Below are 115,343 nucleotides of genomic sequence, written 5' to 3'. Positions count from 1 at the left end.
GCGCTCGATCTGCTATACGAACTGCATGAACTGGCCGCCGCGCCGGATGCGGATCATTGACGCACGGAGCCACCGGCCGCGCCCGCGCGAATCCCGCGCGGCGCTGAGTCTCGTCCTCTCGCTCATGGGCGGCCTCGTAGCGCCGGCCGCGCTGCGCGCACTTTTGGTGCTCTGCGCGCCGTTCGCGTTCGCCGCGCCCGCGCATGCCGAAGCGCCACGCTATTCGTTCGCGGTCATCGCGGGCACGATGCAAAGCGCGGCCGACGAAGCGCCCACGCAACGCCTGATCGATGCAATCGGTCGCGAGCGCGACGTGTCGTTCATCGTCTACGACGGCAATCTGAAGGGCGCGAAGGAAGCCTGTCGCGATGCGTTGTATGAGCGTCGCCACGCGCTGCTCGAAACGTCACGGCCCGCCCTCTTCTTCATTCCGGGTCAACATGACTGGGCCGACTGCGGGTCCGCCGAAGCCGGCGGCTTCGATCCGGTGGAACGGCTCGACCAGTTGCGTCAAACGCTCTTCTCCGACGCCACCTCGATGGGCCAGAATCCGATTGCGCTGACGCGCGAAAGTGAAGTGTCACGCTTTCGTCCGTATCGCGAGAACGTGCGCTGGCAAGTGGGCGGTACGGTGTTCGTCGGCCTGAATGTGCCGAGTCCAAACAATCATTATCTGACCGCGGGCGGGCGCAACGGCGAATTCGAAGATCGCGTGATCGCCAATGCGTTCTGGCTCGAGCACGCCGGGGAATTCGCAAAGCGCCGCGACGCACGCGCGATCGTCGTGTTCATCCAAGGCGACCCGGACCCTGAACGTTATGAACGGCCCGATCGTTTCGCGTGGCTGCGTTTTACGCGCAACGTGCGCCGCGACGGTTTTCTGGAATTCAAACGCAGCCTCGTCAAACTCGCACAGATTTTCCGCGGACCAGTGCTCGTGATTCATTGCGACGACGAGCGCGCGGGCGCCGGCTTCGTGATCGATCAGCCGCTACGCAACGACAAGGGGATGCTGGTGACGAACCTCACGCGTGTGGCGCTCGCGCCGCATGATCGTCAAAACCAGTGGATTCAGATTGAAGCGGATCTCGGCAGGAAACCGCCGTTCCGCGTGAGCGTTCGCGACGTGCCGAGGCAAATGCCGATGCCCGCTGCGCAGCCGGTCATGCCGCGCGACGAGCCGGCGGCCTCGATGCCGGCTGTGCCCGCGCTCGGTCCAGCCTCGGAATTGCCGCCGCTCTTTCAGACGCCGGGGCAGCCTCAACCGGACCCGCAGTCACGCATGCCGGACAACGAGGGAATCGGCGAATACGGGCCTGCCATGTCGGCACCGCCCGCCTCCGCCGTCTTGCCGCACGCGCCGGGCGCCGCCTCTTCGGGCATGCCCGGCATGCCGGCGAGTTCAGTGCAGCGTGGGCCCTGACTTGCCTTCGTCGGCTTCGTCGTCGTCTTCATCGAGGACTTCGAGGCCGTCGGCGCCATGCGCATGCTCGTGCTGGATTTCGTCTTCGGTAGCCGGACGCACGTCCTTCACCGTGAGTGCGAAACGCAGCGCCATGCCCGCGAGCGGATGATTGCCATCGAGCACGACCTTGTCTTCCGCGACGTCGGTCACGACATAGACCAGCGAATCGAGATCCTCGTCGCCCTCTTCCGGCGTGCCCTCGAATTGCATGCCGACTTCGAGCGGTTCCGGGAAGCGATTGCGCGGCTCGATCTTCACGAGATCCGGATCGTACTCACCGAATGCATCTTGCGGCTCGAGCTGGATCTGGGTCTCGAAGCCGGCCTCGTGGCCGTCGAGCTCTTCCTCGATCTTGGGGAACGTGCCATCATAGCCGCCGTGCAGATAGACCATCGGCTCGTCGCTTTCTTCGATCAGGTTGCCCTGCGCATCCGACAGCTTGTAAGCGACCGACACGACGGTGTTCTTTGCGATTTTCATTCGACTCTCCAGAATACAACTCACATTATACGATGCCCAAGCGGCCCACTGACCACCCTGCCGAAGCTGCTGCGGCACGCAATTCGTCATCGACTTCAAAGCCCGCGCTTCCTGTTCTTCCACCCTCGCCCGACACGCCCACGCCGCTACTCGGCAACCTGACTCCGTCGCAATTCATGCGCCGGTACTGGCAAAAAAAGCCTTTCCTGATCCGCCAGGCGATTCCGAACGTCGAGGCGCCGCTCTCGCGCGAGGAGTTTTTCGAACTGGCGGATCGCGACGAAGCCGAAGCGCGGCTAATCACCCACTTTCGCAACAAATGGCAGTTGGAACACGGACCGTTCGCGGCCGACGAACTGCCGTCGGTGAAGCAGCGTGCATGGACGCTCCTCGTGCAAGGCGTCAATCTTTACGACGACCGCGCACGCGCGTTGCTTGATCGCTTTCGCTTCGTGCCGGACGCGCGTCTCGACGACCTGATGATTTCGTACGCGACCGACGGCGGCGGCGTGGGCCCGCACTTCGATTCCTACGATGTGTTTCTTTTGCAAGTAAAAGGCAAGCGTCGCTGGCGTATTGGAGCGCAGAAAGATCTGACACTGCAGCCCGGTTTGCCCTTGAAGGTTTTACAGAACTTCCAACCGGAAGAGGAGTGGCTGCTCGAGCCAGGCGACATGTTGTATTTGCCGCCGCACATCGCTCATGACGGCGTTGCCGAAGGCGAATGCATGACGTGTTCGATCGGTTTTCGCGCACCTTCGGCGAGCGAGTTGACCGCGCAGTTCCTCTATCATCTCGCCGAGCGCGGCGAATCAACGGGCTACGCGGGAGCGCTATATCGCGATCCGGGCCAGCCCGCTGTCGACCGTCCCGCGGCGTTGCCCCAAGCGCTGATCGAAAGGGTTGGCGCGATCCTTGCGCGCATCAAATGGAATGAGCAGGACATCGCGTCGTTCCTGGGTACATATCTCAGTGAACCGAAGCCGAGTGTGGTCTTTGATCCCCCACAAAGACCGCTCAATGAAGCACGTTTCGTCGCTCAGGCATCGAAGTTAGGTGTCAGGCTGGACCGCAAGACTAATTTGTTGTACAACCGCCGTTTTTTCTTCGTAAATGGAGAGGAAACGGCATTCGATGGCGCAAAAAAATGGCTGTTTGACCTCGCTGACCACCGGTGTCTGAGTGCGAAACGCTTTGTAACACTCTCGCACGATTCGTCGGTGACAGCACTGCTACACGAGTGGTATTGTGCGGGCTGGATACAAGTGGGCGAGTTTGCGTAACTCCGCCGGCCTGCTATACCGTACAGTAGAAATTTTGTATGAGAAAGACAACGTATTGACCCCGGATTTATGGATTGTCAGTACGAAAGTGCATATAATTTCCGCCCAAGCCGTAGGGAAGATTCCAGCTCGTGAAAAGAGCGTCTCCACCAGCGGCCCAGGTCGGTGTTGGAGCACATTACCGGTATTATTTTGCGCTGTTGCTTACCTTTAACCATAAAAGGACGTGATCATGAAGAAATCCCTCCTCGTAGCATCCCTGTTGGCAGCCGTGGCACTGGCTGCATGCAACAAGAGCAACGACCAAGCCGCTGCCCCGGCTAGCGACGCAGCTGCTGCTTCGGCACCGGCTGCTGCTGCTTCGGACGCCGCTACTGCTGCTTCGGGTGCGGCTGCTGCTGCGAGCGATGCTGCTGCTTCGGCTACGACCGCTGCTTCGGATGCAGGCGCTGCTGCTTCGGCTGCTGCTCCGGCTTCGGGCGCAAGCCAGTAAGCTGTCGCGTAGGGTTCGCCTCTGGGCGAAAGCCGCATCGGGAGATCGTCGCGATTTCCCGGGCGGTAAAGCAAAACGCCACGGATTCACATCCGTGGCGTTTTGTCATTTGAGCGCTGTTTTTTACAGCGGTATTCGCTCAATGCCGAAAGGCTTATCGATCGCGCGCCGCGTTATCTTCATTCTCTTCGAAAAACTCGCGCACCACTTCGATCTCCCGCGTGCGTTTGAATGGCGGCAAGCTCTGCCATATGCGGCGCCCATACGGTTTGTCGACGAGGCGCGTGTCGCAGATCATCAGCACGCCGCGATCGGTCTCAGCGCGAATCAGACGGCCCGCGCCCTGCTTTAGCGTGATCACGGCCTGCGGCAGTTGATGGACGGCGAATGGGCTCAAGCCCTTCTTGGTGAGCGCATCGAGACGCGCGGACAAAACGGGATCGTCAGGCGGCGCGAACGGGAGTTTGTCGATCACCACCAGCGATAGCGCATCGCCTCGCACGTCCACGCCTTCCCAGAAACTTTGGCTGCCCACCAGAATCGCATTGCCGTATGCCCGGAAGCGATCGAGCAACTCGGTGCGGCTCGCGTCGCCCTGCACGAGAAGCGGGTTGTTCCAGCCGCGCGCTTCAATCGTGTCGCGCAACTTCGCCGAGATGCGGTCCACCGCGCGCAGCGTCGTGCATAGCACGAATACGCCGCCGCCCGATGCTTCGATCGCGGGCAACGCGGCGTCGAACACGGCGTCGGTGAACATCGGCGACGACGGCTGCGGCATATTGCGCGGCACATACAGGAGCCCTTGCGCCGGGTAATCGAAGGGACTGGGCAATGTCATCGAACGTTTCGCGTTCAGGCCCATCTGCGCAGCGTAGTGGGTGAAGTCGCCGCGCACCGACAACGTGGCCGATGTAAAGATCCACGCGCGCGGCACGCCGGCGCGCTGCTTCGCAAAAATCGGCGCGACGGACAGCGGTGTTTCATGCAACTGCACGGTATGAGCGAAGACTTCGATCCAGCGCACCTTTTCATTCGGGTCGGCGCGCCCGGTCTTGCCGTCCTCAGACGCGACGTCGGCGGCTTCGCGCTCGCTCGCGGTGGGCGGCGTGGTCCAGCCCGCGAGCACGCCTTGCAACTCGCGCGCCCGGCGCAAGCACGCGCCGATCGATTCAGCTCGCTCGGCCTGATTCGCCAACGCGGACGTCAAGGCGCCGAGTTCGGTGTCCAGCGTTTCGAGTGCGGGGAATAGCGGGTGATCGTCGGGCAACTGGCCGATCGACAAACGCACCGAGTCTTCCTTGAAGGCGAGCCGCACATCACGCGCGGCGCGCTCGAGCGTCGAGCCGAGCTTGACCCAGTCGACCGCTTCGCGCGCGTGGCCGAGGCCCTCGGCCACCGAATCGCGGGCGAGTTCGAGGAACTGCGCGGTGGAAAGCGTCTCGCCGAAAAACAGCGTGGCGGTTTCCGGCAATTGATGCGCTTCGTCGAAGATGACGGTGTTGGCCGTGGGCAGCAATTCAGCCATGCCGGTATCGCGCAACATGATGTCGGCGAAAAACAGATGGTGATTGACCACCACGATATCGGCCTGCTGCGCCTCGCGGCGCGCCTGCATCACAAAGCAATCCTTGTAGTGCGGGCACTCCTGGCCGAGACAGTTTTCGCGCGTGGAGGTGACCATCGACCACACCGCTGCCGTTTCGGGCACGCTCGCGAGTTCCGCCTTGTCGCCGGTGCGCGTGATCTTGGCGAAGCGCACGATGTCCTGCAAATACGAGGTCTCCTGGCGCGACGGCAAACGGCCGTTATCCGCGGTGCGCTGGAGATAGTAATGGCACAGGTAGTTCGCGCGCCCCTTGAGCATCGCCACCGACACCGGCACAGCGAGCGCGTCGCGCACCGTCGGAATGTCACGCTGGAAGAGCTGATCCTGCAAGTGCTTGGTGCCCGTGGAGACGATCACCTTGCCGCCCCACAGCATGGCCGGCACCAGATACGCATAGGTCTTGCCGGTGCCTGTGCCCGCCTCGACGATCAGCGTATTTTCGCTGCCGTCGAGTGCGTTCGATTCATCGCTTGCAGCGACCTCGGCCGCCGCATCGCCGGCTTGGGACTGCAGACGCCGCGCCGGACGCTTTTGCGCGTCGAACATCGCGGGCTCCGGCATTGCACGGCCCGAGGCTTCCATCGCGGCGGCGACGGCGCGCGACATTTCGATCTGCGAGGCACGCGAGCGATAGCCGTCGATCTGACGCGCCAGCAAGCCGTTCTCGGCGAAGATCTCGTCCAGTTCGGCGACGCGGCGCGGATTCAATGCGGCGCTCAATGCAGACGCGGCAGGACGCGCCGACGGCATGCCGACTTGCGGCGTGCCGCCGCCGGACGGATCGTCGTTCGTCGCACGGGATGAAGTTTCAAGCGGTGAATTCAAGGCAAGCGCTTCCTGCAAAGTCCGGCTCGCGCGGCGCGCGCCCGGCGCCTGCCAGGCCGCGAACTCAGGCGCGTGCGTCCGGTTCGAGCTGCAATTGCAGCAAGATGATGGTGTCCTTGACCTTAAGTTTGCGCTTTTTCAGGCGCTGCAACTCGAAGTCGTCGATGCCGGGCTCATCCGACATTCGGTCGATCAAACGATCGAGCCCACTGTGCTCCGATTCCAGTTGCAGAATGCGGTCGCGAAGTGTGTTCGCGTCGATGACGTGATGTTGATCGCGCATGCTCGCCTCCTCTCGTCTGCGGCGCGGACCGCGTGTGCGGCCCGATGCCTGAGGTTGCTGTCCGGCTTAAAACGCGTTACGACGGCTGCGGCCCCGCTACTACCTTGCGCGAGCCCACTACAGCACGTCTACTGCTGCTGTTGCTGCTGCTTTTTTTGCTGCTCGAGTTCCTGCTGCTGTTTCAACTGTTCCTGACGCTTCTGCTCGGCTTTCTCGGCAGCCTGCTTCTGGCGTGCCTCGACGTCGGCCTTGTGCTGGACGGCATCGGCCTGCTTCTTCTCGAAGCTCTGCTGCTTCTGAGTGCGCTCCTGAGCCTTTTGCGCGCCCTGCTGACGCGCCTGCTCGAGTTTGCGCTGGAAGTCGCTCTGCTTCTGGTCGTAAGCCTTCTGATTAGCTGTGGCTTGCGACGGGCTGATGCCGCGCCGCGCCTGCTCCAGTGCATGCTGACGCTGCTTCTCCTGATACGCCTGCTCGTTGGCGCTGCGCTGCGGCGCCTCGGCGTTGCGCTGCGCCTGGTTGAGCTCGTGCTGACGCTGCTTCTCTTCATACGCCTGCGCGTTGCGCGCGTCTTGCGCCGCGCGCTCGGGCGCGCTTGCTTCGTCCTGAGCGCGCTTGAGCGCTACCCGTTCGTCGCGCTCGCGGGCGCGCAACGCGCGTTGTTCGCCGTCGAGCGCGAGTTGCTCCTTGCGAATGTCGGCCTGCACGGTGCGCATGCTGTCGCGCGCCTTGTTCAGGCAGCGGTTGACGAAGAACTTGCTGTAGCAGTTGTGTTCGGCGACGGCATAGCGGTAGTTGTTTTCCTCGGAGCGCTGATCGAGGACCCGCTGCCGCGAGTCGAATGCGCTGTGCAGCGATGCGGTGTCGGATGCCGCATCCGCGCCGACGGCGCTCGGGCCGCCTGTCGCGCCGGCTGCCTGCACGCCTGACGCGGTGGCGGCCGCTGCGGGACCGCTCGCCGCCAGCGTCGCGCTGCTGCCCAGCGGCGCTGCGGATTGCGCCGCAGCGGGCGCGGACATGGCGAGCATTGCCGCCATGACGCACGATGCGCACGACCCGGAAAACACTCCATTGGAAACGAGCCCGAATCTGGACGCGGACCGCGACGCCGACCTCGGCGCGCTAAGCGGCGAGCCTGTCAAAAGTCGCGCCATGAGCGGCTGCAAATGCGGCAACAGGAACGTCAACGGTTGTGACAAGCGAGAGACCAAGCAGGAGCCCAGGCGGTTGAATGACAAGGAGGTCGGCAACGTCGTAGAAGGTCAGCGGAACATGCCCGAAATTCTATCACCCCGCGGTTGAGCCCTCCGGCATTTATGGCAAAATGCCCCGCTCTAGCAACCAGGCCGCGGCGCGCAGCCCGACGCGCCCTCCACGCGCCCCGCCTCTGCAATCAGCGCGCGGCCTTAGACTGAGTCCGCAGGAACATCAAGACCTTATGACGGAAACCGTAGCACTCAAGATCGTACAGCGCATCGCCGCCGAACTGTCCGTCCAGCCGCGCCAGGTCGCGGCCGCGGTGCAACTTCTCGACGAAGGAGCGACTGTTCCGTTCATCGCCCGCTACCGTAAGGAAGTGACCGACAATCTCGACGACACGCAGTTGCGCAATCTCGAGGAACGCCTGCTGTATCTGCGCGAACTGGAAGACCGGCGCGCCGCGATCATCGCCAGCATCGACGAACAGGGCAAGCTCACCGACGAGCTGCGCAGCGCGATCGAAGGCGCGGACAGCAAGCAGGTGCTGGAAGACCTGTACCTCCCCTACAAGCCGAAGCGTCGCACGCGCGCGCAGATCGCGCGCGAAGCCGGCCTCCAGCCGCTCGCCGACGCGTTGCTCGCCAATTCCCTGCTCGACCCTCAAACCGAAGCGGCCGCCTACGTGGACGCCGAGAAAGGCGTCGCCGACGTCAAGGCCGCGCTCGACGGCGCGCGCGACATCCTCTCGGAACAGTTCGGCGAGACCGCGGACCTGCTCGGCAAGCTGCGCGACTACCTGTTCAACCAGGGCGTGGTGTCGTCGAAAGTGGTCGAGGGCAAGGAGAACGCGGAAGAAGAGAAATTCCGCGATTACTACGATTACGCCGAGACCATCAAGACCGTGCCGTCGCATCGCGCGCTGGCGCTGTTCCGCGGCCGCAACGCGGGCGTGCTGATGGTCAAGCTGGGCCTCGGCGAGGAATTGGACGCGCAGGTGCCGCATCCGGGCGAGGCGCTGATCGCGCGCCACTTCGGCATCGCCAATCAGAACCGTCCGGCCGACAAGTGGCTCTCCGACGTGTGCCGCTGGTGCTGGCGCGTCAAGGTGCAGCCGCACCTCGAGAACGAACTGCTGACCAATCTGCGCGATGAAGCCGAGCACGAGGCGATTCGCGTGTTCGCGCGCAATCTGAAGGATTTGCTGCTGGCCGCGCCCGCTGGACCCAAGGCCGTGATCGGTCTCGATCCTGGCCTGCGTACCGGCGTGAAGGTGGCGGTGGTCGACCGCACCGGCAAGGTGCTCGCCACCGACACGATCTACCCGCACGAGCCGCGCCGCGATTGGGACGGCTCGATCGCGAAACTCGCGCGCATCTGCGCGCAGACGCAGGCCGAGTTGATCAGCATCGGCAACGGCACGGCATCGCGTGAAACGGACAAGCTCGCGAGCGAACTGATCGCGCGTCATCCGGAGTTCAAGTTGCAGAAGATCGTCGTGTCCGAAGCCGGCGCATCGGTGTACTCGGCCTCCGAACTGGCGGCGAAGGAATTCCCCGACATGGACGTGTCGCTGCGCGGCGCGGTGTCGATTGCACGCCGTCTGCAGGATCCGCTCGCGGAACTGGTCAAGATCGAGCCGAAGGCGATCGGCGTCGGCCAGTATCAACACGACGTGAACCAGCGCGAACTGGCCCGCTCGCTCGACGCGGTGGTCGAGGATTGCGTGAACGCGGTCGGCGTGGATGCGAACACCGCCTCCGTCGCCCTGCTTGCCCGCGTGTCGGGTTTGAATGCGACGCTGGCTCGCAATATCGTCGACTATCGCGACGCGAACGGTCCGTTTCCGTCGCGCGAACATCTGCGTAAGGTGCCGCGTTTGGGCGACAAGACCTTCGAGCAAGCGGCAGGCTTCCTGCGCATCAACAACGGCGAAAATCCGCTCGATCGCTCGTCGGTGCACCCGGAAGCGTATCCGGTCGTCGAACGCATGCTCGCGAAAATCAACAAGCACGTTGGTGAAGTGCTGGGCAATCGCGAAGCGCTGCGCGGCCTGTCGCCGAGCGAATTCGTCGACGACCGCTTCGGGTTGCCGACCGTGCGCGACATTCTGCTCGAACTCGAAAAGCCGGGCCGCGACCCGCGTCCCGAGTTCAAGACCGCGACGTTCCGCGAAGGCGTCGAGAAGGTCAGCGATCTGACGCCGGGCATGGTGCTCGAAGGCGTCGTGACGAACGTGGCGGCCTTCGGCGCGTTCGTCGACGTGGGCGTGCATCAGGACGGTCTCGTGCACGTATCGGCCATGTCGACCAAGTTCATCAAGGACCCGCATGAAGTCGTCAAGGCCGGGCAGATCGTCAAGGTGAAGGTGCTCGAGGTGGACGTGAAGCGCCAGCGGATTGCACTCACCATGCGTCTCGCCGACGAGTTCGGCGCAGCCGCGGCGCCGCGCGGCGGTAGCGGTGCCCAGCAGGACCGCGGCGGCCCTGGCCGATCGGGTGGCGGCGGGCGCGGCGCGCAACAGCCGCGCTCGCGCGAGCCGGAAACGGGCGGCGCAATGGCCGCGGCTTTCGCCAAGCTCAAGCAGAAGTAAGTTCGCGCGTTCGGTGCGTGATTCGCTCATGCGCTGAATGCGTTCACGCGCTGAGCGTCATGCGTTGAGCGTTGGCGCGACAAGGCGATGAGCCGCGCCACGAACCCGACCCTCCAACAAAAAGCCCACGCAAATGCGTGGGCTTTTTGTTGCGCGCGCCTTCGGCATAAAGGCGCTCAACATTCAGCGGCAGCGCCGCCGTCAGATCTCGATCTTCGTCCCCAACTCCACCACCCGATTGGCCGGAATACTGAAGAAGTCGGTCGGCTTCGCGGCGTTCTGATGCATCCATGCGAACACCCGTTCGCGCCATACCGACATGCCCGGCAATTGCGTCGGCACCACGGTTTCGCGCGCGAGGAAGAACGACGTGTCCATCATCTCGAAGGTCATGTCGTGCGTGCGACCCACCTCGAGCAGCACGGCCTTCACATCCGGCGTTTCATTGAAGCCGTACGCGGCCTTCACGAGATACAGACCGCCGTCGATGTCCTTGACGGTCACGCGCTCGGCGTCGTTCACGTACGGAATGTCGCGCGTGACGAACGTGAGGAAGATGGTGCGTTCGTGCAGCACCTTGTTGTGCTTCAGGTTGTGCAGCAAGCTCACGGGCACGAGCGTATCGCTGCCGGTCAGATAGATTGCCGTGCCCGAAACGCGGTGCGGCGGGTGCGCGAGCAGACCTTGCAGGAACGGCATGAGAGGAATGCCGTCGGCGGCCGTGCGTTCCTTGACGATCATCCTGCCCTTGAACCAGGTCATCAGCAGGAAGAACAGCAACGCGCCGATACCGAGCGGCAGCCAGCCGCCCTCCTCGACCTTCAGCAGATTGGCGCCGAAAAAGCCTAGATCGATCACCATGAACACGCCGATGATCAACGCCACGAGGAACTTGTTCCAGTTCCACACGTTCACCATCACGACGCACGCGAGGATGGTCGTGATCACCATTGTCGCCGTCACCGCAATACCGTATGCGGCGGCAAGATTATCCGAACTCTTGAACGCAATCACGATGCACAAGATGATGAACAGCAGCATCCAGTTCACCACCGGCACGTAGATCTGACCGATCGCCAGTTCCGACGTGTGCAGGATCTTCATCCGCGGCACGTAGCCAAGCTGGATCGCCTGGCTCGTCAACGAATACGCGCCGGAAATCACCGCTTGCGACGCGATCACGGTCGCCACCGTGGACAGCACGACGAGCGGCAGCACGCCCCAATCCGGTGCGAGCAAAAAGAATGGGTTTTCGATGGCCTTGGGGTCATGCATCAGCAACGCACCCTGACCGAAATAGTTGAGCACCAGCGACGGCATCACGAGCGCATACCAGGCCATGCGGATCGGCTTCGCGCCGAAATGGCCCATGTCGGCGTACAGCGCCTCCGCGCCGGTCAGCACCAGCACGACCGAGCCGAGCACGACATAAGCCTGCAACACGTGCGTGGCCATGAACGTGTACGCATAGTACGGGTTCAGTGCGCGAATCACGTTCGGAGACTGCGTGATGTGCCAGATACCGAGCACCGCGAGCACCGCGAACCATACCAGCATGATCGGGCCGAACAGCCGCCCGACCATCGCCGTGCCGTGCCGCTGGATCCAGAACAGCAGCACGAGGATCACGATGGTGAGCGGCACCACCAGATGCGACAGATTAGGCGCGGCGATTTCGAGGCCCTCCACCGCCGATATCACCGAAATCGCCGGCGTGATCACCGCGTCGCCGTAGAACATGCAGGCGCCGAAGATGCCGAGCATCATCAGCAAGCCGGCCATTTTCGATTTATCTTCGAGCGAGCGTAGCGCCAGTGCCATCAGGGCGAGCACGCCGCCTTCGCCGTTGTTGTCGGCACGCATCACGAACCACACGTACTTCACGCCGACGACGATCACGATCGCCCAGAACATCAGCGATATCACGCCGAGGATCGATTGCTCGGTGAGAGGAATACCGTGTGACGGGCTGAACGCCTCTTTCAGCGCATACAGCGGGCTCGTGCCGATGTCGCCGAACACCACTCCGATCGCTGCAATCGCGAGCGAAGGCAGAGGCTGTTTGTGCACGTGATTGGTATCTGTCATAAACGTGTGGAAATCCGTTCCCTGAGCGGAAAAAACGAGCGCTATTCTAAACTGCTCGCCCGATGCCGCCCGGCTTGTTGTGGATACACCACGTGGATGGTCCGCGCAGTGTAGCACTGCGATATGGGTGCGTCTGCCGCCCGAGGCGTATGGTCCGCAGTGTGTGGCATTGTGCCGTTGGCGAGGCGCCACGCGGTGATATGCGCACGGCACGCACAAAAAAACGGAGCCCAATCGGACTCCGTTTTCTGGGTGCGACCCGACAGGTACGACGCCGAAGTGCGCATCACGCCTCCGGCGACTCCTGTGCTTGCGCCGTGCCGCGCTTGATCCACGCGCCGAGGTTGTGCGGACGAACCGTGTCCCACTCCTCGAACGGTTGATGAATCCACGGATTGGTGGGCAGATACTGCACGTGATAGTCGGGCTTTACTTTCGAGCAGCCCTTGTACCAGAGCACCGCCGAGCGCACCGAGGTGATAGCCGGGTAACGTTCCTTCAGATGCTGCTGCACGCGCGCCAGCGTCACGCCCGAGTCCACGAGGTCGTCGACCAGCAGCACGTTGCCGTGCAACTCGCCGCGCGTCATCGTGATGTATTGCGCGATGTCGAGTTCGCCCTGCTCCGTGCCGGCCGCTTCGCGGTACGAGCTGGTGGCGAGAATCGCGAGCGGCAGATCGTAGATGCGCGAGAGCTGATCGCCGACACGCAAACCGCCGCGCGCGAGGCACAGGATCTTGTCGAACTTCCAGCCCGACTCGTGCACGGCGAGCGCCAGCAGTTCGATCAGCCGGTGATACTCGTCCCAGCCGACCCACAGGTTCTTGTCGTCGTTGCGCGGATCTTTCATCGCAATCATGGGTACACCCTGCACCATGGCTTAAGCCTTGAACGGATGACGCAACAGAATGGTCTCGTCGCGATCCGGGCCGGTCGACACCATGTCGATCGGAATGCCTGCGACTTCCTGCACGCGCGAGAGGTACGCACGCGCATTGGCGGGCAGCTTGTCCCACTCCTTGATGCCGACCGTGCTTTCCTTCCAGCCCGCGAAGGTTTCGTATATCGGCTCACAGCGCGCGACTTCGGATGCGCCACGCGGCAGCAGATCGACGTGCTTGCCGTCGACCGTGTAGCCGACGCACAGCTTCACTTCGTCGACGCCGTCGAGCACGTCGAGCTTGGTCATGCACAGGCCCGACACGCCGTTGATCTGGATCGAGCGGCGCAGCGCGGCGACGTCGAGCCAGCCGGTGCGGCGCGGACGGCCGGTGACCGAACCGAATTCCTTGCCGACGGTGGCGAGTTCGAGGCCGATCGCTTCCTGACGGGCGGCGTTGTCCGCGTCGTACAGCTCGCTCGGGAACGGGCCCGAACCGACGCGCGTGCAATATGCCTTGGTGATGCCGAGAATGTAGTTGAGCTTTTGCGGACCCACGCCCGCGCCTGCGGTGGCTGCACCCGCCACGCAGTTGCTCGATGTGACGAACGGATAGGTGCCGTGGTCGATGTCGAGCAGCGTGCCTTGCGCGCCTTCGAACAGCAGGTTGTTGCCGGCCGCGTTTTCGTCGTATAGACGGCGCGACACGTCGGTGACCATCGGCTTCAGACGGTCGGCATAACCCAGCATCGTATCGAGCGTTTGCTGGAAGTCGACAGCGGCGACGCCCAGGTATTGCGTGAGTACGAAATTATGGTAGTCGAGGTTTTCACGCAGACGTTCGGCGAAAGCTTCCGGCTCGAACAGGTCCTGCACGCGTAAGCCGCGGCGCGCCACCTTGTCTTCGTAAGCCGGGCCGATGCCGCGGCCGGTGGTGCCGATCTTGCTCGCGCCACGGCGCGCTTCGCGGCCCTGGTCGATGGCAATGTGGTACGGCAGAATCAGGGTGGCGGCTTCGGAAATGAACAGGCGCTTCTGAACGTCGACGCCGGCGGCTTCGAGTTCGCCGATTTCCTTGAACAACGCTTCCGGCGACAACACGACGCCATTGCCGATGTAACACGCGACGCCGGGATGCATGATGCCCGACGGAATCAGACGCAAGATGGTTTTCTTGCCGCCGATGATGAGCGTGTGGCCGGCATTGTGACCGCCCTGGAAGCGAACGACGCCTTGAGCGTGGTCCGTCAGCCAGTCGACGATCTTGCCCTTGCCTTCATCACCCCACTGGGTCCCCACGACGACGACGTTGCGCCCGGGGTTCACATTCACTGCGCTGGCAGACATGTTGTTTCGTAAGCTGGTTAAAAACGTATTCTACCTATCTTCGCGGAACCTTCCGAATTTTTCCGTTTCCGCTCAACGGTATGCACGTCATGGGTGAGTGTGCCGAAGGTAACGCGGCCCCAGGCCGCGCCGGGTCCGGTGAAGCTACGGACGCCTTCGGAAATGCGATGAAGATACCCTTTGGACATTTCGACCTGAACGCTTACGCGCGCGGCTCGACGACCCATGCGCCGTTGCGCTCGACCAGCACGCGGTCGAACGCGAATTCGTCCAGATCGTGCTCGTGGCCGGGCAGCGCCTGAATCACCACTTCGCCGGCATCGCGCAGCGCGGCGACACTCACTCGCAATGCGTCGTCGTGCTGCCACGGCGCGAGAATCGCGCTGCTACGGGCTTCGACCGGCGAGATGCGCGCGACTTCGCGCAGGTCGAGCGAAAAGCCGGTTGCCGCGCGCGCGCGGCCGTAGGCCAGGCCTACGTGGTCGTAACGGCCGCCGCGCGCCACCGCGTTCGGCACGCCGTCGACATACGCCGAGAACATCACGCCGCTGTGGTACGCGTAGCCGCGCAGATCGGCCAGGTCGATCATCACTTCAGCGCCCGTCACCTGGCTTGCGAGGAACGCGAGGTCGTCGAGCGCGCGAGCGATGGCCGGCGCGTTCGGCAAACGGGCACGAGCCTCTTCGAGCACCGAGGCGTCGCCGTACAGCGTGGGCAACGCGCGCAATGCGTCGCGTGTGACCGGCGTGAGACCGGCGGTCAATTCGACCAGACGCGGCACGTCCTTGCCTGCCAAGGCGTCGTAGAGCGACTGGCCCAGTTCGGCCGCGGCGGGTTCGGCGTCGATCAGCGCAGCGAGTACGCCGGCGTGGCACAGGTCGAGCCGAACTTTCGCGAGGCCGGCGAGCCGCAGCGCGTCGAGCATCAGCTGCTGGATTTCCAGGTCCGCCTCGAGACCGGCATGACCGTAGATTTCAGCGCCGATCTGGATCTGCTCACGCGTGGCGTGCAAGCCGCGCGGACGCGTATGCGCCACATTGCCCGCGTAACACAGACGCGTCACGCCCTGACGGTTCAGCAAGTGCGCATCGATACGCGCGACCTGCGGCGTGATGTCGGCCCGCAGGCCGAGGGTGCGCCCGGAGAGCTGATCGACGAGCTTGAAGGTGCGCAGATCCAGATCGTGGCCGCCGCCGGTGAGCAGCGACTCGATGTACTCGAGCAACGGCGGCATGACCATCTCGTAGCCGTACGAGCGGAAACGGTCCAGCAAATGGCGCCGCAACTCTTCGATCTTGCGGGCTTCCGACGGCAGCACGTCGGCGATATTCTCGGGAAGTAACCAAATCGACATCGATGCAGTCCTACGACGTTGAACACGGCGGATGGGTGCGCCGGTAAGTGAGTATGAATGGCGGACGGCGGCTCGATTCTGGCGGTTATCGAGGACGTCGGAGAACCCCGGAAGAGACCCACGGGGACCAGCATCACCCTCTCCGGCCAACACGCGTCGATTGCGACTGGCGCCGCGCCGCGCCGTCAGCGCCGCGTGCCTCAGGTCACGATGAACAGCAGAATCAGCCCGAGCACCATCACGATCAGTCCGCCGACGCGGATCTGATGCGGCGGCCGTTCCGCTATTTTACGGAACGTGTCACGCCAGGCGCTCGGAAAAACGAACGGAAACATTCCCTCGATAATCAGCATCAATGCGATCGCGAGCAGTAACGAGCCGGCTATATCCATGCGAATGAAAAGGCCGCGATGCGGATGCCGCGGCGTTCCGGTTATCAGGGTTTGCGCGCAGCCGCGGAAGTGTCCGGGGCCGCGGCGCCGGTCGGGCCACGCATGAAGCGGAAGAACTCGCTGCTCGGGTCGACCACGATCACGTCGCCTGGCTTGAAGGTGTTCCGGTATGCCTGCATGCTTTGATAGAACTGGTAGAACTGCGGGTCGCTGCCGTACGCGGCGGCGGCGATTTCAGCCGCCTTCGCATCACCCTCGCCCTTGATCGTCTGCGCCTGACGGTAGCCGTCCGCAAGAATCGCCTGCTGCTTGACGATTGCATCGGCCTTGATCTGGCCGGCCTCGGCGGCGCCCTTCGTGCGTTCGTCAGCGGCAAGCTCCTGGCGCGCGGCGATCATCCGCTTGTAGACCGCGTCGGCCATCGACGCCGGGAAATCGACGCGCGTCAGTTGCACGTCGATCACCGAGACGCCGAGCGATGCCGCGGCCTTTTCCATCGCGCCGCGTGCTTCGTCGGCAACGGCCCGCTGTTTGGCCAGCGCCTCGGCGAGGGTGTATTTGGCGAAGGCATCGCCGAGCGCGCTGCGCGACACCAGCGCGAGCCGGTCCGGCAAGCTCTGCACGTCGCCCTTCGTTTCGGCGATCAGCTTCAGCGGATCGGTCACGCGGTATTTGACGACCGGATTGGCCAGCAGATCGGTTTTGTCCGACGTGACGAAGCGGTCTTCGTCCGGCGCATCGAGCGACTGGACGCGGTTATCGACCAGCGTGAGCGTTTGCAGCGGCGGCGGCAGTTTGACGTGCAGCCCCGGTCCGAGCAACGTGGGCGCGCTGTCGCCACGCGACGACAACACCGCCATATGCCGCTGATCGACAACGAACACCATCGACGAAGCGGCGAGCAGCACGATCACGACCGCAACCACGAGCGCAATAATCTTGTTCATGTGGTGCGCTCCTTATTGAACGTCGTCTTCGCGCGTACGGCTGCGGAAGGAGTCGCGTGAACGCAATGGATCGCTGCCGGCCCCGGCCTGGCTCGCCGGCGTCGCAACCGCGGCGGGCGCGGAAGCGGCGGTGGATGGTGCGGCGGCACTACCCGGCGCTGGCGGCGTGGCGGTGGCGCCCGATGCGGCTGCGGCGTCGGCAACGCGCTGACGGGTCTGCTCGACCAGCTTGTCGAGCGGCAGATACAACACGTTGTTGCCGCTCTTGCTGTCCACAAATACCTTGGTCGTATTCGAATAGATTTGCTGCATGGTTTCCAGGTACATGCGCTCGCGAATCACCGCGGGCGCTTTCGAGTACTGCGCGTAGACCTGCTTGAAGCGCTCGGCGTCGCCCTGGGCCTGGGCCACTGTCTTGTCGCTATACGCTTTCGCTTCGTCGATCTGGCGGGCCACGTCCGCCTGCGCGCGCGGCAGGAGATCCGCGGCATAAGCCTCTGCTTCGCGCTTCGCACGCTCGTTTTCCTGGCGGACTTTGGCGGCGTCGTCGAAAGCCGCCTGCACCTGATCCGGCGCCTGCACGCCCTGGATCGTCACACCGGTGACGGCGAGGCCGGACTGGTATTCATCCAGGGATCGCTGGATCGCGGCCACCAGTTGCTGGCGGATCGCTTCGCGATCCTGATAGAGAATATCGTTGGTGCTTCGCGATCCGACAATGCCGCGCACCGCCGCCTGCGCGGCCTGCATCACGCTCTGGTCCGGATCGGCGCTGCGAAACAGATAGTCGGTTGGCTTCTTCACCTGATACTGGACGGCGAAGCGCACGTCCACGATGTCCGCGTCATGCGTGAGCATGGACGCATCCTTCACGTTCGCGAGACGCACGACGTTGTTGCGGCCCACTTCCACCTGGCGGATCTGGCCGATATTGACGAGATCATGCGCCTCGAACGGATACGGCAGACGCCAATGCACGCCCTGGCCCGCGGTATAGCGATATTTGCCGAACTGCATCACGACGGCGGCCTGGCCGTCCTGCACGACGAATACGCCGCTGCCCAGATAGATCGCAATCAGCACGCCGATCACGATACCGACGCCGATGCGCGCGCCACGTCCGTTGTCGGAACGGCCACCGCCCGCACCGCCGCCCTTGCGGCCGAACATGCGGCTCAAACGGCGGTTGAAATCGCGCCACATCTCGTCGAGATCGGGCGGGCCTTCACCGTCCTTGCCATTCTGCGGACGCCTGGGTTCATTGGGCCGTTGGCGCTCGCCATTGCCGTTACCGTCGCCCCGGCCCCAGCGCGGATCGTTCAGTGAAAGCATGGCGCGCATGCGCAGCCAGATACTCCGCTCGTTGTAATCGTTCACCTGTGTTCGTTCACCAGAGTAGACAGCGGGTCAATGCAATTGGAACGGGTCAGTGCCCGAGTTCTGGGACCTTGCGGTCGTCGCGCGGTGCTGCCGACCGGTCTTCTTCCGACAGATCGACCTGGGCGTCGGGAAGATCTGGAAGAGGTTCGGCAGTAGCGATTTCGGCGATGGCTGCGCGCAATGTATCCAGACCTTGCCCCGTGCGCGCGCTCAAAAAGACGCGCGAAATATTACCATACTCGTCGCGCTCGACCGCCTCGCCACGGGCCGCCAACTCCGGCACCGAGTCGATCTTGTTGAACACCAGCACTTGCCGGATGGTGTCCGCACCGATTGCGTGCAATACCTCGTTCACCTGGTCGATCTGGTCGAGGCGCACCGCGCTCGATGCGTCGACCACGTGCAGCAGCAAGTCGGCGTGAATGGTTTCCTCGAGCGTGGCGCGGAACGCGGCCACCAGTTGGTGAGGCAATTCGCGGATGAAGCCGACCGTATCGGACACCACCACCTGTCCCGCTTCATCGCCGAGATAGACACGCCGCGACGTGGTATCCAGCGTGGCGAACAGTTGGTCGGCGGCATACGCCTGGGCTTTGGTCAGCGCATTGAACAGCGTGGATTTGCCCGCGTTCGTGTAGCCGACCAGCGAGACCGACATGGTCTGGTTGCGCGAGCGCTGGCGGCGCTGCGTGCCGTGCTGACGGCGCAATTTTTCGAGCCGCGTCTTGAGCGCCTTGATGCGCTCGCCGATCAAGCGGCGATCGGTTTCGAGCTGCGTCTCGCCGGGGCCGCGCAAACCGATACCGCCTTTCTGACGTTCGAGGTGAGTCCACGCGCGGATCAGCCGAGTCGACAGGTACTGCAGTTGCGCGAGTTCCACCTGCAACTTGCCTTCGTGGCTGCGCGCGCGTTGCGCGAAAATGTCGAGGATGAGACTCGTGCGATCGACCACGCGCCGGTTAAGCGCCTGCTCCAGATTGCGCTGCTGCGCAGGTGCCAGAGCGTGATTGAAAATGACGAGTTCGATGTCGTTCGCCTCACACGCGAGACGCAGTTCCTCGGCCTTGCCGCTGCCGACGAACATCTTGGCGTCGGGACTGGCCCGGCGCCCGGTGAGGGTGACTAGGGGATTCGCGCCCGCGCTTTGCGCGAGCAGGCTGAGTTCTTCGAGACTGGCTTCGAAATCGATCTTACCGAAGTCGATGCCGACAAGCGCTGCATTGATCAAATTGGAGGGTATCAAAATGAGGCGGCCGGGAGTAATCGCCAACGGGCGACGCTACGCCGGCCGCGACGGGGGTTAGGACTGTTCGGAATCCGGGTGGAAGTTCACCGGACGGGCAGGCACGACAGTAGAAATTGCGTGCTTGTAGACCATCTGGGTGACCGTATTCCTGAGCAACACGACGTACTGGTCGAACGATTCGATGTTCCCTTGAAGCTTGATGCCGTTGACCAAGTAGATCGACACCGGCACATGCTCTTTACGCAGTGCGTTCAAAAACGGGTCTTGTAACAATTGCCCTTTGTTGCTCATAGCAAACTCCGTGTTTTTTTGCAGGTTGACTGAATTGACGACGAAGGAAAAAGAGATCCGCCGTCAACCGCTACACTATAGCCGATTTTCGTTTTTGCGCGAGGGACCTGGCCATGCGGCCAAAGCCAGCATGCACGCGGGTTTCAGCCTTTGTCCGCGTAAGGGTTCGTCGATGATCTGAACTCTATTCGCAATGGAGTCCCAGTCAGCTTGAAAGTTTCGCGGAAGCGATTTTCGAGGTAGCGTTTGTACGTGTCGGTGATCGCATCGAGTGCATTGCCATGAATCACGATGATCGGCGGATTCTGTCCGCCCTGGTGCGCATAACGTAATTTCGGACGCACCGGACCGCGTCGGCGCGGCTGCTGGAATTCGACCGCGTCGATCAGCGCGCGTGTGAGCTTCGGCGTCGGCAGCTTGGCCATCGCAGCGGCGTAGGCGTCGTCGACCGAACGCATCAGCGGGCCGATTCCGGTTTTCTCCGCGGCGGAAATGAAATGGAACTTGGCGAAGTCGAGAAATTTTAGTTTGCGCTCGAGGTCCGCCTTGGTGCGGTCGCGCACATGCGGATCGAGACCGTCCCACTTGTTCACGCCCACCACCAGCGCGCGGCCCTGCTCCACCACGAAGCCGGCGATGTGCGCGTCCTGCTCCGAGATATCCTGGCGAGCGTCGAGCAACAGGATCACGACGTTGGCGTCCGAGATCGACTGCAGCGTTTTCACCACCGAAAATTTCTCGATCGCTTCGAACACCTTGCCGCGGCGGCGCAAACCGGCCGTGTCGATCAGCGTGTACGGCTTGCCCTGCCGTTCGAAATCAACGTAGATCGAATCGCGCGTGGTGCCCGGCATGTCGAACGCGATCACGCGTTCCTCGCCAACCAGCGCGTTGATCAAGGTCGACTTGCCGACGTTCGGCCGGCCGACGATTGCGATCTTCACGCCGCGCGCCGCCTTCTCTTCGTCGCCCTCTTCCGGCTGGCCGGCGTACGCGACGCCGAGCGCCTCGTTGATCATTTCCGTCACGCCGTCGCCGTGCGCGGCGGAAATCGCGCGCGGGTCGCCGAGACCGAGTTCGTAGAAGTCGGCGGCGACGGCGCTGTACTTCATCCCCTCCGCCTTGTTGACGACGAGGAAAATCGGCCGGCCGGTCTTACGCAGATAGTCGGCGATCGATTTGTCTTGCGGCGCGAGACCGTTGCGGCCGTCGACGATGAACACCACGACGTCCGATTCCTCGACCGCCTGACGCGTTTGACGCGCCATCTCGTGCAGGATGCCGTCTTTCGCGACCGGCTCGAAGCCGCCGGTATCGACGACCAGATACGGCCGATCGCCGGCGCGCCCTTCGCCGTAATGGCGATCGCGAGTGAGACCGGGCAGGTCGGCAACCAGTGCATCGCGCGTGCGCGTGAGACGGTTGAACAGCGTGGATTTCCCCACATTGGGGCGCCCAACCAGGGCAATAACGGGTTTCATCAGATGTTGTTCACGGTGAAACGCGGGATCGAAATCGACCGCCCGCGTAGCGACGCCATGCGGCCGCTACACGGCAGCGTTTGACGAAAATTATCACGAATTCGACCAGCTCCGGCTGCGCTCTCAATATGCGCACCCGGGTGGACGGGGGTTTGGCTGTATGGGCAGCGCCAATCAGGCCGCCAGGTTCAGTCTTTCCTGCTCGGCGGCTCGCATGTCGGTTCGAATACGATTCTCTACCGATTGACGAAGATCGCGCCGAAGGTGGCGCCGCAAGCAGCCACCGATGGCCAGTAGGCCGTTCTCATCCGACTTGCCGGACCAGCCAGTCCGGCGGAATATTTTTTACTGACTCCGCTACACACTAAAAACGCGTGCGGCCGGCAAAGCCGGCCCGCACGCTTGACGCCGAAACCTGTGCGATCAGCGCGGACGGTAGCCGTACAGATCGCCGTCGTGCGTCTGCACCACCAGCGTTTCGCCGGCCAGTACCGGCGCGGCGGTAATTCGACTGCCGTCGGTCTTCGCACGCGCCACGAGTGTGCCGTCGTCGCGCGACAGGAAGTGCACGTAGCCCTGGTAGTCGCCCATCACCGCCGCATGGCCCAATAGGAAAGGCACGCCAAGGTCGCGGTTTTTCAGCTTGTCGTTCTTCCACAGCGGGTTGCCACTGTTGACGTCGAACGCCGACACCACCGACCAGTCGTCAGGCGCGACCACGGCGCGGTCATCCTGCGCCAGGCCGCTCGTGCTCGAGAACGCCTTTTCCCACACCGCGCGGCCCGAGTTCGCGTCGAAGCAGCCGATCTGGCCTTGAAAAGTCACCGCGCAAGTTTGCGAACCGACCAGCGTGGGCGGACCGGTCACGTCATTGATACGCTCGACCTCCGTCACACCCTTCGGATACGACACCGGCGTCTGCCAGTAATTGTCGCCCGACTGCAGGTTGATCGCGGCGAAAGCGCCGCCGGGGAAACCGGCCAGCACGGCTGCGTCGCCCGCGAAGGTCATGCCCGACGACACGCGCAGATTGAGCGGCACCGCGCGGTTGCGGTAATTCCACTTCTGTTCGCCGGTTTGCGCGTTGAACGCGACGATCTGCCCGTCGACCGTGCGCACGACGACGAGCCCATTGCCGACGAGCGGCGGCGAGATGATTTCGCCCGGCGCCTTCGCGGTCCACAATTGCTTGCCGTCCGCGCCGAGCACGTAGACATCGCCCTTGAGTCCGCCCACCGCGGTGAGCGTGCCGTCGCTGCCCACACCCGCCGAGAGATCGTCGCGCAGCTTGACGCGCCAGATGTCCTTACCGGTTTGCGCGTCGATCTTCGCCACGGAGCCGTTGGCGCCCGCCGCGTACACCGCACCGCCCACCGCGACCGGCGAGAACAGGTAACGGCCCGCCTTGCCGACGCTCGTCTTCCAGACTTGCTGCACGTCGAGCACGGGTTTGAACTCGGTGAGCGGCGTCGGCTCGCGGCGCTCGTCTTTCGTGGATGAGCAAGCCGCCATGACGAGAACGGTCATCGCACAGACAACGGGCACAGCGTAACGTTTCAGCAGATTCATCGGTGGACGAAGCATTCAGGAGATTAATTAAAGGAGACCGGTTGGTCGTTGCATGCGGCGCGCTGCACGCGGCGTTCAGCCGCCCAGCGCGTCCAGCTTGAACTGAATCAACTGACGTGCCGAGCTATCGGTTTTCGACAACGAGTCGAGCGCGAGCTTGTAGGCGGCACGCGCATCGTCGCGCTTGCCTTGCGCCGCGAGCAGGTCACCGCGGCCGTTCGCCACGATGCCCTTGAAGGCGTCGGACTGCGGTTCGGCGAGCAACGCGAGACCCTGGTCGTAAGCCTTCTCGTCGAGCAGGAGCGAAGCGAGACGCAGCTTGGCGATCTGCTTGAACTCCTCGTCCTTCGCATGATCGACTACCCATTGCAGTTGCGCTTTCGCAGCCGCCTGGTCGCCCGCTGCGTACAGCGCCTTGGCGGCGCCCAGCGCGGTCATCTGCGCATACGCGGTGCGGCTGAACTTGTCTTCCATGTCGGCGGCGACGCGCGTGATCTTCGCCTTGTCGCCCGACGCCACGGCTTGCTGCACCTGGTCATACAGCACCGCTGCTTCCGCCGCCTGGCGCCGCTGCCAGAAATTCCAGCCGTTCCAGCCGGCTGCGGCAACCAGCGCCACCAGCACGATCCAGGTGGTTGCATTGCCCCACTGCGCCCACCATGCTTTCAGACCTTCAATCGATTCTTGTTCGTCGTGGTAACTCATCGCCCGGCGATTTCCTCTTTCTTGAAACGTGTGCGTGTCGAGCCAGGGCCCAACGACATCGCGATCAGTCGTCGCCGTCTTCGGCGGTTGCAACCATCGCATTGATTAGAAATTCGGTCAAGTCTTCGGCCGGCACGTTATGTTGCTCGTTTTTACCGCCGCTAGCATTGGTATCGCGCAGCGGTTTCACGCCGACCGTGCCGTTGGCGATCTCGTCTTCGCCGAGCACTACAGCGAAGGCCGCGCCGCTCGCGTCGGCACGCTTCATCTGCGATTTGAAGCTGGCCGTTTGACCGTCGGCGCTGCAATGCAGGATCACGTCGAGACCCGTATCGCGCAGACGCTCGGCGATGATGAAGGCCTGCTCGCGTGCCGCGTCGCCCTGATGGACCACGTACACGTCGCAACCTTCGTCTTCCGGCACGAGGTCTTCTTCCTTCAGCAATTCGAGAATGCGCTCGATACCCATCGCCCAGCCGCACGCGGCCGTCGCCTTGCCGCCGAGCTGTTCGATCAGCGGATCATAACGGCCGCCCGCCGCCACGGTGCCTTGTGCGCCGAGTTTGTCGGTGACCCATTCGAACACGGTCAGATTGTAATAATCGAGACCGCGCACGAGACGCGGATTGATCGTGAACGGAATGTTGTTCGCCTTCAGAATGCGCTGCAGACCTTCGAAGTGCGCGCGCGATTCCTCGCCGAGAAAATCGATCAGCTTCGGCGCGTTCCGAGCGACTTCCTGCAGGGCCGGATTCTTCGTGTCCAGCACGCGCAGCGGGTTCGTATAGAGACGGCGCTTCGCGTCTTCGTCCAGCACGTTCATGTGCTTTTCGAGGTACGCGATCAATTCAACGCGATGTGCGGCGCGTTCTTCGGCGAGACCCAGCGAATTGATTTCGAGCTTGATGCCCATCAGGCCGAGGTCGTCCCACAGGCGTTGGCACATCATGATGATTTCGGCGTCGGCGTCCGGACCGGCAAAGCCCAAGGCTTCCACGCCTACCTGGTGGAACTGGCGATAGCGGCCGCGCTGCGGACGCTCGTGACGGAACATCGGGCCGATGTACCACAGACGCTTCGGCCCGTCGTACAGCATGTTGTGTTCGATCGCCGCGCGTACGACCGCCGCGGTGTTCTCCGGGCGCATTGTCAGATTTTCGCCGTTCAATGCGTCGGTAAAGCTGTACATCTCTTTTTCGACGATGTCGGTCACTTCACCGATACCGCGCTTGAACAACTGCGTATGCTCGATGATCGGGGTACGGATATTCTGATATCCGTACGAACGCAGCAACGATTTGACGGTCGTTTCGAAAAATTCCCACAGCCCGGCTTCCTGCGGAAGGATGTCGTTCATACCCTTCACGCCCGACAGCTTGTCGAGCTTTTTCTTCTGTTCAGTCATCTGTATTCGTTCGACGATGTTTAATTGAGTGCTTCGGCGCGACCTGCTTCGACACGACCGTAGCGGCGCTCGACGTAGTCACTCACGATTTGCTGGAATTCTTGCGCGATGTTCTCGCCGCGCAGCGTCTTGACCTTCTCGCCGTCGATGAACACCGGCGCGGCCGGATTTTCGCCCGACCCCGGCAAACTGATGCCGATGTTCGCCTGCTTCGATTCGCCCGGTCCGTTGACGATGCAGCCCATCACCGCGACGTGCATCTTTTCGACGCCAGGATATTGGTCGCGCCACACCGGCATCTGCGTGCGCAGATACGTCTGGATTTGCGACGCCAATTCCTGGAACAGCGTGCTCGTGGTCCGGCCGCAACCGGGGCACGCGATCACCATCGGCGTGAACGAACGCAGTCCCATTGTCTGCAAAATTTCCTGGCCGACGATCACTTCGCCCGTGCGCGACGCGCCCGGTTCAGGCGTCAGCGAAATGCGGATCGTGTCGCCGATGCCTTGCTGCAGCAACACGGACAACGCCGCCGTCGACGCCACGATGCCTTTCGAACCCATGCCCGCTTCGGTCAGGCCGAGATGCAGTGCGAATTCGCAACGGCGCGCGAGTTCGCGGTACACGGCGATCAGATCCTGCACGCCGCTGACCTTGCACGACAGAATGATCTTGTTGCGCGCGAGACCGAGTTCGACCGCGCGCTCGGCGGAACCGATCGCCGACTGGATCAGCGCTTCGTACATCACGCTCTGCGCTTCCCACGGCGTGGAGCGCGCGGCGTTTTCGTCCATCATCTTCGCGAGCAGGTCCTGATCGAGACTGCCCCAGTTGACGCCGATACGCACCGGCTTGTCGTACTTCACCGCCGCTTCGATCATCTGCGCGAACTGCGTATCGCGTTTCGCGCCGTGACCGACGTTGCCCGGATTGATACGGTATTTCGACAGCGACTCCGCGCACGCCGGGTAATCGCGCAGCAGCAAATGACCGTTGTAGTGAAAATCGCCGACGAGCGGCACGGACACGCCCATGCGGTCGAGCTGGTCGCGCACGGCCGGCACGGCCGCGGCTGCTTCCGGCGTGTTCACGGTGATGCGCACCAGTTCGGAACCGGCTTGCGCCAGCTCCTTGATCTGGATCGCGGTGCCGATAGCGTCAGCGGTGTCCGTATTGGTCATCGACTGGATACGCACCGGCGCATCGCCGCCGATCGTGACGAGTTGGCCGCCCCAACGGACGTCCACCGCGTGCGACTTGCGCCGCGCCGCCTGGCCGCCGAACACCGGCTCGTTCGAAACTATCTTGCTACTGGATTGGGATTGAGCTTCGGATTGCATCGAAAGACCCATTTACGCCGCATGCGCCACGCAAAAGACGTCGCGCCTGAATTGAAAAAGCGCCGCAGGCCTGTTGGCCGCGGCGTATACCGTATCTGTCAAGGCAGCGCGAAACGCGCCACATTTCCCTTGGCCGCCGCGTACTTCGACGGATCGACCGGCTGACCGTCGAGTGTCAACGACTCAAGACCCGCCTTGTTGCCGACCGTGACCTTGAAAGGGGGCACGCCCGTCACTTCCTTCCTGTCGCCCGCACGCACGATGCCAGAGAATACTTCCTTGCCATCCTGGCCGCGCACGCTGAACCAACTGTCTTGCGTCACGCGCAGCGCGACTAGCGCAGCGCCCGCAGGCACCGCCGCTGCCATCGACGCGCTCGCGACGGCCGCGGCCGGTGCGCTTGCGCTCGGCGCAACCGCCGCTTGAGCCTGCGAAGCCACCTTTGGCGGCGCCGCTGTTGCCGTAACGGGCGGCACGGAAGACGCCGTCGTGCCGGTTGTCAGCGGCGCGGGCATCGGCGTGGCCGACGCAGCGCTCTCCGCCGCGACCTGCGTTTGCGGCGCGACTGCAGGCTCTTCCGCCGTTGCCTCCGAACCCGCCGGCTGGCCTTGCGCCACCGCGCCCGATGCACCGGTCACGCCACCGGCGGCGCCGTTCGCGCTGGCCTTCAAGCGCGCGAGCCACGCCGACGAATCGCCCCCATTGGTATGCCACATGGCGAGCGCAATTACCGCGACGACCACCGCCGCCACACCCCACAGCCACGAGCGGCTCTTTTGCCCGCCACCGCCGAGCGATAACGACACCCGGCCGCGCGGCAAATCCTTGCCAGACGACGCCGGCATCGACAGATCCGGCGCAGGCACGCCTTTCTCGCGGCGCAAAACCTGCGTAAACGGCGTGGGATCGGCACCGAGCATCTTCGCGTAGCTGCGCACCACGCCAAGCGCGAAGGTCGTATCCGGCAGATGGCTGATATCACCCGATTCGAGCGCGCGCAGTTTGGCAGCGGACACTTTCAGACGCGCCGATACATCTTCGATCGTCCAGCCTTTCGATTCGCGCAACTGGGTCAAGCGCGCGCCCACCGCCGCCAACGAATCCAGGCCCGGTTGCACCGCAGGCTGTGCCACCGTCCGAGCGACCGGCGCCGGATGGGCTTCGTTCATGTCTGTGTCGTGCGGCTGCGGGTGCTGCGGCTCACTCATCCCAAATCCTTTAGCGTCGATTCTTTTTCACTTGTGCGCCCGGACGGGCTAAAGCCTCTCGCCCGAATCGCAGACCGTTTATAACAAAATGTGCGGCCCCATGTGCCGCTTCCGATCGCTTCTGCAAACTTTCTTTTCAACCGTGACTGACGATCAGGACTTTCGCGCACTCGTGGAACTTTCCACTGAGCGCCGGCGCCCTGCCCGCCGACACGATTACACGGCGCGAACCTCGATGACCTTTGCCGCCTTCCCGGTGCGCTCAGCAAGACGCGTGCGATCTTTCACCGCACCGGCCAACTGACCGCAGGCAGCGTCGATATCATCGCCGCGTGTCTTACGCACCGTGGTGACGACGCCCGCGTCCATCAACACTTGTGCAAACCGCTTGATCTGTTCCGGCTTCGAGCGGATGAGGCCCGACTCCGGGAACGGATTGAACGGAATCAGGTTGAATTTGCACGGCACGTCGCGCGTCACGGCCAGCAGTTCGCGTGCTTGCGCCTCGCTGTCGTTCACGCCGTCGAGCATGCAATATTCAAACGTAATGAAATCGCGCGGCGCGACTTTCAGATAGCGCTGGCAAGCCGCCATCAGTTCGCGCAGCGGATACTTCTTGTTGAGCGGCACCAGCATGTCGCGCAGCGGATCGCTAGGCGCATGCAGCGAGACCGCGAGCGCGACCGGCAGATCGGCGCCGAGACGGTCCATCATCGGCACCACGCCCGAGGTCGACAACGTGACGCGCCGACGCGACAGGCCGTATGCGTTGTCGTCGAGCATCAGGCGCATGGCGGGCACCACCGCGTCGTAATTGAGCAACGGCTCGCCCATGCCCATCATCACGACGTTCGTGACGACGCGCTCGCCCTTGCCGTCGCCGCCCGTGGCCCGGCCGCCTGCCGTGCCGCGCGACGCGCGCAGCGCAAATTCAGCCATGCGCAACTGGCCGATGATTTCGCCGGTGGTGAGATTGCGGGAGAACCCCTGTTTGCCGGTCGAACAGAAACGGCAATTGACCGCGCACCCCGCTTGCGACGACACGCACAGCGTACCGCGCGTTTCCTCGGGGATGAAAACGGTTTCGACCGCATTGCTGTTGCCGACGTCGATCAGCCACTTGCGTGTGCCGTCGGTCGAAATGTGGTCGCTGACGATGCCCGGCATCGAGATCGTGGCGCGCCCCTTGAGCTTTTCGCGCAAGGACTTCGCCAGATCGGTCATGCCGTCGAAATCGGCAGCGTTGTATTGGTGAATCCAGCGCTGCAATTGCTTGGCGCGAAACGGCTTCTCGCCCAGACTGTCGCAATAGGCGACAAGCCCTTGGGCGTCTAGGTCGAGAAGGTTGACGGTGGGACTGCTCGTCATGTCGAATCCTGCCATTTCAGTGCGAGACTGCGTTCATGCAACAAGCTGCATGAACGCAATGCCGTTCGCGCCCATTCCTGCTGCTTTTACCTTACTACTTTGCCAGGCGATTCGTGCGATTAATCCAAACCGGCTGCACGGATCGCACGGCGCAAATCTGCATCAACGCGAATAGACGTTCACTTGCGGGAAGAAGAATGCGATCTCGACCGCAGCCGTTTCAGCGGCGTCCGAACCGTGCACCGCGTTAGCGTCGATGCTGTCGGCGAAGTCAGCACGGATCGTGCCCTTTTCCGCCTTCTTCGGGTCGGTCGCGCCCATCAGATCACGATGCTTCAGGACGGCGTTTTCGCCTTCCAACACTTGCACGACCACCGGACCCGAGATCATGAACTCGACCAGATCCTTGAAGAACGGGCGTGCGGCGTGCACAGCGTAGAACTTCTCCGCGTCGGCGCGCGACAGGTGGACCATGCGCGAAGCCACGATCTTCAGGCCTGCGTTTTCGAAACGGCTGTAGATCTGGCCGATCACGTTCTTGGCCACTGCGTCCGGCTTGATAATCGACAAAGTGCGTTCGATCGCCATAAAAACTCCAAAAAATTAAGAGGTTACAGATTCAAATGAATCCGCTATTGTAGCATGTTCCCATGTATGATTGCGATTGAACCCTTACAGCATTGAAAGGCTTCAAGCAGGAGTTCCGGAATGCTGATAGCGTAGGCCTTGTTGGAGATTTCGAGGCCATTGAAACTCCTCGCCACCGCGCCAATCTTAGGAATGAACACCGCGCGACCGGCGGCAAAATCCGGCAGGCGCTGCACGATTTCGGTACACCCGCTGTACAACCACTACGCAACACGCTTCTGACGTAAGGAGAGACCATGAACGAACATCCGTATAGCTTTGGCCGCACTGGCGCGGTCAGCACAGTCGAAACGCGTAACCGCGTGCTACGGAACACCTACTGGCTGCTGGCGCTGTCCATGATTCCGACAGTGCTGGGCGCGTGGGTTGGCCTCGCTACCGGTTTCTCGCTGTTCGCCGCCACCAGCCCCGCCATGAGCATGCTGGCGTTCTTCGCGATCGCCTTCGGCTTCATGTTCGCCATCGAGAAGACCAAAGACAGCGCTGTCGGCGTCTTTGTGCTGCTCGGCTTCACGTTCTTCATGGGCCTGATGCTGTCGCGCATCCTCGGCTTCGTGCTCGGTTTCTCGAATGGGCCGTCGCTGATCATGCTCGCCTTTGGTGGCACTGGTGTGATCTTTGCCTCGATGGCAACGATCGCCACGGTCAGCAAGCGCGACTTCTCGGGTCTCGGCAAGTGGCTCTTCATGGGCGTGATCGTGCTGCTGCTCGCTTCGGTCGCGAACGTGTTCCTGCATCTGCCGGCCTTGATGCTGACGGTTTCGGTCATGGCCATCGTGATCTTCTCGGCCTACATGCTGTTCGACGTGCAGCGCGTCGTGAACGGTGGTGAAACGAACTACATCACCGCTGCGCTCGCGATCTACCTGGATCTTTACAACGTGTTCGTCAACCTGCTGGCGCTGCTTGGTATTTTCGGCGGCAACCGCAACTAAAGATGATTCGAGGCGCGGCGCCCAAAACGCCCGCCTTGGAAAAAAGCCCATAACGAGCGATCGTTATGGGCTTTTTCAATGCAGCGTCCGCACGCGGCTCAGATGCGCGTCACAAACTCAGCCACGCAAAGCCTTCGTCCTGCGAAGCCACCACCACTTCGGCGGGCTCCGAGCCCAGCACACCCGCCATCGCGGCTTGTGCCAGTTCCGGCAAGTTGTTTTGCTGGCTCAGATGCGCGGCTACCAGGTGACGCAAGCGCGACCGGTCGAGCGACGCCAGAATCTCCGCCGCCGCGTCGTTGTTCAAATGCCCGTGATTGCCGCCGATGCGCGCCTTCAGCGATTGCGGATAGCGGCTGCCCGCCAGCATTCGCAGATCGTGATTACACTCGAGCACTAGCGCGTCGCAGCCGCTCAGCACCGAACTGATATGCGGCGTCGAAGTGCCGACATCGGTCAGCACGCCGAGCCGGCTGGCGCCGTTCGAGAACACATACTGCAGCGGCTCCCGGGCGTCGTGCGGAACGGTGTAAGGGAGGATCCCGAGGTCGCCGATTGCCACCGCCTCGTCGCCCCACAGCACCTGCAGGTCGACATCGGCTTCGTCCGCGCCCACTGCGCGGGCGGTGCCCCAGCTCATGTACAGCGGAATCGACCACTTGCGCGCCAGTGTCAGCGCGCTGCCGATGTGGTCGCTGTGTTCGTGCGTGATGAGAATGGCGTCGAGGGCCTCAGCGCTCGCGCCGAGCCGCGCCAAACGCCGCTCGACTTCCTTGGCCGAGAAGCCGCAGTCGAGCAACACGCGCGTGGTTGTGGCGCCGCTGCGCGCTTCGACCAGCAACGCATTCCCTTCACTGCCGCTGCCAAGACTCGCGAACCTCACGGCCCGCTTAATTCAGTTGCGCGTGCAGCAGCGTCACGATGCGTTGCGCGTCGGACGAGTTGTCCACTTGTCCGTTCGCGTCCAGCACCGCGACCTGCGTCACGCTGTCGCCCTTGGAGCGCACATTGACGAGGAATTCCTGACCCGGCTTCTTCGACGAACTGCCGCTGTAGAACAGCTTGCCGAACAGCCCCTCCTTCTTCAGTTCCTGCATCGAATCCGCGTAACGCACGTAGTAGATCCCCTTTGCGCGGTCGCGGTTGTCGACGGTGAAGTTGGTGCGGTCGAGCGCAAGGCCCACACGCAGCCATGCACGGTCGAACGATTCCTGCAGATCGAGCGTCGACGCGCCCGCGGTCTTGTCGATTTTGGCCGGCGCGGTAGCCGGACGCGCATCGGTCAGCAGTTGCTTCGATTGCGCTTCGGTCAGGCCGAATTTCTGCATCAGCTTGGTGAGGAACAGCGCCTCCAGCGCGGGATCGCGCGGACGCTCTTCCCAGCGAGACGACGTCTTGTCCTGGCCCGTCAGCATTTCTTCCATCGCGCTATGCGTGATCGAGATGTCCGTGGTGTCGGACGCACCGCGCGACACGAGCGTGCGGAAGCTGTCGCGGGTGCCCGACGAATACGCGAAGTCGATGACCTTGCCCACCGTGCGGCGGAACCAGTCGTCCGGAATATTGGCGCGATTTTCAGCCCAGTCGGTCACCAGGATGCCGGTGGCCGGCGCGTCGGTTTTCAGCGCGAAGCCGTTTTCCTGCCAGAACTCCTGCAACTGCGACCACAGTTGTTCCGGCGAGCGGCCGTCGACCACCAGCCAGCGGCGGTCGCCGTCGCGCTCGATGTGCATGCCGAACGGGTCTTGCGCGGTGGGTTGCCCTTCGGTGGCGTTGCCCGCCGCGGTGATCGCGCGTTTCGTGGCACCGCCCAGTGCCAGATTGGCGGGCGGCGCGACATAGCGCTGATCGGTCGGCGTGGTGGTGAGGTCGCCCGGAACGGCGAGCGGCGGCGCGCTGCCCGCGCCCTTGTAGTTGACGCGGTCGGAAGCGAACCAGTCGTTCAGCGTGTCACAGCCGGCGAGCGTCGTGAGGGCAAGCGCCAGCGCCGCCATGCGGGTTGCGTGGAGGGAAAGTGCGGAACGTTTCATGAGGTCCTTCGTGATGCTGGAACGCGGTGCCTGGTTCTGTGTGCCGGGAACGTGGGCTGGATCGACGTCGGTTAAGGGGATGCCGGTGGCAGGCTTTCGTTAGCGCTGATGGGTGCCGCGATGGGTCCGCTTAGCCCAGCAGGCCCGCTTCGCGCAGCGCGCCGCGTACCGCTTCGTGGTATTGCGCGTCGAGCGGCGTGAGCGGCAGGCGGATTCCGCCCTGCACACGACCCAGTTGCTGCAACGCCCATTTCGCGGGAATCGGATTCGATTCGATGAACAGGTTCTTATGCAGCGACAGGAGTTTGAGATGAATCTCTCGGGCGGTCCTGGCGTCCGCGGCAAGCGCGGCCTTGCACAGTTCGCTCATCGCGCGCGGCGCGACGTTCGCGGTGACCGAAATATTGCCGTGGCCGCCGAGCAGCATCAACGCGATCGCGGTGGGATCGTCGCCGCTGTAGATGCCGAAGTGCGCGGGCGCCGACTTGATCAGATGCGCGGCGCGATCGATGTTGCCGGTCGCTTCCTTCACGCCAATGATGCCCGGCACCTGCGCGCAACGCAGGATGGTTTCGTTGCTCATGTCCGCAACGGTGCGGCCGGGCACGTTGTACAGGATGACCGGCAGATCGACGGTTTCCGCGATCTTCGTGAAGTGGCGATAGATGCCTTCCTGGGTCGGCTTGTTGTAGTACGGCACGACTTGCAGCGTGGCGTCCGCGCCCACTTCCCTCGCCTGCTGCGTGAGTTCGATCGCCTCGGTGGTGGAATTGCCGCCCGAGCCCGCGATCACCGGAATCCGGCCCGCCGTGTGCTCGACCGCCGTCTTGACCATCAGCACGTGTTCCTCGACCGATAGCGTGGCCGATTCGCCGCTCGTGCCGACCACGACCAGCGCATTCGTGCCCTCCGCGATATGCCAGTCGATCAGTTTGCGAAACGCCGGCAGATCGAGGCTGCCGTCTTCAAGCATGGGGGTGATGATGGCGGGAATGCTGCCGCGAATCCGGACCCCGTCGTTGCTGCCTGTATTGCCGCTCTGGTTGCCGTTAGTCATGAAACGCCATGAATTTGATCAGGTAAACCGCGATTGTAGCGGATTAGCCAGCCAACTCGTAACAAGGCGGGGGTGCCGCCTGCGCGGTGTCGACTGAGCGCTCCGCTTCGAGAATTGCGCAAATCCGCTGGACGTAAGCCGGACGCGGCTGCGCGAGAAAACCATCTTGAAACGCGACCACCCGCAGGCGGCCCCGGACCACATCGAGCAGTTCGCCGGGCGCGAGCAGGAACGCGGGATTAGAGGGCTTGCCGATGCTTTCGTTTCCTTGCGCGAAGGTCTCGTAAACCAGTACGCCGCCGGGCGCGAGCAAGTTCAGAAGCTGCGGAAAAAGCGGCCGATGCAGGTAGTTCGTCACGACGACAGCGGCGAATTTCGCGTCGTCCGACAAAGGCCATGCGGCGCCCTCGAGGTCGGCGGCGAACGTCGTGATGAGCGGCTCGTCGCGCATCGTGTCGAGCGCCACTGCGTCGCGGTCGATCGCCGTCACCGGATGACCCCGCGACGCAAAAAAGCGCGCATGCCGCCCGGCTCCCGATGCCACGTCCAGCACGGCGCCGCCCGCCGCGACCAGGTGCGCCCAATGGCGCACCCACTGCGACGGCTCGCCGTTTCCGTGCGATGGCGGCGAGACGGCCGGCGTATTCATCGCTTGCACCCGCCGCTCAGTTGTATGACAGGCCCATCGCTTCCCGCACGTCGCGCATCGTTTCGGTGGCGAACTTGCGGGCCTTGTCGCAGCCGTCGGCGACGATCGCGCGCAACAGCGACGGATCGTCCATGTACTTCTGCGCGCGTTCGAGCATGGGCTGCTGTTCGCGCAGGATGCCTTCGATCACCGGCTGCTTGCACTCGAGACAACCGATGCCGGCCGTCCGGCAGCCCTTCTGCACCCACTCGTGCGTGGCTTCGTCCGTGTAGACCTGGTGCAGTTGCCACACCGGGCATTTGTCCGGATCGCCCGGATCGGTGCGGCGCACGCGCGCCGGGTCGGTCGGCATGGTGCGGACTTTTTTCGTGATCGTTTCCGCGTCTTCGCGCAGGCCGATCGTATTGCCGTATGACTTCGACATTTTCTGGCCGTCGAGACCCGGCATGCGCGACGCCTCCGTGAGCATGGCCTGCGGCTCGACGAGGATGATCTTGCGCGACCCTTCGAGGTAGCCGAACAGCCGCTCGCGGTCGTTCATCGACAGACTCTGCGACTCCTGCAACATCGCGCGCGCCTGTTCGAGCGCTTCGTCGTCGCCTTCCTGCTGGTAGGCATTGCGCAACTCGTGATACAGCTTCGCGCGCTTGCCGCCGAGCTTCTTCGCCGCTTCGCTGGCCTTTTCCTCGAAGCCCGGCTCACGGCCGTACAGGTAGTTGAAACGGCGCGCGATTTCACGCGTCATTTCGACGTGCGGCACCTGATCTTCACCGACCGGCACGAGCGAGCCGCGGTACAGCAGAATGTCCGCCGCCATCAGCACCGGATAGCCGAGGAAGCCGTAAGTGGACAGGTCCTTGTCCTTCAGCTTCTCCATCTGCTCCTTGTAGGTCGGCACGCGTTCGAGCCAGCCGAGCGGCGTGCTCATGCCGAGCAGCAGCGCCAGTTCCGCGTGCTCGGGCACCTTGCTCTGGATGAACAGCGTGGCCTGCGCCGGATCGATGCCGGAGGCGAGCCAGTCGATCAGCACGTCCCAGACGTTCTTTTCGATCACTTCGGGCGTTTCGTAGTGCGTCGTCAGCGCGTGCCAGTCGACCACGCAGAAGAAACACGGGTATTCGGACTGCAGCCGCACCCAGTTTTTCAGCACGCCGTGATAGTGGCCGAGGTGCAGTGACCCGGTGGGCCGCATGCCGGAGAAGATACGGTCTGGGAACATGGTTATTTAAAAAAGCGAAACGAGTGGAGTCAGAATTGCGGTAATCGCAGCGTAGCCGATCGTGACGAGCGGGCTCAACCAGTAACGCGTCAGCGTGCCCGTCATCACCAGCGCCATCACGATGAAAAAACCGTAGGGCTCGAGGCGCGACAGCGCGATCGATTGCCGCGGCGGCAACAGCGCCATCAGCACCCGGCCGCCGTCGAGCGGCGGCAGCGGAAACAGGTTGAGCACGCCGAGCACGAGGTTCACGCCGACGCCCGCGCCCGCCATGCGCGTGAGAAACGGCTCCTCGACGCTCAGCACCGCGAGCGCGACGCCGAACAGGCCCCAGATCAGCGCCTGCACGAAATTGCATCCTGGACCCGCCGCCGCCACCCACAGGCTGTCCCAGCGCGGATTGCGCAAGTTGCCGAAGGCGACCGGCACGGGCTTCGCGTAACCGAACATGAAGGCGCCACTGGTGGCGAAGTACAACAGCAGGGGAATCGCGATCGTGCCGAGCGGGTCGATGTGCCGCATCGGATTGATGGAGACGCGGCCGAGCACGTACGCGGTATTGTCGCCGAGCCAGCGCGCGACGTAACCATGGGCGGCTTCGTGCAGCGTGATCGCGAAAATCACCGGCAGCGCGTACACCGCAATGGTCTGTATCAGGGAAGAATCCATATCTCGCTATTGTAACAACGCGGTTGCGTGCGTCTGTCCGCTTTCGTTCATGCCGTTTCTTCGAGACCGAATGGCGCGAGAGAACCGCGCCCGGCTCGCACCAGCACCGGTTCGGCGCCGCTCAGATCGATCACCGTGGACGGTTCGCACACGCACGGGCCGCCGTCGATTACCAGATCCAGTTGTTTTTCCAGCCGCGCGCGAATGTCCTCCGGGTCGTTCAGCGGCTGCGTTTCGCCCGGCATGATCAGCGTGGAGCCGAGCAGCGGCTGGCCGAGCTCCTCGAGAATCGCCAGCGTGATCGCGTGCTCGGGCACCCGCAGGCCGATGGTCTTGCGCGACGGATGCGACAGGCGCCGCGGCACTTCCTTGGTGGCCTGCAAGACGAACACGTAGGGACCCGGCGTCACCGATTTGATCAGCCGGTACTGCCGGTTGTCGACCATCGCGAAATTCGCCAGCTCCGAGAGGTCGCGCACCAGCAGCGACAGCAACTGCTTTTCGTCGAGCCCGCGAATGCGCCGCAGGCGTTCGACCGCGTTCTTGTCGTCGAGATGGCAGGCGAGCGCGTAGCTCGAATCCGTCGGCAACGCGACCACGCCGCCATCGTTGATGATCTGCACGGCCTGCTTGACGAGCCGCGGCTGCGGGTTGTCAGGATGAAGCCGAAAGTATTGGGACATGATGACTAACCATGGCTACGGATGACTGCGAACGGAAACCGGATGCGAAGCAGACAGAGAAGCGGACAGAGAAGCGGACGAACAAGCGGACGAAAGCACGCGCCAGGGGCGGCCGGCTTTCGCGCGTATCGTGCCGCCGCGGCACGGCGCGCGATCACAGCCAGCGTTCCCAGACGGGCTTGAGATCGGAAGGCAGCGGCGGCAGCGTGCCGAGGTCGACGCGGCCTTCGCCGGGTGCGTGGAAATCGGAGCCGCGCGACGCCTCGAAGCCGAAACGGCGCGCGACATCCGCATATTCGCGGTATTGATCGGGCGTATGACTGCCCGTCACCACCTCGATCGCCTTGCCGCCCAGATCGATGAATTCGGCGAAAAACGCGTCGAATTCGACCGGCGAATAGTCGTAGCGGCCCGGGTGCGCAATGACCGCCTCGCCGCCCGCGGCCCGAATCCAGCCCACCGCGTCGGCCAGTTTGGCCCAGCGATGCGGCACATAGCCGGGCTTGCCGTCGCCGAGAATACGGGTGAACACGTCTTGCGTGGAACTGGCGTAGCCGTTTTCGACCATGAAGCGCGCGAAATGCGTGCGCGAAATCATGTCCGGATTCGACACGTACTTGAGCGCGCCCTGGTAGGCGTCGGGAATGCCGAGCGTGGCCAACTGTTCGCCGATCGCCTCGGCACGCGCGGCGCGGCCGTTGCGGGTGCGCGCGAGACCGTCGATCAGAACCGAACTGGTGGGATCGATGCCGAGCCCGACGATATGCACCGTGCGCGAGGCCCACGTAACCGAAATTTCCACACCGCTCAGGTAGCCCATGCCGAGCGCTTCCGCCGCGCTGCGCGCCTCTTGCTGGCCGCCCAGTTCGTCGTGGTCGGTCAAGGCCCACAGCGTCACACCGCCCGCGTGCGCGCGGCGCGCGACGTCGGCCGGCGCGAACTGGCCGTCGGAGACAGTGGAGTGGCAGTGGAGGTCGGCGTTCATCAGTGTCTTGAAAAAGTTCAGCGCTCATTTTACTGCAACGCAGTAAGTGAACGCGGAGCTATCTCGCGCCGCCGTGCCTCATCCCCCGGATTTTTGGAGGCGTCTACGCGCAAAACCCTTCGATCAGCGCAGCCACCTGCTCCGGCTGGTCGTGATGCACCATGTGCCCCGCTTCGTCGATGATCTTCTCGCGCCAGTCCGGGAAAGCCTGAAAGCGCGCCTTGAACTCGTCGAGCGGAATGTCGCCGGCGATCTGCGCGAGCGTTGGCGAGTTGGCGGCTTCAACGTGCAGCACTTTGGCGCTGACCTTGCGCCAGACGGCCATGACTTCGTCGAGGCGATACAGCGTCGGGCCGCGCAGCTTGTGCGCCGGATCGGCGAGCAGCATGAAGCGCCCTTCGGCGTCCGGCTTCGACCAGTGCTGCGCGAGAAACCGCGCGCGCCGCGGATCGAGCCGCGGGTTGGTCTTGATCAGCCGCCCGGCGACCTCGTCGAGCGACGCGTAGCGCTTCAAATGTGGCGGATCGCGCAACTCGTCGAGCCAGTGACGCAGCCGGCCAGGCGCTTGCGCCGGGTGCGACGGTGCGAGGCCGAAGCCTTCGAGGTCGATCACGCGCCGCACCCGCTCCGGCCGCACGCCCGCATAGATGCACGCGATGTTCGCGCCCATGCTGTGGCCGACCAGATTCACTTCGCCGGTTGGCGCATAGTGGTCGAGCAATGCGTCCAGATCGGCCAGATAGTCCGGAATCCAGTAGTTGCCGCCGCCATGCTCCGCCACCGGCCAGTCGGACAGGCCGAAGCCGCGCATGTCCGGCGCGATCACCTGCCAGTCGCCGCCGAGCGCATCGACGACGAACTGGAAGGACGCCGCCACGTCCATCCAGCCGTGCAGCATGAACAGCATGGGCGCACGCGGACTGCCCCAGCGCCGCACATGCAGACGGATGCCGCGCACGGCGATGAATTCGGATTGGGAGAGAGTCATGAACGGCGCACCCGGAAAAGAATGGTCGTTCGATTATAGCGAGATAGCCGGCGCGGCGTCTGCCGATTGGGGAACGGGTCGCTCCGTCAGTCGTCCTCTGCGGGCGCAACAGGCGCGGGAGCGTCGAGGCCCGCCAGCGCGGCCAGTTCCGCTTCATCGAACCCTGCGTCGCGGCGCGCCTCGAAATTGAACGGGCCACGTAGTTTCGGTGCGTGATACTGGTCGGCGAGACGCGTGTAAGTCGCGTGCGGATCGAGGCCACCCTGGTCGCACAAGTAACGGAACCAGCGATTGCCGATCAGTACGTGGCCGATTTCGTCGCGCAGGATCACGTCGAGAATCGCCGCGGACGCCTGATCGCCCGCTTGTTGCAGCCGCGCGCGGATCGGCGGCGAGGCGTCGAGGCCGCGCGCTTCCAGCGTGCGCGGCACCAGCGCCATGCGCGCCAGCACGTCGCCACGCGTGCGCTCGCACATGTCCCACAGGCCATCGTGCGCGGGGAAATCGCCGTAAACGTGGTCGTATTCCGCGAGGCGCGCGACGAGCAGCGAGAAGTGATACGCCTCCTCTGCGGCGACCTTGAGCCAGTCCGCGTAGAAGTCGGCGGGCATGCCCGCGAAGCGCCACACGGCGTCGAGCGCGAGGTTGATCGCGTTGAATTCGATGTGCGCGAGCGCGTGCAGCAGAACGGCGCGCCCTTGCGGCGATTGCATGCTGCGTCGCCCCAGCTTGCGCGGCTCGACCAGTTCGGGCCGCTCCGGACGGCCCGGCAGGCCCGCCGGCTCTTCGAGTTCGAGGTCCGGCGAGCATGCGAGGCTGCCGTCGAGCACGGCGGCGTACAGCGCACGGGTGGCGGCCGTCTTCGCGACTGGATCGGTTTCGCGCAATGCGGCGAGCGCCGCCGTGCGTGCGCATCGAGCCCGGTTCGCGGCGTTGGAGGCGAGCGGCATGGAGGAAGCGGACGGAGCGGCGCGAATCATGGCAAGCGGATCGGCAAAGGGAACGGCAGTTGGACTGCGGTGGAGAGGATGACAGCGGGACCCGGAAAGGAGCGAAGGAAAGCCAAATCCGGGATCCAAGGCGAGGTCCAAAACGCTGGCTCACGGACACAACCGGCGACACGCGTAACAGTGGCGCACAACAGGAAGACACGGCCTGTGACCCTCGCACTTCCCTGCCCGCCTCGCCAGGCACCCGAATCACACAACCGTTTACAATACTCGATTCGACCATCCGACGCGCTCGTTGCGTTGGCGACACGCGCCGATTCAGGCAGCTTTCAGCCCGCCGCACCGCGCATGGCGACCGATCAAGAGGAGACACTGTGACGATTTACAAGCTTGGCGAAGCCGCCCCGACCATCCACGAAAGCGTGTTCGTCGCGGATTCGGCGAACATCATCGGCAACGTGACGCTCGGGGAAAATTCGAGCGTGTGGTTCGGCGCGACGATTCGCGGCGACAACGAGCCGATCACCATCGGCGCGGGCAGCAACGTGCAGGAAAACGCGGTGCTGCACACCGACCCCGGCTTTCCGCTGAAGATCGAGGCGAACGTGACCGTCGGCCACCAGGTCATGCTGCATGGCTGCACGATCAAGGAAGGCTCGCTGATCGGAATTCAGGCGGTGGTCTTGAATGGCGCGGTGATCGGCCGCAACTGTCTGGTCGGAGCGGGCGCCATCGTCACGGAAGGCAAGGGGTTTCCCGACAATTCGCTGATTCTCGGCGCGCCCGCCAAAGTGGTGCGCGAACTGAGCGAGACGGATATCGCCAATATGCAGCGCGGCACGGCAAGCTATGCCGAACGCCGCGAGTATTTCAAGGCGCAGCTCGTGCGTATCGGCTAAACAGCCGGAGCGCGGGCGCGCACGGCGCGGCATCAGGCCGCGTCATTCGACCGAGGAAAAGTTGTGAGCGACCAGTTGCAAAAATTCATGTTCAGCGCGGCGCCGGTGCGCGGCGAGATCGTTTCGCTGCGCAATACGTGGCAGGAAGTGCTGACGCGGCGCGAGTACCCGGCGCCCGTGCGGACGATTCTCGGCGAGATGATGGCCGCGTGCGCGCTGCTGTCGGCGAATCTGAAGTTCGACGGCACGCTCATCATGCAGATTTTCGGCGACGGCCCGGCCAGAATGCTGGTGGTGCAGTGCAGTTCCGATCTGTCGATGCGCGCCACCGCGAAGCTGTCCGGCGAAGCGGGCGACGCGATCGGCGACGCCACGTCGCTGATCGAACTGGTCAACGCAGGCGGCCACGGCCGCTGCGTGATTACGTTGGACCCGCGCGACAAGCAGCCGGGCCAGCAGCCGTATCAAAGCATCGTGCCGCTGTCGGGCGTGGACGGACCGCTCAAGTCGATGGCCGAAGTGCTCGAACATTACATGCATCACTCGGAACAGCTCGACACGCGCCTGTGGCTCGCCGCGAACACCGAGCGCGCGGTCGGCATGCTGCTGCAAAAGCTGCCGGGCGACGGCGGCATCGTTCCGCATCCGGGCGAACTGGACGCCGATACGTGGGAACGCGTCTGCACGCTGGGCGGCACGCTGTCGCAAGACGAGTTGCTGAAGGAAGAGCCGGAAACGGTGTTCCGTCGCCTCTTCTGGCAGGAAAACGTCCAGCATTTCGAGCCGGCCACGGCGCGCTTCGAATGCTCCTGTTCGCGTGAAAAAGTCGGCGCGATGCTCAAGATGCTGGGCCGCGAGGAAGTGGATGGCGTGATCGAAGAGCGCGGTCATGTGGAGATCCATTGCGAATTCTGCAACCAGCGCTACGAATTCGACCCGGTCGACGTGGCGCAACTTTTCGTCGCGAATGCCCTCTCGCAAGGAGTGACGCCGGCCACCGAACAACGGCATTGAACGCCCACCGGCGCGGGCGTGACGCCCGCCCCACGGCAACGCGTGTCACTTGTCCACGGCAGCAAACTACCGCGCCGTCCGCTGTCTTTTCAAGGCTCGGGCGGCGCGGTATCTTTGATCATTGCGTCGTGTCATTGGCGGCCACGCCCGCATGTTTTGCTTAGGCATCCGACCGGCGGAGATCGAACATGAACCACCTCACTTCGTTGATACGTTCGGCGCGCACCTGTGCCGTATTGGCGGTTATTGGCGGCAGCGTTGCGCTAGCCGGCTGCGTGATGGACCCACCAGGCCCCTCGCCAATTTATAGCCGCTTGCCCGCCGACCAGTCAGGCATGGGCAACAACGCCCAGCCGCTTACGCAGGAAGAGCGTCAACGCTATGACGCCATCGATCAACAGGTGATGGCCGAGCAGAACCAGGCCATTGCCGCGGAAAACGCCGCGCAGGCGTGGTCGCGTTATTACTCGCCGCCCGTCAGCGTGTACGGCAGCTATTACGGCGGTGGGTGGGGGCACGGCTGGGGAACGGGTGTCGGCGTCGGTTACGGGCCGTACTGGGGCTGGTAAGACGAGTCCAATGCAACGAGGCAATGCGAAGAGTCAATGCGCGGTGCGTTGCGGGCGGGTTCGAGTGACGACGGCTCGATACGACGACTGAGCGCGACAACCCGGTGCCACGGCTCAGTGCGGGGCCGTCTTCTCTTTCGCGGTCTTGCTCCCGCGCTTTCTATCCGGCCTGGCGCGAGATTCCGGATTGGGCACCATATGCAGCGGTGCGCTCGACATCTCACCACGCGTGGAAGTCGTCACTGAAGGTGTGTTCGCGGTCGGCAACGGCGCATTCGGCGAGACGAACTGCACGAACACCTCGCTGTCCTTGACCATGCCCATTTCGTAGCGCGCCCGCTCTTCCACCGCGGCCGTGCCGTTCTGCAAATCTTGCACTTCTCCCTGAATACGCTCGTTGCGCAGCTTCGCATCGACGTTCTTCTGCTGTTGCTGCGCCAGTTGCTGCTGCAACTCGTGCACGCGCAACCAGCCGCCGTGCCCCCACCAGAGCGGGTACTGGATCAATACCAGTAGAACGATCAGGACAGCAGTGACAAGCCGCATGAAGTAAGCACAATAAATACGCGCCGCCCTGCGCTATACGCAGGGCGGCGAGGTCAATCAGGAACGAAGGATAACCGGCTCATCGGTTAGCGCAATCAGTTTGGCTACCTGCAGTCATTTAGCGCAGATTGTAGAACGCCGACTTGCCCGGATAGCTGGCGATATCGCCGAGGTCTTCTTCGATACGCAGCAACTGGTTGTACTTCGAGATACGGTCCGAGCGCGACAGCGAACCGGTCTTGATCTGGCCGGCATTCAGGCCGACTGCGATATCCGCGATAGTCGAATCTTCGGTTTCGCCCGAACGGTGCGAGATCACGGCCGTGTAGCCTGCGCGCTTCGCCATTTCGATCGCCGCGAACGTTTCCGTGAGCGTGCCGATCTGGTTGATCTTGATCAGGATCGAGTTGGCGATGCCCTTCTCGATGCCTTCCTTCAGGATGCGCGTGTTGGTGACGAACAGGTCGTCGCCCACCAGTTGGATCTTCTTGCCGAGCTTGTCGGTCAGCAGCTTCCAGCCGGCCCAGTCGCTTTCGTGCATGCCGTCTTCGATCGACACGATCGGGAATTTATCCGCGAGCGTGGCGAGGTAGTCGGTGAATTCCGCCGACGACAGTTGCAGGCCTTCGCCGGCCAACTGGTACTTGCCGTCGTGATAGAACTCGCTTGCCGCGCAGTCGAGCGCGAGCAGCACGTCTTCGCCGGCACGGTAGCCCGCTTTCTCGATAGCTTGCAGGATGGTGGACAGGCATTCGTCGTTGCTGCCGAAGTTCGGCGCGAAGCCGCCTTCATCGCCGACTGCCGTGCTCATGCCGCGGTCGCTCAGGATCTTCTTCAGTGCGTGGAACACTTCGGCGCCGCAGCGCAGCGCTTCGCGGAAAGTCGGCTGGCTGACCGGCACGATCATGAATTCCTGGATGTCCAGGCTGTTGTTCGCGTGCGCGCCGCCGTTGACGATGTTCATCATCGGCACCGGCAGTTGCATCGCGCCCGAACCGCCGAAGTAGCGGTACAGCGGCAGGCCGGCTTCTTCGGCGGCGGCCTTCGCGACGGCCATCGAAACGGCCAGCATCGCGTTCGCCCCGAGGCGCGATTTGTTGTCCGTGCCGTCGAGTTCCAGCAGTGTCTTGTCGAGGAAAGCCTGCTCGGAAGCGTCGAGGCCCATGATCGCTTCGGAGATTTCGGTGTTGATGTGCTCGACGGCCTTCAGCACACCCTTGCCGCTATAACGGCCGGTTTCGCCGTCGCGCAGTTCGATGGCTTCACGCGAACCCGTGGAAGCGCCCGACGGCACCGCGGCGCGGCCCATCGTGCCCGACTCGAGCAGCACGTCGCATTCGACGGTGGGGTTGCCTCGCGAATCGAGAATCTCTCGACCGATGATATCTACGATAGCACTCATGGTTTCCTCAAGAAATGACGTTGAATTCTTTACTGTGACACTGTATCTGGCGCAGGCCGGTCTCCCCGGCAGACAACTCGCGCACCGATACGTTCGACGACCATTGCGTGCATGTGCCGCGTGCCGACGGGCAGATCATGCACGCGAGGCATGACACGCCGCGCATGCTGAATCAGTTGAAATCGCTTTCGAGGAACGGCGCGCGCTTGACGGCCTGGTCGAGCGTGACAAGCGTTTCCAGCAATTCGGCCATGCGGTGCAGCGGCACGGCGTTCGGGCCGTCCGATTTGGCTTCCGAAGGCTTGGGATGCGTCTCCATGAAGAGCCCCGACACGCCCACCGCCACCGCGGCACGCGCCAGCACCGGCACGAATTCGCGCTGACCGCCCGAGCTCGTGCCCTGCCCGCCCGGCAATTGCACCGAGTGGGTGGCGTCGAACACGATCGGCGCGTTGGTTTCGCGCATGATCGCGAGCGAGCGCATGTCCGACACCAGATTGTTATAGCCGAACGACACGCCGCGTTCGCACGCCATGAAGCGGTCTTCGGAGAGGCCCGCTTCACGCGCCGCGTCGCGCGCCTTGTCGATCACGTTCTTCATGTCGTGCGGCGCGAGGAACTGGCCTTTCTTGATGTTGACCGGTTTGCCCGAGCGCGCGCAAGCATGGATGAAGTCCGTTTGACGGCACAGAAAAGCCGGCGTTTGCAACACATCGACCACCGACGCGACCTGCTCGATCTCGTGCTCGGCGTGAACGTCGGTGAGCACGGGCAGACCAAGCTGGCGCTTCACTTCGGACAGGATACGCAGGCCTTCGTCCATGCCCAAGCCGCGGAACGACTTGCCGCTGCTGCGATTGGCCTTGTCGTACGACGATTTGTAGATGAACGGAATGTTCAGCTTCGCGCAGATTTCCTTGAGGCGGCCGGCCGTGTCGATCGTCATCTGTTCGGATTCGACGACACAGGTGCCCGCGATCAGGAAAAACGGCTTGTCGAGCCCAATTTCGAAATCGCCCAGTTTCATGCTTGCTCTCCGACTTCCTTTTCCACGCGCGACTGCTGATGCGCGAGCGCCGCTTCCACGAACGACTTGAAGAGCGGATGGCCGTCACGCGGCGTGGAGGTGAATTCCGGGTGGAACTGCACGCCGACGAACCACGGGTGCATGCCGCGCGGCAATTCCATCATTTCCGGCAGATCTTCACTCGGCGTGCGGGCGCTGATGACAAGGCCGCCGGCTTCGAGCTGGGGCACGAAGCGGTTATTGACCTCGTAGCGATGACGGTGACGCTCGTTCACGTCCTTGCCGTAGATCTCTTCGGCCATCGTGCCGGGCTTGATCGGGCAACGTTGCGAACCGAGGCGCATCGTGCCGCCCAGGTCCGATTCCTCGGTACGCTTTTCGACGCGGCCTTCGCGGTCGTACCACTCGGTGATCAGCGCGACCACGCGGTTTTCGGTTTCCTGGTCGAACTCGGTGCTGTTCGCACCCTTCAGACCCACCACGTCGCGGGCGAATTCGATCACGGCCAGTTGCATGCCGAGGCAGATGCCGAGATACGGCACCTTGGCTTCGCGCGCATAGCGGATCGCGGCGATCTTGCCCTCGGTGCCGCGACGGCCGAAGCCGCCCGGCACGAGCACCGCGTCGAGATGCCTGAGGCTTTCGACGCCCTTCGTCTCGATCTCTTCCGAATCGATGTATTCGATGTTCACGCGGGTCGCCGTATGCATCGACGCATGGCGCAGCGCTTCGATCAGCGACTTGTACGACTCGGTCAGATCGACGTACTTACCGACCATGCCGATCGTGACTTCGTGCTGCGGATTCTCGAGCTTCTCGACGAGCCTCGACCACATGGACAGATCGGCCGGCTTCGGCGTGAGCTTGAGTTCCTCGCAAATGATCGCGTCCAGACCCTGGTCGTGCAGCATCTGCGGAATCTTGTAAATGCTGTCCGCGTCCCACACGGAAATCACCGCGTCTTCGGGCACGTTCGAGAACATCGAGATCTTCGCGCGTTCGTCGTCTGGAATGCGGCGGTCGGCGCGGCACAGCAGCACGTGCGGCGAGATGCCGATTTCACGCAGCTTCTGCACGCTGTGTTGCGTGGGCTTGGTTTTCAGTTCGCCGGCGGTGGCGACCCACGGCACCAGCGTGAGGTGCACGAAGCACGCGCTGTTGCGGCCCATGCGCAGGCTCATTTGACGCGCGGCCTCGAGGAACGGCAGCGATTCGATGTCGCCCACGGTGCCGCCCACTTCGACGATCGCGACGTCCGGCTCGCCGCACGTCGCGGAAGCCGCGCCGCGTTCGATGAACGCCTGGATTTCATTCGTGATGTGCGGGATGACCTGCACCGTCTTGCCGAGATAATCGCCGCGGCGTTCCTTGCGGATCACCGATTCGTAGATCTGGCCCGTGGTGAAGTTGTTGGCCTTGCGCATCTTCGTGCTGATGAAGCGCTCATAGTGGCCGAGGTCGAGGTCGGTCTCCGCTCCGTCTTCCGTCACGAACACTTCGCCGTGCTGAAACGGGCTCATCGTGCCGGGGTCGACGTTGATGTAGGGATCGAGCTTGAGGAGGGTGACTTTGAGACCGCGCGATTCGAGGATCGCGGCGAGGGAAGCGGCGGCAATACCCTTGCCGAGGGAAGATACTACGCCGCCGGTGACGAAAACATATTTGGTCATCGCTGGATGCTCGCGGGAAAAACGGATTATACCGTAAAGCAGGGCCCCAACCCCAGCAAAATCCGAGCGGCCTGCACGACCAGGGAGGCCGCGGCGGCGGCAATCGGCGCGCGCCGATCTTGCACCGTTTCACGGCGATATGAAGCGCGAGGCGCGTTGGGCTCGTCAGTCGCGGAGCTAACCTCACTGTCATCGCCCGGCATCGCAACGGTATCTCCATGCGCCGGCCAACCCGCCTACAGCGTCAAATCACCGCTCCAGCTCACGCAACATTCGCTGCACCGCGCGCGCGGTTTCGATCGGCTTTTCCATCGGATAGAGATGGCTGCCCTCGATCCATTCCAGATGACTGCCGGTCGCGCGGCGGGTTGCATCGAGACCGGCCTGGCGGATTTCCTTCGAACGCGTGCCGGCGATGAACCCCACCGGCACCGGCGCGCCGCGCGCGAGCCGCGCGCCGAGCGTGTGCGGCAAGGTCCGGTAGATCTGATACTCGGTGCGGCGGTCGAACGCCAGCGAACGCGAGCCGTCCGGCGAGGTTTGCGGAATGCCGAAGTCGATGTAATCGGACAGCATGCGCTCGTCCCAACGCGCGAATGCCGGCTTCGAATGGAAGTGCCGCCACGCTTCGTCGCGGCTCGCCCAATGCGTGCGGCGCGCGCGGGTGGCGGCCGCGGGCGACAGGCGCTCGTCGAGCCCGGTCCATTGCGACACGCGCAGCATGCTGCTGCGCCAGCCGGCGATCACCGGCGAATCCAGCATCACCACGCCCCTCACCCACTGCGGCTTCTTGAGCGCGGCCATCAACGACAGATAGCCGCCGAGCGAATGCCCCACCAGCCACACCGGTTGCTCGTACGAACGGCCGATGTCGTCGAGCAGCTGCTCGACCAGATGCGGCCAGTCCTGAGTCACCGGATAGCGGGTGTCGTGGCCGATGCGCTCGATCGAGCGCAGTTCGTAGTCGTCGGCGAGTTCGGCGAAGATCGTCCGGTAGGTCGACGCCGGAAAGCCATTCGCATGCGAGAAGTGAATGATGTTTTTCAACTGTGGCTCTCTCCGTTCTGTTTTCGCGCGCGGGCTTCTTGCGGCTTGCGGCCTGGCGGCATGTTTGTTCTGTGTTTGTTCGCGTTGCTCCCGCGCTTCTTCTCTTTCGTGCGGCCGGCGATCCGTCAGCGATCCATCCAGTAGCGGCGCTGCGTGTCGCGATAGCGCTCGAGCGTCAACGCGGCGCCGCTCATCGGCGCGCCGGCTTCGGCTCCGGCGTCCGGCGCGCGATCCGGGTTGACCTCGACCCGCACCGCGCCGTCCGTATCGCTGCGCCCCAGCTCGATGCGCCGCGCCTTGTAGCGCTCGAACACACCCACGTTCGGATGATGAAAACGGTTGCGATAGCCTACCTGAAATAGCGCGATGAGCGGATCGATAGAGTCGAGGAACGGCTCAGTCGACGAGGTCTTGCTGCCGTGATGCGGCACCACCAGCACCTGCGCACGCAGCGCCCCGCGATCGCGCGCGAGCAGGACGCGTTCGCCCGGCGCCTCGATATCCGCTGCCAGCAGCGCCGCCATGCGCGACCGGTCCGTTTGCACCGGCCCGGCTGACGAGCCCGCTTCGGCCAGCGCGGTCCTCACGCGCAGCACGCAGGAATGCGCGTTCGGTTTGCCTTGCAGCGGCCTGGCATTCGGCCAGAGCATCGCGAACTCGACGCCGTCCCACTGCCAGCGCTGCCCCGCCGCGCAACCCAGCGTCTCGGCGCCGCGTTCTCGCGCGTTCGACCACAGCGGATTCTCCGGCGCCAACGCCGCCACCATCTGACGCACCTCGATCGCGTCCAGCACCGCGGGCGCGCCGCCCGAATGATCCGAATCGGCGTGACTGACGATCAGCGTGTCGAGCGCCGTCACGCCATGCGCCTGCAGGAACGGCACGACGACGCGCTCGCCCGCGTGAGTCGATTCCGGACCGGGGCCCGCATCGAACAGCAGCGTGTGATGCGCCGTCTCGATCAGCACCGAGCTACCCTGTCCGACGTCCAGCGCGGTCAGACGGAAGCTGCCGTGCGGCGGCCCCGAAGGCGCCGGCAGCACAAGCGGCAGCCAGGTGAGCGGCGCAGCCCAGCGCAGCGGCCAGCCGCGCGGCGCCAGGCACCAGAGCACGCCAAGCGCCGCCGCGCCCAGCGCCCACGCGTCCGGTTGCGGCAGCCGCCACAGTGTCCACGCAGGGCCGGACAGCATCCGCAAACCCGCGGCCAGCGGATCGAGCAACGCGTGCGCGGCGCCGAACGCGTAGGCATCGAACGGTGCCGGCAGCGCGATGCCGGCCAGAACAACCGGCGTGACGAGCAGGCTCACCCACGGAATCGCGAAGGCGTTCGCGAGCGGACCGATCAGCGGAATCTGCGAGAACCAGTAGACCGTGAGCGGCGCGAGCGCGATCGTCACCGCGAACTGAACATGGGCGGCGTCGCGCAGCCGTTCGCCGCAAGCGCGAATCCAGCGGCGCGGGCCGACGCGCAGACGCGCGCACCGGGTCGCCGCCTCGCCGCCCTCGCGCTCTTCGGCGCGGCGTTGCTCGTGATCCCGCACGCGGGGCCGGCCCGACATCGCGAACAGAATCGCCGCCACGGCGCAGAACGACAACCAGAACCCCGCCGACACCACCGCCCACGGATCGACCAGCAGCACCAGCCCTAGCGCCCACGCCAGCACCATCGAACGCGCGAGGTTGCGGCCGCTGACAAACGCCAGCGCGACGACACTCGCCATCCACAGCGCGCGCTGCGCCGGCACGTTGAAGCCGGCCAGCGCCGCGTGCAGCGCGGCGAACATGGCGCCGCCCGTCACCGCGACGACCTGCGCGGGCAGATACAACGGCCAGTTGCGGCCGATGAACCCCGAGCGCCGCCACAACGCGCCCGTCAGCCAGCCCGTCAGACCCGCGACGATACCGATGTGCAAACCCGAGATCGCCACCAGATGACTCGTGCCGGTGCCGCGCATCAGCAGCCAGTCGGCGTCGCTGATCTCATCCTGTGCGCCGATGGCGAGCGCCACCACGATGCCGCGATGCGGCGCGTCGGCGAGCACTTTGTCGATGCGCGCCCGCAACGCGGCGCGCCAGCGGTCGACGGTCACGCTCACGCCGCGCGCATGGCCCGGCAAGCGCATGGCATGCGCGGGTGCGCTCACATAGCCGGTGGCGCGCACGTTGCGGGCAAGCAGGTTCGCTTCGGCATCGCGCACGCCGAAGTTCGCGTTGCCGTGCGGCCGTTTGAGCCGCACCGTCAAGCGCCAGCGCTCGCCCGGTTCGAGTAAAGGCGCCGGCGCATCGTCGGCGATCCACGACAGTTGAATTACGCGCGGGAAAGCGGCGATAGGCGCATCGGCCGATTCGACCTGGAACAGGAAGCGCGCGCCTTTCTCGCCGCGCGACGGCAAACCCTTGATCGTGCCGATCACGTCGATATGGCGGCCTTCCCAGGCGACCGGCAAGCTCACCGCGAGCCGTGCTTCCGCGCGCCAGGCCGCGTAGCCGAAGCCCGAGCAGAAGGCGGCACACCACAGGCCGCTCCAGCCGATGAACGAACGAATGGGTGTGCTGAACCGCAGCGGGTGCCCGAGCGTAGACGCGGACGCAGCCGTGTTGGCAGCGGTGGCAGTGTTTACAGCCGTGGGCGCATGGATTGCCGTGGCTGCATTTGTAGCCGTAGGCGCATTTGTAGCCGTAGCCACATGCGGGGCCGACGCTGCATTCGTAGCCGTGAACACATGCGTAGCCGAGGCCGCATTCGTAGTCGTGGACACATCCGCAGTCGTGGACACATCCCCAGTCGTGGCCACATCCGCAGTCGTGACCACGTTCATAGCCGCGACCACATCCACACCCATTCCCGCACCCACACCCACACCCACAGCCCTTGCCGGAATCAAACCGTCATGCGCAACACCAGCCTCCTCGCCGCGCGCCCCGCCCGACGACCCACCCCGCCATCCCCAAGCCGCCACTACTAGCGCGCCGCCGCCGAGCAACGCGAGCATCCACCACTCGTGCCAATCCGGCAACGCGGCCTGCCGCTGCAACCTCATCACGCCCAACGCAAACCCGCACCACCATGCCCGCATTCGCCCTCCGCCAACCGGCGCCGGACGACGACGCGACGCTCGGCGCGCAAGCGTCGACGAGCCCGCCGGGCGTGAGCGGCGCCCGGCGCGAATCACTCAAACCATCGAGTTCGATTATGCAGAGGAAAGCGCGAGCCGCGGCAGTGCGGCGAGCGCGTTAGCCGTTGTGCCTAGGGCGGCTTCGTCCGCGGTCATGCCGCGCAGTTGCGCGAGGCCCGCGCCGATGCCCGGAATCTGCTCCGGCGTGTTGCGCTGCTTGTACATCCAGGAAGGCGCGATGTCCGGCGCGTCGGTCTCGACGACCAGCGCGTCGAACGGCAATTGCTCGGCGAGGCGGCGAATCTGCCGCGCCCGCTCGAAAGTCAGATTGCCGCCGAAGCCGAGATGCATGCCCTGGTCGATATACGCCTGAGCCTGCTGAAAACTGCCGTTGAACGCATGCGCGATGCCGCGGTGAACCTGATGCCGCCGCAGCCCCTTGATCACCTGGTCCTGTGACTTACGCACGTGGCAGATCACCGGCAGATCGAATTCGCGCGCGAGTTGCAGTTGGCCGTTATAGAAGAATTGCTGGCGCGCGTCGTCGAGACCCTCGACGAAATAATCCAGGCCGATCTCGCCGATGCCGACGAAGCGCGGGTCGTCGAGACTCGCCTCGATTTCCATGCGCAGCAGTTCGAGATCGCGCTCCTGCGCGGACGGCGTGAAAAGCGGATGAATGCCGAGCGCGTAGGCGCCGCCGTCGACCCGGTGCGCCAGTTCACGCACCGTCGCGAAGTTCTCGCGGCCGATCGCCGGAATCACGATGCGCCCCACACCCGCATCGCGCGCCGCCGCCGCGACCTGGTCGCGGTCGGCGTCGAATTCGGAAGCGTCGAGATGGCAGTGCGTATCGATCCACATGGCGTGCCTTGCTAGTGGTGGGGTATCAGCTCACGTTGCGCGGGGCATCGATACCCGCATCGATCCCCGCATCGATCCCATCATCGATCAGCGCCTTCACGGCGATCACACCGGCACCGGCGGCTCTTCGTGAAGCACGCCGTCGCGCAGGCGCATGATGCGGTCGCAACGTCCGGCCAATTCAGGATCATGCGTGACGATCACGAAACTGGTGTCGAGCGTTTGCGACAGTTCGAGCATCAGGTTGAACACGATGTCGGCGGTGCTGCCGTCGAGATTGCCGGTCGGCTCATCCGCCAGCACGCACGCGGGCTTCGTGACCAGCGCGCGCGCGATCGCCACCCGCTGGCGCTCGCCGCCCGACAGCTCGCCCGGACGATGCTTCGCGCGATGCCCCATGCCGACGCGCTCCAGCACCGTGAGCGCTTCGCGGCGCGACGCCTCGGTGGTCATGCGGCGAATCCGCAGCGGCATCGCGACGTTGTCGAGCGCGGAAAACTCCGGCAGCAGATGGTGGAACTGATACACGAAGCCGAGCGCGCGATTGCGCAGGTCGTTGCGTTCGCGCTCGGAGAGCCGGGTGAACGGCTTGCCCATCACCGAGACGTGGCCGGCGCTCGGATCGTCGAGGCCGCCGAGCACATGCAGCAGCGTGCTCTTGCCCGAACCCGACGCGCCGACGATCGCGAGTTTCTCGCCGCGCCGCACGCTCAGTTCGGCGTTGTTGAGCACCTGCACGTTCAGCCCGCCCTGCACGAACGACTTGGAAATGCCGGTTGCTTCCAGCACGTAGGGATGCGGCGCGCTTTCCTGAGAGGTCATGGGTAACGTAGCGGAACGGTCATTCATAGCGCAGCGCCTCCGCGGGACGGACTTTCGCACCGCGCCAGCTCGGGTAAAGCGTCGCCAGCGCCGACATCGCGAAGGCGATGATGCCGATGCGCGCGACGTCGGCCGGAATCAGCTCGGACGGCAGTTCGCTGATGAAATACACCGACGGCGGCAGGAACTGCACGCCGATCAGATGCTCGATCATCGGCACCAGCCACGGAATGCTCCACGCGATCAGGCAGCCGAGCGCGACGCCGGTTGCCGTGCCGACGAAGCCGATCGTCACGCCCTGCACCACGAAGATCTTCATGATCGAACCTGGCTGCGCGCCGAGCGTGCGCAGAATCGCGATGTCGGCCTGCTTGTTGGTCACCGTCATCACCAGCGACGACACGAGGTTGAACGCCGCCACCGCGATGATCAGCGTGAGGATGATGAACATCATGCGTTTTTCGATCTGCACCGCCGAGAACCAGGTCTTGTTCTGCTGGGTCCAGTCGCGGATGTACAGGTCGCCGGACAGACTGCGCGCGAGTTGATGCGCGACTTCCGGCGCGCGCTGCATGTCGGTCAGGCGCAGCCGCACGCCGGTCGGCGCGGGCAGGCGGAACAGCGCCTGCGCGTCCTTGATGTTGATCAGCGCGAGCGTGCTGTCGTATTCGTAATGCCCCGACTCGAAGATGCCCACCACCGTGAACTGCTTCAGGCGCGGCAGCATGCCGGCCGGCGTGATCGTGCCTTCGGGCGCGACCAGCGTGATCTTGTCGTTGACCTGCACGCCGAGATTGGTGGCGAGGTCCGCGCCCAGCACGATGCCGAAGTCGCCCGGCACGAGGTCGGTCAGCTTGCCGCCCTTCATCTCGCGGCCGATGTCGGACACCTGCGGCTCGAGCGTGGGTTCGACGCCGCGCAGCGCCACGCCGCTCACGGCGTCCTGGCGCGTGAGCAGCGCCTGCGCCTCGACATAAGGCGCCGCGCCGATCACTTCCTTGTTCTGGCGAGCTTCCTGGGCGGTCAATTGCCAGTTGGGCATCGAGCCGGTCGGCGAAAAGATCTCGACGTGCGCGAGCACCGACAGCATGCGGTCACGCACCTCTTTCTGGAAACCGTTCATCACGGACAACACGACGATCAGCGCCGCGACGCCAAGCGCGATGCCCGACATCGAAACGAGCGCGATGAAGGAAATGAAGCCGTTGCCGGTCGTGCGTTTGCCGGCGCGGGTGTAGCGCCAGCCAATCTGCCATTCGTAGGGAAATTTCAAGCGAATCCTTTTCTGCGTTCTTCGGCTGCTCTTGAGCGTTTTGCTGCGCGATGACGGCGGCCAGCCGCGATATGACGACGGTCATGCTTGCGGCATGAGCGCCGTGATCATTGGTGTCGCGGCACCCGCGATGGTTCCGGTATGACGTTCCGGCGTCCGGGCAAAGCTCGCGCCTCCGACGCCCGCCCACCGACGCCGCACCGCCGCCAATCAAGCGCGAAGTTTGCCATACAATGCCGCCGATTCGCGCAAACGGCTTGCGAGCGGGACGCTCGCCGGCGGCGGCCCCCCGCCGCCCCCCCGCGACGCCGCCGCGCACGCTAACTCAGGTTGTAGCGCCCCCTCAGATCATTGATGAGCGCGGCCGCCTGATTCGCCGCCGCGTCGCGCAGCTCGGCGTCCTTGCGGTCGCGATGCAGGTGAGTGATGTCCCAGTTGCAGCCGGTTTCGTCCTCGACGGTCTCGTGAAAGCCGGTCGGAATCCAACCGGCCGTGGCCGGATTGGCATCGAGCGCCTTGACGACGAGTGCGAGCAGTTCCTGCTCGGTTTTCAGTTCACGCGACATGCCGGTCTCCTGCGTCATGTGCGCGGTGCCGCCGCGCGCGGCTTGCTGGTATCGGCGCGGCCCTCGCATGGCGCCGGAAAGTGTCGATACGGTCCGCGGCATGGTTCGTGTCGGGTCCGCGTTTGGTCTGAATAGTCGCACTCTTTGCCCTACAATGCGCAGCATCATGCACGCCGACCGCCTTCATCTCCTCCTGCCCTTCGCGCTGCCCGCCGCCGCGGACGCCTCCACCGCCTTACATGACATCCAGAGCCCGGCCCTCGACCGGCTGATTGCGCGCGCCACGCTGGTCGAACGGGTGATCGGCGAGGACTTTCAGCGCACGCTGCCGCATGAACGGTGGGTGGCGCGCCAGTTCGGCGCACTGCCGAGCGGCGCGGCCGCCGCCGACGAGGCGCCGCTTGCGCCCTACATGCTGCGCGCCGACGGCGGCGAGCCCGGCAACGCGACGTGGGCGTGCGTACAACCGGTGCATGTGCGGATCGCGCATGACCATCTGGTGCTGATCGATCCCGCCTCGCTGGAGTTGTCCGATGAAGAAGCCGGCGCGCTGCTCGCGGTCGCCCGGCCGCTGATCGAGGAACTCGGCGTGCGCATCGAGGCGCCCAAACCCACGCGCTGGTATTTGTCCGGCGAAGGCTTCGGCACGCTGGCGGGCGCGTCGCCGTTGCGCGCGAGCGGCCGCAACATCGAAATCTGGCTGCCGCACGAGGCGCATTCCGGCGAGCGCTCGCGCGCGTGGATGAAGCTGCAAAACGAAGTGCAGATGGCGTGGTTCGAGCATCCGGTCAATGAAGCGCGCGAGGCGCGCGGCCTGCCGGCCGTCAACTCGATCTGGTTTCATGCGCAAGGCGCGGCGCAACCGGTGCGCAGTCCGTTCGCGCGGGTGTTCTCCGACGCGGCCGCGACACGCGGTCTCGCGATGACCGCCGGTGTGCAGACCGACGCGCCGCCGGCTTCGTTCGGCGCGCTGTCCGCCGCCGTCAACGGCACGTTGGGGAGCACGAGCCATGCCGCGAGCAACGCCGAACCCACCACGCTGGTCGAACTCGATCCGTTCTCCGCGCCGTACATCCAGCAGGACTGGGCGCGCTGGAACGACGCCTTCGCCGCGTTGCAAAGCGACTGGTTCGAACCGGCGCTCGACGCGCTGCAATCCGGCCGGCTCGGCGAACTCGGCCTGACCTTGTGCGGCGACACCGGCTCGGTGACGCTCTCGGTCACGCGCGGCGACCTGCGCAAATTCTGGCGGCGGCGCGTGCTCGCCTCGCTTTTCATCGAATGATTGATCGCCTGATCCACGGCCTTTCCGAATGACTCGAATCGTTACGCGCGCCTCGTCTCCCGTCGACGCCGAAATTCTCATCCGTCACGGCCTGCATCCGGTGCTCGCGCGCCTGTACGCCGCGCGCGGCGTGTGCATGCCGGACGAAATCGAAACCGGTCTCGCGCGCCTCGTGGCGCCCGCCGGACTCAAGGGCTGCGAGGACGCCGCCGCGCTGCTCGCCGACGCGATCGAGGGCAAGCGCCGCATGCTGGTGGTCGCCGACTACGACTGCGACGGCGCCACCGCGTGCGCGGTCGCGGTGCGCGGCCTGCGCATGTTCGGCGGCCGGATCGACTATCTGGTGCCGAACCGCTTCGAATACGGTTACGGCCTCACGCCCGAGATCGTCGCGCTGGCCGCGAGGAACGCGTCCGGCAAGCCGGATCTGCTGATCACGGTCGACAACGGCATCGCCAGCGTCGACGGCGTGGAGGCGGCCAACGCGCTCGGCATCGATGTGCTCGTCACCGATCACCATCTGCCCGGCGACGAACTGCCCGCGGCCCGCGCGATCGTCAATCCCAATCAGCCGGGCTGCACGTTTCCGAGCAAGTGCATCGCGGGCGTCGGCGTGATGTTTTACGTGCTGCTGGCGTTGCGCGCCGAATTGCGCCGCCGCGGCGCGTTCAACGACCTGCATCCCGAGCCGCGTCTGGACGGCCTGCTCGATCTGGTCGCGCTCGGCACGGTCGCGGACGTCGTCAAGCTCGACGGCAATAACCGCGTGCTGGTCGCGCAAGGCTTGCAGCGCATCCGCAAAGGCAAGATGCAGCCGGGCATCGCCGCCCTCTTTCGCGCCGCCGCGCGCGACGCGCGCAGCGCGTCGGGTTTCGATCTGGGCTTTGCGCTCGGCCCGCGGCTGAATGCGGCCGGCCGTCTGTCCGACATGTCGCTCGGCATCGAATGCCTGACCACCGACGACATCGGCCGCGCATGGGACCTCGCGCAGCAACTGGACGCGATGAACCGCGAACGCCGCGAGATCGAAGCCGGCATGCAGCAGCAGGCGCTCGACGATCTTTCCACGATCGACCCCGACGGCGCGACCACCATCACGCTGTTCAATCCGGCGTGGCACCAGGGCGTGATCGGCATCGTCGCCGGGCGCCTGAAGGAAAAATTCCACCGCCCCTCGTTCACGTTCGCGCTCGCCGACGACAGCGGCCAGCTCGTCAAGGGCTCGGGCCGTTCGATCGCGGGCTTTCATCTGCGCGACGCGCTCGATCTGATCTCGAAGCGCGAGCCCGGCCTGATCGTCAAGTTCGGCGGCCACGCGATGGCCGCGGGCCTGACGCTCGCCGCCGCCGACGTGCCGCGTTTCACCGCCGCGTTCGAGGCGGTCGGCCGCGAATGGCTCTCCGAGGAGGCGCTGTCGCGCACCATCGAGACCGACGGCGAACTCGAGGACGCCTACTTCACGCCGCAATTCGTCGAAATGCTCGACGCCGCCGTGTGGGGCCAGGGCTTCCCGGCGCCGGTGTTTTCCGGCGAATTCGACATCGCGTCCCAGGCGCTGGTGAAGGACAAGCATCTGAAGCTGCAACTCGTGCGCGGCCGCCAGCGCTTCAACGCGATCTGGTTCAACCACACCGACACGCTGCCCGCGCGCACCACCGTCGCCTATCGCCTCGCGAGCGACACATGGAACGGCGTGTCGCGGGTGCAATTGATCGTCGAGCACGCGGCAAGCTAGTCGCGCGGCGCTCGACCGGCATGCGCGGCGGCGCCAAAACCACTGCAAAATCAACCCGGAACGCGCGCCGGATCGCGCGCGAGCGCCCGGCGCGGCGCGCCGATCGGCTATAATTTCCCCTTTTTACGAAGCCACAAAAGATCGACATGGAAGCGGAACGTCTCAACGCGATCGAAGCCTCTCTGGCGGACCTGCGCACGCGCGCGGCCGACCTACGGGGGTATCTTTGACTACGACGACAAGTCTCGTCGCCTGATCGAAGTCAACCGGGAACTCGAAGACCCGGACGTCTGGAACGACTCGAAGCACGCCCAGGCCCTTGGCCGGGAAAAGAAACTGCTCGACGACGTGGTCGGCAAACTCACCTCGCTCGACAACGACCTGCGCGACGCCCAGGACCTGTTCGACATGGCCCGCGAGGAAGGCGACGATGAAACCCTGATCGCCTGCGAAACGGACGCGCAAGGGCTCGAACAGCGCGTCGCCGACATGGAATTCCGCCGGATGTTCGCGAATCCGGCCGACCCGAACAACGCCTTCCTCGACATTCAGGCCGGCGCCGGCGGCACCGAAGCGTGCGACTGGGCGTCGATGCTGCTGCGCCAGTACCTGCGCTACTGCGAGCGCAAGGGCTTCAAGACCGAAGTGCTGGAACAGACCGAGGGCGACGTCGCGGGCATCAAGAACGCGACCATCAAGATCGAAGGCGAATACGCGTATGGCTTTCTGCGCACCGAAACCGGCGTGCACCGCCTCGTGCGCAAGTCGCCGTTCGATTCGTCGGGCGGGCGTCATACGTCGTTCTCGTCCGTGTTCGTGTACCCGGAAGTCGACGATTCGATCGAAGTCGACATCAATCCGGCCGATCTGCGCATCGACACCTACCGCGCGTCCGGCGCGGGCGGTCAGCACATCAACAAGACCGACTCCGCGGTGCGTATCACGCACATGCCGTCGGGCATCGTCGTGCAGTGCCAGAACGACCGTTCGCAGCACCGCAACCGCGCCGAAGCCATGGCCATGCTGAAATCGCGCCTGTACGAAGCGGAAATCCGCAAGCGTCAGGCCGAGCAGGACAAGCTCGAAGCCGGCAAGACCGATGTGGGCTGGGGTCATCAGATCCGCTCGTACGTGCTGGACAACAGCCGTATCAAGGATCTGCGCACCAACGTCGAAATCAGCAATACCAAGAGCGTGCTCGACGGCGACCTCGATCCGTTCATCAGCGCCAGCCTGAAACAGGGCGTCTAAAGCGCAACCGGCGCGGCATGCATCGCATTGCCGCGCCGCATCTTTTTAACGCCTGTTCGTCGACGTACTCGCAGGCCACCCGCGCGAGATTCATCCGATGCGGGCCACCGAATACCAGATCATCATGACCGAATCGACCCAGCGTAATGTGGCGCAGCCTAATGCGGCCCAACCGAACGTCGTGCCCGAGTTGGACGACAACAAGATCATCGCCGAGCGCCGCGAAAAGCTGCGCGAACTGCGCGAGCACGGCGTCGCCTATCCGAACGACTTCCGTCCCACGCATCACGCGGACGATCTGCAATCGCAGTACGAGCACGCGGACAAGGAAGCGCTCGAGGCCAACCCGCTCGAAGTCGCGATCGCCGGCCGCATGATGCTCAAGCGCGTGATGGGCAAGGCGAGCTTCGCCACCGTGCGCGACGGTTCGGGTCAGATCCAGTTCTTCATCACGCCGGCCGACGTCGGCCAGGAAACGTACGACGCCTTCAAGAAGTGGGACATGGGCGACATCGTCGCGGCGCGCGGCGTGCTGTTCCGCACCAACAAGGGCGAGCTCTCGGTGCGTTGCACGAACCTGCGTCTGCTGTCGAAGTCGCTGCGTCCGCTGCCGGACAAATTCCACGGTCTGTCGGATCAGGAGATGAAGTACCGCCAGCGCTACGTCGACCTGATCGTCACGCCGGAAACGCGCAAGACGTTCGTCGCACGCACCAAGGCGATCTCGTCGATCCGCAAGTTCATGGCCGACGCGGATTTCATGGAAGTCGAAACGCCGATGCTGCACCCGATTCCGGGCGGCGCGGCGGCCAAGCCGTTCACCACGCACCACAACGCGCTCGACATGCAGATGTTCCTGCGCATCGCGCCCGAACTGTATCTGAAGCGGCTGGTGGTCGGCGGCTTCGAGCGCGTGTTCGAGATCAACCGGAATTTCCGCAACGAGGGCGTCTCGGTGCGCCACAATCCGGAATTCACGATGATCGAGTTCTACGCGGCGTACACCGATTACACGTGGGTGATGGACTTCACCGAGCAGTTGATCCGCCAGGCGGCGATCGACGCATTGGGCACCGCCACGATCACCTATCAGGGCCGCGAGCTCGATCTCGCCAAGCCGTTCCACCGGCTGACGATCACGCAGGCGATCCAGAAGTACGCGCCGCAATACACGAACGAGCAACTCGCCGATAGCGCATTCCTGCGTACCGAGTTGAAGAAGTTCGGCGTGGACGCGTCGCAGCCGCAGTTCCTCAATGCCGGCGTGGGTTCGCTGCAACTGGCGCTGTTCGAGGAAACCGCCGAGTCGCAATTGTGGGAGCCGACGTACATCATCGACTACCCGGTCGAGGTGTCGCCCCTCGCGCGCGCGTCGGACAAGGTGCCCGGCATCACCGAGCGTTTCGAGCTGTTCATCACGGGCCGTGAGATCGCCAATGGCTTCTCGGAACTGAACGATCCGGAAGACCAGGCCGCCCGCTTCAAGAAGCAGGTCGACCAGAAAGAGGCCGGCGACGAAGAAGCGATGTTCTACGACGCCGACTACATCCGCGCACTCGAATACGGCATGCCGCCGGCCGGCGGTTGCGGCATCGGCATCGACCGCCTGGTGATGATGCTGACCGACAGCCCGAGCATCCGCGACGTGATTCTGTTTCCGCATCTGCGCCGCGAGGATTGATCGTTGCGCGGCCTTGCATCAAGTGCAACGCCCGGCTCGATTGAACTGACGCCGGGCGTTTTTCTTGCGGCGCGCAAAAAGCCGGTAGGCCGCCGTTGATGGTTGTAACCATCGGTAAAAGGCCCGCCCCGACGACCACGCCGTGTTCTCAGCAACTGTTGCGAGCCTTGAAGGAATCCGCACACCCTGCCGCGCAGCGCGAGCTTCGATGCAGTCAGTCCGGGATGATTGCCTCCAACATGTTACAAATTGAAACCCTCGCGGGATCGATTTGCCCCGACACTCAGTCTCAATAACAGTCGACTCTGCTTAAGACGGAGGCCAGTATGGACAGTCCAGATTCCAAATCCACGCAACCACGCCGTATCCATCCGCTCGTCGCGACAGCCGCGGGCGCGGTCATCATTGCCAGTCTCGTGGCGACAGCGGCCATGACAGGGCTCTTTCCCAAAGCCTCGAGCAACGGCGCGCAAACCGACCAGACGCAAACCGCCCAGGTGGCGACGCAGCCGAACGTAATCGACTCTGCCGCACCGGCGAATCCATCGGCGCAGCAGTCAGCGCAACAGTCAGCGCAACAAGGCGCGCCGCAGAACGCTCAGCAAGCCGCTCAACAACAGGCTGAACAGCAGCCGCAACGCGCCCCTGCTCCGGCGCCCGCCCAGCAACAGTACGCGCAGCAGCAACAAGCGCAGGCGGCGCCGCAATATGCGCAACAGCAGCAGCAGCCGCGCTCGGCTTACTGCTCCACGTGCGGCACGGTGGTCGCTATTTCGGCGGTGCGTCAGGAAGGCCACGGCACCGGTATCGGCGCGGTCGGCGGCGCGGTGGCCGGCGGCGTGGTCGGCAATCAGTTCGGCAGCGGCAACGGCCGTACCGCGATGACCTTGCTCGGCGCGCTGGGCGGCGGTCTCGCGGGCAACTCGGTCGAAAAGCACATCCGCAGCACGACTTCCTATTCGGTGCGAGTGCGGATGGAAAACGGCAAGACGCGCTACTTTACGTACCATGAAGCCCCGCCGTTCCAGCAAGGTCAGCGTGTGCGCGTTGAAAACGGCACGCTCGTGGCGGGCTGAGCGTTGGCGGCAGCCTGTGGGGCTGCGATATTGCGGCAGGCAGGCTTTAAAAAAGGCGATTCCGATGATGGAATCGCCTTTTTCCTTGCCGCGGCCGCCGCTCCAGTCATCGCGCGACGGCGGCGAAAACTCAGTAATCCGCGTCTTCAATCCATGCAGCCTGAATCGCTTCGAGGATCTTCTCGTTCGACCGGTTGGGATCGTCGTCGAACCCCTCCAGTTCGGTGACCCAGCGGTGCAAGTCGGTGAAGCGCACCTGCTGCGGGTCGATGTCCTGGTGCTTGTCAGTCAGGGCCATCGCGATGTCTTGCGTATCGGTCCACTTCATGGCTGCATCCTCCTGTTAGTGGTTTTCCTTCGCGTGATTGATCGAGTAGCGCGGGATTTCGACAACCAGATCCTGCTCTTCAGGCACGATCGCCTGGCACGACAGACGCGAGGCCGGCTCGAGCCCCCACGCCTTGTCCAACAGATCGTCCTCGTCTTCCTCGGACGGCGTCAAGGCGGCGAAACCCTCACGCACGATCACGTGACAGGTCGTGCACGCGCACGACTTCTCGCAAGCATGCTCGATTTCGATGCCGTTATCGAGCAGGTTGTCGCAGATGCTCTTGCCGGGCACGGCATCGATCACCGCGCCTTCCGGGCACAGTTCGACGTGAGGCAGCACAACGATTTGAGGCATACATTTTCCGTTTGGGTCTGAGGCACGGTCGGCGCAACAGCCTACGTACCATTTTACTGGCGGCACGCGGACTTTTTAAGTCCGCGCGGCGCGCTTCGGTTTGGGTTAGCGGGCTTCGCGGCCCGCGTGCCGCCGGCGCGACTCAGATCTCGTCGAGCTTGCGGCCGGCGAGCGCGCGGCGAATGCCCTTGTTCATGCGGCGCGCGGCGAATTCGTCAGTGCCCTCGGCGAGCGTTTTCGTCGCGGCTTCGATCGCGTCGACGTCGTCGCTTTGCTCGACGTTGCGCAGCGCGTTCAACAGCGCGTCGAGTTCGGCGCGTTCGCTGTCGTCGAGCAATTCGGCGTCGGCGGCGAGCGCCGCGTCGGTCGCTTCCACGAGACGCCGCGCTTCGACCTGCGCCTCGCGCAGCGCGCGGGCGCGCATGTCGACTTCGGCGGTCGAGAAACTGTCTTCGAGCATTCTGGCGATGTCGTCGTCGGCGAGACCGTAGGACGGCTTCACCACCACCGACGCTTCCACGCCCGAGGCCAGCTCGCGTGCGAACACGGACAGCAGACCGTCGGCGTCGACCTGATACGTGACGCGGATGCGCGCCGCGCCGGCCGCCATCGGCGGAATGCCGCGCAGCTCGAAACGCGCGAGCGAGCGGCAATCGCTGACGAGCTCGCGCTCGCCTTGCACGACGTGGATCGCCATCGCCGTCTGGCCGTCCTTGAAGGTCGTGAAATCCTGCGCGCGCGCGACCGGAATGGTCGAATTGCGCGGGATGATCTTCTCGGTCAGACCGCCCATCGTCTCCACGCCGAGCGACAGCGGGATCACGTCGAGCAGCAGCCAGTCGTCGCCGTCCGCGCCGCGGTTGCCCGCGAGCAGATCGGCCTGGATCGCCGCGCCGAGCGCGACGACCTGATCCGGGTCGAGATTGATGAGCGGCGGCTGGCCGAAAAACGACTCGACCGCGCGGCGGATCACCGGCATGCGCGTCGCGCCGCCGACCAGCACGACGCCCTTGATGTCCTTCGTCGTGACCCTGGCGTCGCGCAGCGCTTTCTTCGTGGGCCCGAGCGTGCGCTGCACCAGCGCCTGCGTGATGGCCTCGAAAGTGGCTTCCTCGATCGTCAGATCGATCCGGGCGCCGTTCGAGAGCGTCGCCTGTAGCTTTGCACTCGGCGCGTCCGACAACGCCTCCTTGGTCACGCGCACGCTGTCGAGCAGCAGGCGAACGTCTTCAGGCGCGAGCGTTTGCGGGGCAATGCCCGCCTGCTCCAGCACATGGCGATACAACATGTGATCGAAATCGTCGCCGCCGAGCGCGGAATCGCCGCCCGCCGCGAGCACTTCGAACACGCCCTTCGTGAGCTTCAGAATCGACAGGTCGAAGGTGCCGCCGCCGAGGTCGTACACCGCGTACAGGCCTTCGGAGCCGTTGTCGAGGCCGTAGGCGATCGCGGCCGCCGTCGGCTCGTTCAGCAGACGCAGCACGTTCAGGCCCGCGAGGCGAGCGGCGTCCTTGGTCGCCTGGCGCTGCGCCTCATCGAAGTAAGCGGGCACCGTGATGACCGCGCCGACCAGTTCGTCGCCGAGCGTGTCCTCGGCGCGCTGGCGCAGCGTGGCGAGAATTTCCGCCGACACTTCCACCGGGCTTTTCACGCCGTCGACGGTACGGATCTGCACCATGCCTGGGGCATCGATGAAATCGTAGGGCGCGTTCTCGGCGCCCTCGACTTCCGCCTTGCCCCGGCCCATGAAGCGCTTGACCGACACGATCGTGTTGCGCGGGTCGGTGGCCGCTTCAGCCTTGGCCGCCCGGCCGATGCGGCGACCGCCCTTTTCGAGGTAACGCACCACCGACGGCAGCAGCACATGGCCGTCGTCGTCGGGCAGCACGTCGGGCACGCCGCTGCGCACGGCGGCGACGAGGGAATTGGTGGTGCCGAGGTCGATACCGACCGCCAGGCGCCGCTGATGAGGCGCCGGCGCCATGCCGGGTTCGGAGATTTGCAGTAAGGCCATCTGGATCTTCTCGGGGCCGCTTCGCCCCGTCCTGAATTTTCGCGTTGCTGGATATAAAGCTATGGCTGTTCCGGCTGCGTTCTGGCGCGGCGTTGGCTCGCGCCCGGATCGCTAGTGTTCGAGCCGCTCGATCTGCGCGTCGATTTCCGACGCTACCCGCTCGATGAACATCAACTGCCGCACCGCCTCGCCCGCCGCCTGATTCGCGCCGCTGTCGAGCAATGCGCCGAGCTTGGTGAAACGCATGCGCTCTTCGTCGCGCAGTTCGGTCAGCAGGGCGTCGAGCGCGTCGACGTTTTTCGCCGCGGCCGCGTCCTCGATGCCTTCGCGCCACTCCATCTGCTGCATCAGGAACGACGGCTCCATCGCCGTATTGTTCTCCGCGCCGACGTCGATGCCGCGCAGATGCAGCAGGTAAGTAGCGCGCTTGAGCGGATCGCGCAGCGTCTGATACGCCTCGTTGGTGCGCGTCGCCCACTGCATGGCGATGCGCTTTTGCGCGTCGCCGGCCGCCGCGAAGCGGTCGGGATGCACCTGGGCCTGCACGGTGCGGTAGGCGTGATCGAGCGTCGTTGCGTCGAGCGCGAATTGCGCCGGCAGACCGAACAGGTCGAAGTGGCTGTCGTTCAGCGAGGCCATCGGATAGAAGAGGTCCGTTCAGGAAAGCGCACAAGAGTGCCGTCTAAAAACGCGGATGAAACTAAAAAGGCGGCCCGCGCCGCCTTTTGTCCGCCGCACGCGGAAGTGTTCCGGTTTATACCCGGAACGACTCGCCGCAACCGCATTCGTCCTTCACGTTCGGATTGTTGAACTTGAAGCCCTCGTTCAATCCTTCGCGCGCGAAGTCGAGTTCAGTGCCGTCGATATAGGCGAGGCTCTTGGGGTCGACAATGATCTTCACGCCGTTGCATTCGAACACCTGGTCTTCGGGCGCGAGTTCGTCCACGTACTCAAGCTTGTAGGCGAGGCCGGAGCACCCGGTGGTACGCACGCCGAGGCGCAGCCCGACGCCTTTACCGCGGCGGATCAGATACTTCTGGACGTGCTGTGCTGCCTTTTCGGTCAACGTAATTGCCATTGCGTTTCTCATTGCGCAGTGTGCGGGCAGTCCGCGTTTCGTCACTCGGGCTTATCGCCGCGGTAATTCCTCGCGCTGCCACCCTGCCTGCATCAAATATCGCTCATGCCGGGCGGCGCGTTCGTTGCGCCGCCGCTTCCGGCTCACTTCGAATCCCGACGCCCGCTTACGCGGTTTGCTTGTCGCCCTCGACAACCGCAGCAACGCCGTGGCGTTGCTTGTAGTCGGCGACCGCTGCCTTGATCGCGTCTTCCGCGAGGATCGAGCAGTGGATCTTCACCGGCGGCAGCGCGAGTTCTTCAGCGATCTGCGTGTTCTTGATCGACATGGCTTGATCGAGCGTCTTGCCCTTCACCCATTCGGTGACGAGCGAGCTCGACGCAATCGCCGAACCGCAGCCATACGTCTTGAACTTCGCGTCTTCGATGACGCCGTCCGCGCCGACGCGAATCTGCAGCTTCATCACGTCGCCGCAGGCCGGCGCGCCGACCATGCCGGTGCCGACCGCATCGTCGTCCTTCGCGAAGGAACCGACGTTGCGCGGGTTTTCATAGTGGTCCAGTACCTTGTCGCTATAAGCCATGATCACACTCCTTGATTCGTTTCAACCTGCAATTCGATGAATTCGACGTTCACAAACCGGCGCGTCAGTGCGCTGCCCACTGGATGGTCGAGATGTCGATCCCGTCCTGGTGCATTTCCCACAGCGGCGACAGATCGCGCAGCTTCGAAATCTTGGTCTTCAGCAGGTTGATTACATAGTCGACGTCCTGCTCGGTCGTGAAGCGGCCCACCGTGAAGCGGATCGAGCTGTGCGCGAGTTCGTCGTTGCGGCCCAATGCGCGCAGCACGTACGACGGTTCCAGCGAAGCCGACGTGCAAGCCGAGCCCGACGACACCGCGACGTCCTTTACCGCCATGATCAGCGATTCGCCTTCGACGAAATTGAAGCTGATGTTCAGGTTGTGCGGCACACGCTTTTCCATGTCGCCGTTCACATACACTTCTTCCAATTCCGACAGGCCGCGCAACAGACGATCGCGCAGCATGCGAATGCGCTCGTTCTCCGTCGCCATCTCTTCGCGCGCGATACGGAACGCCTCGCCCATGCCGACGATCTGGTGCGTGGCCAGCGTGCCCGAACGCATGCCGCGCTCGTGACCGCCGCCGTGCATTTGCGCCTCGATACGGATACGCGGCTTGCGGCGCACGTACAGCGCGCCGATGCCCTTCGGGCCATAGGTCTTGTGCGCCGAGAACGACATCAGGTCGACCTTCAGCTTTTGCAGATCGATGTCGATCTTGCCGGTGGCTTGCGCGGCGTCGACGTGGAAAATGATGCCTTTTTCACGGCAGATTTCACCGATCGCCTCGATGTCCTGGATCACGCCGATCTCGTTGTTCACCGACATCACCGACACAAGGATCGTGTCCGGACGCAGCGCGGCCTTGAACACGTCGAGGTCGATCAGACCGTCGTCCTTCACATCCAGATACGTGACTTCGAAGCCTTCGCGCTCGAGTTCGCGGCAGGTATCGAGCACGGCCTTGTGCTCGGTCTTCACCGTGACGATGTGCTTGCCCTTGCTCTTGTAGAAGTGCGCGGCGCCCTTGATCGCGAGGTTGTCCGATTCCGTCGCGCCCGAGGTCCAGATGATCTCGCGCGGATCGGCGTTCACCAGCGCGGCCACGTTCTCGCGCGCTTCCTCGACCGCGCGCTCCGCGGTCCAGCCATACGAGTGGCTGCGCGAGGCGGGGTTGCCGAACTGCTCGCGCAGGTACGGAATCATCTTGTCCACCACGCGCGGGTCGACCGGGGTCGTGGCGCTGTAGTCCATGTAAATGGGCAGGTGGGGAATGTCGTTGTTCATGTATCGCTCCGGGGACGTCATATGCTCTGGCTTCTGGATTCTCGATCCGGCTGCGGTGATGCTTCACACCGCGCCACACCGCGCGCTACCGCGCCTAGGAACCGGCCATGTTGAAAACGGAATTGGGCCCTTTCGGCGCCGCGCGAACGGGCTCGACCGCCGGCGCCTCGTTGCGCCGGTCGCGCAACACGGTTGGCACGCCTTCGCGCGCACGCTGCTGGTCGACCAGATCCTTGAGAGAGACGGAATCCAGGTACTCGACCATTTTCTGATTCAGCGTCGACCACAGTTCATGCGTCATGCAATGGCCGTCGTGCTGTTTGGTGCCTTCGCACGAGCCCTTGCCACCGCATTGGGTGGCATCGAGCGGCTCGTCGACCGCGATGATGATGTCGGCCACGGTCACGTCTTCAGCGCGACGGGCCAGATTGTAGCCGCCGCCCGGTCCGCGCACGGACTCGACGATTTCATGGCGACGCAGCTTGCCAAACAGCTGCTCGAGATACGACAGGGAGATATGTTGGCGCTGGCTGATACCCGCAAGCGTCACCGGGCCCTGCTCCTGGCGCAGTGCCAGGTCAATCATCGCCGTGACGGCGAAACGGCCTTTCGTGGTGAGTCTCATATGTGTGGGAACCGCAATTCTCGACAAGTTTGGTCAAGTATAAATACATGAGTGAATTAGTCAAGTATCCCTGTCGCGATTTGGGTCATTTGCTTAATTGCTGGATGCGTCCGGCGCGGCTCCCCGCAGGACTAGGCCGTCAACTGGGGACGCAACGCCGCGATCAGCCCGCGGCACGCCGCTTCGCATTGATCCAGCACTTGCTCGAAACCGTCCGCGCCACCGAAATAGGGATCGGCGACTTCGCGCGTGCCGCTCCAACGGCTGTCCGTCTCGGGGACGAATTCCATCAGCAGTCGGATCTTGTCGCGCTGCTCCGGCGGGCAGATCCGACGCAAGGCCGCGACGTTCTTGTCGTCCATCGCGATCAGCAGATCGAAGCGCTCGAAATCGGCCGGGGTGATCTGGCGTCCGCGCAGCGCTTCCAATTTGTAACCGCGCCGGCCGGCCGCATGTCGCGCACGGTCGTCGGGCGGCGCGCCGATGTGCCAGTCGCCGGTGCCGGCCGAATCGATCAGAATGCGCTCCGCGAGCCTGGCTTCGCCAACGAGGTGGCGCATCACACCTTCCGCGGTCGGTGAACGGCAGATGTTCCCGAGGCAGACGAAGCAGATGGACACGGTTTTCATTAGAGACTTTCAGGCGCTTCGACGCGCAGGAAACGACGGTTGGCGAACGGTGCCGCGATTATACAAAGGCGCGCGGAATCTCGCCGGGCGCCCCGCCGCCTCGGCCAGGCGCTGCTTCTACCGCCGCAGCGCGCGGCATGTTGCTGTTTTATTCGATCGCGTCAGATGTCGCGCTCAGGACGCTTCGGCGAGCGGCGTCGCGGCGACGGCGCGTATCGGCTTTGCCGGCAGCGTCGACGCATCGCCGACCATGCCGTATGAAACAGCGCGCGCGAGTTCCGCGGTCAATTGATCGGCAGCGAGCGGCGCCTGCGGGGCGCGCGAAGCGGCATCGCCGCAAATATGCAGATAGGCGGCCGCGGCAAGCGGCACAACGATGGCGAGCGGCCAGTACACCGATATTGTCTTTTTCATGATGTTGTTTCTTCCGATTGAGGGGCGCGTGAACTCGTGATTCACTATTCCCATCTCGAATCCTATAGAAATTCGCAATCGAGAAAAACCGGCTGGCGCGAGATACAGCGTTGCTATGAATGGAACAGTGAATTGACGGATTCCGCGCACCGCCTCCGCGCGCGGGTTGGCACAAAAAAGAAATCCTTACAAACGCATACAAAGCTCGCATGACGTATCGCGATAATAGCGGTCTCATAGACATGAAACTTTCGCACCGGTCCATCAGATGAAACGCATTGCTTCAATCGTAGGTCTCGCCACCGCTGCGTTGCTGAGCGGCTGCGCGGTATATCCGGACGGCACGCCGATGTACGGCAATGGCTATAGCGGCTATGACGGCTACGCCTATGGCGCGCCGCAGACCAGCGTGTACATGGGCTACGGCAATTACTATGGCCCGGCGTATTACGACGGACCCGGCTACTGGGGAGGCTACCGCGGCTATCCCGATCGCGGTCGACCCTACAACGGTTACCGCGACGGCTACCGCGGCGATAACGGCGGGGGGCGTGGTCAGCCGAACGGCGGAGGGGCTCGCGGCGGGCCGCCGCCACAAGGCGCTGTCGCCGGACCGGGTGGGCCGAGCGGATCGAATGCGGCACGCCCTGGAGCCGGTAGTCCTCCGCCTCCACCTCCGCAACAGGCTGGCAACGGCGGCGGACGGGGTGCCGCGCCGGTGATCAGGGGCGTGCCTGGCCGCCAGTCCGGTGGAATGACCGACCATTGATCCACCCGACGAATCCTGCGGTCGTGCTTGAGCGACAGTGGCCGCTCCGCTCGACACAGCGGCGCATCGCGCGCCGCGCCCGGCCGCGAGCAAAGCCGGGCCAACGGCGCCGGTCGCAAGAGAGCGACGCCGACTCGCGGCTGACGGCCGCTCCCTCGGCAACAAGATCGCGCCGCCTACTCAGCCGATGTGGCTGCGCTGCGCGGCATACAACTCCCTGAAGGTGCGCCCCACCGGCGCCGGCATCTCGCGGGTATGGGTCCAGCCCGCACCGCCTAACGGCAGCCTCGCAATCGAACGAGTTTTCCCGCCCATCCGCTCCAGCACGCGCACGGCCACCTTGGTGAAGAGCGCATAAGCGTCCGGATGCAGCGCGAGGAAACCCCACACCGCCAGCCCCGCACGCTCCTTCCACGGCCGCAGACGCCGCTCCACCTGCTTCTCACGCAGCTTGCGCAACAGATCGGATAAGGGAATTCCCACCGGGCACACGCTATTGCATTCGCCGCATAAGGTCGCTGCCTGCGGCAAATCCAGCGCCTTGTCGATGCCGACGTAGCTCGGTGTCAGGACCGAACCCATCGGGCCGGGATACACCCAACCGTATGCATGGCCGCCCACCTTCTGATAGACCGGGCAATGGTTCATGCACGCGCCGCAGCGGATACAGCGCAGCATCTCCTGGAAATCGCCGCCTATGAGCCCCGTGCGCCCGCCGTCGACCAGCACGACGTACATATGCTCGGGACCATCCTGATCCGCCTCGCCGCGCGGCCCGGTCAGCACCGAAAAATAGTTCGATGTCGCCTGGCCCGTCGCCGAGCGCGGCAGCAGACGCATCGCCGTCGCGAGGTCTTCGAGCGTGGGCAGCACCTTCTCGATACCCGTGACGGCGACATGCACGCGCGGCATCACCGTGCACATGCCCTCGTTGCCCTCGTTCGTGACGAGCACGACCGAGCCGGTTTCCGCCACCACGAAGTTGCCGCCCGTCACGCCCATGTCCGCCGACAGGAAATGCGGACGCAGTACTTCGCGCGCTTCCCGCGTCATATCGGTGATTTCGGTGAGGCGCGGCCGGTTGTGGGTCTTCGCGAACAGATCGGCGATCTCGTCCTTATCCTTATGGACGACCGGCGCGATGATGTGGCTCGGCGGCTCGTTGTCGTTGATCTGCAGAATGTATTCGCCCAGATCGGTTTCGATCGACTGCACGCCCATCTGACCGAGCACCTCGTTCAGGCGCATTTCCTCGGTGACCATCGACTTGGTCTTGATCACCTTCTTCACGTCATGCCGGCGCGCGATGTCGCCGACGAGCCGGGCGGCTTCCTGGGTCGTCTCGGCGAACAGCACCGTGACGCCGCGCCGGGTCGCCTCGCGTTCGAACGTTTCCAGCCACACATCGAGGTTTTCCAGCGCGCGATCGCGGCGCTCCTTCAACGCCGCGCGGGTGGCGGGAAAGTCGATGGCGGTCATGGCCGCGGCGCGGGCCGACACGAATTTGGTCGACAGCTTGGTGAGGTTCTGCTGCAGACGCTGGTCGGCGAGTTTCTGACCCGCGCGAGCCTTGAACTGCATCGATTGGACTTGCATGGCGGCCTTGTGCTTATTCGGAATCGGGCATTCGGATGAGACGTTCGAAATGAAGCGCGCTGAATGAAACGCGGCACGCCTTCACGCGTCGCCGGCGAGCACCTGCGCGATGTGCAACACCCGCGTCGTGGTGTCGCCGGTGCGCCGCAACCGCCCTTCGATATTGAGCATGCAGCCGAGGTCGCCGAGCACCACCGCGCCCGCGCTGCTCGCGCTGATGTTCGCGCATTTTTCGTCGACGATCGCCGTGGAAATATCGCCGTACTTGACCGCGAAGGTGCCGCCGAAACCGCAGCAGTGCTCGCAGCCCTTCATTTCGGTCACCGTCACGCCCACTTGTGCGAGCAGCGCGCGCGGCTGCGTCTTCACGCCGAGTTCACGCAATCCCGAACAGGAATCGTGATAAGTCACCTGCCCCGCGAATTCGCCGGGCTGCAATTGCACCCTGGCCACGTTGACGAGGAAATCGGTCAGCTCGAACACTCTCGGCCGCAAGCGGCCGAAGCGGTTCATCAATTCGGGATCGTCGGCAAAGAGATCGCCGTAGTGCGCGCGGATCATGCCGCCGCACGAGCCGGACGGCACCACGACGTAGTCGAACTGTTCGAACTCACGCAGCGCTTTCTCCGCGAGGTCGCGCGCGATGCGCCGTTCTCCGGAGTTGTATGCGGGCTGCCCGCAGCAGGTTTGCGCGGGAGGCACCACCACCTCGAAACCGGCGGCCTCGATCAGCTTGATGACCGAAAAACCGATCTCCGGACGCATCAGGTCGATCAGGCAGGTGACGAACAATCCGACTCGCATGAGCCCTCCTTCGGGAAAACGTCCCTGATTATCCGCCGTTTGGCGCACAATACCAACGGCCGGAAGGCATAGGACGCATGCCACGTTAATTTGGAATAGCGCTTCGAACCGCGTTCGCTTTTTTCACGATACGAGATACAATCAGTTTTCCGCTGTTTGACGCGTCAACCGATTCCTCCCATGAGCGATACGAACCCGGATCCCAAAACTTCGATCCAGGTGATCGAACGCATGATGCGCTTGCTCGACGCACTCGCTGCGCATAGCGACCCGGTCAGCCTGAAAGAACTCGCCATCCGCACGGAGCTGCATCCGTCCACCGCGCACCGCATCCTGAACGACATGGTGATGTGCCGGCTGGTCGACCGGTCGGATCCCGGCACCTACCGTCTCGGCATGCGCCTGCTCGAACTGGGCAATCTGGTAAAGGCACGCCTGTCGGTGCGCGACGCGGCGCTCACGCCGATGCGCGAACTGCATCGTCAGACGGGCCAGACAGTGAATCTGTCGGTACGCCAGGGCGACGAGATCGTTTATATCGAACGCGCCTATTCGGAGCGCTCCGGCATGCAGGTGGTGCGGGCCATCGGCGGGCGGGCGCCTTTGCATCTCACGTCGGTGGGCAAGCTGTTTCTCGCCGCCGACGAATCCACCCGCGTTCGCGCCTACGCCACCCGCACGGGTTTGTCGGGTCACACGCAAAACAGCATCACCGACCTGACCAAGCTGGAGCGCGAGCTTTCGCACGTGCGTCAGCAGGCCTGCGCGCGCGATAACGAGGAACTGGAATTGGGCGTGCGCTGCATCGCCGCCGGCATTTACGACGACACCGGCAAGCTGGTCGCGGGTCTGTCGCTGTCGGCACCGGCCGACCGTTTGCAGGACTCGTGGCTCGGCCAGCTCAGTCAAACGGCGCTGATGATTTCGGAGTCGCTCGGCTACCGGCCGCAAGCCTCGCAAGATCATACGCATAGCCACGCGTAAGCCGTCGGCAGCTTAAGTCGCTGCCGCACAAAAAAGCCTCGCAAGTGCGAGGCTTTTTCGTTGGAGGCGGCCAGTGTGCAAACCGGCCGCCGAAGGAAGCATTTCAGGTGCCGGCGCCGCCGGCGTCCGCGCTCGTGATGCGCGGCTGGTCGCCGCCGTTATCCAGCCATGTGCGCAGACGCGTGGCGTCCGCGAAGCGCGAGTATTTGCCCGACGAGTCGAGCAGCACGAGGACCATCGGACGGCCATGAATGGTCGCCTGCATGACGAGGCACTCACCCGCCTCATTGATGAAACCGGTCTTTTGCAGACCAATGTCCCACGTCGGATTGCGCACCAGCGCATTCGTGCTGTTGTACGCGAGCGAACGCTTGCCGGTGTAGACCTCGTAGCTGTGATCGGTCGAGAACTTGCGGATCAGCGGATACTGATACGCCGCGTTGACCATCTTCACCAGGTCGCGCGCGCTCGACACATTCTGGCTCGTCAAACCCGTGGCGTTCTCGAAGTGCGTGTCGGTCATGCCGAGTTGCCTCGCCTTCGCATTCATTGCCGCAAGAAACGCCGGGCGGCCGCCGGGGAAATAACGCGACAGCGCTGCGGCCGCGCGGTTTTCCGACGCCATCAGCGCGATATGCAGCATGTCTTCACGCGAGAGCACCGAACCCACCGACAGGCGCGAGCCGGTGTTTTTCTCGTAGTCGCGGTCTTCGTCGGTGACTTCGAGTTGGTCGGTCATGGACTCTTTCGAATCCAGCACCACCATCGCGGTCATCAGCTTGGTGATTGACGCAATCGGCACCACGGCGCGCGAGTTCTTGTCGAAGAGCGGTTCGCCGGTGTTCTGATCGATCACGTAGGCGACGCTCGAGCGCAGCATCAACGCGTCCGGCGTTTCGTGCAGACCAAAAGCCTGGCCGACCGTCGGCTGACGCGGCTCATAGGCGACACGGCGCACCGCCGAATGGTGGCGACCATTCGACGTGTACGTTACGCGCTTACGCTTGACGCTTGCGCGCGGCGTGTCGTCGTCGGCGGCAACGGCCTTGACGGTCGCGCCTTTGCCGGCCTTCGACGACTTGCTCGACACCTTGGCGGCTGCCGGCTTTTTGGCCGCTTTGGCTTGTTTGGATGTTTTTGCGGTTGCAGCAGGCGTGGCGGCAAAAGCGCTCACAGGCGCGGCGAACGCCGCTGTGATGACCATGGAGACGGCCACCGACAGAGCGGTGCTGCGGGCCGCGCCGCGGATCACTTTTAGCGACGAAAACATGTCGGTTTTCATGGGTGTTCGGTAGGGAGCGGCGAGAGGTTTCCGCAAGTGTAGTAAAACAACGAAAAATTAGCAATTTGAAGCACTTATACGCGGTCCTTAAACCGGCTTGTAAGATCCGATCGCCAAAACACAAATAAGTGCCACGCCTCGATCGAAAAAAACGATCGCCGACGCGTTGCTTCGCCGTTGCCGCCATCCACGGAAAGGGATGCTTCTTACAGCATAACGGCAAACGCGGAAACAACCTTAATAGGGGAAGTACGGTCACAGCGCCGATGCACAACGCTTCTGCGAACGCAAGGGAACAACGCCGGATCTTGCCGCAAGCTGTTAAACGCTTGCTGGAGACGCCAACGCGCATTCGACTAGCACCAAGCATTAACGTTCCATGAGACCTTCTGGTTTACGTCGGATGGACGAAACCACGAAAAGCCCCGTGACGCGGCAATCATTACCGATTTCGACTGGCACCAGTGGGGTCAAATGTCAAATCGACCTAGTCATACGCCGGTCATGCTTCGCGCATAAGTTCTTGTTTTATCAGCAACTTCTTAAGATTGTGCGACGCACAAAAAGTGCTTGACATTCGTGACAGGCATCCTAAAATAGCAACCATTGCTGCGATGCACAAAACATCGCGGTCCAGGCAGACGATCTAACGTCTCGCCACCAACCCAATGCGGTCCGCACAGACAGACCGCAATCCAGGAGCGTAAACCATGACTCTGCTGACCCCTGAGCAATTCGCCGCCGCCCAGAAAGCCAACTTTGAAACGCTGTTCGGCCTTACGACCAAGGCATTCGAAGGCGTCGAAAAGATGGTTGAGCTGAACCTGCAAGTCGTGAAATCGACGCTCGCGGAAAGCCAGGAAAATGCTCAACGCGCGCTGTCGGTGAAAGACGCGCAGGAATTGCTGGCCCTGCAAGCAAGCCTTGCACAGCCGGTGGCTGAAAAGGCGCTGTCGTATGGCCGCCACGTGTATGAAATCGTCTCGGCAACACAAGGCGAATTTGCCCGCGTCGCTGAAGCGCAATTCGAAGAGCAAAACCGCAAGGTGCAGTCGCTCGTCGAAAACGTCGCGAAGAATGCGCCGGCTGGTTCGGAAACCGCTGTCGCCGTGATGAAGTCGGCTATCACCGCCGCCAACACCACGTACGAAACGGTCCACAAGGCGACCAAGCAAGCCGTCGAAATCGCCGAAAGCAACTTCAATGCTGCCGCCACGGCCGCATCGAAGGCAGCTTCGCAAGCCGCTGCGCAAGCATCGCGCTCGTCGGCCAAGAAAGCAGTTTAAGTTTCATCAGGCATCGCCATCACGCCGGTCCAGCTCACCCGTTGGGCCGGCGCTGCTCCAGGCAACAGCGTCGAGCGGTTGCCGCTCGCCCGCTTCGATTGGCCGAACGCTCCGATACGTTGAATAACGTATCGTTTGCCCGGCGAAAGGCCGGGATTTTTTTGCCTGAGTTGTTGCCTGACACGCGCGGCCGTTTGTTCGTTTCCACCGTCTTGCACGGCGAACGCTACATCCAGCCCGCCGCGAAAAAAACGGCGCGCCCTTCGCGGGGCGCGCCGTTTTTTTATAGAGCCCGCCTGAAAACGCGCGGGCTCGACAGCATTACTTCTTTTTCTGCGGCGGCAAATCGGTGCAGACGCCTTCGTACAATTCGGCGGCCATCCCGATCGATTCGCCGAGCGTCGGATGCGGATGAATCGTCTTGCCGATATCCGTTGCATCCGCGCCCATTTCGACCGCGAGACACACTTCGCTGATCAGGTCGCCCGCGTTCAGACCGACGATCCCGCCGCCGATCACGCGATGCGTTTCCTCGTCGAACAGCAGTTTCGTGAAGCCTTCGTCGCGGCCGTTGGCGATCGCGCGGCCTGAAGCGGCCCACGGGAACACCGCCTTGCCGTACTTGACGCCTTCGGCTTTCAACTGGTCTTCCGTCTTGCCGGCCCAGGCCACTTCCGGATCGGTGTACGCCACCGACGGAATCTGCAACGCGTCGAAGTAGGCCTTCTCGCCGTGCGCGACTTCAGCGGCGACGTGCGCTTCATGCACGGCCTTGTGCGCGAGCATCGGCTGACCGACGATATCGCCGATCGCAAAGATGTGCGGCACGTTGGTGCGCATCTGCTTGTCGACCTCGATGAAGCCACGGTCCGTCACGGCAACGCCGGCCTTGTCGGCACCGATCCTCTTGCCGTTCGGCGTACGGCCGACGGCGACCAGCACGAGATCGTAGCGTTGCGCTTCGGCCGGGGCCTTTTCGCCCTCGAACGAGACGTAGATGCCGTCGTCTTTCGCTTCGGCCGCGGTGGTCTTGGTCTTCAGCATGACGTTGGCGAAACGCTTGCTGTTGTACTTCTCCCAGACCTTGACCAGATCACGGTCGGCACCGGCCATCAGACCGTCGAGCATTTCGACCACGTCGATCTGCGCGCCGAGCGTCGCATACACCGTCGCCATTTCGAGGCCGATGATGCCGCCGCCGATCACCAGCATGCGCTGCGGAATCTGACGCAATTCCAGCGCGCCGGTCGAGTCGACCACTCGCGGGTCTTCCGGAATGAACGGCAGCTTCACCGCTTCGGAGCCTGCGGCGATGATCGCCTGCTTGAACTTGACGACCTTCTTGCCGCTTTCGGTCTGCACTTCCATGTGATGCGGATCGACGAACGCGCCGGTACCCGTCACGACGTCGACCTTGCGCATTTTCGCCATGCCGGCGAGACCGCCGGTGAGCTTCTTGACGACGCCCGACTTGAAGTCGCGCAACTTGTCGAGATCGATTTGCGGCTTGCCGAACGTGATGCCGTGCGCGCCCAGCGCTTCGGCTTCGTCGATGACGAGCGCGGTGTGCAGCAGCGCCTTCGACGGAATGCAGCCGACGTTCAGACAAACGCCGCCCAGCGTCGAATAACGCTCGACGAGCACCGTCTTCATGCCGAGATCGGCCGAGCGGAATGCAGCCGAATAGCCGCCGGGGCCCGAGCCGAGCACGAGCATGTCGCACTCGATGTCGGCGTTGCCGGAGAAGCTGCCGGCCTGCGGAGCGGGCGCGGCCGCCTTGGGCGCCGTGGCGGCCTGAGCCGGCGCTTTGGCGGGTTCGTTGGCCGGCGCCTTCGGTGCATCCTTGGCCGGAGCCGCGTCCGCGGACGTTTCGACGAGCGCGATGATCGAGCCTTGCGAGACTTTGTCGCCGGCTTTGACGCGCACTTCCTTGACGGTGCCGGCGGTATCGCTCGGCACTTCGATGGAGGCCTTATCGGACTCGAGCGTCATCAGCGCCTGTTCGTTCTCGATGACATCGCCCGCTTTGATATTGACTTCAATGACATCGACGTCCTTGAAGTCACCGATATCCGGCACTTTTACTTCGACGAGACTCATAGTGTCCCCTTCTTTTATTGATCGGTGATGAAGCTCGCTAAACCGCCTGTCTGCAGCCCGAAAGCTAGCAGCGCCCTGAGCAGAATCAGCCTTTGCCTTCCGCCCAAGGACGCGCCTTTCTTTTGCCTACTTTTCTTTGGAAGACGCCCCGAAGGAAGTGCCCTTGGGGTACAAAGAAAAGTAGGTGCCGCCCCGCACAGGGGCGACGCCAATAGACCACAAGAAAAACAGGTTCAACAGAGAGACGCGGATAACCACCTAAACAAAGCCATCCGCGCCGCAGACAACCATCACAAGATCAAAGAATCACACGCCGAAAATCGGCAAGAATCGACCCAAGATAAGCATTGAACCGCGCCGCCGCCGCCCCATCGATAACCCGATGGTCATACGACAAAGACATCGGCAAAATGAGCCGCGGCACAAACGCTTTGCCGTCCCAAACCGGCTTCATCGCGCCACGCGACAAACCGAGAATGGCGACTTCAGGCGCATTGATGATCGGCGTAAAGTTCGTCCCGCCGATCCCCCCAAGGGACGAAATCGAGAAGCAGCCGCCTTGCATCTGATCCGGCTTGAGCTTGCCTTCGCGCGCCGCCTTCGACAGATCGGTCATCTCCTTCGCGATCTCGACGAGACCCTTCTTGTCCGCATCGCGAATCACCGGAACGACCAGACCGTTCGGCGTATCCGCGGCAAAACCCACGTGGTAGTACTGCTTGAACACGAGGTTGTCGCCGTCGAGGCTCGCATTGAACGTCGGGAATTTCTTCAGCGCGGAAACCACGGCCTTGATCACGAACGCCAGCATCGTGATCTTCACGCCGGCCTTTTCGTTTTCCTTGTTCAACTGCACGCGCAGCGCTTCGAGTTCGGTGATGTCCGCCTCGTCGTTGTTCGTGACGTGCGGAATCATGACCCAGTTGCGATGCAGATTCGCGCCCGAAATCTTCTTGATGCGCGACAGCGGCTTCGGATCGATCGGGCCGAACTTCGTGAAGTCGACCTTCGGCCACGGCAGCAGATTCAATTCGCCGCCGCCTGCCGCCGCAGGCGCTGCCGCGCCCGCCGGCGCCGCGCGCTGGCCGGTCATCACCCCCTTGATGAACGAGGTGACGTCGGCTTGCGTGATGCGGCCCTTCGGACCCGTGCCCTGCACTTGCGTCACATCGACACCGAGTTCGCGCGCGAACTTGCGCACGGACGGCGAGGCATGGCTCGGATGACGCGCACCGCCTTCGCCGGCCGGAATCAGCGGGGCCTGAGCGAGCGCCGACGGCGAAGCGGGAGCCGGCGACGGCGCGACCGGCGCATCCGACGGCTTCTCGACGGCTGCCGGTTTGGCGGCGGGCGCCGGCGCAGCCGCGCCGCCTTCCGCTTCCACCACGACGATCACCGAGCCTTCCGACACCGTATCGCCGACCTTGACCTTCACTTCCTTGACGACGCCGGCGGCCGAGCTCGGCACGTCCATGGTCGCCTTGTCGGATTCGAGCGTCACGAGCGACTGCTCTTTCTCGACGCGATCGCCGACCTTCACCGCGACTTCGATCACGGGAATGTCTTTGTAGTCGCCGATATCCGGCACTTTCACTTCTTGCAGACCGCCGCCTGCCGGGGCAGACGCCGGAGCCGCGGCGGGAGCCGGCGCAGGCGCGGCGGCCGGTGCGGGCGCCGGTGCGGCAGCAGGCGCGGCAGCCGAAGCACCGGCACCCGCGCCATTCAGCACGACGATCAACGAACCTTCCGACACGTTGTCGCCAACCTTGACCTTCACTTCCTTCACGACGCCCGCAGCCGAACTCGGCACGTCCATCGTCGCCTTGTCGGACTCCAGCGTAACGAGCGATTGCTCTTTCTCGACGGTATCACCCGCCTTCACCAGCACCTCGATCACAGGGATGTCCTTGTAATCGCCGATATCCGGCACCTTGACTTCGATCGCTTGACTCATTGTTAGTGTCTCCTGGGCCGCGCACGCGCCCCGCCCTGTCGATCAGGGCAGGCGCGCACGCCGTGGCACACGGGGAATGATGCCTTAGACGGTCATCGGGTTGGGTTTGGCGGGATCAAGGTTGTATTTCTTGAGCGCCTCGGCGACGACCTTGCGTTCGATCGTGCCTTCGTCTGCCAGTGCATTCAACGCGGCAACCGTGACCCAGTAGCGGTCGACTTCGAAGAAGTGGCGCAGCTTTTCACGCGTGTCCGAACGGCCGTAGCCATCCGTGCCCAGCACGACGAACTTCTGCGGCACGAACGCGCGAATCTGCTCGGTGAGCGCCCGCACGTAGTCGGTGGAGGCGATGACCGGACCTTGCGCGTCCTTCAGGAGCTTCTCGACGTGCGAGAGCTTCTTCTCTTCGGTGGGATGCAGCAGGTTCCAGCGCTGCACTTCGTGACCCTCGCGCGCGAGTTCGGTGAAGCTCGGCACGCTCCACAGATCGGCGGCGACGCCCCAGTCGTTCTTCAGCAGGTCGGCGGCGGCGATCACTTCGTTGAAGATCGTGCCCGCGCCCATCAACTGCACGCGCGGGGCCTTCTTGTCGGCCTCCGCCTTGCGGAACGAGTACATGCCCTTGATGATGTCGGCGGCTACCGATTCGCCCTGCGGCATCGCCGGGTGCTCGTAGTTCTCGTTCATCACCGTGACGTAGTAGTACACGTCTTCCTGATCCGCGACCATGCGGCGCAGACCGTCCTGCATGATGACGGCGAGTTCGTAACCGAACGTCGGGTCATAGCTGATGCAGTTCGGCACCGAGGCGGCCCACAGCAGCGAATGGCCGTCTTCGTGTTGAAGACCCTCGCCGTTCAGCGTCGTGCGGCCAGCCGTGCCGCCCAGCAGGAAGCCGCGCGAGCGCATGTCGCCCGCGGCCCATGCGAGGTCGCCGATGCGCTGGAAACCGAACATCGAGTAGAAGATGTAGAACGGGATCATGATCTCGCCGTGCGTCGAGTACGACGTCGCGGCCGCGATCCAGTCGGACATGCCGCCGGCTTCGTTGATGCCTTCCTGCAGGATCTGACCGGTTTCCGACTCACGGTAGAACATAAGCTGGTCGGAATCTTCCGGCACGTACTTCTGGCCGTCCTGATTCCAGATGCCGATCTGGCGGAACAGACCTTCCATGCCGAAGGTGCGCGACTCGTCCGGCACGATCGGCACGATGCGCTTGCCGAGCGCCTTGTCCTTCAACAGGATATTGAGAATCCGCACGAACGCCATCGTCGTGGAAATCTCGCGGCCTTCGCCCGTGCCCTTCAACAGCGGCTCGAATACCGACAGTTCCGGCACCGGCAGCGATTCGGCCTTCTGGCGACGCGCCGGCAGATAACCGCCGAGATCCTGACGGCGGGCGCGCATGTACTCGAGTTCCTTCGAGCCTTCCTCGAACTTCAGGTACGGCACGTTGACGAGGTCTTCGTCGGAGATCGGCAGACGGAACTGGTCGCGGAATTTCTTCAGCTGATCCACCTGCATCTTCTTCTGCTGGTGGGTGATGTTCATCGCCTGACCGGCTTCGCCCATGCCGTAGCCCTTGATCGTCTTGGCGAGGATCACGGTCGGCTGGCCCTTGGCGTTCGTGGCTTCCGAGAACGCCGCGTAGATCTTGTGCGGATCGTGGCCGCCGCGGTTCAGATTCCAGATGTCCTCGTCGGACCAGTCGGCGACCAGCGCCTTCAATTCCGGCGTGTTGAAGAAGTGCTCGCGAACGAACGCGCCCGACTCCGACTTGTACGTCTGATATTCGCCGTCGACGACTTCCATCATGCGGCGCATCAGCGCGCCCGACTTGTCGCGTTGGAACAGCGCGTCCCAGCGGCTGCCCCAGATCACCTTGATGACGTTCCAGCCCGCGCCGCGGAATTCGCTCTCGAGTTCCTGGATGATCTTGCCGTTACCGCGCACCGGACCGTCGAGGCGCTGCAGGTTGCAGTTGATCACGAACACGAGGTTGTCGAGCCGTTCGCGGCCGGCCATGCCGATCGCACCGAGCGATTCCGGTTCATCCGTCTCGCCGTCGCCGAGGAAAGCCCAGACCTTGCGGCCCTCGGTTTTCGCGATGCCGCGCGCCTGCATGTACTTCATGAAGCGCGCCTGATAGATCGCCATGATCGGGCCGAGACCCATCGAGACGGTCGGGAATTGCCAGAAGTCGGGCATCAGCCACGGGTGCGGATACGACGAGATGCCCTCGCCGCCCACTTCCTGGCGGAAGTTGTCGAGCTGGTTTTCGGTCAGACGGCCGAGCAGGAACGCGCGCGAGTACACGCCCGGCGACGAATGGCCCTGCACGAACACGAGGTCGCCGCCATGCTCGGCCGACGGCGCATGCCAGAAGTGGTTGTAGCCGACGTCATACAGCGTGGCCGCCGACGCGAACGATGCGATGTGGCCGCCGACGTTCGTGTCCTTGCCCGCGCGCAATACCATGGCGATGGCGTTCCAGCGCGTGTACGAGCGAATGCGGTGTTCGAGATCCTGGTCGCCCGGAATCGGCGCCTGACGCGAGACAGGAATCGTATTGATGTAGGGAGTGTTCGCCGAGAACGGCAGATGTTCGCCGTGCACACGGGCGAATTCGATTTGCTTTTCGATCAGGTAGTGAGCGCGATCGGGGCCCACAGCAGAAATCACGCCATCCAGCGCTTCAAGCCATTCGCCGGTTTCCTGGGGATCGTCGTCTTTTTCGGCGGCGACATATTTCATGACTTCGTCGGGTACAGCGGACATGCTCGTCTCCTGGATATAGAGGAACGCTCTTTGGACAGACGACGCGGACGAAGCACGGCCGCGGCAGCTTCGGCCGATTGTAATAAGGGTCCCGACGTCCGCGCAACAAAATTTTCGAATTGCGAGATCGATTCTCACAATGCGGAAAATTGCTGCGGCGCAACCTGATTTGACTGCCGATCGACGGATACGCCGGCTAGTTTGCTCCGATTAACGTGAGTTTCCGCGCTTTTTTGCGCCATTTACGAGCGACGCGCTGCGCTACAATGCCACGCATGTTGACCGAACGGCTTTTCGCACGCTCGGCGCGCACCGCCGGTCATTCGGCGGATTCGACGCCGTCCTCCCGCTGGCACCATGGACCATGGTGGTCGAATTCCTATTTGCTCACGCCGCTTCTGTCGATCCTCGTTTTTCTGGTCGTCATGAGCCTGATTCTGTGGAGTTTGAACCGGCGCGAGCAACAGCAGCAGGAAGACACGCTTTACCGTAACGTCGCATGGGCGCAGCAGCAGATCCGCCTTTCCATGACCGGCGCGCAGGAACAGATCCAGGCGCTCGCGCGCGACCTCGTCGCCGGCCACGGCGACCCGCATTCGTTCCAGGTGTCCACCACGGACATCATGCAGGGGCATCCCGAGATCCTCTACATGAACTGGTACACGAGCCAGCAGCAGCCGCGCTGGCCCAATACCGCGCTGCCGGTGTTCGGCCAGCGCCTCGCCAAGCCGAACGACTCGCAGATGGACGAGGCCGTGAAAGCCGCGTTTGCCGAGGCGCGCAGCACGCGCCGCCAGGTGTACTCGCCGTTGATCTACGACGACCTGGGCAACGGCTACATCACGCTGCAAACGCCGGTGTTCCGCGACCGCGAGTTTCTCGGCACCGTCGCCGCCGTGTTTTCGGTGGAAGGCATCCTGAAGCACGACATTCCGCCTGAGCTGTCCGCCAAGTACAAGATCTCGATCATCGACGTGAACAACCGCGAGTTGACCACCACGTCGACCCGCCCGCGCCTGCCGCGCGACATGTTCTACGATCTGCCGCTCGATCCGCCGGGCCAGGGCGTCTCGGTGCGCGTGTACGCGTTCCCGCAGATGACCAACTTCACCAACAACACGCTGGTCTGGCTGGTGGCGGGCCTGTCGTGCTTCGTGCTGTGGAGTTTGTGGAGCCTGTGGAAACACACGCGGCAACGTTTCGAAGCGCAGCAGGCGCTGTACGCCGAAGCCTTCTTTCGCCGTGCGATGGAAAACTCGGTGCTGATCGGCATGCGCGTGCTCGACATGCATGGCCGCATTACTCACGTCAATCCGGCGTTTTGCCGCATGACCGGCTGGGACGAAAGCGATCTGGTCGGCAAGACCGCGCCGTTCGCCTACTGGCCGCGCGACGCGTATCCGGAAATGCAGCGCCAGCTCGACATGACGCTGCGCGGCAAGGCGCCCTCCTCGGGTTTCGAACTGCGGGTGCGCCGCAAGGACGGTTCGCTGTTCCATGCGCGCCTGTACGTGTCGCCGCTGATCGACAGTTCGGGCCGTCAAACCGGCTGGATGTCGTCGATGACCGACATCACCGAACCGAAGCGCGCGCGCGAGGAACTCGCCGCCGCGCACGAGCGCTTCACCACGGTCCTGGAAAGCCTCGACGCCGCGGTGTCCGTGCTGGCCGCCGACGAGGCCGAACTGCTGTTCGCCAACCGCTACTACCGGCATCTCTTCGGCATTCGCCCGGACGGTCATCTGGAATTGGCGGGCGGCGGCTTCGATAGCTCGCAGGCGTCGTCCGATTCGATCGACATGGTGGACACCTATGCCGGTCTGCCCGCCGCGGCGCTGACCGAAAGCACCGCCGACGCGCAGGAAATCTACGTGCAAAGCATCCAGAAATGGTTCGAGGTGCGCCGCCAGTACATTCAGTGGGTGGACGGCCATCTCGCGCAGATGCAGATCGCGACCGACATCACCACGCGCAAGCAGGCTCAGGAACTGTCGCGCCAGCAGGACGAGAAGCTGCAGTTCACCAGCCGTCTGATGACGATGGGCGAAATGGCCTCCTCGCTCGCGCACGAACTGAACCAGCCGCTCGCCGCGATCAATAACTATTGCTCGGGAACCGTTGCACTGGTTAAATCCGGTCGAACGACGCCTGATAATCTCTTGCCCGTGCTTGAAAAAACCGCGCAGCAGGCGGTGCGGGCGGGCATGATCATCAAGCGCATTCGCGAGTTCGTCAAACGCAGCGAGCCGAAGCGGCAGGCCACGCGCGTGGCCGATATCGTCGCGGATGCCGTGGGTCTGGCCGAACTCGAGGCGAGGAAGCGCCGCATTCGCATCGTCACGGATTTGCGTTCGCGCCTGCCGGTGATCTACGTCGATCCAGTGCTGATCGAGCAGGTGCTGGTCAACCTGCTGAAGAACGGCGCCGAAGCCATGCACGAGGCACGCCCCGACGCCGTCGATCCGGTGATTCGCGTGGTCGTGCGGCTGGAAGGCGGCTTTGTCAGAATCAGCGTGGTCGACCAGGGGCCGGGTGTCGACGAAGCAACGGCCGAGCGTCTGTTTGAACCGTTTTACAGCACCAAGTCCGACGGTATGGGCATGGGGTTGAACATTTGCCGTTCGATTATTGAATCGCATCGCGGCCGTCTGTGGGTGGTGAACAACGTCGAGTCCGACGGCCACATCACGGGCGCCACGTTCCATTGCAGTCTGCCCATTGGAGAGCCTGACGGCCCGAGCAACGGCGGGTCACAGGCGCCGACACCACAAACCGTTACGGGAGAGCTATGAACAGCCCAGTCACCACACAGGAAACAGTCTTTGTCGTCGACGACGACGAGGCCGTGCGAGATTCGCTGCGCTGGCTGCTGGAGGCGAACGGCTACCGCGTGCAATGCTTCTCCAGCGCCGAGCAGTTCATCGACGCCTGGCAGCCGCATCAGCACCCCGGCCAGATCGCGTGCCTGATTCTCGACGTGCGGATGTCCGGCATGAGCGGACTCGAGTTGCAGGAACGCCTGATCGCCGACAACGCCTCGCTGCCGATCATCTTCGTGACGGGCCATGGCGACGTGCCGATGGCGGTCTCGACGATGAAGAAAGGCGCGATGGACTTCATCGAAAAACCGTTCGACGAAGCCGAGTTGCGCAAGCTGGTCGAGCGCATGCTCGACAAGGCGCGCAGCGAAAGCACCAGCGTGCAGCAACAGCGCGCCGCCGCCGAACGGCTGGGCAAGCTGACCGCGCGCGAGCATCAGGTGCTGGAGCGCATCATCGCCGGCCGCCTGAACAAGCAGATCGCCGACGACCTCGGCATCAGCATCAAGACGGTCGAGGCGCACCGCGCGAACATCATGGAAAAACTCAACGTCAACACCGTCGCGGATCTGCTGCGACTGGCGTTGTCGAACAAGCCGCAGCAAGCACAATAAGCGCGACAGGCGGCCTCCCCGCCAGGCGTTTTCGAGTTTCAACGGCCGGACTGTCGACGAGTCCGGCCCGCTTCGCCCCCGTTTCCCTTCTGTTTCCTTCTGTTTTCCCTCTGCCTTTGCCCGAGCGGCTCGTTGATTCCGGGTACGCCTTGGCCGTGTGTTGCTCGTTGGCCCGTTTGCGCACACTCGCCGATCGCTCCCATCGCGCTCCATCCCGCCGCACGGGCGAGCAGTGCGGCGCGCGTCCGTGCCGCCGCTCAACGCGGATATCGGCGCAGCGCTCGTCCTCGCACGCAACGGCCGTGCCACGGGAAGGGCGGCGCTCTCGCGCGAGCCGGAATCGCCCTGTGGCTCGTCATGCGGGTCGGTATAATGTCGGACTTTGCAGCGCTGCTTATCGCCGATTCGCGCCGCGCGCTTTTCACGTGCCGACCCGTTCCGGTTGAAAAGCGCCATCGACGTACGCGCCCCGCCCGCTTTCCAAACTGCCCATCTCGACCGACCATGACTGCCAAACTGATCGACGGCCTAGCCCTTTCCAAGACCCTGCGCGCCGACGTCGCCGCGCGCGCCGCCGCCCTCACCGCCCGCGGCCATCAGCCGGGCCTCGCGGTGGTGCTGGTGGGCGCGAATCCGGCCAGCGAAGTGTATGTGCGCAACAAGGTGAAGGCGTGCCACGACAACGGTCTCGGCTCGTCGTTCGACCGCTATCCGGCCGACTTGCCCGAAGCCGATCTGCTCGCGCGCATCGACGAACTGAACCGCGATCCGCGCATCCACGGCATTCTGGTGCAATTGCCGCTGCCGCCGCATATCGACAGCCATAAGGTGATCGAGGCGATCGCGCCCGAGAAGGACGTCGACGGCTTTCACGTCGCCAATGCCGGCGCGCTGCTGACCGGCCAGCCGCTGTTCCGCCCGTGCACGCCGTATGGCGTGATGAAGATGCTGGCCGCGTACCAGATTCCGCTGCAGGGCGCCAATGCTGTCGTGATCGGCCGCTCGAACATCGTCGGCAAGCCGATGGCGCTGCTGCTGCTCGAAGCCGGCGCGACCGTCACGATCTGCCACAGCAAGACGCGCGATCTGGCCGCGCACACGCGCAACGCCGACGTGGTGGTCGCCGCCACCGGGCTTCGCAACATTCTCACCGCGGAGATGGTGAAGCCGGGCGCCGCGGTGATCGACGTCGGCATGAATCGCGACGAAGCCGGCAAGCTGTGCGGCGACGTCGACTTCGCGGGCGTCAAGGAAGTGGCCGGCTACATCACGCCGGTACCGGGCGGCGTCGGCCCGATGACCATCACGATGCTGCTCGTCAACACGATCGAAGCCGCCGAGCGCGAAGCGGCCGCAACGGCGTAATCAAGCCCCAACGGCGCGTTGCGCCGCCCATACTCCTCTCGCGCGCGGAACCGCGACATCTGATAATTTGTCTGCCGACGGATTGGAATCGGCGTGTCCTGCCCCAATAATGTCTTTATCCGGTCTTATCGGGGCGCTTATCGGGGCGTCGTCGCGCGCCCGTCGAAGCGCCCCGATTACCCCGTTCACCCGCGTCAGACAGGAAGCCTCATGTCCACTACCGCCTCGAATCACGACAATCCGCTCCTCGATTTCTCCGACCTGCCGCGCTTTGGCGAAATCCGCCCCGAACACGTGACGCCCGCCCTCGATGTGCTGCTCGCCGACGCGGCCGCCGCCGTCGAGCGCGCCGCCCAACCGATCACCCCCGCCTCGTGGGCCGACGTGGTCGAGCCGGTCGAACGCGCCACCGAACCGCTGTCGCGCGCCTGGAGCGTGGTGGGCCATTTGAACGCCGTCGCCGATACGCCGGAACTGCGCGCGGTGTACGGAGAAAACCTGCCACGCGTCACGGAATTCTGGTCGAGCGTCGGACAGAATCTCGCGCTCTATGAGAAGTACAAGGCATTGCACGCCAGCAGCGATTTCGTCTCGCTCACCGGCGAGCGCAAGAAAATCCTCGGCAATGCGCTGCGCGATTTCCGTTTGTCCGGCGCGGAATTGCCGGAAGATCAGAAGCCGCGCTTCGCCGAATTGCAGGAGCGCCAGGCGGCGCTCTCGAAGGCGTTTTCCGATCATGTGCTCGATGCGACCAACGCGTATGCCTACGTCGTCGAGGCTGGCGATGAAGCGCAACTGGCCGGTCTGCCGGAAGACGTGATCGAAGCCGCGAAGGAAGCCGCCGAACGCGAAGGCAAAACCGGCTACAAATTCACGCTGCACTTCCCCTCGTATTTTCCGGTGATGCAGTACTCGGAAAATCGCGCAATGCGCGAGGCGGTGTATCGCGCCTACGTGACGCGCGCCTCCGAACTCGGTTCGCAATACGGCAACGGCAAGCCCGAGTGGGACAACACCGCCGTGCTAGCCGAACAGCTACAGCTGCGCGCGGAAGAAGCGCGCATGCTCGGCTACAACAACTTCGCCGAGGTCTCGCTCGCACCGAAAATGGCCGAATCGCCCGCGCAGGTGATGGCCTTCCTCGAAGACCTCGCCGTGCGCGCTCGCCCGCATGCCGAACAGGACTGGAAAGAGTTGCGCGAATTCGCCGCCAACGAACTCGGCATGACTGAACTGCAACCGTGGGACATGACGTTTGCGGCTGAACGCCTGCGTCAGAAGCGCTATTCGTTTTCGGAAAACGAAGTCAAACAGTACTTCCCCGAAGACACCGTGTTCAAGGGTCTTTTCAAGGTCACGGAAACGCTGTTCGGCGTGCGCATCCGTCGCGACGAAGCGGCCGTATGGCATCCCGACGTGCGCTTTTTCCGCGTCGAGAATCAGGACGGCGGCCTCGTCGCGCAGTTCTACCTCGACCTGTACGCACGCGAAGGCAAACGCGGCGGCGCATGGATGGACGACGCGCGCGGGCGTCACAAGCACGCGCACGGCGGCGTGCAAACGCCGGTGGCGTATCTGACCTGCAACTTCTCGGCGCCGGTCGGCGGCAAGCCCGCCTGTTTCACGCACGACGAAGTCATCACGCTGTTCCACGAATTCGGCCACGGCTTGCATCACATGCTCACGCGCGTCGATGAACTGGGCGTGTCGGGCATCAACGGCGTCGAGTGGGACGCGGTCGAACTGCCGTCGCAATTCATGGAGAACTTCTGCTGGGAGTGGGACGTGCTGGGCGACATGACTTCGCACGTCGAGACGGCCAGGCCGCTGCCGCGCGAGCTGTTCGACAAGATGCTCGCCGCGAAGAATTTCCAGAGCGGTCTCGGCACGCTGCGGCAGATCGTGTTCTCGATGTTCGACATGCAACTGCATACCGGTTTCGACGCGGCCGGCACGAAGAACGCCACCGAACTCGCGAGCGAGATCAACGAGCGTTTTCATGTCGTGCCGCAAGCGCCGTTCTCGCGTTGGCCGAATACGTTCAGCCATATTTTCGCGGGCGGTTATGCAGCGGGCTACTACAGCTACAAGTGGGCCGAAGTGTTGTCCGCCGATGCCTACGCCGCGTTCGAGGAAGCGGCGCAAGCCGCGAGCGGCAGCGTGCTCGATCAGGCAACGGGCATGCGCTATCGCAAGGAGATTCTCGAAGTGGGCGGCAGCCGTCCGGCGATGGAATCGTTCAAGGCGTTCCGCGGCCGCGAGCCGAGCATCGACGCCTTGTTGCGGCACAACGGCATGACGCCCGCCGCGGCGCATTGATCTTGCGTTGAAGCATCCGTCGGCGCGTTGGCGTTGCACCGATAAGAAAGCCGGTGACTTGCGTGAGCAAGCACCGGCTTTTTCGTGCGCGCCGGCAGCGCCTGCGTTGCGCTGTGCGGCGGGGCTAACCCCGATGCAGCTTGAAGTCCACTTCCGAAGGACGCCCCGCCAGTGACAACGCGGCGCGCGCGGCGGGCGCCCGGCTCACCACCTTGCCGCGGCTCACCACGGCAAGGCGTGCCGCCCGCAGACGGATCGCTTCGACCGGATCGCGCGCGTCGAGCAGCACGAGATTGGCCGCGCAGCCCGGCGCTACGCCATAGCCTTCCAGCCCGAGAATCCGCGCGGCGTTCACCGTGACCGCATCGAAACACGCCTGCATGCCGTCGACGCCCGTCATCTGCGCGACGTGCAGGCCCATGTGCGCGACTTCGAGCATGTCCCCCGAGCCCAGGCTGTACCACGGATCCATCACGCAGTCGTGGCCGAACGCCACGTTGATGCCCGCCGCCATCATCTCCGGCACACGGGTCATGCCGCGCCGTTTCGGATAGGTGTCGCTGCGGCCCTGCAACGTGATGTTGATCAGCGGGTTCGCGATCGCATGGACACCCGCTTCGCGGATCAGCGGCAACAGCTTGCTCACGTAGTAGTTGTCCATTGAATGCATCGAGGTGAGATGCGAACCGGTGACGCGCCCTTGCAAGCCGAGCCGATGCGTTTCGGCCGCGAGCGTTTCGATGTGACGCGACAGCGGGTCGTCCGATTCGTCGCAATGCATGTCGACGCGCAAGCCCTGCTCCGCCGCGTATTCGCACAGCATGCGCACGGACTGCGCGCCGTCGGCCATCGTGCGCTCGAAATGCGGAATCCCGCCGACCACGTCCACGCCCATCGCAATCGAGCGCTTGAGGTTCTCGAACGCGCCGGCACTGCGCAAGACGCCGTCTTGCGGAAAGGCCACCAGTTGCAGGTCGAGATACGACGCGACACGGCGTTTCACTTCGACGAGCGCCTCGACCGCGAGCAGACGCGGATCGCACACGTCCACGTGACTGCGGATCGCCAGCAGCCCGCGCGCGACGGCCCAGTCGCAGTACTGCAGCGCGCGTTCGATCAACGCCTCTTGCGTCAGGTCCGGCTTCAGCTCGCCCCACACCGCGATGCCTTCCAGCAAGGTGCCCGATGCGTTCACGCGCGGCAAGCCGTATGACAGCGTCGCATCCATGTGGAAATGCGGATCGACGAACGGCGGCGTGACGAGGGAGCCGGCGGCGTCGATTTCCTCGCGCGCGCTCGCGACCAGATTCGGTTCGACGGCAACGATGCGGCCCGCGTCGATGCCGATGTCGACCGGTTGCGTGTGTTGCGGCGCGGCGCCTCGCGGCAGCATCGCGCGGCGGATGATCAGATCCATGTATCGCTCCCTGTTGACCGCTCGTTGACTGATAGCGATTCTATCGGCGTCAGAAACCGTTTGCGCGCGTTTTAGCGAGACCGCCGTACCGGCGCGCGGCGGCGAATCCGTACCGGCTGCGCGCCCGGTGCCCGCCTATACTCCGCTTTTCGAACGGCCGATGCATCGCGTCCACGCATACGTGATGCATCCAATCACGGAGCACGCAGATGAAAACGATCGGTGTGATCGGCGGGATGAGCTGGGAATCGTCCGCCGAATACTACAAGCTGCTCAACCGCCACGCGAAGGCGCGCCTCGGCGGCCACCACAACGCTCGCAGCCTGATGCTCACTGTCGACTTCGCGCCGGTCGAAGCGCTCCAGCGCGCCGGCGACTGGAGCGCGCTCGGCGAGCAGATGGCCGATGCCGCGCGCCGGCTCGAACGAGGCGGCGCCGATCTCGTGATGCTGGCGACAAACACAATGCATCGCGTGTATGAATCGATCGAGCAGGCGATCGAGGTGCCGTTTCTCCACATTGCCGATCCGACCGGCGAGGCACTGCGCGCCGCGGGCATCGAGCGAGTGGGTTTGCTCGGCACACGCTATACGATGGAGCAGACGTTTTACACCGGCCGCTTGCGCGAGCGTCATGGACTCGACACGCTGGTTCCCGACGAAGCCGGACGCGCATACGTGCACCGCATCATTTATGACGAGCTGTGTCACGGCAAGATCACTGACGATTCGCGTGAGGTGTATCAGCGTGTGATCGAAGACCTCGCCGCGCGCGGAGCGCAAGCGGTGATTCTCGGCTGCACCGAAATCACGTTGCTGATCAAGCCGGAAGATTCCGTGCTGCCGGTGTTCGATACAACCGCGTTGCATGCGCAAGCGGCGGTTGAATGGGCGGTCGAGGTGAAGTGAATGGCGGCATGTAGGAATCGGCATGCCACTGCATGAAGAACCGACGCCACCAGTTAAAAAGCCCGCTTGGCTTGCGCCAACGGGCTTTCAACAATGCTTGGTTGCGGGGGTAGGATTTGAACCTACGACCTTCGGGTTATGAGCCCGACGAGCTGCCAGACTGCTCCACCCCGCGTCAGAGAAAACGGATTGTATAGAGATGCTCGCAAGACGTCAAACAATCACCGGACTTATTTCAAACGACGCGTGCATGCACGAAGCCGTTCAAAGATCCTGCACCGTGGCGCCTTCCACCTTGCCGTCGATAATGTCGGCACCGTACTGGCTCGCACTGCGTTTGGCGACACCGAAATCGGAGAACGTGGCCGGCAGCACGAGACGAAATACGCGGCTCGCTTTCGAGCCGCTGATCGCGCCCGGCCGGCAGACGCGCACCGCGACGTCGTAACCTTCGGCGTGACGCTTGTGGCCGTCGAATTTGTCGAACGCCCGCGAAAACACCAGCGGATGCACTTCGAAATTCTTATAGAGGGCTGGATAGAGTTCGGCCATGATGTCTCCCGATGCGTGAGCGCGAATTGTGATCCCACTATACGCTGCGCCCTGCCCGCTCCACGCTTTTATTTTCCGCCGTTAGGCTCGACAGCGGCGACGGCAATTTTCACGGACGCCCATCGCGCACGATAAGATGCGGGCTACCGGAATAACCCGAATGGCCCAGCAAGAACGTGAGAATTTCATGAAAATCGCCACCTGGAACGTCAACTCCCTCAAAGTCCGCCAGCAACACGTCATCGACTGGCTCGAAACGAGTCACACCGACGTGCTGTGCCTCCAGGAACTGAAGCTGCCCGACGAAAAATTTCCGCGCGCCGAGCTCGCGGAAAAAGGCTATCGGAGCTGGTTCGCCGGCCAGAAAACGTATAACGGCGTCGGCATCCTGGTGCGCGAGGGGCTGAACGTCGACGAAGACAGCATCGTGCGGAACATTCCCGGTTTCGAGGATCCGCAGCAACGCGTGATCGCCGCGACCATCGAAGGCGTGCGCGTCGTCTCCGCGTACTTCCCGAACGGCCAGGCGCCGGGCACCGAGAAGTTCGCGTACAAGCTGCGCTGGCTCGCCGCGCTGCACGACTGGATCGCGAGCGAAATGGCACTGCATCCGAAACTCGCGCTGCTCGGCGACTATAACATCGCACCTGAAGATCGCGACGTGCACGATCCAAAAGCGTGGGAAGGCCAGAATCTGGTGTCGCCCGAAGAACGCGCGGAGTTCGTTCGGCTGATCAGCCTCGGCCTCGTCGACGCGTTCCGCCAGTTCGAACAGCCGGAGAAGATCTACTCGTGGTGGGACTACCGGATGCTCGCGTTTCGCCGCAACGCGGGGCTGCGCATCGACCATATTCTGCTGTCGAAAGCGCTGGCCGAGGCATGCTCGTCGTGCGACGTCGACAAGGTGCCGCGCAAATGGGATCAGCCGTCGGACCACGCGCCGGTCGTCGCGCAAATCGGCTGATCTCGCCGCCCGATGCGAGACCCTGGAACGGCCTCTTTCAGACCCGCGTCGCGCTCAAGCGGGAGCGCCTAAACAGCGCCACAAAAACTCGAACACCATCGCATCGTGCTCGGCCTGCTCCAGTTCATCGGAACCGCCGTGCCCGCCTTCCGTGTTCTCCCGATACCAGACCTTGTCCGCGCCCAGCGCCTGCATGCGCGCGGCCATCTTGCGCGCGTGTGCCGGATGCACACGGTCGTCGGCGGTCGAGGTGGTCAACAATACAGGTGGATACCCGACGCCCGCGCTCACCCGGTGATACGGTGAGTAAGCGGCCAGCACGCGCGCTTCGTCGGGGTCATCGGGATCGCCGTATTCGTCGATCCACGAGGCACCCGCATGCAGCAGGTGATAGCGGCTCATGTCGAGCAAGGGCACCTCGCATACCACCGCGCCGAACAGCTCGGGGCGCTGCACCATGCACGCGGCCACCAGCAAACCGCCGTTGCTGCCGCCCTGAATGCCGAGTTGCGCGGCACTCGTCACGCCGGTGCTGATGAGCGCCTCGGCCACCGCGATGAAATCGTCGAACGAACGCTGCCGATGCTCGCCCTGCGCCGCCGTGTGCCACTCCGTGCCGAATTCGCCGCCGCCGCGGATATGCGCGACCACGTAGACGCCGCCGCGCGCGAGCCAGCCGATGCCCTGTCCCGTCAGATAGCTCGGCAGCAAGGGAATCGCGAAGCCGCCGTAGCCGTTGAGCAGGCATGGCCGCGCGTGTTGCCGTGCGCGCTCTGACGTGGCCTCTTGCGACGCTTCTTGCATGACGCGCGGCCCGATCACGGTGTACGGCACGCGCGTGCCGTCAGCGGACACCGCATGCGCGCGCGTCACTGCGAACGGCGTTGCGTCGAATTGCGTCGGCCAGCGATCGAGCAATTCCCAACCGGTCAGATCGTCGCGGGCGAGGTCGGTGAGCCAGTACGCCGGCGGTTGCAGATAGTCGTCGGTATCGACGAACACTTCGTCGTTCAACGTCGGCTCGACCGGCGAGACTTCGGCTTGCGCGTCGTCGCGCGACGGAAAGACGCGCCGCCGCCAATGCCAACCTTCTTGATCGGCATCTCGCGCGGGCGTCCACAGCAAGGTCTGGTTTCGCACATCCTCGAGATACGACACGATCAGATGGTTGCGCGTATGCGTCCACTCGCACACCGAGGTTCGCGGTGTCGGCATGAAAAGCGGCGTGACGTCGCGCTCGCCGCGCAGGAACGCCGCTTCGCGAATCGCCAGCAACGCGCCGCCCGCGTAATGCGCGCCGTTGCAATGCCAATCGAGGCGCGGCTCCAGCAGCAGCCAGCCCTGCCAACCGCTCACCGCGACATGCGAGGGCACGTCGTAACGGCGCCAGGCATCGGCGGCAGCCGCGGCGCTCTCGAGGTAATACGTGTGCGAATCGAAGAAGTCGACGCTGCTCACCACCGTATGCCGCTGTTCGACCGGATCGTAGTGCGCTTCGACGCCGATGTCGCCGAACGCGCCTTTGAACACCACCGGCGCGTCGGCCAGCGCCGTGCCTCGCGTCCAGCGGCGCACTTCACGCGGGTAGCCTGAGCGCGTGAGCGTCTTGCGGCCATTGTCCCAACCGACGTACAACGTATCGCGGTCGATCCACGACGCGGTGTGCTTGCCGGCCTTCGCGATCACGAAGCCGTCGTCGACGAAACGTTGGGCGTCGATATCGAATTCGCGCACCACCAATGCGTCCGAGCCGCCCGGCGACAGCGTCACCAGCGCGCGATCGCCATCCGGGTAAAGAATGTCGAGTTCCACGCATACCCACGGCGTGCCTTCCGCCGCGCCGAGCGCGTCGAAGTCGAGCAGGGTCTGCCACACGGGCGCGCCGCTGCGCCATGCGGCCCATGTGGTGCGCCGCCAGATGCCCTTCGGATTGCGCTCGTCCTGCCAGAGATCGTAGGCCCAATCCTTCCAGCGATCGGGAATGACCGGACGCTCGCGCGGCAGATAAGCGTCGGCGAGCTGTTGCCTGAGCGACTCGAATTGCGCACCGCTGCACCACGCGGCGCGCGTGCGGACATTCTGCGCGTCGACCCACGCGAGCGCGGCGGGATCGTCGAGCGCTTCGAGCGACAGAAAGGAATCGGGAGAAAGCGGCCAGAGAAAGGGGCCGCGAGTAGCGGGAGAAGCGGGCATCGTCGGCTGTCGAATGAAAACAGCGTTGATTATGCCCTGCGAGAAGCGAAGCGCCTTTGACGATGCTCGCCAGCGCCGACATGGATGAAGCCGCGAACGACGGAGCGATACCCGAACCGCTCCGCGTCACATCACGCCAACTTCAAGCACGAACCTCAGCACGAACCTCAAGGCTCGAGATTGAGCTCCTGAATCTTGCGCGTAATCGTATTGCGGCCGATGCCCAGACGCTCGGCCGCTTCCACCTTGCGGCCACGCGTGAAATCCAGCGCCTCGCGAATCACCGCCGCTTCGAAACGGCGCGCGAGTTCGTCCATGACGTCGGCCGAGTTCTCGCGCAACAGGCGCGCGACTTCGGTACGCAGACCGCCTTCCCAGGCGCTCACAGGCGTCGCGACCGGCAAGCCGCCGGCCGCGGCCGGTTGCGCCGAAGCGCTCGCGCCGTTGATCGGCGCCGTCGCCGCGAGGCCGGCTTCGCCATTACCGAGCACTCCGCCGCCGCCCGCGAGATCGCTCACGCCGGCTTGCGCGGGACCGAGGTCGGGCGGCAAGTCCTTGATCTCGATGGTCTGCGCGGGCGCCATCACCGTCAGCCAGTTGGCGAGGTTCTCCAACTGACGCACGTTGCCCGGAAACGGCAGCGACGCGAGATACGCCAGCGCGTCTTCGGACACGCGCTTGGGCTCGACGCCCAGATCGCGCGCACTCTTTTGCAGGAAGTGACGCGTGAGCAGCGGAATGTCCTCGCTGCGCTCGCGCAGCGCAGGCAAACGCAAGCGGATCACATTGAGCCGGTGATACAAGTCCTCGCGGAACAGGCCCTGGCGCACGCGCGATTCGAGATTCTGGTGCGTCGCCGCGATCACGCGCACGTTGGCCCGCAACGGATTGTGGCCGCCGACGCGATAGAACTGCCCGTCCGACAGTACGCGCAACAGGCGCGTTTGCAGATCGAACGGCATGTCGCCGATTTCATCGAGAAACAGCGTGCCGTTCTCGGCCTGCTCGAAGCGCCCCTGGCGCATGGCCTGCGCGCCGGTGAACGCGCCGCGCTCATGGCCGAACAGTTCGGATTCCAGCAAGTCCTTCGGAATCGCGGCGGTGTTCAAGGCAATGAAGGGACCGTTCGAGCGTGGGCTATGTCGGTGCAACGCACGCGCGACCAGTTCCTTCCCGGTGCCTGATTCGCCGGTAATGAGCACGGTGGCGGCGGAATGCGACAAGCGGCCGATCGCGCGGAACATATCCTGCATCGCCGGCGCCTGGCCGAGCATTTCCGGTGCATCGGCGACGCGGTCGTCCCACGTCTGTTCGCCGCGCATGCTTTCGTCGACGGCGCGGCGGATCAGTTCGACGGCCTTGTCGACGTCGAACGGTTTGGCGAGGTACTCGAACGCGCCGCCCTGAAATGCGGCGACCGCGCTATCCAGATCCGAGAACGCCGTCATGATGATGACGGGCAAGCCCGGCACCTTGTCACGCACGGTTTGCAGCAATTCGAGGCCGGAGCCGCCTGGCATCCTGATGTCGGACACCAGCACTTGCGGGCTGTCGTGATCGAGCGCGGCCGACGCCTCACGCACGTTCGCGAAGCTGCGTGTCGCGAAGTTTTCGCGGGCGAGCGCTTTTTCGAGCACCCAGCGAATCGATTGATCGTCGTCTACTATCCAGATCGGCTTCATATGGGTCGGTCAGAATTCTTGAGATGCGTTTGGTTTAGCAGTCGAGCGGCAGCACAATCTGAAACTCGGTGTGGCCCGGGCGGCTTTCCACTTCGATCAGTCCGTCGTGTTGTTGCACGAAGGTCTGCGCGAGCGTCAGACCGAGACCGCTGCCGTCCTCGCGCCCCGACACGAGCGGATAAAAGATGCGGTCACGGATCTCCTCGGGAATGCCTGGGCCGTTGTCGATGATATGCAAGTCCAGTGCCAGCTTACATAAACGTTTCGACACCGTGATCTTGCGCGCAATGCGGGTGCGCAATTCGATGCGCGCGTCGCCTTGCGAGATGCGCTCACGCAGCGCCTCGGCCGCATTGCGCACGATGTTCAGCAGCGCCTGAATCAGTTGTTCCTTGTCGCCGCGCAAATCGGGCACGCTCACGTCGTAATCGCGTTCGATCGTGAGGCCGCGCGGAAACTCCGCGAGAATCACCTGGCGCACGCGCTCGCACACCTCGTGAATATTCACGTCGCCGACGATATGCGGATGACGGTGCGGTTCGAGCAGGCGGTCGACCAGCGTCTGCAAGCGGTCCGATTCCTTGATGATGACCTGCGTGTACTCGCGCAACTCGTCGCGCTGACGCTCGCCGAGTTCGAACTCGAGCAGTTGCGCCGCGCCGCGAATCCCGCCGAGCGGATTCTTGATCTCGTGCGCGAGATTGCGGATCAGTTGCTTGTTGACCGCCGTGAGGTCGTTGATGCGCTCCTCGCGGTCGGTGCGCAGATGCCGCTCGTTCTCGAACAGTTCGAGCAGCACGTAGTCCTGCGCCGTTTCCAGAAAGCCGACGATCGCATGCACGTGCAGCGGCTCGTGACCGGGACGCTCGAGCACGGCGTCGAGATGCGTCGCGTGAAAACGGTGGGCGGCGATCGCGGAGATGGTCGCGAGCAGTTCGTCCGCATTCGAGAAGATGTCCGGCCACGCCATCTGCGTGAGTTGCCGGCGCGAAAGCTCCAGCATCGATTCGGCCGACGGGTTCGCGAACACGACGCGCAGCGTGCGCTTTTCGAGCACCAGCACGACTGTCGGCAACGCCTCGAAGCCGGGCAGCAAACCGGAACTCACGAGGAGAGCGTCGTCCGACAGCGTTTGCTCCTGCCCTTTCCTTGCCTTGATCAGATTCTTGAGAACCATCTTTGCAGTCCGGCCGATAGGAGATGGTGATAAATCAGGTGTAGCGCGTTTTGTGTCGCCCGGTGCCCGCGGCTCGCGCATGTCGCCTACGCGCATGTCGCCTACGCGCATGTCGCGAACGTCGCCTACGCGGATCGCAAACGTTGCGCTCGATCCAACGAAAAAGGGACGGCGCCGCCGTCCCTTCGTGACCGATCGCGAGCGTCGGGCAAAGCGCTTCGCCGTTTGAAGGGCGAAGCGCCATTGCCGCTTACAGCGAGTAGTACATTTCGAATTCGATCGGGTGCACCGACTGACGATAGCGTTGCAGCTCGCCCGTCTTCAGTTCGATGTACGCGTCGAGCATCGAATCCGTGAACACGCCGCCGCGCGTCAGGAATTCGCGGTCCGCGTCGAGTGCGTCCAGCGCCTGGTCGAGGCCGGCACACACGGTCGGGATCTTTGCATCCTCTTCCGGCGGCAGGTCGTACAGGTTCTTGTCGGCAGCTTCGCCCGGATGAATCTTGTTCTGCACGCCGTCCAGACCCGCCATCATCAGCGCGGAGAAGCACAGGTACGGATTCGCCATCGGATCCGGGAAGCGCGTTTCGATACGGCGGCCCTTCGGATTCGACACGTGCGGAATGCGGATCGACGCCGAACGGTTGCGAGCCGAGTAAGCCAGCTTCACCGGCGCCTCGAAGTGCGGCACGAGGCGCTTGTACGAGTTCGTCGACGGGTTCGTGATCGCGTTCAGCGCGCGAGCATGCTTGATGATGCCGCCGATGTAGAACAGCGCGAATTCCGACAGACCCGCGTAACCGTTGCCCGCGAACAGGTTCGTGCCGTCCTTCCAGATCGACTGGTGAACGTGCATGCCCGAACCGTTATCGCCGACCACCGGCTTCGGCATGAACGTAGCCGTCTTGCCGTACGTGTGCGCGACGTTGTGGATGATGTACTTCATCTGCTGCAGCCAGTCGGCGCGTTGCACCAGCGTCGAGAACTTGGTGCCGATTTCATTCTGGCCCTGGCCCGCGACTTCGTGGTGATGCACTTCGACCGGAATGCCGATCTGTTCGAGCAGCAGGCACATTTCCGAACGGATGTCCTGGAACGTGTCGACCGGAGCGACCGGGAAATAGCCGCCCTTCGTGCCCGGACGGTGGCCGGTGTTGCCGCCTTCGAATTCCTTCGCCGACGACCACGGTGCTTCTTCCGAACCGATCTTGATGAAGCAGCCCGACTGATCCGTGTTCCACTGGACCGAGTCGAAAATGAAGAATTCCGGTTCCGGACCGAAGAATGCCGTGTCGCCCAGGCCCGTGCTCTTCAGATAGGCTTCAGCGCGCTTGGCGAGCGAGCGCGGGTCGCGCTCGTAGCCCTTGCCGTCCGCCGGTTCGACGACGTCGCAGGTCAGCACGAGGGTGGATTCTTCATAGAACGGGTCGATGAAGGCCGTGTTCGCGTCCGGGACCAGCAACATATCCGATGCTTCGATGCCCTTCCAACCGGCAATCGACGAACCGTCAAACGCATGGCCGCTTTCGAACTTGTCTTCATCGAATGCCGACACCGGCACCGAAACGTGTTGCTCCTTGCCGCGCGTGTCGGTGAAACGAAAGTCGACAAACTTGACGTCTTCGTCTTTGACGAGTTGCACGACGTCGGCCACGGATTTACTCATAACCTATCTCCTGATTAACGAATTCGGCGGGTTCAGCCGCCGCCCAATCTAGCTGACCCGTCCCGGCGCGTCCACCCCTGGTTTCGTCGAGGCGGACATTCGAGCCTGTGGGACAAGTCGATCGGAAGCAATGAAGCAGCTTCTGTGCCATGCATGCGCCAAGCCGGCGCAGACCCATTGTGCGCGCGCGTTTGCGGGGAATGCGCGCACCGAATGGCATGCAGCCCCGAAATCGGCGATTCGGGCATGGCACCGAAAACGTGCATGACCTAACTGCGACCCTGCCGTTATACCTATTTTGGTGCATTTTCTAGATTTTGCACCATTAGAGAACATTACACTTGCGCGGCGACTCCCAAGGTTTCTGGCGCCCGCCGATCCTCTCCGCTTCGCGCTGCGCGCTAGAATGGTTATTTGGTCCAAGAGAGAGACACGCTCATGAGCACGCTTGAACAGCTATACGCCCAGGCGGAAAAGCGTCGCGGCGAAAACCAGTTGCCCTACGCGGGCGCGATCTCGCCGGCCGAGGCGTTCGAACTGCTGCAACTCGATCCGCGCGCGCGTCTCGTCGATGTGCGCACGCGCGCCGAACTCGATTGGGTCGGTCGGCCGGTTGTCGGCGACGGGCAATACGCGCACGTGGAATGGACGCGCTATCCGGGCGCGGTGCCGAACCAGGAATTCCTCGATCAGTTGAAACAGGTCGCCTCGCCGGATACGCCGGTGCTCTTCCTGTGCCGCAGCGCCGCGCGCTCGAAGCTCGCCGCGATCGCCGCGGCCCAGGCCGGCTTCACCCAGGCGTACGACCTGCTCGAAGGCTTCGAAGGCGACAAGGACGGCCAGGGGCATCGGAAGACGGTGTCGGGCTGGTGTTTTCGCGGCTTGCCGTGGATCGGCGCATGATCGCGGACGGCGCGGTTGGCGCGGTTGGCTGACCCGTTGGCCGACCGTTGCCGGTTGCCGGTTGCCATTGGCATGCGCGCACGCCTGCCTGAAACGCATCGTCGGCGCTGAGTGTGACAGGCCGATGATGCGGCGACTACACAATGAAGCACAGCCGGCGAGAGAGTGCCCGCACGGCCTCACGAGCGCCGAAAAAAACTCGCTCGCGTAGCCCGCGAATCAATCGCGCGGTTTGGCCGCGGCCGCGTCCAATTCGACGATGTCGCCGCCCAGCAGATGCACCCCTTCGCGCAGTTTGACGAACGCCGCCGCGACGGCTTCCGGCTCGCCCTTCACACCCAGATCGATGTGATGCCGCGCATACACGCCGCCGCGTTCGGCGTCGCCCACGCTCGGCAGGCTGAACACCCGCACGCCCGGAAAATCCCGTTCGATCTTCTCCATCAACGGCGTCACACGCGATTCCGGCAACTCGAACACCAGCAGTGATTTTTCCGCGTGCGGCATGGCGTGATGCAAATGCGCGTACTGCGTATCCAGCACCCACTCGATCATCGGCCACGCCATCACCGGGAAACCCGGCACGAAGTGATGCTGGCCGATCGAAAAACCCGGAATCTTGTTGTAGCCGTTCGGAATGATCGAAGCGCCCTGCGGATAGGTGCCCATGTTCAGGCGATGCAGGTTTTCCGGCGTTTCCAGATCGAGCGGCGTTGCCGCGGTCGCCGGATACATATCGCGGATGCGCTCCTGGATCAGCCGCGCCGCTTCCGGATGCAATTGAAGCGGCACGCCGAGCGCGGCCGCCGCGCACTGGCGAGTGTGATCGTCCGGGGTGGCGCCGATGCCGCCCGTGGAGAACACGACGTCGCCCGACGCGAACGTGCGCCGCAGCGTCGCCGTGATGCGCTCGGGATCGTCGCCGATATATTCCGCCCAGCCGAGCGACAGTCCGCGCGCGCCCAGCAATTCGATGACCTTCGGCAGATGCTTGTCGACGCGCCTGCCCGACAGGATTTCATCGCCGATGATGATGACGCCAAATGCCATTGCCGCCTCTTTCGCTTAGTCAGTAATTCATCAATAAGGAACCGGCGCCGTCTGCCGCGCGCCGCCGTGCTCTTCCGCGCGCATGCGTTGCAGCGCGCGCAGACAGTAGTAGCCGAACCACAACGCCGAGAACACGAGGATGAACGCGTAGATCCAGATCGTCACCGCGGTGATTACCGGGAACAGCACGATCAGCCATACCGACGACACCCACAGCAGCGTGGGCAGCGAGCCCATCAGACCGCTGGCGATGCCGATCAGCAGCAGCGGCAGGCGGAAGCGCCGCACCAGTGCGCGACGCTCGTCGCGCGTGGCGTGCAGCGCAAGCGCGTCGTAAGTCATCACGCGATAGGTCAGCCAGCCCCACAGCAGCGGCGGAATCAGCGCGAAGAACGGCGGCACCAGCCAGAGCGGCAACGTGACGATCAGCAGCACCAGACAGACCAGGGTGGTCCACAACGCATGGCCGAGGCTACCGTACCACGTTCCGCCGCGGCGCATTTCGAGGCCGGTGAATTGCCGCGTCGACAGGAAACGGATGACCGCCGGCATCGACAGCGTGGCGATCAGCAGCAGCACGGTGACGACGATCAGCGGAATCGCCATCGCGATCACGATGAACGGCGCGATCGCCGCATGCAGCGACGCAAAGCCGAGCCAGTCGAACAGTTGATAGAGCGTGGCCGTGAACGACCAGCTCGCGAGCCAGGTGCGGGTCGCGCCGATCAGCGTCTGCCAGGAAAACCACAGGATCACGCCCCAGCCGACCGTGGCCGCGAAAAACGGCATGAAGGTCAGCCAGAGCATGCGCGGGTGGAGCGCGCTTGTAAGCGCGCGTCCGAACGAGCGCAACAGATCATTCATGCGTGCCAGTGCCGGTAAACGAAACGATGGGATAAAAGGAAGCGCGCGACGAGCCGGTCAGAACAGCGTTGCAGCGCGCGCAAACGTGGACAGGATAAACCACGTGATGCGCCGCCGGGGAAACCGGCGGCGGGTGATGAAGGAGTGACGCAGGAGTAATCAGGCGGGAATCGGGCGAAGATCGGGCTCGAATCGGGCTCGAATCGCGTGGGGCTCAAACGGCGGCGGCGTCACCGCCTTCGGTGCCGCGTTTCGACGAAAGACGCCTGGCGATTCGCACGAACGCGAGCCAGTGCTGCGCCCAGAATCCGTCGCCATAGCGGCGGCCGTCGAGTTGATCGGCGATGCCGGTCGGCTCCATGTCGCGGCTCCACGAGGCGCTGCGAAACAGCATGTCCCACCAGGGGAACAGCACCCCGAAGTTGCAACCGTATTTCAGCCCTTCATGGCCATAACCCATCGCATGGTGACGGCGATGGAAAGTCGGACTCACCAGCAGGCGCTCGCCGAGCCAGCCGAAATACAGGCGGATATTCGCGTGCTGCACGCTCTGCGCGAGATTCGTGATGGCGACCAGCACGACGAATTGCGACGGCGGCACGCCGATCACCAGCGCGATCATCGCAAAGAACGACGCCTGCAGCAGATCGTCGAGCAGATGATTGCGGTCGTCGGCCCACAGCGACATCTGCTGCTGGCTGTGATGCACCGCGTGCAGTTCCCACCACACGCCGACCCGGTGCTGCCAGCGGTGATACCAGTAACCCGCGAAGTCGAGCGCGAGCAGGTACATGACGAACGTGACGAGCGGCTGCGTGGTGACGCCGGGCCACAGATTGTCGAATTCGATATTCGCGATGTTGTGCAGCCGCAACCAGGCCTGCACGTTGTCGAAAAGCGGCTGCAGCGCGAAGAAAAAGAACAGGTTGAGAATGCCGAGCTTGGCGATCCACGTATAGATCACGTCGACGCGCACCGCCTTGCGGTTTTGCCACTGCTCCACCGGCCGCAGCGCCTCGAGCGGCCGCAGCACCGCGTACATGGCCAGCACCTCGAACACGCCCACGATCAGCCAGTACAGGCTGTCGTAAGTGTCTTCGTCGTAATCCATCAGATCGAAGCGGAACAGCAGCGGCTGCACCACGTCGACGTACAGCAGCGTCTGCGCGGCGGAGACGAAGCTGTCGAGCGAAGAGAAGATGAGATGGAACATGGTGCTGGCCGGTTACTTCATTCTAGCGGCTGTTCAGGCGCCGTTCGGCGCCGTGACCGGCGCGCGATTGAAGAAATAGATGCCGTGCGGCGAACGGCCGACGGCAATCGTCTGGACCAGCTTGCGCGTGGTCAGGTCGATCACGCCGACGTGCTTCGCGAAGCGGAACGTCACCCACAGATAGCGTTTGTCGGCGGAAAGCTCCATGTCGTCCGGTCCAGGCAGCAAACCGCCAATGTCGCCGACGTTCGTGAGCGTGTCCTCGTCGAGAATGCTGATCGTGCTCGCAACCCGGTTCGACACCGCGACGTGCTTGCCGTCGGCCAGCGACCGGAAGTTGTGCGCGCCCTTGCCCGTCTGGATGGTCTTGACGATCTTCTGGTTGCGCCAGTCCACCACCGCGACGTAATCCGCGCCGGTCATGCCGATCAGCAGGTACTTCTCGCCCGGCGTCATCCATAGCCCGGCCGGCACCTTGCCGACCTTCATCTTCCATTTGACGGTTTGCGTGGCCAGATCGATCGCGGCCAGTTCGCCCGAGACCTGCAGCGTGACGAACACGGTCTTGCTGTCGTTGGTGAACGCCATGTGGCTCGGCATGACCGCGAGCGGCAGGCGCGACGCCAGCGTCATCTGTTTGTTCTGGTTGTCGTAGTGATAGATGTCGAGCCTGTCCAGACGCAGCCCGGTGGTGACGAGCCATTTGCGGTCGGGCGAAAAACCGATCTGATAAGGATCCTCGATGTTTTCGACCCAGCGCTGCACCTGGCCCGACTTCGGATCGACGAACATCAGATTGTTCGATACCGAATTGGCGACGATCAGCGATGAACTGTCCGGCGTGACCATCAGGTGATGCGGTTCCTTGCCGGTGGGCACCGTGCCGACGACCTGGCGGCTGGTCTCGTCGATGAGGCTCAGCGTGGCTTCGCCGGAATTGAGCACGATCACGTTGTTGGCGTGAGCCGCCGGGGAAAACAGGCCTGCGGCGGCAACCAGCGCCGCGCCCGCGGCGAACGTGGCAGTCAAGCCGGGAAGGAAAAATTTGCGCATGAAAACTCACTTCGGAGAACGGCTGTCATTGTAGAACGTTTGCCGCGGCCAGCGGTTGACGTGGATCGGGTATCCAGCGCGCGAAAAAACAGGGGCGCGATTGACTCCGATGATCGCGCCTCGAACGGCCTGGCGCAGCGGGTTCGTGCTCCTTGCGACGCGCGGAAAATGGATCCGCGGCTGAAACGTCGAGTCTTGATTTGCTCATACAACTCAAGAAATATCCAAATAAAATAATCCATTTATAAGAATAATTTCTTCAATTCCTTATTTCCTCTATTTTAGATTTTTCAAGTTAAGAGGCATCAATATAAAGCGATTTTTCCGGGCCAATTTCAGATTTACCTGACATCGCTTGCGCAGCGCCAGATTGGACAATCCCGCCGCTACATCGCCCACACAGCCAATCCCTGTGGACGAATGAGCGTGACGCGGGTGTTTCGTGCACGCAAAAAACGCCGAAGACGCTGACTCATGAAAGCCAAGGTCCGCGGGTTATTTTTTGCACGATTTATTCAGGCGATGAAGTCTTCTCCATTAACACGCGCCCATGCGCCGTCCACGCAAGCAATACCCGGAGACTCGTAAAAGATGAACAGGAAGAACCCATTGGTTTGCTGTGAAGCACCCCACACGCGGCTGGCGGCGCCGGAACCTGCGATATCGGGCGAAAAGCGAACCGCGGCCATGCGCAGGAAGCGCATCGCGCAAGCGGTGCTGGTCGCGGCAGCGTTGGCGGGCGCGGCATCGGCGGCGCATGCGACGATCTACTTCACGGCCAGCCCGAACGATCCGGCCACCGATACGGACGCGAGCGCGACCAAAACCGGCGCGCTGGCGGCAGGTATCGGGGCGAGCGCAGACGGCACCCGCTCACTGGCGGCAGGTCTCACTGCGCAAGCGCTCGACGACGCCACGATTGCAATAGGCGCGGAGGCTATCGCCGGGGGCAGCGGCTCGATTGCGACTGGCTTCCAGGCACTTACCGTGCAAGAAAATTCAATCGCAACGGGTACGCACGCCAGAGCGACGGGCAAGGGTTCCGTCGCCGTGGGCGCCACGTCGGAGGCAATGGGCGATATGTCCACGGCACTCGGCTTTGGAGCGCATACCACGGGCTCCGCCGCGTTCGCCGGCGGCAGATCGGCGAACGCCGCATCCAACTTTGCCGTCGCGATCGGGTATGAGGCCAGCGTGGACGTCGGCAGTGCGGGCTCAATGGCATTGGGTGCGGGCGCGCTAGCGCGTGGCGGCTATGCGAGCGCTTTTGGCGCCGCGGCCGCGGCCATCGCGAACTCAGCCGTCGCGATCGGCTACATGGCCACGGCCACCTCCATCGATAGTGTCGCATTGGGCGCCAGGTCCACCACGACGGCGGACCCCGCTCTGCCCGGTTACCAACCGACCGGCAACGGCGCGACGGACATCGAGGCCCCCAAGGCGATCGCCGAGGTGTCCATCGGTTCGGCGGCGAACGAGCGCCGCTTAACGAACGTCGCGGCGGGCACGGCGGGGACCGATGCCGTCAACGTCAGCCAGTTGAAGGCGGTCGACGGCAAAGTCGAGGCCGTCGCGCAAAATGGCACGCTGCACTATTTCAAGGCAGACGGCACGGCCACCGGTTCTGACGACGCCGTCGCGAACGGCACGAATGCGGTCGCGGCAGGCGTCAGCGCGGCTGCGACGGCTGAGAACGCGGTCGCAGTCGGCATGAGCGCCACTGCTGGCGGCGTGGGTTCGACCGCGCTCGGCGCAAGCGCCGTCGCCAATACCGCGGGCTCCACGTCGATCGGCGCGTCGTCCTTCGCCGACAGCAACGGCGCGACCGCGCTCGGCGCGTATTCGAGCGTTACCGGCGCCGGCGGCGTCGCACTGGGCTACATGGCGAGCGCCAGCGCCGACAATTCGGTTGCCATCGGCCAGGGCTCCATCGCCGACCGGGTCAATACGGTCTCCGTGGGCAGCGCCGGCAACGAACGCCAGATCGCCAACGTCGCGGCAGGCACGGCCGACACCGACGCGGTCAACGTCAGCCAGTTGAAAGCGGTCAGCGACGAAGGCGCCGCCACCGCCGCGAAGCTCGAGGGCGCCGTCATGTACGACACCGACGGAACCAGCATCAACAGGAAAAGCATCACGCTCGGCGATCCGTCAAGCGGCGGCACCGTCATCCGCAACGTCGCGGCAGGCGTGGATGCCACCGATGCGGTCAACGTCAGCCAGTTGCAGGCGGCGAGCGAGAACGCGTCGCGCTATTTCAAGGCGAATGGCGCCAATGACGGCACCGACGACGCCTCCGCTAGCGGCGAGCAGGCGGTCGCCATGGGCAGCGGCGCGCTGGCGTCGGGTCAAGCCAGCGTGGCCGCGGGCACGGGCGCAGCGGCAAGCGGCGATTTCAGCACGGCGGTCGGCGGCCTCGCTACGGCTCAGGAGGAAGGCTCGACGGCATTCGGCTATCAGGCGAGCGCTGCGGCAACCAACACAGCCGCGTTCGGCTACCAGGCGAGCGCTACGGCAGAGAATGCCGCCGCATTCGGCAATCAGGCTAGCGCCAACGCCGTCAACGCCGTCGCACTGGGCCAGGGCTCCGTCGCCGACCGCGCCAACACCGTCTCCGTCGGTTCCGCCGGCAACGAACGCCAGATCGCCAACGTCGCGGCCGGCACGGCCGACACCGACGCGGTCAACGTCGCCCAGTTGAAAGCGGTCAGCGACCAGGGCGCCGCCACCACGGCGAAGCTCGACGGCGCCGTCATGTACGACACGAACGAGGACGGCAGCGTCGACAACAGCAGCATCACGCTCGGCGATGCGTCGGCCGGCGGCACCGTCATCCACAACGTCGCGAACGGCGTGGACGCCACCGACGCGGTCAACGTCAGCCAGTTGAATACGGCCATCAGCGGCGCTGTCAGCGACATCGTCAACAACGTCGTGGTCAACGCGGCCAATCCGTTCTTCAGCGCGGAAGGCGATCGCGATGCCGAAGGCGCCGTGTCGTCGGGCGCGCATTCACTGGCGTCGGGCGCGAGCGCGCAGGCCACCGCCGCGAACGCGGTCGCGATCGGCGCAAACGCCGTCGCGAGCGCGACCAACGCCACCGCCTTGGGCGCGGCCGCCAACGCCAGCGCCACCAACGCCACTGCCGTCGGCGCGGGCGCCAACGCCAGCGCCGAGAACTCAGTCGCGTTAGGCCAGGGTTCGGTCGCGGACCGGGCAAATACGGTATCGGTCGGCGCGGCCGGGCAGGAGCGTCAGATCGCCAACGTCGCGGCCGGCGTGCAAGGCACCGACGCGGTCAACGTCAATCAGTTGCAGCAGAGCGTCGGCGGCGCGCTCAGCCAGGCGAACCGCTATACCGACGACCAGATCCGCTCCGCCCGCCGTGATTCGTACGGCGGCACGGCGTCCGCCATGGCGATGGCCGGCTTGCCGCAGGCGGTCTTGCCGGGTCGCGGCATGGTCGCGATGGCGGGCGGCACGTATGCCGGCCAGTCGGCGTTGGCCCTCGGCGTCTCGCAACTGTCGGAAACGGGCAAGTGGGTCTACAAGGTGCAAGGCACGACCGACTCGCGCGGCCAGTTCGGCGCGGCGATCGGCGCCGGCATGCACTGGTAAGCCTGAATTCGCGGGGCCGGCTCGCATCGAGCCGGTCATCGCGACGGTTTAAGCGTTGTCGTCCCAGGCGCGCAACAACAAGCCTCGCGCCCTTCGCGCGATGTCGTTCTCAAAAGGAGCGCCATCGCGCGTTTTTTAAGCCAAAGCCTGGCGGCATACTCGCAAGCCGCCCGCATCGAGCGACTGCGAGCCGCCCCATCAGCGCTGCATCGACTCCCACACTTTGTACAGACGCTTCACCGAAACCGGCATCGGCGTGCGCAACTCCTGCGCGAACAGGGAAACGCGCAGCTCCTCCAACAGCCAGCGGAACTCCGACAAGCGCGGGTCCAGCACGCCGCCGCGTTGCGCGACCGCGCGCTGATAGTTCTGCCACAACGGCTGAAACTCGGCGAACTGCCGGGCGTCGCGCGCGGGATCGGCCTTCAGCTTGTCGACCCGCAGCGCGATCCCCTTCAGATAGCGCGGAAAATGCGCCAACTGCGGATACGGCGTATCGACCACGAAGCGCTTGCCGATCAGTCCATCGAGCTGATTCAGCATGTCGGCGTGCGCGGCCGTGAACGACTTTGCCTGCACCAGTTTCTTGGTCACGCCCGCATATTCACCGAGGATCTGCCCCACCAGCCGCGAAATTTCCTGCGCCAATAAGGTGAGCCGGCTGCGGCCCTCGTCGCGGCGCGTGTGAAAACTCACGTCGTCGTCAGGCAGCGGCTCTTGCAGACAGGCGCGGTCGAGCGCGGTGTCGATCAGCTGATCGCGCAACTCCTCCTGGGTGCCGCGCGGCATGAACAGCATCGCCATCTCACGCAAGCCCGGCAGATTCTTTTCCAGATACTTGATCGGCTCCTTCAACTGCAACGCGAACAGACGCCGCAAACCCGCGCGATGAATCCGCGCGGCTTCGTCCGGCGAATCGAACACCTCGACGTCGCAGTGCGCGCCGCGATCCACCAGCGCGGGATAGCCGAACAGGGTCTGCCCGCCACGGCGAATCTCGAGCAACTCGGGGAGCTTGCCGAAATTCCACGTCGTCAGTTTTTCGTAGAGCGCGGTGCCTTGCGCGCCGCCAGGCTGCGCGGTTTGGGGACCGCTCACCGCCGCGCCCTTGCCTCGCTGCGCGCCGCCGCCCGGCGAACCGGCGGCGCCCGCGGAAGCGGCTACCGGCGAAGCGCCCGCGACACCGCCACCGCCCGCCCCCGCCAACGCCGCCCCGGCCGCGCTCGACGCGATCTTCTGAAAATGCTGCTGCGCCTGCCCGCCGAGTTCGGCGCGCAGTTGCGACAGATTGCGTCCCATCGCGAGCTGCCGCCCATGTTCGTCGATAACCTTGAAGTTCATGAACAGATGCGGCGGCAGCGTTTCCAGCTTGAAGTCCGACTGTTTCATCGCGACCTGGGTCTGCTCGCGAATATCCGCGATCAGCGATTCGAGCAAACCGCCCGCGCCGAAGCGCGGCCCGCCGTGCCGTTCGACGAAACCCGCCGCGTACTCCGGCACCGGCACGCAATGACGGCGCAGCTTCTGCGGCAAGGACTTCAGCAGCAGGTGCGTCTTCTCCTTCAGCATGCCCGGCACGAGCCACTCGCAGCGCCGTGCGTCGACCTGGTTCAGCGCGTAGAGCGGCACCGCGAGCGTCACGCCGTCGCGCGGCGAACCCGGCTCGAAGTGATAGGTGAGCGTCATCTCGACGCCCGCCATCGTCATGCGCTTCGGGAACAGATCGGTCGTCACGCCGGCGGCTTCATGCCGCATCAGATCGTCGCGCGACAGATACAGCAGGCGCAGCTTCTCTTCAGGCTGGCCGCTCTTTTTCACCTCGTCGCGATACCAGCGCTCGAACGACGCGCCGGTGTAAATGCCCTTCGGCAACGCCTGGTCGTAGAAGGCGAAAATCAGTTCGTCGTCGACCAGCACGTCCTGACGGCGCGACTTGTGCTCCAGTTGCTCGATGTCGGCGAGCAACTTGCGGTTGTGCACGAAGAACGCGAGCTTCGTATCGAACTCGCCTTCGACCAGCGCGCCGCGAATGAACAACTCCCGCGCGCGCGCCGGGTCCTGCTTGCCGAAGCTCACGCGCCGCCGGTGATAGATCGGCAACCCGTACAGCACCGCCCGCTCGAACGCCGACACCTGCGCCGCGCGCTTCTCCCAATGCGGCTCGGAGAGCGATTTCTTCAGCAGATGCGCGCCGATCTTCTCGATCCATTCGGGCTCGATCTTCGCGATGCAGCGCGCGTACAAACGGCTCGTCTCGACCAGTTCGGCGGCCATCGCCCACTTGCCCGCCTTCTTCACCAGCGCCGAGCCCGGCCACAGGTAAAACTTGATGCCGCGCGCGCCGAGGTAATACGGTTCGTCGTCGGCTTTCAGGCCGATGTTGCCGAGCAGGCCGGTCAGCAGCGCAAGGTGAATCTGCTCGAAGGTCGCCTCGGCTTCGTTCAGACGCCAGCCGTGCTCGCGCACCACCGTCAATAGTTGCGAATGCACGTCGCGCCATTCGCGCAGGCGCAGTTGCGACAGGAAGTTCTTGCGGCACTCGTCCTGCAACTGCCGGTTCGACTTCTTGTGCGCGATCGCTTCCTCGAACCAGTTCCAGATTTTCAGCCACTGCAGGAATTCGGAGCGTTCGTCGGCGAACCGGCGATGCGCCTGGTCGGCTTGCTCCTGCGCCTCGATCGGCCGGTCGCGCGGGTCCTGCACGGACAGCGCGCTCGCGATGATCAGCACTTCCTTCAACGCCTGCTGATCGCGCGCGGCCAGGATCATCCGGCCGACGCGCGGATCGAGCGGCAAACGCGCGAGTTCGCGGCCGAGCGGCGTGAGGTCGTTATCGTCATCGACCGCGCCCAGTTCATTGAGCAGTTGATAACCGTCGGCGATCGCGCGGCCCGGCGGCGGTTCGATGAACGGGAAGGTTTCGATCGCCGTGAGATGCAGCGACTTCATCCGCAGAATCACCGAGGCCAGCGACGAACGCAAAATCTCCGGATCGGTGAAGCGCACGCGGCCCTGATAGTCGCTTTCCTCGTACAGCCGAATGCAGATGCCGTCCGCAACCCGGCCGCAGCGCCCGGCCCGCTGATTGGCGGCGGCCTGCGAAATCGACTCGACCTGCAACTGCTCGACCTTGTTGCGATACGAGTAGCGCTTCACGCGCGCGAGGCCGGAGTCGACCACATAGCGAATGCCCGGCACCGTCAGCGAGGTTTCGGCGACGTTGGTGGCGAGCACGATGCGGCGCGCGTTCGAGGTGCGGAACACGCGCTCCTGTTCGGCGGCGGAAAGCCGCGCGAACAGCGGCAGGATTTCGGTGTGCGGCGGATGGTGCTTGCGCAGCGCCTCGGCGGCGTCGCGGATTTCGCGCTCGCCGGGCAGGAACACCAGCACGTCGCCGGGGCCTTCGCGGCAGAGTTCGTCGACGGCGTCGACGATCGCTTCCATCAGATCGCGATCGCGGTCCTTGCCAAATTCCCGTTGAGTTTTCGGCCTGTCACGCGATTCGCGCGACGACGGCGCCGGGGACGTGCCTTCCGCCGCCTTCACCGCCGGGCTGTCTTCCGCCACCGGCCGATAGCGCACCTCGACCGGATACAGACGCCCGCTCACTTCGATCACCGGCGCGGGCTTCTCCTCGCTGCCGAAGTGGCGCGCGAAGCGGTCCGCGTCGATGGTGGCCGAGGTCACGATCAGCTTCAGATCCGGGCGCCTGACGAGGATTTCCTTCAGATAGCCGAGCAGAAAATCGATGTTCAGGCTGCGCTCGTGCGCTTCGTCGATGATCAGCGTGTCATACGCCTTGAGCAGCGGGTCGGTTTGCGTTTCGGCGAGCAGAATGCCGTCGGTCATCAGCTTGACCGACGCGCCCGGCGACAGGTTGTCCGTGAAGCGCACCTTGTAGCCGACCACTTCGCCGAACGGCGTGCCGAGTTCCTCGGCAATGCGGCGGCCCGTCGCCGACGCGGCGATCCGGCGCGGCTGCGTGTGGCCGATCAGACCGGCGCCGCCGGCGCCCAGACCGCGCCCCAACGCGAGGCAGATCTTCGGCAACTGGGTGGTTTTGCCGGAGCCGGTCTCGCCGGAGACGATCACCACCTGATTCCGCGCGATGGCCTTGGCGATCTCGTCGCGGCGGGCGGAGACCGGCAGCGCCTCGGGGAAGGTGATCGGCGGAATCGGGTTGGGTTCGACGATACGCTGAGCGCGCGGCGCACGTGGCTCGCGCGGCTCGCGGCGCGCCTCACGCGGCGGCTTGCTTTTCTGCGCCGACACCGGCGCGCCTTCCGTCGCACGCCGCGGCTCGCGCGCCGGTTTTGGCGTGGGCGGCGCATCGCTACGCTTCGCGTCGCCGGCATTCATCTGATCGGCGGCCGGCGCCGCATTCTCGTTCGCCGCAGCGGGACTTTTGGGTACATTCGACATGGGGGCGCATTATAATCCCCGGCATGAATTCCCAAACCGACCTCGTCCCCGCGCCCGCGAGCGCTCCGGCCCCCGCCGGAGCAACGGAAAACCTCGCACAGCATGCGCAATTCGTCGACTGGATGCGCTCCGTCGCCCCGTATATCCACGCGTTCCGAAACAAGACGTTCGTCGTCGGCTTCGGTGGCGAGGTGGTGCATCAGGGGCTCCTGAATGCGCTCGTGTCCGACATCGCGCTGCTGCAGGCCATGGGCATCCAGATCGTTCTGGTGCACGGCTCGCGACCGCAGGTCGAAGAGCAGATGAGTTTGCACGGAGTGGAGTCTGAATTTTCGCACGGCATGCGCATCACCGACGCGCGCGCGCTCGAATCGGCGAAAGAAGCGGCCGGCGAAGTGCGTCTGGACATCGAGGCCGCGATCAGCCAGGGCTTGCCGAACACGCCGATGGCGCACGCGCACATCAGCGTGGTATCGGGCAACTTCGTGACGGCGCGGCCGGTCGGCATTCTGGACGGCGTCGATTTCGCCCACACCGGCGTGGTGCGCAAGATCGACGCGGACTCGATCCGCCATTCGCTCGCGAGCCGCAAGCTGGTGCTGCTCTCGCCGCTCGGCTTCTCGCCCACCGGCGAGGCCTTCAACCTGGCGATGGAAGACGTCGCGTCGGCCGCCGCTATCGCGCTGCGCGCCGACAAGATCGTGTTCCTGACCGAAACGCCGGGCCTGATGCAAGCCGGCGAGGAAGGCGCCGAACTGATCCGCGAACTGTCGCTCGACGACGCCTACAAGCTGCATGAAAGCGGCGAAGTCACCGGCGACGCGGGCTTTTATCTGAAGCATTCGATTCGCGCCTGCCGCGGCGGCGTGGCGCGCGCGCACATCATCCCGTACGCGCTCGACGGCAGCCTGCTGCTCGAACTGTTCCTGCACGACGGCGTGGGCACGATGATCTCGTACGAGAACCTCGAAAGCCTGCGCGAAGCCACGCCGGACGACGTCGGCGGCATTCTCGCGCTGATCGAGCCGCTGGAATCGGACGGCACGCTGGTCCGGCGCGGACGTCACCAGATCGAACGCGACATCGACCATTTCTCGGTGATCGAGCACGATGGCGTACTGTTCGGCTGCGCGGCGCTGTATCCGTACACGCAGGAGCGCATCGGCGAAATGGCGTGCCTGACGGTCGCGCCCGAGGCGCAAGGCACCGGCGACGGCGAGCGGCTCCTGAAGCGCATCGAGCAACGCGCGCGGGCGCGCGGCCTCACGCGCATTTTCGTGCTCACCACGCGCACCGAGCACTGGTTCCTCAAGCGCGGCTTCGTCAAGGTGACCGTCGACGACCTGCCCGAAGACCGCCGCAGACTCTATAACTGGCAGCGCAAATCGCTCGTGCTGATGAAACAGCTCTGAGCGGCCCCATATACAGCGCCTGCCCGCCCCACATTCGATTACAGGAGAAGCACAGCATGACTCGTATGGTTCAATGCGCGAAGCTCGGCAAGGAAGCCGAAGGTCTCGATTTCCCGCCGCTGCCGGGCGAACTCGGCAAGCGGATCTACGAAAGCATCTCGAAGGAAGCCTGGCAGGCGTGGTTGAAGCAGCAAACCATGCTGATCAATGAAAACCGGCTGAACATGGCCGATCCGCGCGCACGCCAGTATCTGATGAAGCAGACCGAGAAGTTCTTTTTCGGAGAAGGCGCGGATACGGCGCAGGGTTATGTGCCGCCCTCGGCGGAGTGAGTTTTCGCGTTTTGCCGGCGTTTGTGCGCCACTGAAAAATCCGCGCCGC

97 protein-coding genes and 1 tRNA gene (1 of these 98 only partly in view) are annotated in these 115,343 nt (G+C 63.9%); 28 read left to right on the top strand and 70 right to left on the bottom strand.

The annotated features are described in order from the left end of the window. Together mutS and BUE39_RS05350 are read left to right on the top strand one after the other, a co-directional pair. Positions 1–60: the 3' portion of a DNA mismatch repair protein MutS gene (gene mutS, locus BUE39_RS05355; protein WP_073427609.1), read on the top strand. 2,628 nt of this gene lie to the left of the window's left edge; only the last 60 of its 2,688 coding nucleotides appear in the window; its start codon lies beyond the left edge, outside the window; the stop codon is at positions 58–60. Further along, positions 47–1,423 carry a hypothetical protein gene (locus BUE39_RS05350; RefSeq protein ID WP_176035724.1) on the top strand — a complete coding sequence of 459 codons (1,377 nt, stop codon included), beginning with the start codon at positions 47–49 and terminating at the stop codon, positions 1,421–1,423. The genes mutS and BUE39_RS05350 overlap by 14 nt, the downstream gene beginning before the upstream one ends. On the opposite strand, the gene BUE39_RS05345 is transcribed toward BUE39_RS05350, so the two are convergent. Beyond that, on the bottom strand, positions 1,403–1,945 hold the full coding sequence (locus BUE39_RS05345) for an FKBP-type peptidyl-prolyl cis-trans isomerase (protein ID WP_073427607.1): 543 nt from the start codon (positions 1,943–1,945) through the stop codon (positions 1,403–1,405). The two genes, BUE39_RS05350 and BUE39_RS05345, sit on opposite strands and share 21 nt — an antisense overlap. Before the next feature lie 32 nt (positions 1,946–1,977). Between BUE39_RS05345 and BUE39_RS05340 the strand changes: the two genes are divergently transcribed. Beyond that, the gene (locus BUE39_RS05340; RefSeq protein WP_073427606.1) at positions 1,978–3,228 is read left to right on the top strand and encodes a cupin domain-containing protein; all 1,251 of its coding nucleotides are present in this window, start codon (positions 1,978–1,980) and stop codon (positions 3,226–3,228) included. Positions 3,229–3,460: 232 nt separating this feature from the next. Then, positions 3,461–3,721 carry a hypothetical protein gene (locus BUE39_RS35350; RefSeq protein ID WP_073427605.1) on the top strand — a complete coding sequence of 87 codons (261 nt, stop codon included), beginning with the start codon at positions 3,461–3,463 and terminating at the stop codon, positions 3,719–3,721. 154 nt (positions 3,722–3,875) lie between these two features. On the opposite strand, the gene BUE39_RS05325 is transcribed toward BUE39_RS35350, so the two are convergent. The 3 genes from BUE39_RS05325 to BUE39_RS05315 form a co-directional block, all read right to left on the bottom strand. Then, positions 3,876–6,152, bottom strand: a complete 2,277-nt coding sequence (locus BUE39_RS05325; protein ID WP_073427604.1) for an ATP-dependent DNA helicase — start codon at positions 6,150–6,152, stop codon at positions 3,876–3,878. 64 nt (positions 6,153–6,216) lie between these two features. Then, positions 6,217–6,435 (bottom strand): DUF465 domain-containing protein, encoded by a 219-nt coding sequence (locus tag BUE39_RS05320; RefSeq protein ID WP_073427603.1) that lies wholly within the window; start codon positions 6,433–6,435, stop codon positions 6,217–6,219. 128 nt (positions 6,436–6,563) lie between these two features. Continuing rightward, positions 6,564–7,451, bottom strand: coding sequence for a hypothetical protein (locus BUE39_RS05315; RefSeq protein WP_235004808.1), 888 nt, complete (start codon positions 7,449–7,451; stop codon positions 6,564–6,566). Here BUE39_RS05315 and BUE39_RS35110 point away from each other — a divergent pair. Both BUE39_RS35110 and BUE39_RS05305 read left to right on the top strand, forming a co-directional pair. Beyond that, positions 7,450–7,734 carry a hypothetical protein gene (locus BUE39_RS35110; protein WP_167363268.1) on the top strand — a complete coding sequence of 95 codons (285 nt, stop codon included), beginning with the start codon at positions 7,450–7,452 and terminating at the stop codon, positions 7,732–7,734. The two genes, BUE39_RS05315 and BUE39_RS35110, sit on opposite strands and share 2 nt — an antisense overlap. A 136-nt stretch (positions 7,735–7,870) precedes the next feature. Further along, complete coding sequence (locus tag BUE39_RS05305; RefSeq protein WP_073427600.1) at positions 7,871–10,222, top strand: Tex family protein; 2,352 nt, start codon at positions 7,871–7,873, stop codon at positions 10,220–10,222. Positions 10,223–10,423: 201 nt separating this feature from the next. Here BUE39_RS05305 and BUE39_RS05300 read toward each other — a convergent pair whose 3' ends face one another. The 17 genes from BUE39_RS05300 to ndk form a co-directional block, all read right to left on the bottom strand. Beyond that, on the bottom strand, positions 10,424–12,310 hold the full coding sequence (locus BUE39_RS05300) for a potassium transporter Kup (protein ID WP_073427599.1): 1,887 nt from the start codon (positions 12,308–12,310) through the stop codon (positions 10,424–10,426). A gap of 286 nt (positions 12,311–12,596) precedes the next feature. Beyond that, positions 12,597–13,187 carry a phosphoribosyltransferase gene (locus BUE39_RS05295; RefSeq protein WP_073427598.1) on the bottom strand — a complete coding sequence of 197 codons (591 nt, stop codon included), beginning with the start codon at positions 13,185–13,187 and terminating at the stop codon, positions 12,597–12,599. A gap of 3 nt (positions 13,188–13,190) precedes the next feature. Beyond that, positions 13,191–14,537 carry an adenylosuccinate synthase gene (locus tag BUE39_RS05290; RefSeq protein WP_073427597.1) on the bottom strand — a complete coding sequence of 449 codons (1,347 nt, stop codon included), beginning with the start codon at positions 14,535–14,537 and terminating at the stop codon, positions 13,191–13,193. Between the two features lie 202 nt (positions 14,538–14,739). Then, on the bottom strand, positions 14,740–15,891 hold the full coding sequence (locus BUE39_RS05285) for an ATP phosphoribosyltransferase regulatory subunit (RefSeq protein WP_073427596.1): 1,152 nt from the start codon (positions 15,889–15,891) through the stop codon (positions 14,740–14,742). Between the two features lie 200 nt (positions 15,892–16,091). Next, positions 16,092–16,283 (bottom strand): DUF2065 domain-containing protein, encoded by a 192-nt coding sequence (locus tag BUE39_RS05280; RefSeq protein ID WP_007181354.1) that lies wholly within the window; start codon positions 16,281–16,283, stop codon positions 16,092–16,094. A gap of 44 nt (positions 16,284–16,327) precedes the next feature. Next, positions 16,328–17,230: a protease modulator HflC gene (gene hflC / locus BUE39_RS05275; protein WP_073427595.1), complete on the bottom strand. Its 903-nt coding sequence runs from the start codon at positions 17,228–17,230 to the stop codon at positions 16,328–16,330. 12 nt (positions 17,231–17,242) lie between these two features. Then, positions 17,243–18,607, bottom strand: coding sequence for an FtsH protease activity modulator HflK (gene hflK, locus BUE39_RS05270; protein WP_073427594.1), 1,365 nt, complete (start codon positions 18,605–18,607; stop codon positions 17,243–17,245). A 49-nt stretch (positions 18,608–18,656) separates the two neighbouring features. Continuing rightward, positions 18,657–19,880 carry a GTPase HflX gene (hflX, locus tag BUE39_RS05265; RefSeq protein WP_176035720.1) on the bottom strand — a complete coding sequence of 408 codons (1,224 nt, stop codon included), beginning with the start codon at positions 19,878–19,880 and terminating at the stop codon, positions 18,657–18,659. A 30-nt stretch (positions 19,881–19,910) separates the two neighbouring features. Next, complete coding sequence (hfq, locus tag BUE39_RS05260) at positions 19,911–20,147, bottom strand: RNA chaperone Hfq (protein WP_006051315.1); 237 nt, start codon at positions 20,145–20,147, stop codon at positions 19,911–19,913. 143 nt (positions 20,148–20,290) lie between these two features. After that, the gene (gene der / locus BUE39_RS05255) at positions 20,291–21,628 is read right to left on the bottom strand and encodes a ribosome biogenesis GTPase Der (RefSeq protein WP_073427592.1); all 1,338 of its coding nucleotides are present in this window, start codon (positions 21,626–21,628) and stop codon (positions 20,291–20,293) included. A 423-nt stretch (positions 21,629–22,051) separates the two neighbouring features. Next, positions 22,052–23,197, bottom strand: a complete 1,146-nt coding sequence (gene bamB / locus BUE39_RS05250; protein WP_073427591.1) for an outer membrane protein assembly factor BamB — start codon at positions 23,195–23,197, stop codon at positions 22,052–22,054. Between the two features lie 75 nt (positions 23,198–23,272). Next, the gene (locus BUE39_RS05245) at positions 23,273–23,902 is read right to left on the bottom strand and encodes a YfgM family protein (protein WP_073427590.1); all 630 of its coding nucleotides are present in this window, start codon (positions 23,900–23,902) and stop codon (positions 23,273–23,275) included. A gap of 64 nt (positions 23,903–23,966) precedes the next feature. Then, on the bottom strand, positions 23,967–25,307 hold the full coding sequence (gene hisS, locus BUE39_RS05240; protein WP_073427589.1) for a histidine--tRNA ligase: 1,341 nt from the start codon (positions 25,305–25,307) through the stop codon (positions 23,967–23,969). Between the two features lie 20 nt (positions 25,308–25,327). After that, entirely contained in the window at positions 25,328–26,659 is a 1,332-nt protein-coding gene (gene ispG / locus BUE39_RS05235; RefSeq protein WP_073427588.1) for a flavodoxin-dependent (E)-4-hydroxy-3-methylbut-2-enyl-diphosphate synthase, read from the bottom strand. A gap of 86 nt (positions 26,660–26,745) precedes the next feature. Beyond that, complete coding sequence (locus BUE39_RS05230; protein WP_073427587.1) at positions 26,746–27,855, bottom strand: helix-turn-helix domain-containing protein; 1,110 nt, start codon at positions 27,853–27,855, stop codon at positions 26,746–26,748. Between the two features lie 216 nt (positions 27,856–28,071). Further along, positions 28,072–29,223, bottom strand: a complete 1,152-nt coding sequence (rlmN, locus tag BUE39_RS05225; RefSeq protein ID WP_073427703.1) for a dual-specificity RNA methyltransferase RlmN — start codon at positions 29,221–29,223, stop codon at positions 28,072–28,074. A gap of 162 nt (positions 29,224–29,385) precedes the next feature. Then, positions 29,386–29,811, bottom strand: a complete 426-nt coding sequence (gene ndk, locus BUE39_RS05220; protein ID WP_006051306.1) for a nucleoside-diphosphate kinase — start codon at positions 29,809–29,811, stop codon at positions 29,386–29,388. Between the two features lie 296 nt (positions 29,812–30,107). On the opposite strand from ndk, the gene BUE39_RS05210 reads away from it, so the two are divergent. Beyond that, positions 30,108–30,806 carry a Bax inhibitor-1/YccA family protein gene (locus tag BUE39_RS05210; RefSeq protein WP_073427585.1) on the top strand — a complete coding sequence of 233 codons (699 nt, stop codon included), beginning with the start codon at positions 30,108–30,110 and terminating at the stop codon, positions 30,804–30,806. Between the two features lie 109 nt (positions 30,807–30,915). Here BUE39_RS05210 and BUE39_RS05205 read toward each other — a convergent pair whose 3' ends face one another. From BUE39_RS05205 to BUE39_RS05160, 10 genes are all read right to left on the bottom strand, one after another. Next, positions 30,916–31,689 carry an MBL fold metallo-hydrolase gene (locus BUE39_RS05205; RefSeq protein ID WP_073427584.1) on the bottom strand — a complete coding sequence of 258 codons (774 nt, stop codon included), beginning with the start codon at positions 31,687–31,689 and terminating at the stop codon, positions 30,916–30,918. A gap of 7 nt (positions 31,690–31,696) precedes the next feature. Further along, positions 31,697–32,836, bottom strand: coding sequence for an outer membrane protein assembly factor BamC (bamC, locus tag BUE39_RS05200; RefSeq protein WP_073427583.1), 1,140 nt, complete (start codon positions 32,834–32,836; stop codon positions 31,697–31,699). A 130-nt stretch (positions 32,837–32,966) separates the two neighbouring features. Next, positions 32,967–33,893: a 4-hydroxy-tetrahydrodipicolinate synthase gene (dapA, locus tag BUE39_RS05195; protein ID WP_073427582.1), complete on the bottom strand. Its 927-nt coding sequence runs from the start codon at positions 33,891–33,893 to the stop codon at positions 32,967–32,969. 43 nt (positions 33,894–33,936) lie between these two features. Then, positions 33,937–34,542, bottom strand: coding sequence for a class I SAM-dependent methyltransferase (locus BUE39_RS05190; protein WP_073427702.1), 606 nt, complete (start codon positions 34,540–34,542; stop codon positions 33,937–33,939). Between the two features lie 16 nt (positions 34,543–34,558). After that, positions 34,559–35,761, bottom strand: coding sequence for a tryptophan--tRNA ligase (locus BUE39_RS05185; RefSeq protein ID WP_073427581.1), 1,203 nt, complete (start codon positions 35,759–35,761; stop codon positions 34,559–34,561). Positions 35,762–35,767: 6 nt separating this feature from the next. Beyond that, positions 35,768–36,430, bottom strand: coding sequence for a site-2 protease family protein (locus BUE39_RS05180; protein WP_073427580.1), 663 nt, complete (start codon positions 36,428–36,430; stop codon positions 35,768–35,770). A gap of 47 nt (positions 36,431–36,477) precedes the next feature. After that, a complete protein-coding gene (locus tag BUE39_RS05175; RefSeq protein WP_073427579.1) occupies positions 36,478–37,113 on the bottom strand; it encodes an L-threonylcarbamoyladenylate synthase in 636 nt (211 codons plus the stop codon). 154 nt (positions 37,114–37,267) lie between these two features. Next, entirely contained in the window at positions 37,268–38,098 is an 831-nt protein-coding gene (locus tag BUE39_RS05170; protein WP_073427578.1) for a 3',5'-nucleoside bisphosphate phosphatase, read from the bottom strand. A 103-nt stretch (positions 38,099–38,201) separates the two neighbouring features. Beyond that, on the bottom strand, positions 38,202–39,086 hold the full coding sequence (locus BUE39_RS05165) for an alpha/beta fold hydrolase (RefSeq protein ID WP_073427577.1): 885 nt from the start codon (positions 39,084–39,086) through the stop codon (positions 38,202–38,204). Positions 39,087–39,172: 86 nt separating this feature from the next. Next, positions 39,173–40,066: a ferritin-like domain-containing protein gene (locus BUE39_RS05160; protein ID WP_073427576.1), complete on the bottom strand. Its 894-nt coding sequence runs from the start codon at positions 40,064–40,066 to the stop codon at positions 39,173–39,175. Between the two features lie 344 nt (positions 40,067–40,410). On the opposite strand from BUE39_RS05160, the gene BUE39_RS05155 reads away from it, so the two are divergent. The 3 genes from BUE39_RS05155 (at position 40,411) to BUE39_RS05145 (ending at position 42,518) form a co-directional block, all read left to right on the top strand. Next, entirely contained in the window at positions 40,411–40,935 is a 525-nt protein-coding gene (locus BUE39_RS05155; RefSeq protein WP_073427575.1) for a gamma carbonic anhydrase family protein, read from the top strand. A gap of 63 nt (positions 40,936–40,998) precedes the next feature. Continuing rightward, entirely contained in the window at positions 40,999–41,949 is a 951-nt protein-coding gene (gene hslO / locus BUE39_RS05150) for an Hsp33 family molecular chaperone HslO (protein WP_073427574.1), read from the top strand. A gap of 188 nt (positions 41,950–42,137) precedes the next feature. Continuing rightward, positions 42,138–42,518, top strand: coding sequence for a hypothetical protein (locus BUE39_RS05145; protein WP_073427573.1), 381 nt, complete (start codon positions 42,138–42,140; stop codon positions 42,516–42,518). 114 nt (positions 42,519–42,632) lie between these two features. Here BUE39_RS05145 and ftsB read toward each other — a convergent pair whose 3' ends face one another. The 10 genes from ftsB to BUE39_RS05095 all read right to left on the bottom strand — a co-directional run bounded on the left by ftsB (position 42,633) and on the right by BUE39_RS05095 (position 54,953). Beyond that, entirely contained in the window at positions 42,633–43,064 is a 432-nt protein-coding gene (gene ftsB / locus BUE39_RS05140) for a cell division protein FtsB (protein ID WP_073427572.1), read from the bottom strand. Between the two features lie 118 nt (positions 43,065–43,182). Then, a complete protein-coding gene (eno, locus tag BUE39_RS05135) occupies positions 43,183–44,466 on the bottom strand; it encodes a phosphopyruvate hydratase (RefSeq protein ID WP_073427571.1) in 1,284 nt (427 codons plus the stop codon). Between the two features lie 172 nt (positions 44,467–44,638). After that, entirely contained in the window at positions 44,639–45,493 is an 855-nt protein-coding gene (kdsA, locus tag BUE39_RS05130; protein WP_073427570.1) for a 3-deoxy-8-phosphooctulonate synthase, read from the bottom strand. Continuing rightward, positions 45,490–47,163, bottom strand: coding sequence for a CTP synthase (locus BUE39_RS05125; protein WP_073427569.1), 1,674 nt, complete (start codon positions 47,161–47,163; stop codon positions 45,490–45,492). The genes kdsA and BUE39_RS05125 overlap by 4 nt, the downstream gene beginning before the upstream one ends. A 249-nt stretch (positions 47,164–47,412) precedes the next feature. After that, positions 47,413–48,210 (bottom strand): alpha/beta fold hydrolase, encoded by a 798-nt coding sequence (locus tag BUE39_RS05120; RefSeq protein WP_073427568.1) that lies wholly within the window; start codon positions 48,208–48,210, stop codon positions 47,413–47,415. 125 nt (positions 48,211–48,335) lie between these two features. Next, a complete protein-coding gene (locus tag BUE39_RS05115) occupies positions 48,336–51,287 on the bottom strand; it encodes a DNA internalization-related competence protein ComEC/Rec2 (protein WP_235004807.1) in 2,952 nt (983 codons plus the stop codon). Between the two features lie 114 nt (positions 51,288–51,401). Further along, complete coding sequence (locus BUE39_RS05110; RefSeq protein WP_073427567.1) at positions 51,402–52,190, bottom strand: TatD family hydrolase; 789 nt, start codon at positions 52,188–52,190, stop codon at positions 51,402–51,404. A gap of 105 nt (positions 52,191–52,295) precedes the next feature. Next, a complete protein-coding gene (lolD, locus tag BUE39_RS05105) occupies positions 52,296–53,039 on the bottom strand; it encodes a lipoprotein-releasing ABC transporter ATP-binding protein LolD (RefSeq protein ID WP_073427566.1) in 744 nt (247 codons plus the stop codon). Continuing rightward, on the bottom strand, positions 53,032–54,285 hold the full coding sequence (locus BUE39_RS05100) for a lipoprotein-releasing ABC transporter permease subunit (protein ID WP_073427565.1): 1,254 nt from the start codon (positions 54,283–54,285) through the stop codon (positions 53,032–53,034). The genes lolD and BUE39_RS05100 overlap by 8 nt, the downstream gene beginning before the upstream one ends. Positions 54,286–54,605: 320 nt before the next feature. After that, positions 54,606–54,953, bottom strand: coding sequence for a hypothetical protein (locus BUE39_RS05095; RefSeq protein WP_073427564.1), 348 nt, complete (start codon positions 54,951–54,953; stop codon positions 54,606–54,608). A 52-nt stretch (positions 54,954–55,005) separates the two neighbouring features. On the opposite strand from BUE39_RS05095, the gene BUE39_RS05090 reads away from it, so the two are divergent. The 5 genes from BUE39_RS05090 to BUE39_RS05070 all read left to right on the top strand — a co-directional run bounded on the left by BUE39_RS05090 (position 55,006) and on the right by BUE39_RS05070 (position 61,879). Next, positions 55,006–56,136, top strand: a complete 1,131-nt coding sequence (locus BUE39_RS05090) for a regulator (RefSeq protein WP_073427563.1) — start codon at positions 55,006–55,008, stop codon at positions 56,134–56,136. 28 nt (positions 56,137–56,164) lie between these two features. Further along, positions 56,165–57,871 (top strand): single-stranded-DNA-specific exonuclease RecJ, encoded by a 1,707-nt coding sequence (gene recJ / locus BUE39_RS05085; RefSeq protein WP_073427562.1) that lies wholly within the window; start codon positions 56,165–56,167, stop codon positions 57,869–57,871. Positions 57,872–58,017: 146 nt separating this feature from the next. After that, positions 58,018–59,122, top strand: a protein-coding gene (prfB, locus tag BUE39_RS05080; RefSeq protein WP_114162214.1) for a peptide chain release factor 2 whose coding sequence is annotated in 2 segments (ribosomal slippage) — positions 58,018–58,098 and positions 58,100–59,122 — 1,104 coding nt in all. Because the reading frame shifts where the segments join, the coding sequence is not laid out codon by codon here. Between the two features lie 124 nt (positions 59,123–59,246). Then, complete coding sequence (lysS, locus tag BUE39_RS05075) at positions 59,247–60,803, top strand: lysine--tRNA ligase (RefSeq protein ID WP_235004813.1); 1,557 nt, start codon at positions 59,247–59,249, stop codon at positions 60,801–60,803. A 326-nt stretch (positions 60,804–61,129) separates the two neighbouring features. Next, on the top strand, positions 61,130–61,879 hold the full coding sequence (locus tag BUE39_RS05070) for a glycine zipper 2TM domain-containing protein (RefSeq protein WP_073427561.1): 750 nt from the start codon (positions 61,130–61,132) through the stop codon (positions 61,877–61,879). A gap of 130 nt (positions 61,880–62,009) precedes the next feature. On the opposite strand, the gene iscX is transcribed toward BUE39_RS05070, so the two are convergent. From iscX to BUE39_RS05020, 10 genes are all read right to left on the bottom strand, one after another. Further along, positions 62,010–62,207, bottom strand: a complete 198-nt coding sequence (gene iscX / locus BUE39_RS05065; RefSeq protein ID WP_007181290.1) for a Fe-S cluster assembly protein IscX — start codon at positions 62,205–62,207, stop codon at positions 62,010–62,012. Between the two features lie 15 nt (positions 62,208–62,222). Beyond that, on the bottom strand, positions 62,223–62,564 hold the full coding sequence (gene fdx / locus BUE39_RS05060) for an ISC system 2Fe-2S type ferredoxin (protein ID WP_073427560.1): 342 nt from the start codon (positions 62,562–62,564) through the stop codon (positions 62,223–62,225). A 142-nt stretch (positions 62,565–62,706) separates the two neighbouring features. Continuing rightward, positions 62,707–64,578: a Fe-S protein assembly chaperone HscA gene (gene hscA / locus BUE39_RS05055; RefSeq protein ID WP_073427559.1), complete on the bottom strand. Its 1,872-nt coding sequence runs from the start codon at positions 64,576–64,578 to the stop codon at positions 62,707–62,709. Between the two features lie 111 nt (positions 64,579–64,689). Continuing rightward, on the bottom strand, positions 64,690–65,217 hold the full coding sequence (hscB, locus tag BUE39_RS05050; RefSeq protein ID WP_073427558.1) for a Fe-S protein assembly co-chaperone HscB: 528 nt from the start codon (positions 65,215–65,217) through the stop codon (positions 64,690–64,692). A gap of 115 nt (positions 65,218–65,332) precedes the next feature. Next, positions 65,333–65,656: an iron-sulfur cluster assembly protein IscA gene (gene iscA / locus BUE39_RS05045; protein ID WP_073427557.1), complete on the bottom strand. Its 324-nt coding sequence runs from the start codon at positions 65,654–65,656 to the stop codon at positions 65,333–65,335. Between the two features lie 166 nt (positions 65,657–65,822). Next, the gene (gene iscU, locus BUE39_RS05040) at positions 65,823–66,239 is read right to left on the bottom strand and encodes a Fe-S cluster assembly scaffold IscU (protein ID WP_073427556.1); all 417 of its coding nucleotides are present in this window, start codon (positions 66,237–66,239) and stop codon (positions 65,823–65,825) included. 64 nt (positions 66,240–66,303) lie between these two features. Beyond that, the gene (locus tag BUE39_RS05035) at positions 66,304–67,527 is read right to left on the bottom strand and encodes an IscS subfamily cysteine desulfurase (RefSeq protein WP_073427555.1); all 1,224 of its coding nucleotides are present in this window, start codon (positions 67,525–67,527) and stop codon (positions 66,304–66,306) included. Between the two features lie 94 nt (positions 67,528–67,621). Further along, a complete protein-coding gene (iscR, locus tag BUE39_RS05030) occupies positions 67,622–68,152 on the bottom strand; it encodes a Fe-S cluster assembly transcriptional regulator IscR (protein WP_073427554.1) in 531 nt (176 codons plus the stop codon). 131 nt (positions 68,153–68,283) lie between these two features. Further along, positions 68,284–68,781, bottom strand: a complete 498-nt coding sequence (locus tag BUE39_RS05025) for a low molecular weight protein-tyrosine-phosphatase (protein WP_073427553.1) — start codon at positions 68,779–68,781, stop codon at positions 68,284–68,286. Positions 68,782–68,955: 174 nt separating this feature from the next. Further along, positions 68,956–69,195, bottom strand: a complete 240-nt coding sequence (locus BUE39_RS05020) for a hypothetical protein (RefSeq protein WP_073427552.1) — start codon at positions 69,193–69,195, stop codon at positions 68,956–68,958. A gap of 268 nt (positions 69,196–69,463) precedes the next feature. Here BUE39_RS05020 and BUE39_RS05015 point away from each other — a divergent pair, with 268 nt between their 5' ends. After that, on the top strand, positions 69,464–69,964 hold the full coding sequence (locus tag BUE39_RS05015; protein ID WP_073427551.1) for a hypothetical protein: 501 nt from the start codon (positions 69,464–69,466) through the stop codon (positions 69,962–69,964). 180 nt (positions 69,965–70,144) lie between these two features. Here the strand turns inward: BUE39_RS05015 and BUE39_RS05010 are convergent, their stop codons facing one another. Together BUE39_RS05010 and BUE39_RS05005 are read right to left on the bottom strand one after the other, a co-directional pair. Continuing rightward, the gene (locus BUE39_RS05010; protein WP_073427550.1) at positions 70,145–71,560 is read right to left on the bottom strand and encodes a lactate utilization protein B; all 1,416 of its coding nucleotides are present in this window, start codon (positions 71,558–71,560) and stop codon (positions 70,145–70,147) included. 81 nt (positions 71,561–71,641) lie between these two features. Then, positions 71,642–72,364: a (Fe-S)-binding protein gene (locus BUE39_RS05005; protein ID WP_073427549.1), complete on the bottom strand. Its 723-nt coding sequence runs from the start codon at positions 72,362–72,364 to the stop codon at positions 71,642–71,644. 180 nt (positions 72,365–72,544) lie between these two features. On the opposite strand from BUE39_RS05005, the gene BUE39_RS05000 reads away from it, so the two are divergent. After that, entirely contained in the window at positions 72,545–73,348 is an 804-nt protein-coding gene (locus BUE39_RS05000; protein ID WP_073427548.1) for an IclR family transcriptional regulator, read from the top strand. 103 nt (positions 73,349–73,451) lie between these two features. On the opposite strand, the gene pbpG is transcribed toward BUE39_RS05000, so the two are convergent. Continuing rightward, positions 73,452–74,630 (bottom strand): D-alanyl-D-alanine endopeptidase, encoded by a 1,179-nt coding sequence (gene pbpG, locus BUE39_RS04995; protein ID WP_073427547.1) that lies wholly within the window; start codon positions 74,628–74,630, stop codon positions 73,452–73,454. A gap of 710 nt (positions 74,631–75,340) precedes the next feature. Here pbpG and BUE39_RS04990 point away from each other — a divergent pair. Continuing rightward, entirely contained in the window at positions 75,341–75,916 is a 576-nt protein-coding gene (locus tag BUE39_RS04990; protein ID WP_073427546.1) for a phasin family protein, read from the top strand. A gap of 321 nt (positions 75,917–76,237) precedes the next feature. Here the strand turns inward: BUE39_RS04990 and lpdA are convergent, their stop codons facing one another. From lpdA to aceE, 3 genes are all read right to left on the bottom strand, one after another. Continuing rightward, complete coding sequence (gene lpdA, locus BUE39_RS04985) at positions 76,238–78,016, bottom strand: dihydrolipoyl dehydrogenase (RefSeq protein WP_073427545.1); 1,779 nt, start codon at positions 78,014–78,016, stop codon at positions 76,238–76,240. A 298-nt stretch (positions 78,017–78,314) separates the two neighbouring features. Next, complete coding sequence (gene aceF, locus BUE39_RS04980) at positions 78,315–79,970, bottom strand: dihydrolipoyllysine-residue acetyltransferase (RefSeq protein ID WP_073427544.1); 1,656 nt, start codon at positions 79,968–79,970, stop codon at positions 78,315–78,317. Positions 79,971–80,054: 84 nt separating this feature from the next. After that, positions 80,055–82,751: a pyruvate dehydrogenase (acetyl-transferring), homodimeric type gene (gene aceE, locus BUE39_RS04975; protein ID WP_073427543.1), complete on the bottom strand. Its 2,697-nt coding sequence runs from the start codon at positions 82,749–82,751 to the stop codon at positions 80,055–80,057. A gap of 275 nt (positions 82,752–83,026) precedes the next feature. On the opposite strand from aceE, the gene fixL reads away from it, so the two are divergent. The 4 genes from fixL (at position 83,027) to BUE39_RS04955 (ending at position 89,868) form a co-directional block, all read left to right on the top strand. Next, a complete protein-coding gene (fixL, locus tag BUE39_RS04970; protein WP_073427542.1) occupies positions 83,027–85,543 on the top strand; it encodes an oxygen sensor histidine kinase FixL in 2,517 nt (838 codons plus the stop codon). Next, positions 85,540–86,184 (top strand): oxygen response regulator transcription factor FixJ, encoded by a 645-nt coding sequence (gene fixJ / locus BUE39_RS04965; protein WP_073427541.1) that lies wholly within the window; start codon positions 85,540–85,542, stop codon positions 86,182–86,184. The genes fixL and fixJ overlap by 4 nt, the downstream gene beginning before the upstream one ends. Positions 86,185–86,688: 504 nt before the next feature. Beyond that, positions 86,689–87,549 carry a bifunctional methylenetetrahydrofolate dehydrogenase/methenyltetrahydrofolate cyclohydrolase FolD gene (gene folD / locus BUE39_RS04960; RefSeq protein ID WP_073427540.1) on the top strand — a complete coding sequence of 287 codons (861 nt, stop codon included), beginning with the start codon at positions 86,689–86,691 and terminating at the stop codon, positions 87,547–87,549. A gap of 210 nt (positions 87,550–87,759) precedes the next feature. Next, entirely contained in the window at positions 87,760–89,868 is a 2,109-nt protein-coding gene (locus BUE39_RS04955; protein ID WP_073427539.1) for a M3 family metallopeptidase, read from the top strand. Positions 89,869–89,992: 124 nt separating this feature from the next. Here the strand turns inward: BUE39_RS04955 and BUE39_RS04950 are convergent, their stop codons facing one another. Beyond that, complete coding sequence (locus BUE39_RS04950; RefSeq protein ID WP_073427538.1) at positions 89,993–91,285, bottom strand: amidohydrolase family protein; 1,293 nt, start codon at positions 91,283–91,285, stop codon at positions 89,993–89,995. 209 nt (positions 91,286–91,494) lie between these two features. On the opposite strand from BUE39_RS04950, the gene BUE39_RS04945 reads away from it, so the two are divergent. Then, complete coding sequence (locus BUE39_RS04945; RefSeq protein ID WP_073427537.1) at positions 91,495–92,193, top strand: aspartate/glutamate racemase family protein; 699 nt, start codon at positions 91,495–91,497, stop codon at positions 92,191–92,193. Between the two features lie 98 nt (positions 92,194–92,291). On the opposite strand, the gene BUE39_RS04940 is transcribed toward BUE39_RS04945, so the two are convergent. Both BUE39_RS04940 and BUE39_RS04935 read right to left on the bottom strand, forming a co-directional pair. Then, positions 92,292–92,368: transfer RNA gene (locus tag BUE39_RS04940), tRNA-Met, on the bottom strand. A gap of 89 nt (positions 92,369–92,457) precedes the next feature. Continuing rightward, positions 92,458–92,745, bottom strand: coding sequence for a hypothetical protein (locus tag BUE39_RS04935; RefSeq protein WP_073427536.1), 288 nt, complete (start codon positions 92,743–92,745; stop codon positions 92,458–92,460). A 187-nt stretch (positions 92,746–92,932) separates the two neighbouring features. Here BUE39_RS04935 and xth point away from each other — a divergent pair, with 187 nt between their 5' ends. Continuing rightward, a complete protein-coding gene (gene xth / locus BUE39_RS04930; protein WP_073427699.1) occupies positions 92,933–93,709 on the top strand; it encodes an exodeoxyribonuclease III in 777 nt (258 codons plus the stop codon). Positions 93,710–93,763: 54 nt separating this feature from the next. Here xth and BUE39_RS04925 read toward each other — a convergent pair whose 3' ends face one another. The 4 genes from BUE39_RS04925 to glnA form a co-directional block, all read right to left on the bottom strand. Beyond that, on the bottom strand, positions 93,764–95,902 hold the full coding sequence (locus BUE39_RS04925; RefSeq protein ID WP_073427535.1) for a prolyl oligopeptidase family serine peptidase: 2,139 nt from the start codon (positions 95,900–95,902) through the stop codon (positions 93,764–93,766). A gap of 167 nt (positions 95,903–96,069) precedes the next feature. Then, entirely contained in the window at positions 96,070–97,584 is a 1,515-nt protein-coding gene (ntrC, locus tag BUE39_RS04920; RefSeq protein ID WP_073427534.1) for a nitrogen regulation protein NR(I), read from the bottom strand. Positions 97,585–97,618: 34 nt separating this feature from the next. Further along, the gene (gene glnL, locus BUE39_RS04915) at positions 97,619–98,761 is read right to left on the bottom strand and encodes a nitrogen regulation protein NR(II) (protein ID WP_073427533.1); all 1,143 of its coding nucleotides are present in this window, start codon (positions 98,759–98,761) and stop codon (positions 97,619–97,621) included. Between the two features lie 250 nt (positions 98,762–99,011). Beyond that, the gene (gene glnA / locus BUE39_RS04910; RefSeq protein ID WP_073427532.1) at positions 99,012–100,427 is read right to left on the bottom strand and encodes a type I glutamate--ammonia ligase; all 1,416 of its coding nucleotides are present in this window, start codon (positions 100,425–100,427) and stop codon (positions 99,012–99,014) included. Between the two features lie 438 nt (positions 100,428–100,865). Between glnA and BUE39_RS04905 the strand changes: the two genes are divergently transcribed. Then, complete coding sequence (locus tag BUE39_RS04905) at positions 100,866–101,330, top strand: rhodanese-like domain-containing protein (RefSeq protein ID WP_073427531.1); 465 nt, start codon at positions 100,866–100,868, stop codon at positions 101,328–101,330. Positions 101,331–101,549: 219 nt separating this feature from the next. Here the strand turns inward: BUE39_RS04905 and BUE39_RS04900 are convergent, their stop codons facing one another. The 5 genes from BUE39_RS04900 to BUE39_RS35345 form a co-directional block, all read right to left on the bottom strand. Next, positions 101,550–102,380, bottom strand: a complete 831-nt coding sequence (locus tag BUE39_RS04900; RefSeq protein ID WP_073427530.1) for a competence/damage-inducible protein A — start codon at positions 102,378–102,380, stop codon at positions 101,550–101,552. 30 nt (positions 102,381–102,410) lie between these two features. After that, positions 102,411–103,244 carry an EI24 domain-containing protein gene (locus BUE39_RS04895; protein ID WP_073427529.1) on the bottom strand — a complete coding sequence of 278 codons (834 nt, stop codon included), beginning with the start codon at positions 103,242–103,244 and terminating at the stop codon, positions 102,411–102,413. Between the two features lie 214 nt (positions 103,245–103,458). Then, complete coding sequence (locus BUE39_RS04890) at positions 103,459–104,457, bottom strand: sterol desaturase family protein (protein WP_073427528.1); 999 nt, start codon at positions 104,455–104,457, stop codon at positions 103,459–103,461. Positions 104,458–104,490: 33 nt separating this feature from the next. Next, complete coding sequence (locus tag BUE39_RS04885; protein ID WP_073427527.1) at positions 104,491–105,510, bottom strand: YVTN family beta-propeller repeat protein; 1,020 nt, start codon at positions 105,508–105,510, stop codon at positions 104,491–104,493. 515 nt (positions 105,511–106,025) lie between these two features. Further along, a complete protein-coding gene (locus BUE39_RS35345; protein ID WP_227470678.1) occupies positions 106,026–106,214 on the bottom strand; it encodes a hypothetical protein in 189 nt (62 codons plus the stop codon). On the opposite strand from BUE39_RS35345, the gene BUE39_RS04880 reads away from it, so the two are divergent. Continuing rightward, positions 106,198–109,128 carry a YadA family autotransporter adhesin gene (locus BUE39_RS04880; RefSeq protein ID WP_235004806.1) on the top strand — a complete coding sequence of 977 codons (2,931 nt, stop codon included), beginning with the start codon at positions 106,198–106,200 and terminating at the stop codon, positions 109,126–109,128. The genes BUE39_RS35345 and BUE39_RS04880 overlap by 17 nt on opposite strands. 198 nt (positions 109,129–109,326) lie before the next feature. Here BUE39_RS04880 and hrpA read toward each other — a convergent pair whose 3' ends face one another. Next, on the bottom strand, positions 109,327–113,550 hold the full coding sequence (gene hrpA, locus BUE39_RS04875) for an ATP-dependent RNA helicase HrpA (protein WP_073427525.1): 4,224 nt from the start codon (positions 113,548–113,550) through the stop codon (positions 109,327–109,329). A 23-nt stretch (positions 113,551–113,573) separates the two neighbouring features. On the opposite strand from hrpA, the gene argA reads away from it, so the two are divergent. Together argA and BUE39_RS04865 are read left to right on the top strand one after the other, a co-directional pair. Next, entirely contained in the window at positions 113,574–114,962 is a 1,389-nt protein-coding gene (gene argA / locus BUE39_RS04870; RefSeq protein ID WP_073427524.1) for an amino-acid N-acetyltransferase, read from the top strand. Positions 114,963–115,018: 56 nt separating this feature from the next. Next, positions 115,019–115,294, top strand: coding sequence for an oxidative damage protection protein (locus BUE39_RS04865; RefSeq protein ID WP_073427523.1), 276 nt, complete (start codon positions 115,019–115,021; stop codon positions 115,292–115,294). The last annotated feature ends 49 nt before the right edge of the window (positions 115,295–115,343 follow it).

Origin of the sequence: Paraburkholderia terricola (assembly GCF_900142195.1) — a bacterium.
Taxonomy (GTDB): domain Bacteria; phylum Pseudomonadota; class Gammaproteobacteria; order Burkholderiales; family Burkholderiaceae; genus Paraburkholderia; species Paraburkholderia terricola.
The sequence above is the reverse complement of the archived record's forward strand: the minus strand, read 5'-3'. Positions and strand labels throughout refer to the sequence as shown.

Excerpts from the sequence above, each read along its gene's own strand:
- BUE39_RS04935 (WP_073427536.1), bottom strand. The coding sequence starts at position 92,745 with ATGGCCGAACTCTATCCAGCCCTCTATAAGAATTTCGAAGTGCATCCG.
- hflC (WP_073427595.1), bottom strand. The coding sequence starts at position 17,230 with ATGAACAAGATTATTGCGCTCGTGGTTGCGGTCGTGATCGTGCTGCTC.
- BUE39_RS04945 (WP_073427537.1), top strand. The coding sequence starts at position 91,495 with ATGAAAACGATCGGTGTGATCGGCGGGATGAGCTGGGAATCGTCCGCC.
- BUE39_RS04905 (WP_073427531.1), top strand. The coding sequence starts at position 100,866 with ATGAGCACGCTTGAACAGCTATACGCCCAGGCGGAAAAGCGTCGCGGC.
- BUE39_RS05345 (WP_073427607.1), bottom strand. The coding sequence starts at position 1,945 with ATGAAAATCGCAAAGAACACCGTCGTGTCGGTCGCTTACAAGCTGTCG.
- fdx (WP_073427560.1), bottom strand. The coding sequence starts at position 62,564 with ATGCCTCAAATCGTTGTGCTGCCTCACGTCGAACTGTGCCCGGAAGGC.
- BUE39_RS05230 (WP_073427587.1), bottom strand. The coding sequence starts at position 27,855 with ATGAGTGAGCCGCAGCACCCGCAGCCGCACGACACAGACATGAACGAA.
- BUE39_RS05070 (WP_073427561.1), top strand. The coding sequence starts at position 61,130 with ATGGACAGTCCAGATTCCAAATCCACGCAACCACGCCGTATCCATCCG.
- BUE39_RS05295 (WP_073427598.1), bottom strand. The coding sequence starts at position 13,187 with ATGGTGCAGGGTGTACCCATGATTGCGATGAAAGATCCGCGCAACGAC.
- BUE39_RS05290 (WP_073427597.1), bottom strand. The coding sequence starts at position 14,537 with ATGTCTGCCAGCGCAGTGAATGTGAACCCCGGGCGCAACGTCGTCGTC.
- BUE39_RS05315 (WP_235004808.1), bottom strand. The coding sequence starts at position 7,451 with ATGTCCGCGCCCGCTGCGGCGCAATCCGCAGCGCCGCTGGGCAGCAGC.
- BUE39_RS35345 (WP_227470678.1), bottom strand. The coding sequence starts at position 106,214 with ATGCGCTTCCTGCGCATGGCCGCGGTTCGCTTTTCGCCCGATATCGCA.
- eno (WP_073427571.1), bottom strand. The coding sequence starts at position 44,466 with ATGAGTGCTATCGTAGATATCATCGGTCGAGAGATTCTCGATTCGCGA.
- fixL (WP_073427542.1), top strand. The coding sequence starts at position 83,027 with ATGTTGACCGAACGGCTTTTCGCACGCTCGGCGCGCACCGCCGGTCAT.
- BUE39_RS05025 (WP_073427553.1), bottom strand. The coding sequence starts at position 68,781 with ATGAAAACCGTGTCCATCTGCTTCGTCTGCCTCGGGAACATCTGCCGT.
- BUE39_RS05145 (WP_073427573.1), top strand. The coding sequence starts at position 42,138 with ATGAACCACCTCACTTCGTTGATACGTTCGGCGCGCACCTGTGCCGTA.
- BUE39_RS05005 (WP_073427549.1), bottom strand. The coding sequence starts at position 72,364 with ATGCGAGTCGGATTGTTCGTCACCTGCCTGATCGACCTGATGCGTCCG.
- BUE39_RS04865 (WP_073427523.1), top strand. The coding sequence starts at position 115,019 with ATGACTCGTATGGTTCAATGCGCGAAGCTCGGCAAGGAAGCCGAAGGT.
- BUE39_RS05210 (WP_073427585.1), top strand. The coding sequence starts at position 30,108 with ATGAACGAACATCCGTATAGCTTTGGCCGCACTGGCGCGGTCAGCACA.
- bamB (WP_073427591.1), bottom strand. The coding sequence starts at position 23,197 with ATGAATCTGCTGAAACGTTACGCTGTGCCCGTTGTCTGTGCGATGACC.
- BUE39_RS05010 (WP_073427550.1), bottom strand. The coding sequence starts at position 71,560 with ATGCAAGTCCAATCGATGCAGTTCAAGGCTCGCGCGGGTCAGAAACTC.
- BUE39_RS05170 (WP_073427578.1), bottom strand. The coding sequence starts at position 38,098 with ATGAACGCCGACCTCCACTGCCACTCCACTGTCTCCGACGGCCAGTTC.
- hscB (WP_073427558.1), bottom strand. The coding sequence starts at position 65,217 with ATGGCCTCGCTGAACGACAGCCACTTCGACCTGTTCGGTCTGCCGGCG.
- aceE (WP_073427543.1), bottom strand. The coding sequence starts at position 82,751 with ATGTCCGCTGTACCCGACGAAGTCATGAAATATGTCGCCGCCGAAAAA.
- aceF (WP_073427544.1), bottom strand. The coding sequence starts at position 79,970 with ATGAGTCAAGCGATCGAAGTCAAGGTGCCGGATATCGGCGATTACAAG.
- BUE39_RS05110 (WP_073427567.1), bottom strand. The coding sequence starts at position 52,190 with ATGTGGATCGATACGCACTGCCATCTCGACGCTTCCGAATTCGACGCC.
- rlmN (WP_073427703.1), bottom strand. The coding sequence starts at position 29,223 with ATGACGAGCAGTCCCACCGTCAACCTTCTCGACCTAGACGCCCAAGGG.
- glnA (WP_073427532.1), bottom strand. The coding sequence starts at position 100,427 with ATGAGTAAATCCGTGGCCGACGTCGTGCAACTCGTCAAAGACGAAGAC.
- folD (WP_073427540.1), top strand. The coding sequence starts at position 86,689 with ATGACTGCCAAACTGATCGACGGCCTAGCCCTTTCCAAGACCCTGCGC.
- BUE39_RS05285 (WP_073427596.1), bottom strand. The coding sequence starts at position 15,891 with ATGTCGATTTGGTTACTTCCCGAGAATATCGCCGACGTGCTGCCGTCG.
- BUE39_RS05020 (WP_073427552.1), bottom strand. The coding sequence starts at position 69,195 with ATGAAAAAGACAATATCGGTGTACTGGCCGCTCGCCATCGTTGTGCCG.
- hrpA (WP_073427525.1), bottom strand. The coding sequence starts at position 113,550 with ATGTCGAATGTACCCAAAAGTCCCGCTGCGGCGAACGAGAATGCGGCG.
- lpdA (WP_073427545.1), bottom strand. The coding sequence starts at position 78,016 with ATGAGTCTCGTCGAAGTAAAAGTGCCGGATATCGGTGACTTCAAGGAC.
- pbpG (WP_073427547.1), bottom strand. The coding sequence starts at position 74,630 with ATGAAAACCGACATGTTTTCGTCGCTAAAAGTGATCCGCGGCGCGGCC.
- lysS (WP_235004813.1), top strand. The coding sequence starts at position 59,247 with ATGACCGAATCGACCCAGCGTAATGTGGCGCAGCCTAATGCGGCCCAA.
- hisS (WP_073427589.1), bottom strand. The coding sequence starts at position 25,307 with ATGACTGAACAGAAGAAAAAGCTCGACAAGCTGTCGGGCGTGAAGGGT.
- BUE39_RS05035 (WP_073427555.1), bottom strand. The coding sequence starts at position 67,527 with ATGAACAACGACATTCCCCACCTGCCCATTTACATGGACTACAGCGCC.
- iscR (WP_073427554.1), bottom strand. The coding sequence starts at position 68,152 with ATGAGACTCACCACGAAAGGCCGTTTCGCCGTCACGGCGATGATTGAC.
- BUE39_RS05245 (WP_073427590.1), bottom strand. The coding sequence starts at position 23,902 with ATGAGTTACCACGACGAACAAGAATCGATTGAAGGTCTGAAAGCATGG.
- BUE39_RS04955 (WP_073427539.1), top strand. The coding sequence starts at position 87,760 with ATGTCCACTACCGCCTCGAATCACGACAATCCGCTCCTCGATTTCTCC.
- BUE39_RS05305 (WP_073427600.1), top strand. The coding sequence starts at position 7,871 with ATGACGGAAACCGTAGCACTCAAGATCGTACAGCGCATCGCCGCCGAA.
- BUE39_RS05180 (WP_073427580.1), bottom strand. The coding sequence starts at position 36,430 with ATGGATTCTTCCCTGATACAGACCATTGCGGTGTACGCGCTGCCGGTG.
- BUE39_RS04950 (WP_073427538.1), bottom strand. The coding sequence starts at position 91,285 with ATGGATCTGATCATCCGCCGCGCGATGCTGCCGCGAGGCGCCGCGCCG.
- BUE39_RS04890 (WP_073427528.1), bottom strand. The coding sequence starts at position 104,457 with ATGTTCCATCTCATCTTCTCTTCGCTCGACAGCTTCGTCTCCGCCGCG.
- hfq (WP_006051315.1), bottom strand. The coding sequence starts at position 20,147 with ATGAGCAACAAAGGGCAATTGTTACAAGACCCGTTTTTGAACGCACTG.
- BUE39_RS04925 (WP_073427535.1), bottom strand. The coding sequence starts at position 95,902 with ATGCCCGCTTCTCCCGCTACTCGCGGCCCCTTTCTCTGGCCGCTTTCT.
- iscU (WP_073427556.1), bottom strand. The coding sequence starts at position 66,239 with ATGGCTTATAGCGACAAGGTACTGGACCACTATGAAAACCCGCGCAAC.
- recJ (WP_073427562.1), top strand. The coding sequence starts at position 56,165 with ATGACTCGAATCGTTACGCGCGCCTCGTCTCCCGTCGACGCCGAAATT.
- BUE39_RS05095 (WP_073427564.1), bottom strand. The coding sequence starts at position 54,953 with ATGCCGCGGACCGTATCGACACTTTCCGGCGCCATGCGAGGGCCGCGC.
- bamC (WP_073427583.1), bottom strand. The coding sequence starts at position 32,836 with ATGAAACGTTCCGCACTTTCCCTCCACGCAACCCGCATGGCGGCGCTG.
- lolD (WP_073427566.1), bottom strand. The coding sequence starts at position 53,039 with ATGAATGACCGTTCCGCTACGTTACCCATGACCTCTCAGGAAAGCGCG.
- BUE39_RS04885 (WP_073427527.1), bottom strand. The coding sequence starts at position 105,510 with ATGCGCAAATTTTTCCTTCCCGGCTTGACTGCCACGTTCGCCGCGGGC.
- BUE39_RS35350 (WP_073427605.1), top strand. The coding sequence starts at position 3,461 with ATGAAGAAATCCCTCCTCGTAGCATCCCTGTTGGCAGCCGTGGCACTG.
- BUE39_RS05000 (WP_073427548.1), top strand. The coding sequence starts at position 72,545 with ATGAGCGATACGAACCCGGATCCCAAAACTTCGATCCAGGTGATCGAA.
- BUE39_RS04895 (WP_073427529.1), bottom strand. The coding sequence starts at position 103,244 with ATGAATGATCTGTTGCGCTCGTTCGGACGCGCGCTTACAAGCGCGCTC.
- BUE39_RS05125 (WP_073427569.1), bottom strand. The coding sequence starts at position 47,163 with ATGACCAAATATGTTTTCGTCACCGGCGGCGTAGTATCTTCCCTCGGC.
- der (WP_073427592.1), bottom strand. The coding sequence starts at position 21,628 with ATGAAACCCGTTATTGCCCTGGTTGGGCGCCCCAATGTGGGGAAATCC.
- hscA (WP_073427559.1), bottom strand. The coding sequence starts at position 64,578 with ATGGCCTTACTGCAAATCTCCGAACCCGGCATGGCGCCGGCGCCTCAT.
- BUE39_RS35110 (WP_167363268.1), top strand. The coding sequence starts at position 7,450 with ATGGCGAGCATTGCCGCCATGACGCACGATGCGCACGACCCGGAAAAC.
- BUE39_RS05185 (WP_073427581.1), bottom strand. The coding sequence starts at position 35,761 with ATGTTCCCAGACCGTATCTTCTCCGGCATGCGGCCCACCGGGTCACTG.
- BUE39_RS05350 (WP_176035724.1), top strand. The coding sequence starts at position 47 with ATGCGGATCATTGACGCACGGAGCCACCGGCCGCGCCCGCGCGAATCC.
- BUE39_RS05160 (WP_073427576.1), bottom strand. The coding sequence starts at position 40,066 with ATGATTCGCGCCGCTCCGTCCGCTTCCTCCATGCCGCTCGCCTCCAAC.
- argA (WP_073427524.1), top strand. The coding sequence starts at position 113,574 with ATGAATTCCCAAACCGACCTCGTCCCCGCGCCCGCGAGCGCTCCGGCC.
- iscA (WP_073427557.1), bottom strand. The coding sequence starts at position 65,656 with ATGGCAATTACGTTGACCGAAAAGGCAGCACAGCACGTCCAGAAGTAT.
- BUE39_RS04880 (WP_235004806.1), top strand. The coding sequence starts at position 106,198 with ATGCGCAGGAAGCGCATCGCGCAAGCGGTGCTGGTCGCGGCAGCGTTG.
- ispG (WP_073427588.1), bottom strand. The coding sequence starts at position 26,659 with ATGGGTCTTTCGATGCAATCCGAAGCTCAATCCCAATCCAGTAGCAAG.
- BUE39_RS05090 (WP_073427563.1), top strand. The coding sequence starts at position 55,006 with ATGCGCAGCATCATGCACGCCGACCGCCTTCATCTCCTCCTGCCCTTC.
- ftsB (WP_073427572.1), bottom strand. The coding sequence starts at position 43,064 with ATGCGGCTTGTCACTGCTGTCCTGATCGTTCTACTGGTATTGATCCAG.
- kdsA (WP_073427570.1), bottom strand. The coding sequence starts at position 45,493 with ATGAAACTGGGCGATTTCGAAATTGGGCTCGACAAGCCGTTTTTCCTG.
- BUE39_RS05015 (WP_073427551.1), top strand. The coding sequence starts at position 69,464 with ATGAAACGCATTGCTTCAATCGTAGGTCTCGCCACCGCTGCGTTGCTG.
- ntrC (WP_073427534.1), bottom strand. The coding sequence starts at position 97,584 with ATGAAGCCGATCTGGATAGTAGACGACGATCAATCGATTCGCTGGGTG.
- BUE39_RS05165 (WP_073427577.1), bottom strand. The coding sequence starts at position 39,086 with ATGACTCTCTCCCAATCCGAATTCATCGCCGTGCGCGGCATCCGTCTG.
- xth (WP_073427699.1), top strand. The coding sequence starts at position 92,933 with ATGAAAATCGCCACCTGGAACGTCAACTCCCTCAAAGTCCGCCAGCAA.
- fixJ (WP_073427541.1), top strand. The coding sequence starts at position 85,540 with ATGAACAGCCCAGTCACCACACAGGAAACAGTCTTTGTCGTCGACGAC.
- BUE39_RS05115 (WP_235004807.1), bottom strand. The coding sequence starts at position 51,287 with ATGCGGGCATGGTGGTGCGGGTTTGCGTTGGGCGTGATGAGGTTGCAG.
- glnL (WP_073427533.1), bottom strand. The coding sequence starts at position 98,761 with ATGGTTCTCAAGAATCTGATCAAGGCAAGGAAAGGGCAGGAGCAAACG.
- BUE39_RS04990 (WP_073427546.1), top strand. The coding sequence starts at position 75,341 with ATGACTCTGCTGACCCCTGAGCAATTCGCCGCCGCCCAGAAAGCCAAC.
- ndk (WP_006051306.1), bottom strand. The coding sequence starts at position 29,811 with ATGGCGATCGAACGCACTTTGTCGATTATCAAGCCGGACGCAGTGGCC.
- BUE39_RS05300 (WP_073427599.1), bottom strand. The coding sequence starts at position 12,310 with ATGACAGATACCAATCACGTGCACAAACAGCCTCTGCCTTCGCTCGCG.
- dapA (WP_073427582.1), bottom strand. The coding sequence starts at position 33,893 with ATGACTAACGGCAACCAGAGCGGCAATACAGGCAGCAACGACGGGGTC.
- iscX (WP_007181290.1), bottom strand. The coding sequence starts at position 62,207 with ATGAAGTGGACCGATACGCAAGACATCGCGATGGCCCTGACTGACAAG.
- BUE39_RS05190 (WP_073427702.1), bottom strand. The coding sequence starts at position 34,542 with ATGAATACGCCGGCCGTCTCGCCGCCATCGCACGGAAACGGCGAGCCG.
- BUE39_RS05320 (WP_073427603.1), bottom strand. The coding sequence starts at position 6,435 with ATGCGCGATCAACATCACGTCATCGACGCGAACACACTTCGCGACCGC.
- BUE39_RS04900 (WP_073427530.1), bottom strand. The coding sequence starts at position 102,380 with ATGGCATTTGGCGTCATCATCATCGGCGATGAAATCCTGTCGGGCAGG.
- BUE39_RS05175 (WP_073427579.1), bottom strand. The coding sequence starts at position 37,113 with ATGTCCCAATACTTTCGGCTTCATCCTGACAACCCGCAGCCGCGGCTC.
- BUE39_RS05340 (WP_073427606.1), top strand. The coding sequence starts at position 1,978 with ATGCCCAAGCGGCCCACTGACCACCCTGCCGAAGCTGCTGCGGCACGC.
- BUE39_RS05280 (WP_007181354.1), bottom strand. The coding sequence starts at position 16,283 with ATGGATATAGCCGGCTCGTTACTGCTCGCGATCGCATTGATGCTGATT.